The 115,343-nt window shown below is 55.4% G+C and carries 93 protein-coding genes and 1 tRNA gene (2 of these 94 cut by a window edge); 56 read left to right on the top strand and 38 right to left on the bottom strand.

Annotation, left to right across the window (positions count from 1 at the left end):
• The 4 genes from OHL19_RS12570 to OHL19_RS12555 all read left to right on the top strand — a co-directional run.
• Positions 1-501, top strand: the final stretch of a protein-coding gene (locus tag OHL19_RS12570) for an OmpA family protein (RefSeq protein WP_263358046.1). The gene continues 1,149 nt to the left of window position 1, outside the view; only the last 501 of its 1,650 coding nucleotides appear in the window; its start codon lies off the left edge, out of view; the stop codon is at positions 499-501.
• 200 nt (positions 502-701) lie between these two features.
• The gene (locus tag OHL19_RS12565; RefSeq protein ID WP_263358045.1) at positions 702-2,711 is read left to right on the top strand and encodes a WD40/YVTN/BNR-like repeat-containing protein; all 2,010 of its coding nucleotides are present in this window, start codon (positions 702-704) and stop codon (positions 2,709-2,711) included.
• Positions 2,712-2,835: 124 nt separating this feature from the next.
• Positions 2,836-3,993 (top strand): aminofutalosine synthase MqnE, encoded by a 1,158-nt coding sequence (gene mqnE / locus OHL19_RS12560; RefSeq protein ID WP_263358044.1) that lies wholly within the window; start codon positions 2,836-2,838, stop codon positions 3,991-3,993.
• A gap of 27 nt (positions 3,994-4,020) precedes the next feature.
• Positions 4,021-4,227, top strand: a complete 207-nt coding sequence (locus OHL19_RS12555) for a hypothetical protein (RefSeq protein WP_263358043.1) — start codon at positions 4,021-4,023, stop codon at positions 4,225-4,227.
• Positions 4,228-4,652: 425 nt separating this feature from the next.
• Here the strand turns inward: OHL19_RS12555 and OHL19_RS12550 are convergent, their stop codons facing one another.
• Entirely contained in the window at positions 4,653-5,855 is a 1,203-nt protein-coding gene (locus tag OHL19_RS12550; protein WP_263358042.1) for an acyl-CoA dehydrogenase family protein, read from the bottom strand.
• A 271-nt stretch (positions 5,856-6,126) separates the two neighbouring features.
• Here OHL19_RS12550 and OHL19_RS12545 point away from each other — a divergent pair, with 271 nt between their 5' ends.
• Both OHL19_RS12545 and OHL19_RS12540 read left to right on the top strand, forming a co-directional pair.
• Positions 6,127-6,744 (top strand): hypothetical protein, encoded by a 618-nt coding sequence (locus tag OHL19_RS12545; protein WP_263358041.1) that lies wholly within the window; start codon positions 6,127-6,129, stop codon positions 6,742-6,744.
• 225 nt (positions 6,745-6,969) lie between these two features.
• A complete protein-coding gene (locus OHL19_RS12540) occupies positions 6,970-7,668 on the top strand; it encodes a lipid-binding SYLF domain-containing protein (RefSeq protein WP_263358040.1) in 699 nt (232 codons plus the stop codon).
• An 82-nt stretch (positions 7,669-7,750) separates the two neighbouring features.
• On the opposite strand, the gene OHL19_RS12535 is transcribed toward OHL19_RS12540, so the two are convergent.
• The gene (locus tag OHL19_RS12535; RefSeq protein ID WP_263358039.1) at positions 7,751-8,599 is read right to left on the bottom strand and encodes an ABC transporter ATP-binding protein; all 849 of its coding nucleotides are present in this window, start codon (positions 8,597-8,599) and stop codon (positions 7,751-7,753) included.
• A 92-nt stretch (positions 8,600-8,691) separates the two neighbouring features.
• A complete protein-coding gene (locus OHL19_RS12530) occupies positions 8,692-9,474 on the bottom strand; it encodes an MlaE family ABC transporter permease (RefSeq protein ID WP_263358038.1) in 783 nt (260 codons plus the stop codon).
• Between the two features lie 220 nt (positions 9,475-9,694).
• Here OHL19_RS12530 and OHL19_RS12525 point away from each other — a divergent pair, with 220 nt between their 5' ends.
• Positions 9,695-10,399: a YqaA family protein gene (locus tag OHL19_RS12525; RefSeq protein WP_263358037.1), complete on the top strand. Its 705-nt coding sequence runs from the start codon at positions 9,695-9,697 to the stop codon at positions 10,397-10,399.
• A gap of 34 nt (positions 10,400-10,433) precedes the next feature.
• Here OHL19_RS12525 and treZ read toward each other — a convergent pair whose 3' ends face one another.
• The 8 genes from treZ to OHL19_RS12485 all read right to left on the bottom strand — a co-directional run bounded on the left by treZ (position 10,434) and on the right by OHL19_RS12485 (position 25,876).
• Complete coding sequence (treZ, locus tag OHL19_RS12520; RefSeq protein WP_263358036.1) at positions 10,434-12,179, bottom strand: malto-oligosyltrehalose trehalohydrolase; 1,746 nt, start codon at positions 12,177-12,179, stop codon at positions 10,434-10,436.
• A 2-nt stretch (positions 12,180-12,181) separates the two neighbouring features.
• Positions 12,182-14,836 (bottom strand): malto-oligosyltrehalose synthase, encoded by a 2,655-nt coding sequence (gene treY, locus OHL19_RS12515; RefSeq protein WP_263358035.1) that lies wholly within the window; start codon positions 14,834-14,836, stop codon positions 12,182-12,184.
• Between the two features lie 27 nt (positions 14,837-14,863).
• Positions 14,864-15,676, bottom strand: coding sequence for a hypothetical protein (locus tag OHL19_RS12510; protein ID WP_263358034.1), 813 nt, complete (start codon positions 15,674-15,676; stop codon positions 14,864-14,866).
• Between the two features lie 89 nt (positions 15,677-15,765).
• The gene (locus tag OHL19_RS12505; protein WP_263358033.1) at positions 15,766-16,968 is read right to left on the bottom strand and encodes a hypothetical protein; all 1,203 of its coding nucleotides are present in this window, start codon (positions 16,966-16,968) and stop codon (positions 15,766-15,768) included.
• A 74-nt stretch (positions 16,969-17,042) separates the two neighbouring features.
• Positions 17,043-20,651, bottom strand: coding sequence for a maltose alpha-D-glucosyltransferase (gene treS, locus OHL19_RS12500; protein WP_263358032.1), 3,609 nt, complete (start codon positions 20,649-20,651; stop codon positions 17,043-17,045).
• Between the two features lie 71 nt (positions 20,652-20,722).
• Complete coding sequence (locus OHL19_RS12495) at positions 20,723-22,789, bottom strand: alpha-1,4-glucan--maltose-1-phosphate maltosyltransferase (RefSeq protein ID WP_263358031.1); 2,067 nt, start codon at positions 22,787-22,789, stop codon at positions 20,723-20,725.
• 158 nt (positions 22,790-22,947) lie between these two features.
• Entirely contained in the window at positions 22,948-24,225 is a 1,278-nt protein-coding gene (locus OHL19_RS12490; protein WP_263358030.1) for an MFS transporter, read from the bottom strand.
• A gap of 253 nt (positions 24,226-24,478) precedes the next feature.
• On the bottom strand, positions 24,479-25,876 hold the full coding sequence (locus OHL19_RS12485; protein ID WP_263358029.1) for a glutamate decarboxylase: 1,398 nt from the start codon (positions 25,874-25,876) through the stop codon (positions 24,479-24,481).
• A 125-nt stretch (positions 25,877-26,001) separates the two neighbouring features.
• Here OHL19_RS12485 and OHL19_RS12480 point away from each other — a divergent pair, with 125 nt between their 5' ends.
• Together OHL19_RS12480 and OHL19_RS12475 are read left to right on the top strand one after the other, a co-directional pair.
• Positions 26,002-26,877, top strand: coding sequence for a hypothetical protein (locus OHL19_RS12480; RefSeq protein ID WP_263358028.1), 876 nt, complete (start codon positions 26,002-26,004; stop codon positions 26,875-26,877).
• A gap of 205 nt (positions 26,878-27,082) precedes the next feature.
• Positions 27,083-28,162 carry a hypothetical protein gene (locus OHL19_RS12475; RefSeq protein WP_263358027.1) on the top strand — a complete coding sequence of 360 codons (1,080 nt, stop codon included), beginning with the start codon at positions 27,083-27,085 and terminating at the stop codon, positions 28,160-28,162.
• Between the two features lie 194 nt (positions 28,163-28,356).
• On the opposite strand, the gene OHL19_RS12470 is transcribed toward OHL19_RS12475, so the two are convergent.
• From OHL19_RS12470 to araD, 4 genes are all read right to left on the bottom strand, one after another.
• Positions 28,357-29,799, bottom strand: a complete 1,443-nt coding sequence (locus OHL19_RS12470) for a sigma-54-dependent transcriptional regulator (RefSeq protein WP_263358026.1) — start codon at positions 29,797-29,799, stop codon at positions 28,357-28,359.
• A complete protein-coding gene (locus OHL19_RS12465) occupies positions 29,792-32,671 on the bottom strand; it encodes an ATP-binding protein (RefSeq protein ID WP_263358025.1) in 2,880 nt (959 codons plus the stop codon). The genes OHL19_RS12470 and OHL19_RS12465 overlap by 8 nt, the downstream gene beginning before the upstream one ends.
• Before the next feature lie 235 nt (positions 32,672-32,906).
• Positions 32,907-33,812 carry a TIGR03435 family protein gene (locus OHL19_RS12460; RefSeq protein ID WP_263358024.1) on the bottom strand — a complete coding sequence of 302 codons (906 nt, stop codon included), beginning with the start codon at positions 33,810-33,812 and terminating at the stop codon, positions 32,907-32,909.
• 103 nt (positions 33,813-33,915) lie between these two features.
• A complete protein-coding gene (araD, locus tag OHL19_RS12455; protein ID WP_263358023.1) occupies positions 33,916-34,650 on the bottom strand; it encodes an L-ribulose-5-phosphate 4-epimerase AraD in 735 nt (244 codons plus the stop codon).
• Between the two features lie 248 nt (positions 34,651-34,898).
• Between araD and OHL19_RS12450 the strand changes: the two genes are divergently transcribed.
• The 4 genes from OHL19_RS12450 to OHL19_RS12435 all read left to right on the top strand — a co-directional run bounded on the left by OHL19_RS12450 (position 34,899) and on the right by OHL19_RS12435 (position 38,682).
• The gene (locus OHL19_RS12450) at positions 34,899-35,465 is read left to right on the top strand and encodes an RNA polymerase sigma factor (RefSeq protein WP_263358022.1); all 567 of its coding nucleotides are present in this window, start codon (positions 34,899-34,901) and stop codon (positions 35,463-35,465) included.
• Positions 35,462-35,905, top strand: a complete 444-nt coding sequence (locus tag OHL19_RS12445; RefSeq protein ID WP_263358021.1) for a hypothetical protein — start codon at positions 35,462-35,464, stop codon at positions 35,903-35,905. The genes OHL19_RS12450 and OHL19_RS12445 overlap by 4 nt, the downstream gene beginning before the upstream one ends.
• A gap of 187 nt (positions 35,906-36,092) precedes the next feature.
• The gene (locus OHL19_RS12440; RefSeq protein WP_263358020.1) at positions 36,093-36,764 is read left to right on the top strand and encodes a Spy/CpxP family protein refolding chaperone; all 672 of its coding nucleotides are present in this window, start codon (positions 36,093-36,095) and stop codon (positions 36,762-36,764) included.
• A gap of 397 nt (positions 36,765-37,161) precedes the next feature.
• Positions 37,162-38,682, top strand: a complete 1,521-nt coding sequence (locus tag OHL19_RS12435; protein WP_263358019.1) for a GGDEF domain-containing protein — start codon at positions 37,162-37,164, stop codon at positions 38,680-38,682.
• Between the two features lie 34 nt (positions 38,683-38,716).
• Here OHL19_RS12435 and OHL19_RS12430 read toward each other — a convergent pair whose 3' ends face one another.
• A complete protein-coding gene (locus OHL19_RS12430; protein WP_263358018.1) occupies positions 38,717-40,186 on the bottom strand; it encodes a glycerate kinase type-2 family protein in 1,470 nt (489 codons plus the stop codon).
• The gene (locus OHL19_RS12425) at positions 40,183-40,908 is read right to left on the bottom strand and encodes an alpha/beta hydrolase (protein ID WP_263358017.1); all 726 of its coding nucleotides are present in this window, start codon (positions 40,906-40,908) and stop codon (positions 40,183-40,185) included. The genes OHL19_RS12430 and OHL19_RS12425 overlap by 4 nt, the downstream gene beginning before the upstream one ends.
• A gap of 104 nt (positions 40,909-41,012) precedes the next feature.
• Between OHL19_RS12425 and OHL19_RS12420 the strand changes: the two genes are divergently transcribed.
• The 4 genes from OHL19_RS12420 to OHL19_RS12405 all read left to right on the top strand — a co-directional run bounded on the left by OHL19_RS12420 (position 41,013) and on the right by OHL19_RS12405 (position 45,774).
• Entirely contained in the window at positions 41,013-42,080 is a 1,068-nt protein-coding gene (locus tag OHL19_RS12420) for a M20/M25/M40 family metallo-hydrolase (RefSeq protein WP_263358016.1), read from the top strand.
• 188 nt (positions 42,081-42,268) lie between these two features.
• The gene (locus OHL19_RS12415) at positions 42,269-42,853 is read left to right on the top strand and encodes a porin family protein (protein ID WP_263358015.1); all 585 of its coding nucleotides are present in this window, start codon (positions 42,269-42,271) and stop codon (positions 42,851-42,853) included.
• A 113-nt stretch (positions 42,854-42,966) separates the two neighbouring features.
• Complete coding sequence (locus tag OHL19_RS12410; protein WP_263358014.1) at positions 42,967-43,467, top strand: GNAT family N-acetyltransferase; 501 nt, start codon at positions 42,967-42,969, stop codon at positions 43,465-43,467.
• A 150-nt stretch (positions 43,468-43,617) separates the two neighbouring features.
• A complete protein-coding gene (locus OHL19_RS12405) occupies positions 43,618-45,774 on the top strand; it encodes a thioredoxin domain-containing protein (protein ID WP_263358013.1) in 2,157 nt (718 codons plus the stop codon).
• A 129-nt stretch (positions 45,775-45,903) separates the two neighbouring features.
• Here OHL19_RS12405 and OHL19_RS12400 read toward each other — a convergent pair whose 3' ends face one another.
• A complete protein-coding gene (locus OHL19_RS12400) occupies positions 45,904-46,938 on the bottom strand; it encodes a mechanosensitive ion channel family protein (RefSeq protein WP_263358012.1) in 1,035 nt (344 codons plus the stop codon).
• Positions 46,939-47,030: 92 nt separating this feature from the next.
• Here OHL19_RS12400 and OHL19_RS12395 point away from each other — a divergent pair, with 92 nt between their 5' ends.
• Together OHL19_RS12395 and OHL19_RS12390 are read left to right on the top strand one after the other, a co-directional pair.
• Positions 47,031-47,420: a hypothetical protein gene (locus OHL19_RS12395; protein WP_263358011.1), complete on the top strand. Its 390-nt coding sequence runs from the start codon at positions 47,031-47,033 to the stop codon at positions 47,418-47,420.
• A gap of 13 nt (positions 47,421-47,433) precedes the next feature.
• The gene (locus tag OHL19_RS12390) at positions 47,434-47,745 is read left to right on the top strand and encodes a hypothetical protein (RefSeq protein ID WP_263358010.1); all 312 of its coding nucleotides are present in this window, start codon (positions 47,434-47,436) and stop codon (positions 47,743-47,745) included.
• 209 nt (positions 47,746-47,954) lie between these two features.
• Here the strand turns inward: OHL19_RS12390 and OHL19_RS12385 are convergent, their stop codons facing one another.
• Complete coding sequence (locus OHL19_RS12385; protein WP_263358009.1) at positions 47,955-50,249, bottom strand: sodium-translocating pyrophosphatase; 2,295 nt, start codon at positions 50,247-50,249, stop codon at positions 47,955-47,957.
• Positions 50,250-50,584: 335 nt separating this feature from the next.
• On the opposite strand from OHL19_RS12385, the gene OHL19_RS12380 reads away from it, so the two are divergent.
• From OHL19_RS12380 to rfaD, 3 genes are all read left to right on the top strand, one after another.
• Entirely contained in the window at positions 50,585-52,786 is a 2,202-nt protein-coding gene (locus OHL19_RS12380; RefSeq protein ID WP_263358008.1) for an alpha-ketoacid dehydrogenase subunit alpha/beta, read from the top strand.
• Between the two features lie 84 nt (positions 52,787-52,870).
• Complete coding sequence (locus OHL19_RS12375; RefSeq protein WP_263358007.1) at positions 52,871-53,941, top strand: glycosyltransferase family 9 protein; 1,071 nt, start codon at positions 52,871-52,873, stop codon at positions 53,939-53,941.
• Between the two features lie 18 nt (positions 53,942-53,959).
• On the top strand, positions 53,960-54,958 hold the full coding sequence (gene rfaD, locus OHL19_RS12370; RefSeq protein WP_263358006.1) for an ADP-glyceromanno-heptose 6-epimerase: 999 nt from the start codon (positions 53,960-53,962) through the stop codon (positions 54,956-54,958).
• Positions 54,959-55,203: 245 nt separating this feature from the next.
• Here rfaD and OHL19_RS12365 read toward each other — a convergent pair whose 3' ends face one another.
• Positions 55,204-55,833, bottom strand: coding sequence for a D-glycero-alpha-D-manno-heptose-1,7-bisphosphate 7-phosphatase (locus OHL19_RS12365; RefSeq protein ID WP_263358005.1), 630 nt, complete (start codon positions 55,831-55,833; stop codon positions 55,204-55,206).
• 117 nt (positions 55,834-55,950) lie between these two features.
• On the opposite strand from OHL19_RS12365, the gene gmhA reads away from it, so the two are divergent.
• Together gmhA and hldE are read left to right on the top strand one after the other, a co-directional pair.
• Positions 55,951-56,565 (top strand): D-sedoheptulose 7-phosphate isomerase, encoded by a 615-nt coding sequence (gene gmhA, locus OHL19_RS12360; RefSeq protein WP_263358004.1) that lies wholly within the window; start codon positions 55,951-55,953, stop codon positions 56,563-56,565.
• Positions 56,562-58,031 (top strand): bifunctional D-glycero-beta-D-manno-heptose-7-phosphate kinase/D-glycero-beta-D-manno-heptose 1-phosphate adenylyltransferase HldE, encoded by a 1,470-nt coding sequence (hldE, locus tag OHL19_RS12355; protein WP_263358003.1) that lies wholly within the window; start codon positions 56,562-56,564, stop codon positions 58,029-58,031. Before gmhA ends, hldE begins: the two co-directional genes overlap by 4 nt.
• Positions 58,032-58,100: 69 nt before the next feature.
• Here hldE and OHL19_RS12350 read toward each other — a convergent pair whose 3' ends face one another.
• Entirely contained in the window at positions 58,101-59,066 is a 966-nt protein-coding gene (locus tag OHL19_RS12350; RefSeq protein WP_263358002.1) for an alpha/beta hydrolase, read from the bottom strand.
• 122 nt (positions 59,067-59,188) lie between these two features.
• Between OHL19_RS12350 and OHL19_RS12345 the strand changes: the two genes are divergently transcribed.
• Complete coding sequence (locus OHL19_RS12345) at positions 59,189-59,497, top strand: Rieske (2Fe-2S) protein (protein WP_263358001.1); 309 nt, start codon at positions 59,189-59,191, stop codon at positions 59,495-59,497.
• Positions 59,498-59,504: 7 nt separating this feature from the next.
• Here the strand turns inward: OHL19_RS12345 and OHL19_RS12340 are convergent, their stop codons facing one another.
• From OHL19_RS12340 to gap, 8 genes are all read right to left on the bottom strand, one after another.
• Positions 59,505-60,914: an amidohydrolase family protein gene (locus tag OHL19_RS12340; RefSeq protein ID WP_263358000.1), complete on the bottom strand. Its 1,410-nt coding sequence runs from the start codon at positions 60,912-60,914 to the stop codon at positions 59,505-59,507.
• A gap of 124 nt (positions 60,915-61,038) precedes the next feature.
• Positions 61,039-62,196, bottom strand: a complete 1,158-nt coding sequence (locus tag OHL19_RS12335) for an acyltransferase family protein (RefSeq protein WP_263357999.1) — start codon at positions 62,194-62,196, stop codon at positions 61,039-61,041.
• Positions 62,197-62,251: 55 nt separating this feature from the next.
• The gene (tpiA, locus tag OHL19_RS12330; protein ID WP_263357998.1) at positions 62,252-63,004 is read right to left on the bottom strand and encodes a triose-phosphate isomerase; all 753 of its coding nucleotides are present in this window, start codon (positions 63,002-63,004) and stop codon (positions 62,252-62,254) included.
• Between the two features lie 226 nt (positions 63,005-63,230).
• Entirely contained in the window at positions 63,231-63,872 is a 642-nt protein-coding gene (locus OHL19_RS12325; protein WP_263357997.1) for a hypothetical protein, read from the bottom strand.
• A gap of 141 nt (positions 63,873-64,013) precedes the next feature.
• Positions 64,014-64,490, bottom strand: a complete 477-nt coding sequence (locus OHL19_RS12320; protein ID WP_263357996.1) for a nucleotidyltransferase — start codon at positions 64,488-64,490, stop codon at positions 64,014-64,016.
• 658 nt (positions 64,491-65,148) lie between these two features.
• On the bottom strand, positions 65,149-66,363 hold the full coding sequence (locus OHL19_RS12315; protein WP_263357995.1) for a phosphoglycerate kinase: 1,215 nt from the start codon (positions 66,361-66,363) through the stop codon (positions 65,149-65,151).
• A 3-nt stretch (positions 66,364-66,366) separates the two neighbouring features.
• Positions 66,367-66,753: a Rid family hydrolase gene (locus OHL19_RS12310; RefSeq protein ID WP_263358374.1), complete on the bottom strand. Its 387-nt coding sequence runs from the start codon at positions 66,751-66,753 to the stop codon at positions 66,367-66,369.
• Between the two features lie 80 nt (positions 66,754-66,833).
• The gene (gene gap, locus OHL19_RS12305; protein WP_263357994.1) at positions 66,834-67,838 is read right to left on the bottom strand and encodes a type I glyceraldehyde-3-phosphate dehydrogenase; all 1,005 of its coding nucleotides are present in this window, start codon (positions 67,836-67,838) and stop codon (positions 66,834-66,836) included.
• 438 nt (positions 67,839-68,276) lie between these two features.
• On the opposite strand from gap, the gene OHL19_RS12300 reads away from it, so the two are divergent.
• From OHL19_RS12300 to OHL19_RS12290, 3 genes are all read left to right on the top strand, one after another.
• Positions 68,277-69,095: an ATP-binding protein gene (locus OHL19_RS12300; protein ID WP_263357993.1), complete on the top strand. Its 819-nt coding sequence runs from the start codon at positions 68,277-68,279 to the stop codon at positions 69,093-69,095.
• A 282-nt stretch (positions 69,096-69,377) separates the two neighbouring features.
• On the top strand, positions 69,378-69,929 hold the full coding sequence (locus OHL19_RS12295) for a DinB family protein (RefSeq protein WP_263357992.1): 552 nt from the start codon (positions 69,378-69,380) through the stop codon (positions 69,927-69,929).
• A gap of 150 nt (positions 69,930-70,079) precedes the next feature.
• Positions 70,080-71,000: a DUF2090 domain-containing protein gene (locus OHL19_RS12290; protein WP_263357991.1), complete on the top strand. Its 921-nt coding sequence runs from the start codon at positions 70,080-70,082 to the stop codon at positions 70,998-71,000.
• Between the two features lie 165 nt (positions 71,001-71,165).
• On the opposite strand, the gene ribA is transcribed toward OHL19_RS12290, so the two are convergent.
• A complete protein-coding gene (gene ribA / locus OHL19_RS12285) occupies positions 71,166-71,822 on the bottom strand; it encodes a GTP cyclohydrolase II (RefSeq protein ID WP_263357990.1) in 657 nt (218 codons plus the stop codon).
• A gap of 156 nt (positions 71,823-71,978) precedes the next feature.
• Here ribA and OHL19_RS12280 point away from each other — a divergent pair, with 156 nt between their 5' ends.
• Positions 71,979-73,283: a sensor histidine kinase gene (locus OHL19_RS12280; RefSeq protein WP_263357989.1), complete on the top strand. Its 1,305-nt coding sequence runs from the start codon at positions 71,979-71,981 to the stop codon at positions 73,281-73,283.
• A gap of 215 nt (positions 73,284-73,498) precedes the next feature.
• Here the strand turns inward: OHL19_RS12280 and bshA are convergent, their stop codons facing one another.
• Together bshA and OHL19_RS12270 are read right to left on the bottom strand one after the other, a co-directional pair.
• On the bottom strand, positions 73,499-74,650 hold the full coding sequence (gene bshA / locus OHL19_RS12275; RefSeq protein ID WP_263357988.1) for an N-acetyl-alpha-D-glucosaminyl L-malate synthase BshA: 1,152 nt from the start codon (positions 74,648-74,650) through the stop codon (positions 73,499-73,501).
• Positions 74,651-74,724: 74 nt separating this feature from the next.
• A complete protein-coding gene (locus OHL19_RS12270) occupies positions 74,725-75,603 on the bottom strand; it encodes a ChbG/HpnK family deacetylase (RefSeq protein ID WP_263357987.1) in 879 nt (292 codons plus the stop codon).
• A gap of 151 nt (positions 75,604-75,754) precedes the next feature.
• Here OHL19_RS12270 and OHL19_RS12265 point away from each other — a divergent pair.
• The 16 genes from OHL19_RS12265 (at position 75,755) to OHL19_RS12190 (ending at position 85,587) form a co-directional block, all read left to right on the top strand.
• A tRNA-Val gene (locus OHL19_RS12265) sits at positions 75,755-75,831 on the top strand.
• Between the two features lie 71 nt (positions 75,832-75,902).
• Positions 75,903-76,163, top strand: a complete 261-nt coding sequence (locus tag OHL19_RS23075) for a phage NrS-1 polymerase family protein (RefSeq protein WP_396126770.1) — start codon at positions 75,903-75,905, stop codon at positions 76,161-76,163.
• A 134-nt stretch (positions 76,164-76,297) separates the two neighbouring features.
• Entirely contained in the window at positions 76,298-77,227 is a 930-nt protein-coding gene (locus OHL19_RS12255) for an RHS repeat-associated core domain-containing protein (protein WP_263357985.1), read from the top strand.
• Between the two features lie 9 nt (positions 77,228-77,236).
• Positions 77,237-77,656, top strand: coding sequence for a hypothetical protein (locus OHL19_RS12250; protein ID WP_263357984.1), 420 nt, complete (start codon positions 77,237-77,239; stop codon positions 77,654-77,656).
• An 87-nt stretch (positions 77,657-77,743) separates the two neighbouring features.
• The gene (locus OHL19_RS12245; protein ID WP_263357983.1) at positions 77,744-78,118 is read left to right on the top strand and encodes an NTF2 fold immunity protein; all 375 of its coding nucleotides are present in this window, start codon (positions 77,744-77,746) and stop codon (positions 78,116-78,118) included.
• Between the two features lie 63 nt (positions 78,119-78,181).
• Entirely contained in the window at positions 78,182-78,994 is an 813-nt protein-coding gene (locus tag OHL19_RS12240) for a hypothetical protein (RefSeq protein ID WP_263357982.1), read from the top strand.
• A 108-nt stretch (positions 78,995-79,102) separates the two neighbouring features.
• Positions 79,103-79,489, top strand: coding sequence for a hypothetical protein (locus OHL19_RS12235; protein ID WP_263357981.1), 387 nt, complete (start codon positions 79,103-79,105; stop codon positions 79,487-79,489).
• A gap of 11 nt (positions 79,490-79,500) precedes the next feature.
• Positions 79,501-80,592: a WD40/YVTN/BNR-like repeat-containing protein gene (locus tag OHL19_RS12230; RefSeq protein WP_263357980.1), complete on the top strand. Its 1,092-nt coding sequence runs from the start codon at positions 79,501-79,503 to the stop codon at positions 80,590-80,592.
• 57 nt (positions 80,593-80,649) lie between these two features.
• Positions 80,650-81,114 carry a transglycosylase SLT domain-containing protein gene (locus tag OHL19_RS12225; RefSeq protein WP_263357979.1) on the top strand — a complete coding sequence of 155 codons (465 nt, stop codon included), beginning with the start codon at positions 80,650-80,652 and terminating at the stop codon, positions 81,112-81,114.
• A complete protein-coding gene (locus tag OHL19_RS12220; protein ID WP_263357978.1) occupies positions 81,111-81,674 on the top strand; it encodes a hypothetical protein in 564 nt (187 codons plus the stop codon). Before OHL19_RS12225 ends, OHL19_RS12220 begins: the two co-directional genes overlap by 4 nt.
• A 608-nt stretch (positions 81,675-82,282) precedes the next feature.
• A complete protein-coding gene (locus OHL19_RS12215) occupies positions 82,283-82,687 on the top strand; it encodes a hypothetical protein (protein WP_263357977.1) in 405 nt (134 codons plus the stop codon).
• A gap of 42 nt (positions 82,688-82,729) precedes the next feature.
• Positions 82,730-83,179 (top strand): lysozyme, encoded by a 450-nt coding sequence (locus tag OHL19_RS12210; RefSeq protein WP_317890574.1) that lies wholly within the window; start codon positions 82,730-82,732, stop codon positions 83,177-83,179.
• Positions 83,180-83,190: 11 nt separating this feature from the next.
• The gene (locus OHL19_RS12205; protein ID WP_263357976.1) at positions 83,191-83,631 is read left to right on the top strand and encodes a hypothetical protein; all 441 of its coding nucleotides are present in this window, start codon (positions 83,191-83,193) and stop codon (positions 83,629-83,631) included.
• 145 nt (positions 83,632-83,776) lie between these two features.
• Entirely contained in the window at positions 83,777-84,259 is a 483-nt protein-coding gene (locus OHL19_RS12200) for a hypothetical protein (RefSeq protein ID WP_263357975.1), read from the top strand.
• A gap of 138 nt (positions 84,260-84,397) precedes the next feature.
• The gene (locus OHL19_RS12195) at positions 84,398-84,766 is read left to right on the top strand and encodes a M15 family metallopeptidase (protein WP_263357974.1); all 369 of its coding nucleotides are present in this window, start codon (positions 84,398-84,400) and stop codon (positions 84,764-84,766) included.
• A 17-nt stretch (positions 84,767-84,783) separates the two neighbouring features.
• Positions 84,784-85,587: a hypothetical protein gene (locus OHL19_RS12190; RefSeq protein ID WP_263357973.1), complete on the top strand. Its 804-nt coding sequence runs from the start codon at positions 84,784-84,786 to the stop codon at positions 85,585-85,587.
• Between the two features lie 478 nt (positions 85,588-86,065).
• On the opposite strand, the gene OHL19_RS12185 is transcribed toward OHL19_RS12190, so the two are convergent.
• The gene (locus OHL19_RS12185) at positions 86,066-89,716 is read right to left on the bottom strand and encodes a TonB-dependent receptor (RefSeq protein WP_263357972.1); all 3,651 of its coding nucleotides are present in this window, start codon (positions 89,714-89,716) and stop codon (positions 86,066-86,068) included.
• Positions 89,717-90,786: 1,070 nt separating this feature from the next.
• Here OHL19_RS12185 and OHL19_RS12180 point away from each other — a divergent pair.
• From OHL19_RS12180 to OHL19_RS12170, 3 genes are all read left to right on the top strand, one after another.
• A complete protein-coding gene (locus OHL19_RS12180) occupies positions 90,787-93,894 on the top strand; it encodes a TonB-dependent receptor (protein WP_263357971.1) in 3,108 nt (1,035 codons plus the stop codon).
• Position 93,895: 1 nt separating this feature from the next.
• On the top strand, positions 93,896-96,040 hold the full coding sequence (locus OHL19_RS12175; RefSeq protein WP_263357970.1) for a VWA domain-containing protein: 2,145 nt from the start codon (positions 93,896-93,898) through the stop codon (positions 96,038-96,040).
• A 63-nt stretch (positions 96,041-96,103) separates the two neighbouring features.
• Positions 96,104-96,844, top strand: coding sequence for a M15 family metallopeptidase (locus OHL19_RS12170; RefSeq protein WP_263357969.1), 741 nt, complete (start codon positions 96,104-96,106; stop codon positions 96,842-96,844).
• A 34-nt stretch (positions 96,845-96,878) separates the two neighbouring features.
• On the opposite strand, the gene OHL19_RS12165 is transcribed toward OHL19_RS12170, so the two are convergent.
• Positions 96,879-97,670: a L,D-transpeptidase family protein gene (locus OHL19_RS12165; RefSeq protein ID WP_263357968.1), complete on the bottom strand. Its 792-nt coding sequence runs from the start codon at positions 97,668-97,670 to the stop codon at positions 96,879-96,881.
• Positions 97,671-97,907: 237 nt separating this feature from the next.
• Between OHL19_RS12165 and OHL19_RS12160 the strand changes: the two genes are divergently transcribed.
• A complete protein-coding gene (locus tag OHL19_RS12160) occupies positions 97,908-100,385 on the top strand; it encodes an ABC transporter permease (RefSeq protein WP_263357967.1) in 2,478 nt (825 codons plus the stop codon).
• 13 nt (positions 100,386-100,398) lie between these two features.
• Here the strand turns inward: OHL19_RS12160 and OHL19_RS12155 are convergent, their stop codons facing one another.
• Positions 100,399-102,057: an alpha-L-fucosidase gene (locus OHL19_RS12155; RefSeq protein ID WP_263357966.1), complete on the bottom strand. Its 1,659-nt coding sequence runs from the start codon at positions 102,055-102,057 to the stop codon at positions 100,399-100,401.
• 235 nt (positions 102,058-102,292) lie between these two features.
• Here OHL19_RS12155 and OHL19_RS12150 point away from each other — a divergent pair, with 235 nt between their 5' ends.
• The 3 genes from OHL19_RS12150 (at position 102,293) to OHL19_RS12140 (ending at position 105,303) form a co-directional block, all read left to right on the top strand.
• Positions 102,293-103,756: an alpha-L-fucosidase gene (locus OHL19_RS12150; protein WP_263357965.1), complete on the top strand. Its 1,464-nt coding sequence runs from the start codon at positions 102,293-102,295 to the stop codon at positions 103,754-103,756.
• An 81-nt stretch (positions 103,757-103,837) separates the two neighbouring features.
• Positions 103,838-104,950 carry a Gfo/Idh/MocA family protein gene (locus tag OHL19_RS12145; RefSeq protein ID WP_263357964.1) on the top strand — a complete coding sequence of 371 codons (1,113 nt, stop codon included), beginning with the start codon at positions 103,838-103,840 and terminating at the stop codon, positions 104,948-104,950.
• A 26-nt stretch (positions 104,951-104,976) separates the two neighbouring features.
• On the top strand, positions 104,977-105,303 hold the full coding sequence (locus OHL19_RS12140; RefSeq protein WP_263357963.1) for an L-rhamnose mutarotase: 327 nt from the start codon (positions 104,977-104,979) through the stop codon (positions 105,301-105,303).
• Between the two features lie 2 nt (positions 105,304-105,305).
• On the opposite strand, the gene OHL19_RS12135 is transcribed toward OHL19_RS12140, so the two are convergent.
• From OHL19_RS12135 to OHL19_RS12125, 3 genes are all read right to left on the bottom strand, one after another.
• On the bottom strand, positions 105,306-106,082 hold the full coding sequence (locus OHL19_RS12135; RefSeq protein ID WP_263357962.1) for an IclR family transcriptional regulator: 777 nt from the start codon (positions 106,080-106,082) through the stop codon (positions 105,306-105,308).
• A gap of 319 nt (positions 106,083-106,401) precedes the next feature.
• On the bottom strand, positions 106,402-106,920 hold the full coding sequence (locus tag OHL19_RS12130; protein ID WP_263357961.1) for a MaoC family dehydratase: 519 nt from the start codon (positions 106,918-106,920) through the stop codon (positions 106,402-106,404).
• 61 nt (positions 106,921-106,981) lie between these two features.
• Entirely contained in the window at positions 106,982-109,621 is a 2,640-nt protein-coding gene (locus OHL19_RS12125) for a glycoside hydrolase family 38 N-terminal domain-containing protein (RefSeq protein ID WP_263357960.1), read from the bottom strand.
• Positions 109,622-109,869: 248 nt separating this feature from the next.
• On the opposite strand from OHL19_RS12125, the gene OHL19_RS12120 reads away from it, so the two are divergent.
• The 4 genes from OHL19_RS12120 to OHL19_RS12105 form a co-directional block, all read left to right on the top strand.
• The gene (locus tag OHL19_RS12120) at positions 109,870-110,547 is read left to right on the top strand and encodes an SGNH/GDSL hydrolase family protein (RefSeq protein ID WP_263357959.1); all 678 of its coding nucleotides are present in this window, start codon (positions 109,870-109,872) and stop codon (positions 110,545-110,547) included.
• A gap of 48 nt (positions 110,548-110,595) precedes the next feature.
• A complete protein-coding gene (locus tag OHL19_RS12115) occupies positions 110,596-112,449 on the top strand; it encodes a tetratricopeptide repeat protein (RefSeq protein WP_263357958.1) in 1,854 nt (617 codons plus the stop codon).
• Between the two features lie 271 nt (positions 112,450-112,720).
• Entirely contained in the window at positions 112,721-114,217 is a 1,497-nt protein-coding gene (locus OHL19_RS12110) for a tetratricopeptide repeat protein (RefSeq protein WP_263357957.1), read from the top strand.
• 367 nt (positions 114,218-114,584) lie between these two features.
• Positions 114,585-115,343: the 5' portion of a TonB-dependent receptor gene (locus tag OHL19_RS12105; protein ID WP_263357956.1), read on the top strand. 2,703 nt of this gene lie beyond the right edge of the window; the window shows 759 of its 3,462 coding nt (coding positions 1-759); the start codon lies at positions 114,585-114,587; its stop codon lies off the right edge, out of view.

The raw sequence follows: 115,343 nt of genomic DNA, 5'->3' as shown, positions 1-115,343 counted from the left end.
GGACAGACTGCAACCGCGACCACACCGGTCACGATTGAGGCTCCTTATGTTGCTCCTGCACCGACCGCCTCGGCTCTTTGCTCGATCACCTTCGAGAAGGACAAGAAGCGTCCGGCCCGTGTAGACAATGAAGCCAAGGCTTGCCTTGACGACATCGCACTCACCCTGCAGAAGCAGTCGGATGCAACCGCAGCAATTGTTGGTTCTTCAACGGCGGACGAAAAGACTCCTCCGAAGGGCCACAAGCACGCCAAGGTTGAGGATCTGGCCGCTCAGCGCGCAGTCAACACCAAGGATTACCTGGTCACCGAGAAGGGCATTGATGCTTCCCGCATCACCGTCTACACCGGTTCGGGTGATGGCAAGAAGGTGGAAGACTACTTGGTTCCTTCAGGAGCAACCTTCAGCGTCGACGGAACCACCAAGGTCTCCGACGATGTGAAGGCTCAGCCCCGCAAGGCTATGGCCGCCAAGCACCACAGCAAAAAGAAGTCGATGTAATCATGCGAAATGAGCGGAGACGGTAATAAGTCTCCGCTCATTTCATAGCATCCTTTCATCGCAGGATTTGAACCGAAACACCGGGGCTGACCGATACAACCGGTCAGCCCCAGTTTTTTGCTCTAAGCCGTGCTTTAAACATTGTTTTAAGCTTTTGAATATCGCAGTAAATTTTGGCCTTCGGAGACGTGTTGCCGCGAATGAAAATCCCCTCCAAACGTTTCAGGTCTCCTGGCTTGTTATCCGGTCTTCTTCCCCGGTCCGTCTATTCCCTGATTGCCATTGCGCTGACCCTGGGTTCCACGCACGCAGAGGCGCAATTCCTCTGGCGTTCGATTGGGCCGTATGGCGGAGATGCGCGCTCTTTTGCCGCGGTCCCAGGCGAACCGCAGCACCTCTATCTCGGCAGCACCAATAGCTGGATCTTCGAGTCCCTGGATGGCGGCGCGAACTGGTCACGGCTAAGCAAAGTGGACGGCTCCGATGATTTGCTCGTCGATAGCGTAATTGTGGACGCAGCCGACCACCGGACAATCTTTGCCGGTGTGCATCGCCCCGATAAACCCGATGGCGGACTGTATGTCAGCCATGACGCCGGCAAGAGTTGGAAATCGGCCGACGCTCTGCACGGACAATCCGTTTTGTCCCTTGCCCAGTCGGCTTCCGATCCCAACATACTCATCGCCGGATCGCTGCAAGGGGTATTTCGGAGCAGCGATCACGGCGCTACATGGACCCTGATCAGTCCCGAAGGAAGCAAAGAAGTTCACGAAGTGGAGTCTCTCGCGATCGATCCTCGCAATCCCGAGATCGTTTACGCGGGCACATGGCATTTGCCTTGGAAAACCAAGGACGGCGGAAAGACCTGGCACAACATCAAGCAAGGCGTGATCGACGACTCCGATGTATTCTCGATCATTCTTGACCCTGAGCGCCCAAGCATCGTGTACGCCAGCGCCTGCTCCGGCATCTACAAGAGCGAGAACGCAGGGGAACTCTTTCACAAAATCCAGGGAATTCCAGCAACTGCACGGCGAACCCGTGTCCTGATGCAGGATACAAAGCATCGTGAAGTCGTTTATGCGGGCACAACCGAGGGCCTCTACCGTACCCGCGATGGCGGCCATGAATGGCAGCGCGTCACAGGATCGGACGTGATCATCAACGATATCTATCTCGATCCTCAGCATCCCGGCCACATTCTGCTGGCCACAGATCGTGGCGGAGTACTGTCGAGTACCGATGACGGAGCAAATTTCGCTGGCTCCAATCAAGGCTTTTCAGCTCGCAAAGTCGAGGCCATGCTCATCGATGCCAAAGACCCCAGGCAAATCTTTGCCGGCGTCGTCAACGATAAAACCTACGGCGGCGTCTTCCTCAGCAAGGATGCAGGCACAGGCTGGCAGCAGATCGCCGAAGGCCTGGACGGCCGCGACGTCTTTGCGCTCGCCGAGGCTAAGGACGGCACCGTACTCGCAGGTACCAATCACGGCATATTTGAGCTGGTAGCAGGGGACGGCGGGACCGCGTCGCATTGGGTAATGCGCAGTTCCATCGTGAACCACGGAACTAAGATTGTCAGCGTAATGAACGGCGGCAAAAAGATTAATCGCCTTGAGGACATTACGATTCCAGCCCGGCAGATGAGTTCGCGCGTGTCGGACTTCGATCTGACCGGCGACATGTGGCTGACAGCGACCGCGGAGGGACTCTTTACCAGTGCCGATCAAGGCACAACATGGCAAGGCGGCCTGGTTCTTGGTTCGGGAGCCTATCATTCCGTTGCGTCGATTGACGGCGAGTTGCTCGCGGCCCGCCGCGAGGGCGTTGTCTTCTCTAAAGACGCCGGTAAAACCTGGGAGCCGCTGCGAATGCCCTCCCGTGTGAAGGATATTCATCGCCTGGTATTCTCGCCGGATGGCGTCCTCTGGGTCGGCGCAGGCGACGGAGTCTATCTCTCGCGCGACAAGGGAAATACCTGGTTCTGGCTCGAAAAAGTACCAGTGCGCGACATCGACGACATGAGTTTTGACGCGAAAACCGGCCACATGCTGGCCAGCTCACGAAGCAGCCAGGTAGTCTACTCGATCGACCCGGCAACCTTCACCTTCACCGCAAGCACCACCGGATATCGCGTGTTTTTAACGCGCTCCGCCGGCGGAGTGAAGATCGCCGCCACATTGCAGGACGGAATCGTAGCAGAGCGCTAACCCTGGCATTCCCCGTATAAATGCCCACGGCAGCAGTTGCATGGCGTAGGCCCACGAATGCCTCCGGCGCGAAATGGGCGAATCATAATCCCCGATTCCGGTATCATCTCTATAGGTGGATTTCATGCAGGCACAGACGACAGACTCGAACCTTGGCGCGCGCCATTCTTTTCGGACATACGATACACAGCTTGAGCCCATCGCGGAGAAGGTATTCGCCGGGGAACGGCTGAGCTTTGACGACGGCGTTACTCTCTACGGCACCAGCGATGTGCTGGCCGTAGGCTGGCTGGCGAACCACGTGCGCGAACGCATGCACGGCGACGTGACCTACTTCAATGTCAATCGGCACATAAACCCTACGAACGTCTGCGTCGCTGCCTGCAGGCTTTGCGCATTCGGGCGCAAAAAAGGGGATGCCGCAGGGTACACAATGGCGCTGGAAGAGGCCTGGGAGACCGCTGCTTCCGGCTATTCCGAGGCCGTAACCGAGTTCCACATCGTCGGCGGCCTGCATCCTGACCTGCCGTTTGAGTATTTTCTCGACCTCGTCCGGGGCCTCAAGGTCCGCTTTCCCAAAGTCCACATCAAGGCCTTCACCATGGTGGAAGTCGCCTTCCTCGCGCGGCGTGCCAAGCTGACGATCGACGAAACGCTCGTCAAAATGAAGGAAGCTGGCGTGGACTCCATGCCCGGCGGCGGCGCTGAAATTTTTGCCTCCCGCGTCCGCAGCATCATCTGCGATCACAAAATCGACGGCAGCGAATGGCTGAATACCGCACGTCTGGCGCACAAGCACGGGTTCCGTTCCAATGCGACGATGCTCTACGGCCACATCGAAAACAACGAAGACCGTGTCGATCACATGGTAAAGCTGCGCGAAGTTCAGGACGAAACCGGCGGCTTCCAGACATTCATTCCGCTCGCGTTTCACCCCGAGCATACCGCTCTCGATCATTTGCCGGTGACCACCGGTCTGACGGACATCCGCCAGGTAGCTGTAGGTCGCTTGATCCTCGATAACTTCGCGCACATCAAGGCTTACTGGCAGATGCTGACACCCAAGATTGCGCAGATAGCCCTGCGGTTTGGTGCCGACGATCTGGATGGAACGGTTATCGAAGAAAAGATTTACCACGATGCCGGCGCAACCACCCCTCAGGGAATGACGCGCAGGGAGTTATCGCGACTTATTACCGAAGCTGGCCGCGTACCTGTCGAGCGAGATACTTTGTATCATCAGGTAACTCGTACCGAAGATAGTTTTGTCGTAGCCGTTTAGTAAGAGTCAAAAGGAGAGGCCAGCGCGATGGAAGTCTTTGGCATGGCTGGCCTCTTCGGACTGATCTTGGGATTCATGTTCGGCGTAGGCTGCGCGGCTGCAGTTATCTATACCGTTTATATGGGCGGATATCGCAAAGCCCTCGAAGATGGATTACAGCAAGAGAAGCCAAAACGCTATTTAGAAAATATAAATAAGGTTCACAACAAACTTTCCAAAAGCCAGCCCGGTTAATCCACCATAAAGCGAAGATTGCAGATAATTCCCATATCCCCGCACATAATAAAGAGAACCCAACCCAAAGGAATCTATTTCTGTTTCCGTTTCTGTTCTGTTCTGTTCTGTTCTGTTCTGTTTCTGCTTCTGTTCTGTTTTTGCTTTTGCCCTTGCCGTTCTGTCTGTCATTCCCGAAGGGAATCTGCTGTTAGCTCTTGCCCTAACTTCTCCAGCATTAATTCCACTGGGAATCCGTTTCTGCTTCTGTTTTTGCCCTTGCCGTTCTTCCTGTCATTCCCGCAGGGAATCTGCTTCATCCATCGCCCAAGCCACCATCAATCATCCCGAAAAAAAATCTGCCGCAGCCTCCCAAAAATCTACATAGCCCCCCTGGGAGTAAATTCACCCTTTATTCGCCTTAGCCAAGCGCCTACGGAGAATATTTAAAAAGCAGCAATACCAGTAATATGCTGGCCAATGATCAGAGCATGGATATCATGCGTGCCTTCATACGTAACAACAGATTCCAGATTCATCATGTGGCGCATGATCGGATAGTCCTCCGTGATGCCGTTGCCGCCGAGAATCTGACGGGCCATGCGCGCAGTTTCAAGAGCCATCCAGACATTGTTGCGTTTGGCCAGCGAGATCACTTCATGAGTCAGTGTGCCTGCGTCTTTCATGCGCCCGGCATGCAGCGATAGCAGTTGAGCCTTTGAAATTTCGCTGATCATCCACACTAACTTCTCTTGAACAAGCTGATGGCTGGCGATAGGTTCATTGCGAAACTGCTTGCGCATCTTGGCATATTGCAGCGCCGTGTCATAGCAGGACATAGCCGCCCCAATAGCTCCCCAGCTAATGCCATAGCGCGCCTGGTTCAGGCACATCAGCGGGCTTTTCAAACCGCCTGTTCCCGGCAGCAGATTGCTCGCGGGAATCTTCACTTCCTGCAAAGACAGGCCAGCAGTTACTGAGGCGCGGAGCGACCATTTACCGTGAACTTCATCGGCGCGAAAGCCATCGCGATCGGTCTCTACAAGGAAACCTCGAACCTTGTCCTCTTCATCCTCGACCTTGGCCCAGATGATCGCCACATCGGCTATCGTTCCCGAGGTGATCCACATCTTTTCACCGGTGAGAACGTACTCATCGCCAACCTTGCGCGCGCGAGTAGTCATGCCGCCGGGGTTGGAGCCGAAGCCCGGCTCCGTCAGCCCAAAACAGCCGAGTTTGCGGCCAGAGGCCAGCTCGGGAAGCCACTTCTGCTTTTGCTCTTCGCTGCCGAAAGTGTAGATGGGATACATGACAAGCGCGGACTGCACGCTGACGAAGCTGCGAAAGCCGGAGTCGCCTCGTTCGAACTCCTGCATCACCAGGCCGTATTCAACGTTGGACATGCCCGCACATCCGTACCCGTGCAGGTTGGCGCCAAAGAAACCAAGTTCACCCATAAGGGGAACCAGCTCACGCGGAAAGCGGCCCTCGCGGAAGCAGCCTTCAATGATCGGAATAACGTTGTCTTCGACGAACTGGCGTGCGGTGTTGCGGACTAGGCGCTCGTCCTCGTTAAGCAGTGTGTCGAATTTGAGGAAGTCTACATTCTGAAACTTGAAGCCCATCGTGGTATGCCTTTCGGTGGGCATCGCGAGTAGCGGACCCAAACGATTGAGGGTAGCAGATGGCAACAGAGATGGGGAAGACTAACGAAATGCCCAGGGAAAATGACAAGCGACATGACCAGTCGAAATAGCCTGCCGGAACGGCGAAATGAGATTGTACTGCACAACATGTTCGTGTAGTGAATTCAGGGAACAAATATGGTGCACTAAAGTACTGTGCGATTTATAAGTGCATGGGAGTATTACGCTGGCTTCCCTCGGACAGCCAAATACGACTTGAAATTGGAGGCTCACCATGCGTTTTTTCCCTGCGGTTGTTGCAGCAGTTCTCTGTGTGGCATCAGTTGGTGTCGCAAATGCACAGCAAAGCAACGCGGCTCGTTCCATCAACAACCCGGTTGCATCCACGAGGGTGTCAGGCGGCGGGTTAAGTTTTTCCTACGATGCCCAGCATGATCAGATCAATTCCTCGGGGCTTCAGGTAAGTAGTAACGCGGTAAAAGCAAATTCCGTGTCGCCCACAACCGGCACGGTTGAAGTAACACTCCTCATTAAACTGGGTTCGCTCTTTCCCAAGGGAACCGTATATCACTGCTCGGTCAATCTGCTTGGCGGGTTAATTGACCTTGATAACGGAACAGTCAATGGAGGTCTTGAGACCGCTTATGGAACCGGCAAAGCGATAGGCGGCGGCTTGGCGAGCTGCACACTCGCGATTCCTTATTCATGGACCTTACCGGCGGATTCAAACGGCGAAACCGGTTTGATCATTGCTTATGGAGTTTCGGCTGTAGGCGCCTCTTATCCAGGGGAGCACGGTCCTGTCTATCGCTCGACATTGCAGTTGGATGGAATTGAAAATCTGCCGGCGAATGCGACTACTTCAAAGTTCACGTTTGACGTAGCGCTTTAGTCGTTCCTTAAAGTCAGCCGCAGAACCAGCACAGCAGTAAAAATTCAGCCACGATGTTCATACCAGGTGAGCCTCGTGGCTGAATCTGTGCGTGCGATTGAATATTCACGCTGCAGGAACAACCGCATCGTTGATTTGAGATTCAAAGTTACTGAGACCTAAGAACCATGAGGCATTTAGATGTGTTCAAAAGTGCCCATGTCTACGTCAAGAATGGAGAATTTCATGAAAAAGATCGTGATGGCTCTTGCGTTTTCGCTTTTGCTGACCAGTGTTTCTTTTGCTGAAGATGAGGGCGCCAAGTTAGCAGATCGTATCGATGCCGCCCATGCTGTATTGCACGAGTTGATGGCTACTCCAGACAAGGGCGTTCCTCTGGATATCGCGTCCAGGGCCGAGTGCATTGCGGTTGTGCCTGGATTCAAAAAAGGCGCGTTTCTGATTGGTGCTCAGTATGGCCAGGGCGTCGCTACATGCCGCACCGGGCATGGATGGAGCGCACCTGTTTTCATTCAACTCACAGGAGCAAGCTTTGGCCTGCAGGCCGGTGGGCAGTCGACAGATTTGGTGCTGATTGGTGTAAGTCATCGCAGCTTGGATGACCTGTTGAAAGATAAGGTCAAGCTGGGTGGCGATGCCGCCGTTGCAGCAGGTCCAGTGGGACGTAACTCACAGGCGTCGACGACAGAGTTGGCGAATGCCGAGTTCCTGACGTATTCGCGCAGCAAGGGATTGTTTGCAGGAATCGATCTTACCGGTGACGTAGTAAACCAGAATGGCAAGGACACTGCCCGATACTACGGCAAAGACATTCCATACCGGACCGTCCTGAGCGGTGCCGTACCGACGCCAGCTTCCTCAGAACACTTCGTTCGTACCGTGAATGAGATGTTCCACAGGGGCCGTGCCAGAGAGGCAAAGTAAGAAAAGCAAAGTAAGCATACTTCTTTAAGCCAAATCTTTCATGCAATCAGCATCCCTGTTACCTGGGGATGCTGTTTTGCGTTTAGGCAAGAAACTCTTTAAGGAATGGATCCTGGCTGGAAACGAGTTGTTCCGTCGTGCCGTCGAAGACTACCTTGCTCTGGTGCAGCACGAGAAATGTAGTCTCGGCATTAGTCTCACCCTCGGGCAGTGGAACCATCTTGTTTTGGCTGGTGGAAAAGCGATGCGTAGCCAGGGTAAAGGCATCCTGCAGGCGATGCGTAACGAGGATTGAGGGTGTCTTGAAGAAGTCGCGCTGCTTGATGACCAGTTCGTCGATCGTGGTCGAGGTTACGGGGTCGAGGCCGCCAGTAGGCGAGTCGTAGAGTAGGAACTGAGGCTGATCGATGATGGCGCGGGCAATGGCGACGCGTCTGCGCATGCCGCCGGAGAGGCTTGCCGGAAGCATATCGTAGGTGTGCTCTAACTCAACGAAGCGCAATGCTTCCCGAACACGGCGATCGACTTCATCCACAGGGAGATGACGCTCCATGAGCTGATAACCGACGTTATCGCGAACAGTAAGAGAGTCAAAGAGAGCACCCTCCTGAAAGACCATGCCGGTGCAGGTGCGCAGTGCAAGGAGCTGATGCTCCGGCATGGAGGAGATTTCCTGGCCGAAGAGATAGATGCGGCCCGAGTCGGGACGCAGGAGGCCGTTGGCGAGCTTGAGGATAACGCTTTTCCCCGCACCGGCAGGGCCCAGGAGGATGCGGGTTTCAGCAGGCGCAACGCTGAAGCTTACGTTGTCGAGGACAGGTTCGCCACCGAAGCTGATGGTCACATTTTCAAAAACGATGACAGAGAGCGCGGCGCTATCAGGCGTCGCGGCAGGCTCGCAGTGGGCTCCGGGTTGGGGATGCGTACTCATCGATTCATCGATTCATTGATTCATTGATTCATTGATTTATTGATTTATTGATTTATTGATTCGCTGATTCATGATTCATTGATTCGCGGAAATTAAAAACCGGGGAAGATCCAAAGCATAACGCGGCTGAGGATGAAGTCGGAGAAGATGATGAGGACCGAAGATGCTACGACGGCCTGCGTGGTGGAGCGGCCAACGCCCTGGGTTCCGCCCGAGGTTTTCATGCCAAAGAAACAGCCGATGGTGGAGATGATAAAGCCAAAGAAAAGAGGCTTGGTGAGGCCCTGTGCGATGTCGGAATAAACAAGCGCCTGGTAAGCGGAGGTGAAATACTGTGTCCCGTTTTGTGCGCTCATGAAGACGGAAACGAATGCTCCGCCAGCGGTGCCCACGGTGTCGGAGACGATAGTGAGCAGGAAGAGCATGATCACCGTGGCCAGTACGCGGGGAGAAACCAGCTTCTTCATGGGGTCTGTCCCGAGCGCGCGCATGGCGTCTATCTGTTCCGTCACGACCATGGAGCCGAGTTCCGAAGCCATGCCGCTGGCATTGCGTCCGGAGACCATCAGGCCGGTAAGAACGGGCGCGAGTTCGCGGATCATGGACAGCGAGACGAATCGGCCAGTGTAGGCCTGCGCTCCGAACTGAGCCAGCGAGGCGGCAGACTGAAGGGCTAGAACGCCTCCGGTAAAGAAGCCGGTGAGAACCACGATCGGAAGGGAACCGACGCCGATGAGGTCGCACTGGGCGAGAACGTCGCTCCAGTAGTGCGGACGGCGGAAGAGATTGGCGACAGCCTGCGAGCAGAAAAGGGTGTAATCCTGCACGGCAAGGAGCATGCGCTTGGCGATGACGTCGAGAGGATCTATGGGCATGGCGTGTGCTCGATCGGGTGCCGGATTTTGTGCTGGCTGCCCAGGTTGACTATTCGCGTCTGGGCCTTTACCGCTTATGGTCAGGATAGCGTATCAGAACTAAAAACAGGGATGTTTGCCATGAAACAGAAATGTTTGCCACGAAACAGAAATGTTTGCCACGGATAGAAATTGCAATGAGAAATCCGCGTATCTGAGGCTGAGGTGCATCTAAACCACGATGATGGCATTTCTGCAATCCATGAAACGCGCCAAAGCCCCTACAGGCCTGCGAGCCGCTGCTGCTGGAGGGAAACACTCCATGCTCCACTGGCTGGTGAGCCTGGGGGCTCTGGGGCTCTTTGCAGTGGCCATCCTTGATTCTTCCGTGATCCCGCTGCCCTTGCCGGGGAGCACGGATTTACTGCTGTTGCTGCTGACGGCTCACAGAGGCACGTCACTGTCGATGGCGATTCTACTGACGGCAAGTGCTTTGGCTGGATCGCTGGTGGGAGGGTATTTCACCTGGAGCACCGGCCGCAAGGGCGGCGAAGTGATGTTGGAAAAGCGTGTGCCGGAGCGGTTTTTACATAAGCTGGTCGAGTGGGTTGAGCGACATGGCAGTCTTTCAGTGGGGCTGGCCGCTTTTTTGCCGCCGCCGATTCCGCTGACGCCTTTTCTGCTGGCGGCTGGAGCGTTGAAAGTGCCGCGCTTGCGGTTTCTGGCGAGTTACGGTCTTGGCCGAACGGCGCGGTACGGGCTGCTGGCATGGCTTGGATTTACCTATGGCCGGTACGTGGTGCGGCTGTGGGAGAAAACACTGGCGGGATGGACGGCGCCCATCCTATGGACGTATTGCAGCCTGTTAACGGCTGGAATTGGATACGGCGTCTGGAAATACCTGCGCGGCAGGCGCATGGGTAAGCAGGCCGCTGCGACGGCATAAGTCTGAAGTCCATAAATCTGAAGACCGGCAACAGCTAAAGAAAAATTGCCACCGAGTTGGCGGGGAGAGTCATTTCTCCATCCGTCACTGTCACATCCTTATGCGAACTGAGGATGAGCCGTTTGCCCTTCGGCATTGCGATGAGCTGCCTGTCATTGCCCAGGTTGCATTGCACAGTCACCTCGCCACGGGACATGGATAACCACATCTCGCGTTGATCCTCGCTTTGGTTATGGCTGATGTGTGTATGTCCCGGCTCGCCGTGATTCAGGGATGGCGTGGTTCGCCGCAGCCGGATTAACTCGCGATACCAGGTCAGCATCTCTTCGTGCTGGCCGTTGTTCACTTCGTCCCACTTCAGCTTTGAGCGCTCAAACGTCTCCCGCTTCTCGGGATCGGGAATCAAACTCGGCTCCCAGCCAAACGAGGCGAACTCTCTCTTGCGTCCCTCAGAAACAAGCCTGGCCATCTCTGGATCATCGTGGTCGGCGAAGTATTGAAATGGCGAGGAAGCAGCCCATTCCTCGCCTTGAAACAACAGCGGCACAAATGGACCGAGCAACACCAGGGCCGCAGCAATTTTGGCGCGGTCGAAACCGACGACTTCCTGCAGTCTGTCACCGATCGCGCGATTTCCGACCTGATCATGATTTTGAATGAATCCTACAAACCGATGCTGCGATAGATTTCCCGCAGGCCGCCCGTGAACACGATCACGAAACTTGGAATAGATTCCGTCGTAAACAAAATTTCGTTCGAGAGTTTTTGCCAGTTGGCTCAGCTCGCCAAAGTCTGCATAGTATCCATCTGCCTCCTCGGGATTGAGTGCCGCGAACAGTGCATGATGAAAATCATCGTTCCATTGCGCATCCATCCCAAGACCATTTGCTTCGCGGGGAGTGATCACTCGCGGGTCGTTCAGGTCGCTCTCTGCAATCAGTACAAGGCGGCGCGCAAGGGTCGTTTCCAATGCCTCGACTTCAATCGAAAGCTGCTCAAGAAAATGAATGGCCGAACGATCAACGAATCCATGCACCGCATCCAGCCGTAGCCCATCGATGTGAAAATCACGCATCCACATCAGCGCGTTATCGCAGAAGAATCTTCGTACCTGATCCGCACCGGAGTCTTCAAAGTTCACCGCACCGCCCCACGGAGTCTGATGGGCCTCCACAAGATAAGGGCCAAACTTTCCCGTGTAATTTCCAACCGGACCGAAGTGGTTATAGACAACATCAAGCAGCAGGGACAGGCCTTTTCCATGCGCCGCATCGACAAACCGCTTTAGAGCATCCGGTCCGCCATAGGCTTCATGTACGGCAAACAACGCGACGCCATCGTAGCCCCATCCGCGGTCTCCTGCGAAAGATGCAACCGGCATCAGCTCTACATGTGTCACGCCGAGGTCTACGAGATAGTCCAGTTTGCTGATCGCGCTATCCAAGGTGCCTTCCGGTGTAAAAGTACCGATGTGCAACTCATAGATCACGCCGCTGGCCAACGGTGGGGCGCTGAAGTTTGCATCGCCCCAGACAAATGCCTGCTGATCATATACACGTGACAGGCCATGTACTCCATTGGGCTGACTGAGAGAACGCGGATCGGGATAGAGCTTCGAATCATCGTCGATCTGATAGCCATAATCAGACCCGGCTGTGGCTTCCGGTATATCGAGCCGCCACCAGCCTCGTTCGTCGGGGCCATACATCGGTAATGTGGCGCTATTCACTCTCACTGCCAGCTTCTTCGCGCGTGGAGCCCAAATCTCGAATCGGTGCATGGCTACTCCGTCTCCCGTGTAAGCAACGCAACTGGAAAGTGCTGCAATAGCGTTTGCACTCGCAACCGGCCACCCTTGATTACATCGCCAGTGAGCGCGTTTTTCCAATTGCCTTGCGGCAAATTCAATGTCGTCGATGCCCAGCTATCGCCGAGTTTTAAAGTCCAGCGAGGAACTATTGTGACCACGTGAGATCCGCGAAGATAAGCCACAACATGTTCGCGTTTCAGGCCTTCTGCGAGCAGGGGCGTATAGCCTGCGTCCGCGCCAAACCACTCTGGATGTTGACGGCGAAGAGACAGAGCTTTGTGAGTCACCCACATCTTCGGCACTCCTCTATCGATCTCGCGCATGATCTCTTCTGCGAGCATCCCTTTTTTCAGATCGTTCAATATTGTTCGGCGCGTTTCGTAATCGACAGGTCTGCGATTGTCTGGATCGACGAGGCTAAGATCCCATAGCTCGCTGCCCTGATACGTGTCCGGCACTCCTGGCGCTGTGAACTTTACCAGCGTCTGCACAAGACTGTTGATGCGCCCTGCTTGCAGTACTCGGCCGACGAACGCTTCCAACTCTGCGATGAATTCAGGCGACTCAAGAATGCGTTCGATGAAGTTTCGCAATGCCTCTTCAAATTCCTTGTTCTGCTGCGTCCAACCGGTTTGTTGTTTGGCTTCGCGTGTTGCCTTTTCCATGTAGGCCGTCAGGCGATCTTTTGTAACTGGCCACGCGCCGATCAAGGTCTGATATAGAAAGCACTCCGTGTTTCGATCAGGAAAGTTTGCAGTGCGAAACTGTGCGTTCATGCGCGACCATCGATTCAGAACAGCTCTCCATCGTCCGGGAATTTCAGTGATGGTCGCGAGCCGTGCTCTCACATCGTCGGCACGCTTTGTATCGTGCGTGGAGAGCGTTGTCATCGTCAATGGATGGGTTGCCTGCATCTTCGCGGAATAGTCGTGAAACTCCGCAACGGAAATGCCATCGCAGCCTGGATCGTTGCCTACTTCATTCAAACCGATCATTCGATTGAAGCAGTAAAACGCGGTGTCCTCAACACCCTTGGCCATCACCGTTGAGGTGAATTGCTGGAAACGCATTAGAAATTCGCTTTCCACTTTTCCTCGTACGCGCAATGTCAATACATCCGCGATGAAGTCAAAGAGTCCTGCATCTAAATCCTGTCTTCGGTCTTTGGCTAAAGCGATTGCTTTCTCGATATTCGCGTGATCCTCATCTACGATGCGGTCGCGATCTGCGACTACGTAGGTGCGATAGACAGGGAAGAACGAAGCTACCTCACGAAGCGCACGTCGAATCTCGGCACGCGTGTAATCGCGGCGGTCGCGGTTGTTCTCGCATATCTCCACAAACAGACTGGCCAGGCGGTTAATGTCGCTGCCCAGAGCTTCCTGCTCTACCATTTGCTTTTTCTGGTGCGATAATTCCGCAAAGTCGATCGGCTCATTTGTGAATTCGCTGTAGGTCTTTGTCAGCTCGATCAGGCCCTCGCCATGAACAATGAGGCGATTGCACACGTTCATGAAGTCATAGCCGCTGGTTCCCTGAATCGGCCAGCTCTCGCGGAGAAACTCTCCCGGCTCAAGAATCTTCTCGCCTATGATCCATGCATCTGGCGCACGTTTTCTCAAGCGTTCAAAGTATTGCAGGGGATCGCGTAAACCATCGGGATGATCGATACGCACGCCATCCAATGTGCCGTCTTCAAGCCACTTCAAGATTCTGCAATGTGTTGCCTCGAAGACGTGCTCTCTCTCCATGCGCAACCCGATGAGAGTATTTACGTCGAAGAATCGACGATAGCCCAATTCCTGATCGGCAGTGGGCCAATAGGCCAGTCGATAGCTCTGCTGATTCAGCACGTCATCCAATGCGTCGATTTCATGATTCAACTCATCAACGCCGCGTGAGATTGCAGCCTGTACCTCTGGCTGTTTTTCGCAGAGCTGCTTCAACAATCCGTAGATTACGGTTTTGTCGCGGTGTCTTGCGCTTGCGGCTCCCCGATCGATGGAGTCAGGAGATGGCAACGCTAAAAAGCTGGCGGCAATGAAGTGAAGCGTGTCATTGTGCGCATACTCCGCGGCCCTGGTAAGTAAGCTCGATAGAGATCTCGGCGCGACAGGAAAGAGATTGTCGACATAGCGTATCTGGAAGCGCTCGCCGGTGTACTCCATCCTGATGCGGCCAGAACTCAGGACACGTCCATACTGGTCGTCCAATACAGGGATTAACACTTTGTTCTGCAGCTTCACCTCAGCGGAGTGCCAATCGATATCGAACCATGTTGCATACCGGCTCGACGGACCATTCTCGATGACGTCCCACCAGTAGCGGTTCTGTTCTCCGAGCGCCATGTGATTAGGCACGATGTCCAGCACCTGGCCAAGGCCGAGATCTTTCAACCGCTGGCAGAACAGGCTATGTCCTTCTTCGCCGCCAAGCTCTTCATTCGGTCGCTGGTGATCCACCACGTCATACCCATGTGTACTGCCAGAGACTGCCTGGAGATACGGCGAACAGTACACATGCGAGATGCCCAGTGCCTCAATATAATCGGCTACGCCTGCTGCATCCTCAAAGGTGAAGCCCGCATACAACTGCAGACGGTATGTGGATAAAGGTATCTGGGGCATAAGTCGATTCCATCCTCAAGAGTGGCGTCAAAAATGACGGATAGGATCGATGGGGCTGCTTGCCGGATTGGTCGTTGGTGTGACGCTGTGTTCGCTGGAGCGGTCTGCATGGCTCTCAAGGGATCGGCTTACAAGATCGCGAGAACCAAGGCCTACTGCGAGTGCGAGCGTGAGAACGATTCCTCCGAAGAGAATTCCAAAGGCGAGTTCAACGACATTGCCGCCAATTTGAAGGTGGTCGAGGACCATTGCAGCCGTCAACACCAACACCAGCCACTTGACTCCGAGTGCGAGGAAGCGCGCATATTGCAACTGCGCATTGACTGCTCCGATGAGGACAGTGCGTGCGAGAAAGCGCGCAACGAGATTGCCCGCAACGAGAATCAGAATCGCTCCTACCGCGTGTGTCAGGTAGGGAAGGAGTGAGATGGGAAGCGTAGCTCCTGTTGCGTAAGACGCATCGAAGGCAGAGACGCCGATGATGAGGCCAAGCAAAACACATGCCCAGAACGTTGCACGGCTAATGAGCGCTGTCGGTGAACTTGAAGGCATCCAACCATCGCTGACGTTGTCACGCGCCATGCGCGCATCAAATTTTGCCATCGTGAGTCCGCGTCTAAGCAGCGCAGACAGTGCCATTCCGATCACGGTGAAGAGAATCAATGCAACGATAAACGCGAGGATGCCAGGCAGGATAGCGACCAGGAGCGAGAGAACACGGTTCAGCGATTGAAACAACGCGTCCGACATGTGGTGCCAGATCGAAGTGTTATCCACGTAAGCAGGCTGGTTTATTGGAAATGCATCTGTCTGGAGCATGGTTGCGAAGACGTATGTCATAGGAATTACTCCTTGAGTCAACTCTTGCTACGAACTAGCGATGGCGAATCAATCAAATAAAAGTGCGATACAAAAGGCCGCGATGGGTATCACGGATTGAATCTGTCAGGCCATCTCCAACGTGAGACAAGATAAGGTTTGTCAGCTTCAAACGCTGCTGCAACTGTCTCGATGTGCCGCTCGGATTCCACACCAGAGGCGATGACATTGATGTGGCTGGCGGCCCACGCAAGATAGAGCGGTGTGAGTGCACCGAGCAAATGTCCACGATTGATGGTGCGAAGCCGGTAGGCCAGCAGAAAGTCGAATATGATGCGTGCCCACAGGCTTTCCGGCATGTGAAAGACGGCAGGGTCGATGATGGAGAGACGCTTGAGTCCGAGCAGGGAATTCGGCGGTAGAACGAGTGACCAGATCTCGCGCAGATTTGTATAAGCCAGCCGGAAAGTATCAAGCATGGGAGCGATGTCTGTCGCGGCTTCTATCGAGAGAGGCTGGGCGATGGCAGGGCGCGCGGGCGGCAGGGTACGTGTTCGCTGCCAGAATGCGGCCTTCGCATCCACGTCGGCGAAGAGTGAACCTGCTACGAGAGCAAGAATGCTGTTGAGGTCCGCCTCTATCGGCACAGGAAGAGTGCGTGGGCCAACATCGAATTCCTGGATAGCGAAGCCTGCGACCGCAGCTTCGTCGACGGGCCAGATAAGCGCATTATTCTGATTTGACGCAGTGAATCGTTGGCCTGCGGCGGCAAGGCGCTCTGCCATGCGTAATGAAAGACCAAGATCAATGGCCAGCGGAAACCGTGCACGCTGAGCGAAGAGTGCACGTGTCAGGGGATAGAGAATTGCAGAGTTGACCAACCCCGCATTCCGAGGAAGATCGTAGTGAGGCATGGCCAGATCGATAGAGTCTGCAATGACGGCGTTGGCAAGCTCAAACAGGCCGGATGAACTCAATGATTCTGATTCAGGCCCGAGCATGAGAATTGCGCGTGCTTCATTCTTCTGCGCGAGTTGATAAGCATTGACGAAGTCTGCTGCGGTGAAGGTCCAAGACGCGTTGGTTGCAGGTGCCTGTATGATTCGCAGCGCTGGATGCGTATCGAAGGTCAGTGAATCGGGTGTGGCGATGAGCAGGTCTTCTACCGGAAGCGATTGGCTCAGCTTGTCGAGGAGGGCGCTGAGCTGTTCCGGCGTCATTGAAGCGATGAGCACGAGCAGACTGGCTCCGGTGCGCGCAGGAGCGTGAGCCAGGTCTTGACTTGTATCGGGAATCGGGTTTGCTGTCGCCATCGTTACCTTCTTGAGAACCGAATAATCGCTTCTGAAAACTGCTCACCGGTTGAACCGGAGTGGAGAGCTACTGATCAGGATTCGAGCGCGAGAATACCGCTCAGTGGAATACGAAGCCATTCGGGTCGGTTGTTGAGTTCATAGAGCAACTCATAGAGAGCTTTCTCCAATAGATAAGCGCTTAAAAGAGCCTGCGATTGTTGCGGCGAAGGCAGGATAGATGGATTTGCTGCAATCCCTTTGCGATAGGCTTGCAGGAATTCAGTGGAAGCGGAATCCTGCCAGAGTATTTCCCACGCAGACAAGGCTTCTGTTCCAGAGCTGCGGGAGGATTCCGGATTCGCTGCGAGATGTTGATTCAGGCCCGAATGCGCGGCGTAGGAAAAAGATCGGAGCATCCCTGCGACATCTTTCAGAGGCGATTGCTTTTGACGACGCTCCGATAGCGGCCTTGCGGGCTCGCCTTCAAAGTCCAGGAGAACGAAATCCCCGGCATCTGTTGCAGACCCAACTGGCGCGGCTGTGCGTAGAGTTTGCCCGAGATGATAATCGCCGTGAATGCGGATTCGCAGGCCGCCGGGCGCTGAACTGGTGATCGCATGTGCGCGAGAAAAGAGGTTGATGCGACGAGACAGCAGCAGTCCGGCATTGTCTGCGGTGAGATCTTTGAGGGTCGAAAGTTTGCTCTTGAGCGCTTCAAGAGTGGACGTGATCTGCGCGTCGATTCGGCGAGCATCGTTGTTGAGATCGGCAGCGGTAATAGGCTCGGCTGCGAAGGCAGGATCATGAGTCGGAGTAGCCAGCGCCAGATGCATTTCTGCTGTACGGCGACCGAGCAGCGCAGCGGCCTCAAGCGATGCGCGCGCGTGTTCGAAGGCTTCGCGAGGTAGTTCGCGATCGATGAGGAAGCTGGCCGGTGTTGCTGCTGGCGGAGCGGGCAGAGAGGCAACTGAAGCGAAGTAGTTCTTCAACTCATCGAGGAACCACTGCCAGCCATCCCCTTCGTTGGCTACGAGCCCTTGAAGCATGGCGACTGTGGTTTTTTCTCCGCCGATCGGCGTTATATCTATCTCACCAAAGAAAGGTGCGATGCGGGGAAAGTGCGCAATTTCAGTGAGAAAACGTCCGATTTCAACGTCTGGATTTTCGCCTGGTTGCAGACGTCTGAACAGCTTCAAGATCAGATCTTTGCCGTAGAGGATAGATGTGTTCGACTGCTCCGCGGAGCCGACTCGCGAGCTGGTTGGATGCGTAAGATGCAGCGCGGAGAAAGCGCTCGATGCGTATGCCTGCAACTTGCCCGCAGAGTGCACATTGAGCCTCTCAGAATGTGGCGAAGAGGCTGCCTCACCTGGTTGAGCATCGAGTGGAGCGGGCACTACTGGAACGGCCACAGAGGACGCGGGAGCATCTGCAATGTTCGATGCATCACTCAAGCCCGTCTCGTCAGATGAGGGGATGCGCAGTGTTGAGAGTGCGAGTGGTTCATTGCGTTCAATGAGTGTGAGCAGCCGCAGGCGCAGGTCTTCGCGACTGGTTGCGTCATACAAAATTGCCGGGCCTGCTTGTGAGGTAATCGTTGCAAGTATGCTTTGAGGATTGCTTACGGCGAATTCTTCAGCCCTGGTGCCTGTGCTGATAGCGAGAGGAAGCTGATAGGTTTCTGAGACGCCATCGGCATACGTAATCTCAATGAAGACCAGGGCCGTAGGAATGCCGCTGCCGGCAAGAGTATCAGCGCTCGAAGAGTTACCAGCGTCGAGCGGAATCTCTGCCCAGTCGAGCACGTTCAGTGCCTGAATGGTGCGTGTCTTGGCACCAAACCATCGTTGACGTGGCAGCCATGCGCGCAGGGCATTTTCTAAAAGAGAGCCTGCATTTGAGATCAGCCCGGTCCAGCCGAGAGTCATCAGATCGAGCGCGTCTGCTGCCATGCTGGCTGTAACGCCGAGAATATCGGCAACGTTAGCCAGCTCTGCGTCCTCGGGAGAAGATAGAGCGGAATCCACCTTTGCGCTGGCTGGCTGCAGTTCAAGCCAGAGGAAAGAATACGGCGCAAGCGAAAGCGCATAAGGCGCTTCAGTGATGGTGGGGAACGGCACGTAGCCAAGCATCTCGACGGGTTCCAGGCCAGCATGGGTAGCCAGATCTAACGATACTGGCTGCGCGAAGCGACTGAGATTAGCAACACAGAGGACAGTTTCGTGTGAGCCATCGCCCCGGTCGAGATCGCGCAGGTAGGCGAGGATCTTACGATTTGCGGGGTTTAGAAATGTGAGTGTTCCGCGCCCGAAGACCTGAAAGAGTTTACGCAGGGCGATCATGTTGCGGGTCCAATGCAGCAGGCTGGATTGGTCGCTCAGTTGCGCTTCTACGTTGATGACCTGATAGCCATAGATGGGGTCCATGACGACAGGAAAATAGAGCCGCGCGGGATCGCACTTTGAGAATCCTGCATTGCGGTCGGAGTTCCATTGCATCGGAGTGCGAACACCGTTGCGGTCGCCAAGATAGATGTTGTCGCCCATGCCCAGTTCATCGCCGTAATACATGATGGGCGTTCCAGGGAAGCTCAATAGCAGCGAATTCAGCAGTTCTATGCGGCGGCGATTGTTGTCGACGAGAGGCGCGAGGCGACGGCGAATACCGACATTGATCCGCATACGTGGGTCTGCCGAGTAGGCGAAGTACATGTAGTCGCGCTCATCGTCCGTGACCATCTCAAGCGTGAGTTCATCATGGTTGCGAAGAAAGAGACCCCACTGGCAGTTGTCTGGAATCGCGGGTGTCTGGGCCATGATGTCGGTGATGGGCAGGCGGTCTTCCTGGCGCAGAGCCATGTAGATGCGTGGCATCAGCGGGAAGTGAAATGCCATGTGGCATTCATCGCCATCGCCAAAGTAAGGACGCACATCGGCAGGCCACTGATTGGCTTCAGCTAGGATGAGACGGTTGGCGTAATCGGCGTCAATCGCGGTGCGGATGGCTTTTATAGCCGCATGCGTCTCGGGCAGATTTTCGCATGAGGTGCCGTCGCGTTCTACAAGGTATGGAATAGCATCCATGCGCAGAGCGTCGACACCCATGTCGAGCCAGAAGCGCATGGCTTTCAGCACCTCTTCAATCACCGCGGGGTTATCGAAGTTGAGGTCCGGCTGATGAGAAAAAAACCGGTGCCAATAATAGGCTTTGGCTGTTTCGTCCCAGGTCCAGTTTGATTTTTCCGTATCGGTGAAGATGATGCGGGCATCTTTGTAAACCTGATCGCTGTCAGACCAGACGTACATCTCGCGCGCTGCAGAGCCCGGTGCGGCAAGACGAGACGCCTTGAACCAGGGATGCTGATCGCTGGTGTGATTGATGACCAGCTCGATCATTACCTGCATGTTGCGCTGGTGTGCTGCATCGAGAAACGCTTTGAAGTCATTCAGCGTTCCGTACGATGGATTGACATCGACGTAGTTCGCAATGTCGTAGCCGTCATCGCGCAATGGTGAAGGGAAGAAGGGCAAAAGCCAGATGCATGTAACGCCGAGATCCTGCAGGTAATCGAGACGCGAAAGAAGCCCCGGAAAGTCCCCGATGCCGTCGCCGTTGGAGTCAGCAAAGGCACGAACATGCAATTCATAAATGATCGCGTCTTTATACCAGAGGGGATCGGTTGCGCTTGCGAGCTTCTTCAATCGTCTATTCTCCGAGCTATTGGATGCACTCTATGCTGTGATCCGGCTACGTTGCCGCCTGCTGAATCTGATCAGACCGGGCGGATAATACGAAAGATGTGCGCTGGTTGGCGGTCAGGTTTGAGAGCCACGTAATTCCTGCGATCTTGCCAAGTGTAGGCTACTCCTGTCAGCAGGTCTTCGACGATAAAGTCCTGGTTGGAAGGTATGCCGAGTTTTTCGAGATCGAGATGAATCCAACTGGATTGCTCATTGAACGGATCCAGATTGATGGCGACAAGAACGGTGTTTTCGAAATCGGAGGTCGATTTTGAATAGCAGAGAATCTGTGGGTTTTCTGCATCGTGAAAGTGCAGCGAAAGATTCGATTGCAACGCTGGATTGGCGCGACGGATCTGGTTGAGAGACGTGATCAGGGGAACAATTGTTCCCGGTCCGTTACGATCGCGCTGACGAATCTGAAATTTTTCACTGTCGAGATATTCTTCCGATTCGGTTTTGCCCACGGGCGGAGTTGCCGGAGTATTTTCGCCCAGCTCATACGCGGGGCCGTAGATGCCGTAATTGGCAGTCATGGTTGCAGCGAGGATCAGGCGTTGCATAAAGGCAGGGCGACCGCCCTGCTGTAACGACCGATGCAGTATGTCGGGCGTGTTGGGCCAGAAGTTCGGTTGAAAGAAATCGCTGACAGGCGGCCTGGTGATCTCTTCGAGATAGGTCTGTAACTCGTCCTTGTCTGTGCGCCAGGTGAAGTAGGTGTAAGACTGCGTAAAGCCGCGCTTGGCAAGCGAATACATAACGTGCGGACGAGTGAAAGCCTCCGCCAGGAACAGCGTATCCGGATAGTGCTCGCGCAGCTTGCCGAGGCACCACTCCCAGAAGGGAAGCGCCTTGGTGTGTGGATTGTCCACGCGGAAGATATGGACGCCGCGCTTGATCCAGAATTCAAAGACGGAATAAAGCTCGTCCCACAAGCCGCGCCAGTCATGCGACTCGAAGTTCAGCGGATAGATATCCTGATATTTCTTCGGAGGATTTTCAGCGTATTGAATGCTGCCATCGGGTCGGGTGACGAACCAGTCGGGGTGCTCCGTTACCCACGGATGATCGGGGGAACATTGGAAGGCAATGTCCAGCGCGATTTCGAGACCGTGTGCCTTCGTTGCGGCGACCAGCTTGTCAAAGCTCTTGAATGTTCCCAACTGTGGGTGAATCGATTTGTGGCCGCCGTTATCCTCTTTGTTTTTGGCCGAGGCCAGCGACTTGTCTCCGATGGCCCAGGGGCTGCCGAGGTCGCTTTCTACAGAGGTTGTGGAGTTGTTCGGTCCCTTGCGAAACGCGCGGCCAATGGGGTGGATTGGCGGCAGATACAGCACATCAAAGCCCATCTCTGCGATTTCGGGAAGCTGATTTTCCACGTCGGCAAATGTTCCATGCTGCCCCGGTATGGACGAAGCAGAACGGGGGAACAGTTCATACCATGCGGAGAACCGGGCGCGTTCGCGATCGACCCAGAGTGGCAGTTCAGGCGCGTAGCGGGTCGCAAGCGTGAGATCAGGATAGGAACTCACCAACGCTTCGATTTCGGGCGTCAGCGGGTATTCGTACAGATCGGCATTCTGATCCGCCTCGGCTGTGAGGGATTCGGCCACCTGGAGCAGGCGCCTGGAGTCGGCACCGCGTGCTTTTTTTGCTGCATCGCGAATCAGGATCGCGCCGGAACGAAAGGCCAGCGGAATATCCTGTGGAGTTGCATTCGGATCGGGATTTTGCGGATCGGGCTGCGCCGCGAGCCGCTTTTTCGTATCGCTGACCCAGGTGTCGAAATGATCGATCCAGCCTTGAACGGTGAAGCTCCAGGAGCCGAGCTTGTCCACTTGGAATGAGCCAGTCCAGAGGTCATTGGATGTGGCAGTCATCGGTGCGGAGATCCAACGTTTGTCGGAGTTTTTGCGGTACAGGAGTCGCGCCGCCAGATGGTCGTGGCCGTCGGCAAAGATAGCAGCGCTTACGACGACTTCATCGCCGACAATGCGACATGCGGGATAAAGGCCTGCGTTGACTCCGGTGCCAATTTGTGGAGTTACCTCTTCGATGACAACGCGATTACGACCATGGATTGGCTTCGTGGTACTCATCGCTGGACTCCCAATCTCGCCGTGAGGGGGTTAACAGTGAACAGGTGGGATAGATGAGCTGAGAGATTGAGAATACCGGAATTCAATAAAGCCATATAGATAGAGATGCAAGAACACGGTACCGGGGTTACTTGGAGAGCTGAAAGCGCCGGTTTTGATCAGCTTCCCGGCTCTTCGTTTAATGCTGGGACAAGAGGTGCGGGGATAATGCCTAGCTCTTCGTAGATGGGGCGCATGGCTTTTCGGACAGTCTTCATCTGCGTGAAGAACCAGATCGAACCCAGGATGCAGGCCACGCCGCTGACCATGACTGTGCCGGGAGCTCCGATGAGATTGGCGAGAGAGCCCGCGAGCAGGCTTCCGAAGGGAGCCATGCCGACGAAGGCGACCGTGTAGTAGCTCATGACGCGCCCTCGCTTGTCCTGAGGAACTATGGTCTGGATGATGGTGTTGCTGGCGGTGAGGCCCTGCATCATCCCGTAACCGATCAGTGTCATCAGGACCAGCGATAGCCAAAGGATATGCGAGAGGCCGAAGAGAATGAGTCCGGCACCGAAGCAGGCGGCGGCAATGGGGATCATCTTGAGCAAGCCGCGAACAGATTTGCGGAGCACCAGAGACAGCGCGGAGGCAAGGGAACCGACACCCATAGCGGCCATGAGGAATCCCAGCGTGTGCGGGCCACCGTGGAGCACCTGTGCGGCAAAGATGGGCATCAGCACGATGAAAGGCATACCCATGAGGCTCACCAGCGCGAAGAGCAGCAGAATGGTGCGAATGGGAACGAATGCGCGGACGAAATCCCACCCCTCTTTAAGCTGATCGAAGAGGGAAGCCTGTGATTGGGCGAGCTTTTCCGCAAAGGCCCGGACGGTGGTGAGGCGCATCAGGAGCAGCGACGCGATCACCGCAATATAGCTGATGCCGTCGATGAGAAAGCACCAGCCCTCGTTTGTGACCGCGATAAGCATTCCGGCAAGCGACGGGCCGATGAGACGGGCGAGGTTGACCATTGAAGAATTGATGGCGATGGCGTTGGAGAGATCGGCGCGTTCCTCGACCATCTCCATCATGAAAGATTGGCGGCCAGGCATATCGAAGCCGTTGATGCAGCCCTGGAAGGCGCTAAGGATCAGGATTTCAGGGATGGTGATGCGGTGGGTAAGAGTCAGCGCGGCAAGGGTCAGGGATTGCACCATGGCGAGAGCCTGCGTCCACACAAGAACAGTGCGGCGGTTCCAGCGGTCGACGAGGACGCCTGCCAGCGGGGCGACCAGGAAGGTAGGAATCTGGCCGATGAAGCTCACTGTCCCCAGTAGAATGGCCGAGCCGGTAAGCCTGTAAACGAGCCACGAAGTGGCCACGCGGGTCATCCATGTGCCGATGAGGGAGATGCTCTGCCCGCTGAAGAACAGGCGGAAATTGCGGTGCCTCAAAGCACGCCAGGCATGGGAGATACCTGTGCTCTGGGGTGCAGGAGTGGAAGTGGTCACATGGATAGGATGACATGAACAGCTTCCAGGTCGCAGAAGGAAGGCGTTTTCCGCAGCGGCTTCCCTGGGTAGGATGAACGCCGTTTTCGGGCTGATTTAGTAGTTTTTTGTAGCATTTTGCTCACCCGCCCTTGTGCGAATCTGCAAGAGGACGGGTGACGCAAAGGTTGCTCTTATCTATCGACTTTATCGACTTTTATCGGCCAGAATGATCGTGCGAACCGGACTCCGCGCCGGAGAGAGTTATGTCTACGGGATTCTTTGCGAAGTGATCCAGAGACTGCTCCATCTGCTCCAGGAGCGCGTGAGCCATTTCGCGGGTGAAGCCGTGGCGGACGAGGATGCGCTGAATCACCAGATCTTCACGGTTGGCAGGCATGGAGTAGGCGGGGACCAGCCAGCCGCGTTCGCGCAGGGCGTCGGCCAGGTCGTAGAGCGTGAAGCCGGCGTTTGCGGGGTCTTTCAACTCCCAGCAAAGGCCCGGGATGCCGTCGGTGCCGTCATAGATGATTTTGAATGGGCCTAGCTCGCCGATTTTCTCCGCGAGATAACGGCCCAGCGCATAGCACTCCGTCTGAATTTTGCGATAGCCCTCTTTGCCCAGGCGAAGGAAGTTGTAATACTGGCAAATGATTTCGCCGCCGGGGCGAGAGAAGTTCAGCGCGAAGGTAGGCATGTTGCCGCCGAGATAGTTCACGTCAAAGATCAGCTCTTCCGGCAGATCGTGCTTTTCACGCCAGAGCGCCCAGCCGACTCCGAGTGGGGCCAGGCCAAATTTGTGGCCGGAAGCGTTGATGGATTTAACGCGAGGCAGACGGAAATCCCAGTGCAGGTTTGGATGGATGAAAGGTGCGAGGAATGCGCCGCTGGCTCCATCGACATGGATCGGGATATCGAGGCCGGTCTCTGCCTGCAGCTTATCGAGGGCGTCGCTGATTGCGAGAACGGGTTCGTACTGCAGCGTAAAGGTCACGCCGAGAGTGGCGATGATTCCAATGGTGTTTTCATCGCAGCGCTTGAGGACTTCTTCAGGAGTGAGCAGCAGGCGGTCGCCTTCCATCGGTACTTCGCGAATCTCGACATCGAAGTAGCGGCAGAACTTGTGCCAGCAAACCTGGACGGGCCCGGTGATGAGGTTCGGAGTCTCGATGGATTTACCGGTTGCTTTGCGACGCTTGCGCCAGTTCCACTTGAGAGCCAGGCCGCCGAGCATGGCTGCTTCGCTGGAGCCGGTGGTGGAGCAGCCGATGGTGGTTGCAGCTTCCGGCGAGTTCCAGAGATCGGCGAGCATGTGGATGCAGCGTTCTTCAATGGCTGCAGTCTGCGGATACTCATCTTTGTCGATCATGTTCTTGTCGGCGCACTCGACCATGAGGCGCTCGACTTCAGGCTCAATCCACGTGGTGCAGAAGGTGGCGAGGTTTTGCTGCGAGTTGCCATCGAGCACGAGTTGATCGTGGATGGTGGCGTAGACGGATTGCGGGTCCTGCTCAGCCTCGGGAAACTCGTAGGTTTCTGTCTGATCGTTCAATACTTCGGATTCGATTTCGCTGGTGGGAGCAGCGGTAAGTTCTTCGGTAGCGTGCAGGGCCATGACTGATCTCCTGTGACTGAGAGTCAAAGTGTAGCGGGTAGCTGCAGGGCTCCGGGAAGAAAAGACGATGAATCGAAATTGAGCCGGTTCATGCAGCCGAACGGGGAGGAGAGTAATATGTGTGCATGAGACGACTCGTCGTGCTTGCGCTGGTTTTGATTGGGACCTTGATCCCGGTCTGCGCGCAGCGAGGAGGAGGCCATGCCGGAGGCGGCGGATTTCACGGTGGTTCTTCAGGCCGCGCCGCGTCGGGATTCAGAGGCGGGTTCAGCGGATCTGGCTCGTCTCATGTCCAGTCTCGTATTCCATCTCGCACCCCATTCGGCACTTCGCTCGGTCAACGTTATGCTGGCGGTCAACGCTTCTCCGGCAACAGGTTTGGTGCAGGCTCACCTGGCATTCGGGCGGGAAGTTATGGCGGCTATGACCGCTCCGCCGGGTTTGCAAACAGCCGCTCTGGTTACCGCAATGGAGATCACTCGCATCGACCTCCTTATAGATCTCCCTACCGGGCTGATTACCGGGTTGGCGTTTTGCCGGGTGCAGGATGGTCAGGTGGGGGTTGGTCAGGTGCAGGATGGATCGGTTCTGACTATCTTGGATATCCCGATGACGACGGTGACGGCGATTACGGCGCCTATCCCAACGATGCTGGAGATGGGGCGTATGCCGATGACGGCTATGAGGCATCGCCAGATGAACAGGGTCCGCCGCCGCCTTATCTCGCCTACCGGCAGTCGTATGACGCGCCGCATCCGTTGGATTTATCGGCTCCGCCTCGTTCATCGGCTGCTCCGCTGAGCGAGAGTGCGGTTACGCTTGTCTTCAAAGATGGCCGCGCTCCAATCCAGGTTCACAATTACATCCTGACGCGGACTACGCTTTCGATTCTGGATCAGAGCCATCGGATTATACCGGTTAGCGAGCTTGATCTTGCTGCAACGGAGAAAGCTAATCGGGATGCTGGCGTGGATTTTGATCTTCCCGGCACTGCCAATTAGGGGTCACCATACCAGACGTCAAAATCGTACGATAAGGCATTCGTTGCGAAAACCTTTCGCCATCGCAAAGCTTATTTTCAACATGTTTGTGCAACAGATCGATCCACTTGTCCGAGAAGCCCGTTTTACGGACAGATGGCCTACCCCGCCTACTAAAGGGGTAGCTCCATGGCCCTCACTAGCTTTTATGATAGGTGTACTCGGTATGGACACATCTTCAGAAAGAGTTCCACATAGACCCGAATACCGGCTCTTCGATTCTGCAGCCGTAGGAACAGCGACATTCATTTGCCCTCCGGCCGGTGCCATTCTTCTTGCTATCAACTATGTCAGGCTGGGCAAAGCAGGCCGCGGCGTTCTGGCAGTTGTTCTCGGATTGATTGTTGTCGCACTCAACATCCTGGTGAAGCTGATTTGGAAAACCTCGTCAGGTTCTTTAGAGCGATTGGAATACGATGCCTTCGAGCTCCTGTTCTTAGGGTTTACCTGGTACTTAACGTGGAAGATAGCGAAGGAAGACCAGGGCTATGCTATATCACAGCATGCGGCACGCGGCGGCCGACTCGGTTTCGCAGGAACCGGTTTTGGCGTTGGCATCGCAACATTGGCGATCCTGGTTGTCGTGGCTGGTGCTCTTCTTTATCAGTACCAACATCGGACGACAGTGTTGATCGGTGCGAAGGACCAGGTGATCTACTCAGGCCTGGCTACACGAGGCAATGCTCTGGCTCTGGGCAACGCGCTCAAGAGCAATGGGTATCTCCAGGAACGCGGAACATCTGTCCTACTCCACAAAGGAATGGCCGCCACAACCATATCGTTTGGAGTGCAGTACGGTGTATGGAATCAGGCGGGGATACTCTCGAAATTTGAAGAGCTGACTCGGCAGGTAGTTCCAACCGTTGGCGGATTTCCGGTTCAGGTTCAACTGATTGATAGCAATGGGAATGTACAAGAGACCTCAAATGTTGGAGAGGTACATTTTGGGGGCAAAGACGCTGTCTACTACGAGGGAACTGTAACCAAAGCCGAGGCAATGGCGCTCGGCAAGCGCTTCCAGGCGATTGGCTTCCTTCGGGGTAAGGGAGCCAACATATTGTGGAGCAGGCATGATGACGACGGTACGATACTGGCGTTCGTCGTAGTCCGCGAGGTCGATGCCAAGATGGTGAGTAGCTTCGAGCAGATAGTGCGTGACGTTGCTCCCGTTGCAGGCGGGTTGCCAATTGACATGCACCTTGTCAATCCACAACTCGAAGTGAAAAAAGACGAGATGATCAAGTGAAACGGAGCTTCTTAGAAGGAAGCGGCCATCAGCAGGCTTTGCTCTTGTTCCCCACGACAACGCCGGTTGACGAAGCTTAGCCTGTCACTTGTCCGAGATGTCGGCATTTCGGACATGCGGGTTCCTTGCCTCAAAATCAAAAACGCTTATCGTACGATTTTTGACGTTTAAGTTTAGATTTCTACTAAATTGCTCTAGTCGCGGGCGCGTTTGCGGATCTCGATATTGAGGCGCTTGATCTTTTGATTCAGCGTCGATAGCGGGATGTGGAACTGCTCGGCTGCATCGGTCTGGTTCCAGTTGCAGCGCTCAAGCTTCTCGACAATGATACGGCGCTCGATGTCTTCGAGGATATCGAAGAGGCTCGCATTGGGATTGTGTTCAAGCAGGGCATCCTGGAAGCTGCGGCCGGTGATGTGGCCAGGCAGCAGGCCGGAGCCGATGAGCGGAGTGCTGGAGAGAACGACGCCGCGTTCGATGATGTTTTCAAGTTCGCGCACGTTGCCCGGCCATTCATAATCGACGAGTGCGCGCATGGCGTCGGGAGTGAGCTTGCGCGGCTCAAGGTCGTTCTCTTTGGAGAAGTGATCGAGGAAGCGAACGACAAGCAGGGGGATATCTTCGCGGCGACTGCGCAGCGGCGGCAGATCAACGGAGATTACATTCAGGCGATAGAAAAGATCTTCGCGGAACTTGCCTTCGCGCACGGCCTGGCGCAGATCGACGTTGGTAGCAGCGACGATGCGCACGTCCACCTGCATCTCCTGCGTGCCGCCAACGGGCATGAAGCGGCGATCCTGCAGGACGCGCAGCATCTTAGCCTGTGTGTCCATGCCCATGTTGCCGATTTCATCGAGAAAGAGCGTGCCGCCATTGGCTACTTCGAAGAGACCTTTTTTGGTGGCGATAGCGGAAGTAAAAGCGCCTTTGACATGGCCGAAGAGCGTCGATTCCAGCAACTCCGAGGGCATGGAGCCGGTGTTGACCGGGATGAAAGGCTTATCCTTACGCGGAGAATTGGCATGCAGGGCCTTGGCGATGAGTTCCTTGCCTGTGCCGCTTTCGCCCTGGATGAGCACGGTTGACCGGCTGGGCGCGACCTGCGATACGAGATCGAAGATGCGCAGCATGATCTCGCTTTTGCCTACGATGTTGTGGAAGTTGTAGCGCTCCTTGAGAGCACGCTTGAGGTGAATATTTTCAGCCTCTGCCTTGTGGCGGGCAATCGCGGAGCGGATATCGGCGAGCAGCTTTTCGTTGTCCCAGGGCTTCTGGACGAAGTTCTCTGCACCGGCGCGAACAGCCTCGACGACGTTATCGACCGTGCCGTAGGCGGTGATCATGACGACGGGTAACTCGGGGTAGCGTTCTTTGATCTGGGGCAGCAGTTCCAGGCCGGTCTGACCGGGGAGCGCGAGGTCGAGCAGGACGAGGTCGTAGCTGCGCGACTCCAGTGTGCGCAGGCCTTCTTCGCCGTCGATGGCCATCTCGACGGTGTAGCCCTCAAACGTGAGCAGAATTTCCAGAGACTCGCGGATGCCGGCTTCATCGTCGATGACGAGGATTCGGGCGTCGGATGGGGAGTCGTTTGTGGGGAGGAGTGATGTCTGGCTCAATTTGGATAGGACCTCAGGCATGTACGGAATTCCTTAGAAGCGGAAACTCAAGATGAAAGGTGGTGCCGACGCCGACGGTACTCTCGACGTTAATCTTGCCGGCGTGCTCCTGGATGATGCCGTAACTGACGGCAAGTCCAAGACCGGTTCCTCGACGCTCACCGGGTTTGGGCGCCGACTTTGTAGTAAAGAATGGGTCATAGATGCGTTTGAGATGTTCGGGAGCGATGCCTCCGCCGGAGTCGCCGATGATGGCCTCAACATGGCCATTGGAGACGGTGGTGACGCGAAGTTGTCCGCCCTGGGGCATGGCGTCTTTGGCGTTGAGAAGCAAATTCAAAAAGACCTGCTGCAGCTTTCCAGGATTGCCTTGTATACGCGGAAGGTCGCGGCTCAGTTCCATCGTAACGGTGATACGGGCGGTCTTTAGCTGGTGCTCGACCAGGCCCAGGGTGTCCGTAATGACCTGATTCAAGTCTGTCTCGCGCAGCTCGGTCGTGCTGGTTCGCGAGAAGTTCAATAGCCCATTGGCAATCTCAGATGCGCGGAAGGTCTGCTGCGTAATGCGTTCGAGCAGAGGCGTGAGGCGCGTGTCATCCTTCATTTGCTTGGTAAGCATCTGCGCATAGCTGCTGATGACCGCCAGTGGAGTGTTGATTTCGTGCGCAACACCGGCCGCAAGCAAACCGATAGAGCTGAGCTTGTCTGCCTGGGATAGCTGCGCTTCGAGGCTGACCCGCTCGGTGATGTCATCGACGAGAACGATGCGGCCCACAGCGATGAAGTCACGCGAGAGCAACGGAGCCACGGCGATGTTGGCTGTGCGCGCTTCACCGGCGCGGCTGGTGAGCCGGAATTTATAGAGATTGTGAACACCGGACTCGTTGCGGAAGCGGTCGAAGGCCTCAATGAAATCGGGCGGGAAGACGGCGGAAAGCGGCTGGCCGATCGCCTCTTTGCGACTGAGCGCATACATGGCTTCCATCTGGGCATTCCAGCTCTCGATGCGGTCATGCAGATCAACGGCGAGGATGCCGACGTTGATGGATTCGACGATGTTTTCGTTGAACTCCTTGAGGCGTTCAAACTCGCTGATCTGTTCTTCGAGACGTGCGTAAAGACTGGCATTTTGGAGGGCGATGCCGATGTAGCTGGCGAGAGATTCCAGCAGCTCGACATCTTCGCTGGAAAGGAAATCGCCGCCGATCGTGCGGCCCAGACCAATGACCGCGATGGTGCGTGCGATATGGCCGTCCTGAACGCGACAGGGCAGGTAGTAGTTGAGATCGAGCTGGGTCGCGGTGCGCTGTTGATCTTCAGGTAAATGCAGGGCCTGCTGCGTGTTCTCAAGGAAGATGTGCGAACCGCTGCCGGGCTCGTCGAAATCGAAAAAGCCAAGATTGAGTGGGGTGTTCCCTGAAGCGATATCGACGGCCATGCCGTGGGCTGCGGCAAGATGATATGCGCCTGGAGTTTCGGCGAGGAAGACAGCAACCTTGGAGACAAGCAGGGTTCGCGGAAGCCGGTCGACGATGGAACGCAGCAGGGCATCGAGATCTGTTTCGGAACTGAGGCCGCGGCCGAACTCAACCAGGGCTTTGCGATAGTCGTACTTATGACGGTCAAATACTTTGTCGACCCATGTCTGAAAGCGGCGCTTGAGTGGATCGAAAAGCTGCGCGGTGATGAGGATGGTTACGACCAGGCCCCATTCACGAACGGCCTCGGGAAGGTGGGTGTGGACCTGCTCGGAAACCAGCGCGATTCCGCCGAAGTAGACGCCGACAAGCGTGCCGGTGGCCAGGGTGTAGGCCACGCCGCGCTTGAAGATGAGGTCGGTATCCATTAGCCGGTAGCGAACAATCGCCCAGCTAAAAGTCAGCGGCAGAAAGACGAGTGAGAGGCCAGCGATCTTTTGCAGAATGCCCGGAACAGGAATGCCCGTCAGGAACGGAATCGCAAAGAGAACAGTGAAAGGCAGCACTGCGAGCATGGTTCCGCGCGTGAGCCACTTGAGCTGCTGACGCAGAAGTGGAGTATTCGCGCGTGAGTAGCTGCGCAGAAAGAGGATTGCCGCGAGCACGAAATACGTAGCGTCGTAGGCGGTGGAAACCTGATCGAGCTTGAGCCGGAGTGCGAAGGTAGCCTGCCAGAACAGAAACGCAGTGAGATGCAGGCTGACTACGCCAAATGCCGGCGCGTAGAGGATCGGCAGAAGCCAGCGGCGGTTCCAGTGTGCCAGGCGCTCTTCGGGGAAGACGAGGGCGAAGTGCAGAAACAGCGCAGGCTGCAGCGCCTCGGCTAGTATGTTGCCCCAGTAGATCGTCCAATCGAGAAAGTCGAATTTACCCGTGTAGCGAAACGTATTCAGAGCAAACGAAACCAGGCAGAAAATGTAGAAATGCATCGCCCTGGGAGCAGTCCAGCGGCGGAAAAGAACGTATAAACCGATGGCCAGATACACCAGCCCGATCACGCGCGTGAACTGGCGCAGGCTGGTATCGACTGGCGCGAGGTAGACGATAACTGGCGTATCGAGCGAGATGCCGCTGCGGGTGATGCTGTAATTGGCTTTGCCGTATACGTCGATGCGCTTGATTTCGCGGGCGTAGTCGGAACCGATCTCGATGGGCCGATCGTTGATGGCGGTGAGCAGATCGTCGCGCTCAATGCCAGCCTGAGCACCGGGGCTTCCGGCGAGAACGTGGGTTGCGATCAGGCCATTCTGCGCTTTTCCGTGAGCGATGGTTGTAGTTTCTGTCCAGGTGACGCCGTCGTCGGGTTGCTGGTATCTGGCTTCCTGCTGAAAATTGAAGACAGCGAGCAACGCAAGGGCCGCTGTAACCAGGCCCAGCACTGTTGCGACGACTCTGTTATATAGACTTGTCTCCATTAGGGGAGCCTTGAACTGACGATTCTATGCACGTCGATGGCCACCTTTGTATTCGTTCCCATGAACTCCATAAGAATAGAGGCAACTTATTGAAAAGAATACGACTATTGACTTAGATCGGTTCCAAAGGTCACTAAGCTGCAAAGAAAATAAGAATATTTCGATAGAAATCGATCAGATATATATGGATAATGGGATTATGATATGAAAATGTAGATATGTTTAATCGGTTCTTCTAATTCGGAGATGGTTTTTCGATGTGGTCTATTACCAGAATTTCGGTCGGCAGCTCTACCGGTTCCAGCTTTAAGCCAAGCGACTCTATATTCCAGTGGCTGGAGCGACCATCATCGCTATCTAACCTTGTAAGTGCAAAGTCGAATTTGCCAGTCAAACCTGTCCTATCTACTACAGGGATTCCTGATAGACCCGACAGGTTTGCAGCTAGAGATGCCGTGGAAGTGTGGAAATAAGTTGTGATGGGTTGTTCCGCACCGGGCATAATCGGAACCATCATACCGCCTTCTGAAATTTTCAGCGCATCCGAAGGAACTGTTGTGCCTAGCTTCGATTGCTTCAACTTGTTCAAATTCGGTCCGTGCTTACCAAGCACCAGTGCATAGCCTTGAACTTCCTTTGGAGTGTGATGGACTACGAGCTTACATCTTTCGGCCAGAGCAGACTGCAACATCGCCTGCAGCATTTTGTTCTGAACCATGGGATTAAACTGTTCCGTCAGCTTTTGCCACTCTGCCAGATCGGGCTGAGCTACCTTTCCTTCGAAGTAATAGGCGTCGTTCCATAGCCAGCCAGGTCCTCCCAAAATCTGATCCCTGGACTGATATGACCGAGGAAAGTACGCCTCTCCGATGGTAAAGGCCAGCGGCAAGTTCCTTGCGCGATATCCATCCGGTAAGGGCTCCATGCTTTTAACGCCATCGTTGTTGCCTGGCCGGATAGAAACCACATCGAAGGTCAGCGCCGGGACCACTGTGGAAACTTTGTCTGCGGTTTGTGCTGCATTCGTCCCCGCGCTTGACTGAGCAGTTGCAGCAGGATTGGAAACAGTGATCCATGCTGTCGCGAGGAACAAAATGGCTTTGAAAAAATTAATAGAGAGTGTCAGGCGGTTATTTGGCATGAAGAGAAGCCTCCATCTCACGCACAGAGTAAGATACATTCCTAGATTTTGGGCTTAATTTAAAAAAGGAATGATTTGCAAAGGCCCTAGCTAACTTCGAGTTCTAGTCTTTGGTCTCCAGGTTTTGGCCGTAGGTGGCTTTGGGGCCGTGTTTGCGCTGGTAGTGGTGTTCGCTGACATGGGTGGCCAGGCCTTCGGAGGGTGCTCCGAGGGTGACTGTGCGGTAAGCGAGGCGGGCGATGTATTCAAGCAGGTCGGCGTGTTCTACGGCTGCCGCTGCGGTCTTGCCCCAGGCGAAGGGAGCGTGGCCTGCTACCAGGACTCCGGGGACGGCCATGGGGTCGAGCGATTGCTCCTGAAAGAGGCGGGAGATTACTAAGCCGGTGTTTTGAACGTAGGCGGATTCTACTTCGGCTCTGGTCAGCGAATCCGTGATGGGGATGGGGCCGTGGAAGTAGTCGGCGTGGGTGGTGCCGAGGCAGGGGATGGGTTTGCGGGCCTGCGCCCACGCGGTTGCGAATTCGGAATGGGTGTGGACTACGCCGCCGATCTGGGGAAATTCGCGATAGAGCAGTAGATGTGTTTCCAGATCACTGGAAGGATTCAGGGTGCCTTCGATGATGATTCCATTGAGGTTGCATAAAACAAGGTCGGCGGGGGTCATGGTGGCGTAGGCGACTCCGCTGGGCTTGATGGCAACGATGGGTTCCGCTCCGGAACCGTCGAGCCCTGCGCGGTCAATGCCGCTGGCGTTACCGAACGTGTGGACGGCGAGGCCGCGACGGGCGATTTCCTGATTGGCCCAGAGAACCTGGGAGCGGAGTTCGGGAAGGAGCATTGAACCTCGTGCGATGGCAGCCTAAATGGCAGCGTGAATGAGAAACCGTTTTCTGAAGCAGTTTATCAGTATGGATGTCGCGGATGTACAGGGCGGATTTCTGGCCTCGAATGTGAAACGTCTAACGATAAACGCCAGAGTTCGAGAGTTTTCGGGACGGATTTGCGGATTCTTCGACAGATGTAAACTTGGTCTTTGAATCGCCGTCTACCCTGTTGATGGCAACCACGAGTACAGCACTGGAGAGTATGGGCAAGTACGCGGCAGCCGAGGGTGATGCGTCAGCGTCAATCGGCATGGCGGAGTTCGCCGAGGTAGCCGGAACGTATCGTCCGCAGATTTTCCGATTCCTGCTCGCTTCGCTGCGAGATGTGGATGCGGCCGAGACGTTGACCCAGGATTGTCTTTTGAAGGCATATCGGAACTGGGCGAGTTTTCGCGGCGAGTCGAGTGTGCTGACCTGGCTGTTGCGGATTGCGATCAACCTGCAGAAGGATCACTGGCGCAATCGGCGGCTGCAGTTCTGGAAGAAGACCAGTACCAATTCTGTGGATGCGGCTGAGGCGAGTTCATGGCTGCCGAGTGGTGAGTCTTCGCCTGAGATGCAGGTGCTGGCGCGGGACCAGGTGCGACTGGTCTGGAAGGCTGTGGAGAGACTAAGCGAGCGGCAGAGGACGGTGTTCATGCTGAGGCACGTTGAGGAAATGGACATTCATGAAATCGCGGGAACGGTTGGTTTGAGTGAGGGAACGGTGAAGGCGCATCTTTCACGGGCGATGGTGAAAGTGCGTGCGGAACTGGGAGGCAGATCATGAGTTTTGAAGAGCAGAAGAATCAGGTTGGAGATGCCGAGGTTGAAGCGGCGCTGAAGAGTTTTCGGACGAGCATACATGCATGGAGCGATGAGGAGTTCACGCGCGCTCGACCTGTTGCTGTATCCACCCGCGTTGGAGCGGGCTGGATGCGGAATTCGATTGCCGGTTGGGCGCTGGGCTGCGTGATTGCAGTGGCTGCGGTGGGCGTGCCGGTATCGGTGCATCATCAACATGTTGTTGCGGCTGAGCATGAGGCCGCGGTGCAGGAGCAGGCTCGGCTGGAGGCTGCGGCTGAGGCCAGCAAGGCGGCTGGAATTGAGGTTGCGAGTTCTGTCAGCGATGAAGACCTGTTGAGCCATGTGGACAGCGACATTGCGCAGGCGGCTCCGGATGCGATGCAGCCGTTGGCGGATCTGATGAGTGAGACGACCAAGAATTAGGGATTGGCAAGAATCAGTTCGAGTCCTTGTTTTTGTAGTGGTTTTGAATCACGTTGGGATGACCTGTTGTTTTAATCGGCTCGTTGTGAAGTCTGCTTTTGTGATTTGAGTTTGCGATGCGAGAACGACTCGCTAAATTCTGGGCCAGGAAAACAACATTGAATTCGGAGCTTTGAAGATGATCGTTATGACAAAAAAGACAATGACTTGCGGGTTGGCAATTGCCGCCCTCTGGGTTGCGGGAGCCGCAACGGGTTTGGCGCAGGGGCCGGATGGGATGCCGGGGATGGGTCCGCATCATCCTCCGATGGAGCGGGCGATGGGGCATGGCGGCGATCATGGCCGCTGGTGGAATGAGCCTCGGGCGATTGAAAAGCTGAAGCTGACGGATGCGCAGCGCAAGTCGATGGATGACATCTATCAGCAGCACCGGCTGAAGCTGGTGGATCTGCACGCGACCCTGGAAAAAGAAGAGTTGATGATGGAGCCGTTGATCCGCGCGGACCAGCCGGATGAGGCGAAGGTTCTGGCAGAGATCGACAAGATTGCGCAGGCGCGGGCGGAGTTGGAAAAGGCCAATGCACGGATGCTGCTCGGATTGCGCAGGCAACTGACTCCGGAACAGTGGAAGCAGTTGGAGGCGGAGCGGACGGCAAGGCATGAACGCCGCGATCAGGATGGGGACGGCCGGAGAGAATGGCGTCGGCCCGGTGGCCAATCCGGTGGTCCGGGTGCTGGCCAGCCTGGCAGTCAGGGAGGTCCGGACGGGAATAAGCCAGGTGCAGGTCCGGGAGAATCGGGACTCGGATCAGGACCAGCACCAAGCCCAGGTCTGGATAGTGGATCGGGCATGGAGTAGTCGTTCCGTAGCTCAGTCATTCAGTCGTTCCAAAATTCAGTCTTTGGATTATGTAACCTGCGGTGGTTTGGACTGAGCCGCAGATTGAGGATTTGCCGCATCGGGCATGGTTACGGCCACAGTTTGATGCGGCAAAGAGGAACTCTTCAGGTGAGACTTAGATCTCCCGGAGTTCCGCAGAGCAACACAGAGCAGAGAGCATTGCGGTGGCTTCGGCCACCGCTTTTTTTGAAATAAGAGCTCAATTATGCAGATTTGGCTGTTGCCGGAGGGTAGACCAATCTGAAACAACGGTTCCAGGCCGTTGTGGCGTTGTATGCCCGGAAGACTGTGGCATAGTTATTTGATAAACCAAAATGATTCAGATTCCAGCGCAGGCTGAAAAAGGAGGTGCCGAATGTCGAGCCGCCCAGCGCCGACTTTGAAGGTGTTGCTTCTGTTCTCGGCAGCCTTCGTTTTTCTACACGTGCTGAGCTTCTTCGTGTTTCCCGGAAATGTGATGGCGGCGTCCTACCCGTTCCTGATTCTGGGGCCGATCGCTGCGTTGGCCGCCTGTTGCTGGCGGGCGATCAACGGCGAGGCACTCGTTCGGCGAAGCTGGATACTGGTTTGCATCGGTTTCCTGTTGTGGAATGTGGGCATGCTTGGGTCGGCGTGGGAGGATGTTTTTCAAAACGCCCCGGTGAAGTCTGCGTATTTCTCCGACTTTCTGTACTTTGTTTACGGAGCACCTCTGCTGTTGGCGATCTCCTCCCCGGCTGAGGATCAGGGCATTCGCGTGTTCTTCTGGCTTGACGTTATTCAGGTAGGCATGACGGCTTACCTGAGTTACGTCGAGATTTTTTCTGTGGCTCCGTTTCTGGGTGGCGAGACGCATCCGATGCCGGAACCGCTGGTGCTGCTGACCTATAACATCGAGAATCTTGTGTTGGCGCTGGTGGTGTTGCTACGCCTGGTGGCGAGTCCCAGGGGTGGGGATGAGCGGCGGTTTTACACGATACTCGGCAGCTTTTTATGGCCCTATTGCGGGATTATCTGGTTCTACAACTGGGTCGTGGTGGCTACTGAAAATCATGCCGGGTTCTATGACCTGTTGATCGATCTTCCTTTCCTTTTGTTGATGGTCCTGGCTTTGCGAGATTCCGCTCGCGAGAGTACGGGTGAGTTATCGAAGAAGAGCTCACTGGGGCTTTTCATCGACAATGCGAGCCCCATATTTTTTACGCTCGCGATGCTTGCTTTGGGCTTCGTGATCATGCGGGAGCACTTCTATATCGGCGTGGCGGCGATCTTATCGGCGCTGTGTATTTACGGCATCCGGGCCACGTTGATTCAAAGCCGTTTCATGCAGGCGCAACAGGCTCTGCAGGAAGCTAGGGACAGGCTGGAGGAAATGTCTCTCAAGGATGGGCTGACCGGGGTTGCCAATCGGCGGTGTTTTGACCAGACGCTGGAGTCGGAATGGAATCGAGCGAATCGATCCTATCATCCGATTTCGCTGTTGATGGTGGATGTCGATTACTTCAAAAATCTGAACGATACGCATGGACATCGCGTGGGTGACGGCTGCCTGAAGCAGATTGCGACGGCATTGAGCTCGGTTCTTCCGCGTAAAGGGGATCTATTGGCGCGCTACGGCGGCGAGGAGTTTGCAGTGATTTTGCCTGCGACCGACCGCATGGGCGCAGAGGTGATTGTGGAGCGGATGCAGGCGGCTGTCCGGGCATTGAATATAAAAAATGTAACGTCGATCGGCCATTACGCCACGGTGAGCATTGGAGTGGCAGTGTTTAATTTTCCGCAGGAGTGCCCGGCAACGGCCCTGGTGGAAGCCTCGGATCGCGCGCTCTATCGGGCCAAGGAGAATGGGCGCAATCGCGTCGAATTCGCTTCGACCGAGCCGTTGTTTGGGATGTAGCTTTCCTGGCGCCGGTTTTTAGATCAAGGCATATTTAGTTCAAGATTGGTTCCAGTTCGGAGATCAGCAGGCGCAGGTCGCGGAGATTGTGGCCTGTGTGGCCGGTGACGACTGAATCTCCAAGCGAAGTGAAAAGAGGGCAGGCGTTGAAGCTGTCCAGTTCTTTCTGCGGCTGATAGCCAAAGGCGGTTGCGCGGCTGATGGTGGTGGTGTCGGCGATGGCTCCGGCAGAGCGGGTGTTGCCATCAATGCCATCGGAGCCTGCGCTGAAGACGAGTAGCTGTTCGCCGGGATGCTTTGCCAGATCGAAGGCGCATTCAAGAGTGAACTGCATGTTGCGGCCACCGGCGCCGGGGGTGCGGTCGATGGTTACGGTGACCTCGCCTCCCGAGATGAGGCAGCAGCGGGGATGCTCGGCGCGAAGGGCGTGAAAGCGTTCGAGAAGATAGCGGGCTGCGTCGGCGTAATCCCAGTCGTCACAGGCGTTGTCGACCACGGTAAAGTAGCCGGCTTGTTCGGCGCGGGTGCGTGCGCTCTCGACGAGATCGTGGCTGGAGAGCAGGACTTCAAATACGGAATCGCGGAAAGCATCGACTTCCTGGGCCGGAGACGGCTCCGTTTTTTCTGACCACGGCATACGTGGCAAAAAGGGCGCCAAACGATTCTTGATGCCGAGGGATTCGGAGATGTCTTCGCCATTGGGGCGCGGGTGGGTAAAGAAATCGCGGACAGCGGGCGTGAACTTAGCGAGGAGATCGTATTTCGCGAGGATTTCGCGGACTTCTTCGGAGGTGGTCAAGTCGGGCGAGGTTGGGCCTGAGGCCAGCGTGTCGAGGCTGCGCAGGGGAACGTCGGGAAGCAAAATATTGAACTTGGTAGCTTCGGCGGCGGCGAGCGCCAGACGGCCCGCTTTGACGGCGGAGAAATGCTTCCGGATGGTATTGATTTCAGTAATGGGAGCGCCGCTGCCGATGAGCGCGTTGTGGAAGCCGATGGTGTCTTCGAGGGTAATAGCGGGGTCGAGTGGGAGATCGAAGAGAGCGGATGAGCCGCCGGAGATAAGGAAGATGACAAGGGTGCGTTTGTCGGCTTTGCGGAGCAGCGCAAGTGCGGCGCGGGCTGCGGCAAAAGAGTCGTCGTTGGGCAGGGGATGGCCGCCCTCAAAGTAGCGAAAACGCCAGTTGCGCTGGGTGGGGCTTTCGGTGCTGCAACAGATGCCTCGCAGCCCTTTGCGGCGCTTCATGCGCGAGAGCAGGGTGTCGAGCATGGGCAGGGCAGCTTTGCCGATGGAGATGACCTGGATGTCGCGGTAGTCGTTCAGGTTGAGGACGGTGGGTCCGCTGCCTTCAGGCATGAGCCGGGTGAGGACTTCGCCGGAGCCGTCGTCTGTAAAGCGGATGCGGCGGTCGAAAGCGGAGTCGATGTTGCAGGCGTCGAGTGCGTCCTGGAAGATAGCGGTGGCGGTCTCGTGCAGAGACTCTAGCGCGTGTTCGCTGGCGGTCATTGCGCTGATTCTCCTGAATTTGGAGTCATAAGAAATGTCTGCTGAAGCCATTGGCGAAGAGCAGCCTGCATGGGTTCGAGCTGGCCGACAAAGAAGTGGTCGGCGTTGGGGATGAGTGCAAGTTGCTTTGGTTCGGAGGCGGATGCAGCGACGGTGCGGAGCTGGTCCGCAGGGGCGTACTGGTCGCGATCGCCGCTTAGGAAGAGTTTTGGGAAGGTCAGGCTGGGCAGGAATTTGTAGCTGTAGTCGCGGCCCTCGGCGTGGGTCGGCAGTCCCAGTGCGGCAAAGCCAGCTATGCCGGGATAGTCGATCGTGGCCTTAAGGCCCATTGCCGCTCCGAAGGAGAATCCAGCGGCGACGATGGGCTTGCGGTATTCAGCGGTGAGCCAGTCGAGACCGGCGCGGACGTCTTCGAATTCGGCGTGGCCGTTGTGTTGGCCTTCGCTCAGGCCGGTGCCGCGGAAGTTGAAGCGGAGGACGGGCCAGCCGAGGGAACTGAAGACTTTGGCCGCATGGTAGACGACCTTGTTGTGCATGGTGCCGCCACCGAGCGGGTGGGGATGGCTGATAAGGGTAACGAACGGGGCGCCAGATGGGGCGTCGGAACTGCCTTCATTGGAACTACCTTCATTGAGCAGGGCTTCAAGGCGGCCCGCCGGACCGGCCAGGTAGAAGCTGCGCAAAGTAGTCGGAGCTGCGGGGGCGGGAATGGTGTCTGACATCTTTGGGGAAATTGCGTTCCTTCCCTCGAAAATCGGTTTGTCTGGGCTTGCGTTCATGCCTGTTCCCATTTTAAGCATAGCGGCTGCGGTATTCTGGCTTCACTATGCTGAATGCTCCTATTACGCCTAAAGATAAAGTGGCAGGTCTCGCCGCTATTGACCCAATTCTGTTGACAAAAGAACTTGTGGGGATCGAATCGACTACGTATCACGAGGGCGCGGTGGGGGATTTTCTGGCTGATTTCCTTAGCGGACGTGGGTGGGTGGTCGAGAAGACTGCGGTGCCTCAGCCGAAGGAAAGTGGGCGTGACGAGTCGCGATGGAATGTCTACGGAGGGTCATCCGATGGCACTGCGGAGCTGGTTTTTTCTACGCACATGGATACTGTGCCGCCATTTATAGGGTTTAGCGAGGATGCGGATTTCATTTATGGGCGCGGGGTCTGCGATGCGAAGGGAATTATTGCCGCGCAGGTAGCGGCGGCGGAGCGGCTGCGTGCTGAGGGATATTCCATAGGGCTGCTCTTTGTTTCTGGCGAGGAGCGGGATTCGGCTGGGGCGAAGGTGGCGAATGAAAGCCCCAAGGGCAGCCGTTTTTTGATCAATGGTGAGCCCACGGATAATCGGCTGGCGCTGGCTTCCAAAGGCGCTCTGCGAGCGGTACTGACTTCGAAGGGGAAGATGGGGCATTCGGCTTATCCGGAGCTGGGTGAGAGCGCGGTTCACAAGCTGGTGGAGGCGCTGAGCAAGGTGTTGGCCGTGCCGCTGCCGGTCGAGGAGGGAATCGGCGACAGCACGCTGAATGTGGGGCAGATCCAGGGAGGCCGCGCGCCGAATGTGATCGCGGACCATGCCGAGGCGCAGTTGCTGATCCGTCTGGTGGGGGATTCGTCGAGCACGAGGGCGGCAATTGAAGAGGCGGCTGCCGGATTGGCAGAGGTGGACTTCACGCTCGAAATTCCGTTTGTGAAGCTGCGGTCGGTCGAGGGATTTCCGACGATGGTGGCCAAGTTTACGACGGATATTCCGCAATTGACCAACTGGGGTGAGCCGCTGCTGCTGGGGCCAGGATCGATCCACGTGGCGCATACGCCGCACGAGAAGCTGGCTAAAAAGGAATTGCTGGAGTCAGTGAATTTATACGTTGAGATCGCTAAGCGCTTGCTGGGATGAGGTTTAGATTCAATCCGTATGCTAAGCACCATGACGTTGTCATGGTGCTTAGTTTGTTGCCACTGATCCAACTGGTCCAACTGATCTATTCGAGACATCGCCTGATTGTTTAGGGGATATAAACTCCGGGGATATTACGAGAATCTGTGCTTGCAAAAGAGTACAGCTCGTTTTGGAGGATCTCGATTATGCAGTGGAAAAATGTTCTTGCGACTTTCCTGATTTGTTTGCCGGTCGGCGCGATAGCGCAGGTTGCTCCCTCGGCCAAAGTGAGGGAACTACCGATTGGAATTGGGGTCGGTTTTTCGCGGTACGATCTGGATTACGGGCCCAGCCGGTACATGGAAGGCCTGGTAGTTAGAGCTGGCGTGGGACTGTGGCGCGGTGTGGGCGTGGATGTGAGTGCTCGCACGATTTTTATGAACACACCGCCGGAGTTGACGCGCATGCAGCAGAATACCTTTCTTGGCGGCGTGTATTACGAAGGGCCACAGATGTATCACTTCCGGCCGTTTGTGAGGGGCGCGGGTGGCGTGGGAACAATTGAGTTTCCATCGAAGAATCCGCAGTATACGCGCGATACATACACGGTATACGCGCCGAGCGCTGGTGTTGAGATCCCGATTACGCGCCAGGTTTACGCACGCGGCGAATACGAATATCAGTTCTGGAAGGATTTTCAGAGTACGAAATATCTGAATCCCCAGGGGTTCACGATTGGCGTGACTTACTACCCGCATGGGCTGCGTTCGCGACGGCATCCCGAGTTATAGTTCGATATCGGTCGCTGTGAAAGAATCCCATATCTTCCCGATTATTTCTCGTTGGAATTGACGAGTAGCCGGGGAGATATGGGATTTCTATTTGTGAAAAGCGATAGGTGATCATGCGGGTACGGTTGGGAACGTTAGAAGATGTGGATGCAGTGATGGCGCTGGTGCGGCGCGTGGTGCCGCTGATGCGGGCGAGCGGAAACCTGCAGTGGGACGATGTTTATCCGAATACAGAAGTCTTTGAGAGGGATGTGGATCTGGGCCAGTTGTGGGTAGCGGAAATCGATGGGCAGATTGGTGGCATTGCGGCGATTACTACGGATCAGGAACCGGAGTACGCCAATGTCGGGTGGGACTTGTCTGAAACGGCCATCGTGGTTCATCGGTTGGCAGTCGATCCTGACTTTCAGGGAAAGGGAATTGCGGCGGCGCTGATGATGCAGGCAGAGGCTGTGGCACAGCAGCGGGGGATTGCGCTTTTGCGTGTGGATACAAATACGCAAAACGTGGCGACGCAAAGGCTCTTTCCGAAATTGGGGTATGTGCTGGTCGGGGAGATTGAGCTTAGTTTTCGTCCTGGATTGTTGTTTCGGTGTTACGAGAAACGGTTGTAGGCCGCAGCAGATTCCCTTCGGGAATGACAGACAGAACGGCAAGGGCAACAGCAAAGGCAGAAAGGCAACGGCGGTTTCTTCGTTCGAGAGCAAGCGAGTACGCTCTGTGGATGAGAGAGCACGGGTCGGCTGCGGTTGTATTCTCTAGGGATGAGTGGTCACGATTCTTCGGTTCCTTCTTCAGTTAATTTACTGGATCAATCTGCTTCTTCTTACCTGCGGTCTGCGCGGCATCAGCCGGTGCAATGGCATGCGTGGGGAGAGGAGGCTTTTGCGCGTGCGCGTGCGGAGGACAAGCCGATTCTGTTGGATATTGGCGCGGTCTGGTGTCACTGGTGTCATGTGATGGATCGCGAATCGTATGAGAATGCGGAGCTGGCGGAGATCCTGAACAAGTATTTTGTCGCGATTAAGGTGGATCGCGATGAGCGGCCCGATGTGGATGCCCGTTACCAGGCTGCTGTTTCGGCAATCAGCGGGCAGGGTGGCTGGCCGCTGACTGCGTTTCTGACTTCGGATGGGAAGCCGTTTTTTGGTGGAACGTATTTTCCTGCGGACGATCGATACGGACGGCCGGGGTTCAAACGGGTTTTGTTGACGATGGCCGATGTGTGGCGCGAGAGGCGCGAAGAAGCGCTGGAATCGGCAGGCAGCGTGATGGCTGCGGTGGAGCAGAATGAGAGCTTTTCAGGGCGCGGCGGAGAGCTGAATCACGCGTTGGTGGCCAAGATTGCCGAGTCCGTCCTGAAGCAGTTTGACGCGCGCAATGGCGGGTTTGGATCGCAGCCGAAGTTTCCTCATCCTGGAGCGCTGGACCTGTTGATCGAGGTAGCAACGCGGACGCTGGGGATGGGTACGGGTGGCGAACAGGCGCGGGATGCAGCGGTGTTGACACTCGAAAAAATGAGCAAGGGTGGAGTGTATGACCAGCTTGCGGGCGGGTTCCATCGATACTCGGTGGATGAGCGCTGGGTGGTGCCTCATTTTGAAAAGATGCTCTACGACAATACCGAGCTGTTGCGGAGTTATGTGCATGCTTTTCAGAGCTTCGTGAAGCCGGAGTTTGCCCTGACGGCAAAGGAGATTGTTGCCTGGCTGGATTCGACAATGACGGATCGCGAACGGGGTGGATTTTATGGTTCGCAGGATGCGGATATCGATCTGGACGATGATGGCGATTACTTTACATGGACAAAGGCTGAGGCCCAGGCGGCGCTGACTGCGGAGGAGTTCGCGGTGGCGGGGCGCTATTGGGATATCGGCGATCTGGGGGACATGCATCACAATCCGCAGAAGAATGTCTTACATGTGAAGTACGCCGTAGAGGATGTGGCGCGGGAGGCCGAGGTTTCGGCTGAAAGTGCGTTGGCGTTGTTGACGGCGTCGCGGACGAAGCTGGTTGAAGCTCGTGCGAAGAGGCCAACTCCGTTTATTGATCAAACTCTTTATACGAGTTGGAATGCGATGGCGGTTACGGCTTACCTGGAGACTGCGCGGGTTTTGCGGATGGATTCGGCGCGGGATTTTGCACTGAAGACTTTGGATCGGCTGTTGGCTGAGTCATGGGATGGCGGCAGGGAACTGGCGCACGTCATCGCCTATCCGGAGACGGTTGCTGTGGCAAGGGTTGCGGGCAATCTGGATGATTATGCGTTTACGGTTCATGCCTGTGTGGATGCGTGGCTGGGCACGGGAACGATTGGATATTACCGCGCTGCAATGACCCTGGCTGAGGCTATGGTGGAGCTGTTCTATGACAGGACGGCCGGGGCGTTTGTGGATACCCGGCTGGATGAGGATGAGGCGGCCAAGCTGGGAGCGTTGACTGCGCGGCGCAAGCCCTTGCAGGATTCTCCAACGCCTGCCGGGAACCCGACGGCTGCCAGTGCGCTCTTGCGGTTGGAGGCTCTTTCCGGGAAGGTCGAGTTCCGCGAGATTGCCGAGGATGTGCTGGGGTCGTTTGCGGGGATTGTCGAGCATTTTGGCTTGTATGCCGGGAGTTATGCGCTGGCGCTGGATCGGCTTCTGCTCGATCCGGTACAGGTCGTGATCGTCGGAACCGGAGTTGAAGTCAGCAAGCTTGAGGCTCTGGCTGTGGCTCGGTTTGCAGTGAACAAGACGGTGATTCGGCTGGAGGCAGGGCAGCTTTCAGCGGAGAATCTGCCTGAGGCGCTGGCTGAGACAGTGGTCCATGCGCCGGTTCCGGATGGGGTTGAGGCGTGGGCGCTGATTTGCAAAGGGCGTAGTTGCCTGCCTCCGATTGTGGACTCCGAGGCTCTGCTGGATGCGCTTGAGGGGTCGGTTTAGAGCATTTTTTCTAATAGGTATATTCTGCGCAGCGGCTGATAGTGTGGCTTTTCATTAAGAAAAGCCACACTTCGCAAGTTCCGGCGGGAGTATTGCAATAGCTTCTACATCGCAATTTAAAAAAATGCTCTAAGACTCGCCCGTCAGAGGGTTGATGGTGATGGCGGGGATTGTGGTGGGGTCGATCGCCGGTTTTTCCCTGGCTTCTATGGTTTTCGGGTCGGCTTCGTTGGCTGTGCCGGAAAGCTGTTTCTGACCGTCGGCAGGGGTGAATTCGCGGAAGACGCGGTTGGGGTCGCCGGGGAGCATGGAGTTCTTTTCGAGGGCCAGACGGACCTGGCTGCGGAATGCCCGGATGGGGCCGTATTGCTTTGAGGCCAGGGTTTTGAAGACTACGGGATAGATGACCTGGGAACCGGTGATAGCGTCTACGCCTAGGACTTCGGGGTCTTTCAGAAAAAGATCGGAGAAGGCTTTGTCGTTGCGGACGTCCATGGCTACGGACGTTAGCAGCGCGATGACCTTGTCGGGCGACGCGGAGAAGTCCACTGAGACGTTGACGGTGGCTACGGAGAAGTCGCGACTCAGGTTAGCTACAGTGGTGATCTGCGAGTTGGGAACGACGTAGAGGGTGCCGTCGCCGTCGCGGACCTCGGTGCGGCGCAGGGTCATGTTTTCGACGGTGCCGCTCATGCCGGTGAGGCGTACTGTATCGCCGATGCCGAACTGGTCTTCCATGATGATCAACATGCCGTTCAGCACGTCTTTGACGATGGTTTGGGCGGCGAGGCCAATGGCTACACCGGCGATTCCGGCAGAGGCGAGCAGCGGGCCAAGATTGATGCCAAGGACTTCGAGGATCTGGATCGCGGTTAGTCCCCAGAGGATGCCGTTGAGTGATGTGCGGAGGATGCCGGAGAAGGTTTTGACCTGGGAGTTGCGTCCAGGGCGTGAGTTTTTGCGTTCGGCGATGATGGCCATTCGCCGGGTGAGCATGGTGACGATGCGGGTGAGGACGATAGCGATGACGACGAGGACAATGAGATGAGGCAGCTTGACGTGCAGGAACTCCTGGGCGTCGCCGATCCACTCATCTAGAACTTTGCCCAGGAAACGGCCCTCTGCAAAGACGCCTGATCGTATAAAAAATGCAAAAAGAACCATGTTCACTCCTCTACATTCCTTTCTATACTGTGCGCATGAGAATTCAGGATGTCTGTTCACATTCGTTCACGCGGGGTAACCGGGCGAAGTGGGTGCGAGGGATAATTTGCCTGGTCGTCCTGATCTCGGCGCCGTTTTCGATTGGGATTTCTCAGATTCAATCGGGAGCGCCGGAGCGTTCAAATTCTGGGTTTCCTTCGCTGCCGGAGAATGCGAATCCAAAGCCGGATGGGGTTCGCCTGCTGAGAGATGCGACCGAGGCGACGAATAACCTGAAGATGTTTCGAGTGTTGAATCTACAGCGGCAGAAAGATATGACGGAGTATACGGCGAAGCTGCTTCTTCTGGCCAATGAACTCAAGGCCGAGACGGCGAAAAGCGATCCGAATTCCATCCCCGTTGTGGAGGCGCGCAAGGTGGAGTTGATCGCCAAGCTGGCGCATGCCATTCATGAAAAGATGAGAGCTTCAATTGCGAATTAGCAGGGAGGCATGTATGACAAATCGGTGGATGCGCGGGGTTTGTCTAGCGTCGATGCTGGTGATGGTCTCGTTGCCCGTTGGGATTTCGCAGGCGGCGGTTCAGGCCTCCGTTGCTCCTGTTCCGGCGCTGACGGAGAGTCAGAAGAAACAGGCGGAGCTGGCGGCGGATACGTCGCAGTTGCAGGTACTGGCCACCGAGTTGAAGGCGGAGATGGATAAGAGTACGAAGGATACGCTTTCGCTGAGCGTGATGCGGAAGGCGGATGAGATTGAGCGGCTGGCACGGAAGATTCGGATGGAGATGAAGGTTTCTTCGGCGGATTGATTAGACGGATTGAATCATTGATTACTTACAGGATTAGAACCGAAATATATCCTCGCTCTCGCACATGTATCTGCCTACCGCGCTACCCAGTCGGTGGCTATTCATGGCACGTATCCGTCGAATTGCTCGGATACGTGCCATGAAACAAATCATACAAATCAGCCACGCAAATTCTGCTTCCGGTTCTTCGCGTAATTCCGTGCAGCTTCTTAGACGAAGAGTGGGGCCAGGACCAGGGTTACTGTCGCCAGCAACTTGATGAGGACATGGAGGCTGGGGCCTGCTGTGTCCTTGAATGGATCGCCCACGGTGTCGCCTACTACGGCTGCCTTGTGGGCATCGGATCCCTTACCACCATACGCTCCGGTTTCGATGAACTTCTTGGCGTTGTCCCATGCGCCGCCGCCGTTGTTCATGAGCATGGCCAGCAGGATGCCGCTGATGGTGCCGACCATCAGGAAGGACGCTACGGATTCAGCTCCTGAGAGGTTGACTATGTTGCCGAAGCTGGCCGGCAGATCCGAGGTGCTCCTGAGGTGAAAGAGCGGGCTGAGGTGCCGAAAGAGGACGCCGATGGTTACAGGCATCAGGACGGCAAGTGCGCCGGGCAGGACCATCTCTTTCAGCGCGGCTCCTGTAACGATGTTGACGCAGCGGGCGTAATCGGGTTTGCTGGTGCCGTTCATGATGCCGGGGTTTTCTTTGAATTGGGCGCGAACGTCTTCGATGACTTTTTCCGCGGCTCGTCCGACGGCGCTGATGGCCATTGAGGAGAAGAGATAAGTCAGCATGGCTCCGAGAAGCGCGCCGACAAAGACAGGGATACTGGCGAGGTTGACATTGGAGAAGCTCCAATCGAGAGGCAGCACGAATCCGGCGGACTCTACGCGGTGCTTGACGATGTTGTGGATGGTTTCCAGATAGGCGGAGAAGAGCAGGAAGGCGGCTAGCGAAGCGGAACCGATGGCGTATCCCTTGGTGAGAGCTTTGGTGGTGTTGCCTGCGGCGTCGAGGCGGTCGGTGCGGTCGCGGACTTCATGAGGCTGGTTGCTCATTTCAGCGATGCCGCCCGCGTTGTCGGTGATGGGGCCAAAGGTGTCCATTGCGAGGATGTAGGCAGCGCTGGAGAGCATGCCCATCGTGGCGATGGCAGTGCCGTAGATGCCTTTGGCGTAGTCGGCGATGCCGGTTGCGTCCTCAAGGCCGCGAACGCCGAAGTAGTAGCTGAGCAGCAGCGCTCCGCTGATCACGATGACGGGCAGTGCGGGTGTCTCCATGCCGACGGCCAGGCCGGTGATGATGTTGGTGGCTGCACCGGTATTGCAGGCCTTGGCGATGGACTGCACGGGGCGGAAGCGGGTCTCGGTGTAGTACTCCGTGATGGTGACGAAGGCGAATGAAGTGACGATGCCGACAACTCCTGCGCCGAGCAGCCACCAGCGGTCCTGAAGCAGAAAGTGGACGCCCGCGGCGAAGCCCACGAGGGCCAGGAAGCTGGTGACATAGAAGCCCCGGTTGAGGGCGTTCATCGGGTCATCGGTTTCTTTGCTGTGAACCACGGACACGCCAATGATGGACGAAACGATGTTGATGGCATGAACAATGAGCGGGAAGAGAATGCCCTTGATTCCGAAGACCGGAAAGAGGGCTGCGCCGAGGATCATGGCGCCTACGCTTTCGGCGGCGCTTGATTCGAAGAGGTCAGCTCCGCGGCCTGCGCAGTCGCCTACGTTGTCTCCCACGAGATCTGCGATGACGGCAGGGTTGCGCGGGTCGTCTTCGGGGATTCCGGCTTCGACTTTACCTACAAGATCCGCGCCTACATCGGCGGCCTTGGTGTAGATGCCGCCGCCGAGTTGGGCGAAGAGGGCAACGAGGGATGCTCCGAAGCCGAAGCCTACAAGCTGATAGGGAACTGCCTGCGGATTATCGAGTCCGCCAAAGAGCAGAAAGAGCAGGCTGATGCCGAGCAGGGCTAATCCCACGACGATGAGGCCGGTGACTGCTCCTCCGCGTAGAGCCAGCTTGAGTGCGCCGCCGAGGCTGGAGCGGGCTGCTGCTGCCGTTCGCAGGTTGGCGCGGATAGAGACGAACATGCCGGTATAGCCGGAGATTCCCGAACAGGCTGCGCCGACCAGGAAGCTGAAGACGACTTTGCTGGCCAGCGGGGCGGTCAGGGGGTAGAAGTGATATCCGGCGTAGAGTACGGCGGCGAGGACGATGGCCATGATGGCGATGGTCTTGTACTGACGGCCCATGAAAGCCTGCGCGCCTTCGCGGATGGCGGCGGCAATCTCCTGCATCTCGGGAGTGCCGGTCTCCGACGCGAGGACGGAGCGCGCGAACAGGAGTGCGGCGACGAGGGCTAGAACTCCAGCGGCTAAAGCGATCCAGAGGTAGATCGTGTCGGAGCCCGATCCACTGTTGGCCGGGAAGGCCACAAGAGTGGCAAGCGATGCAGAAGATGCCAGGGGCATCGAGGGTGGCAGGGTGGATGCAAACATGCGCGGATCGTCCTCCTGAGGTTTTTGAAACTGCTCGTGCTTTTTCATGGGCTTACGGATGGTGAGGTACTTTTCATCCGCCGGCCCGGAGCTTTCAATACAACTCGTTCAGCACAGTAGGACGAATAGAAACACGACAACAATTCAATCGTCAATACGGATTAGTTATAGTCGGCGGTTGAAGGAGGCTGAAAGCGTCTTTGGAGGAGGTGGTATTGGTTGGTACAATCGATTGGGTTTGAGTATGATTCGGACGGCAAAAGGTCGTTACTGAGTTGACAGTCTCAGGCGAAATAGCCGGCGGAGGTTCGAGGATGGGCAGAGGGGTTCCCAGTATGAAAAATGCAGCGCTGGCGGGTACGTCCGCTTCCTCGATTGATGCTTCGCCTGCGGATAGTTCGTCTGCACTGACGCCCGGGCAGTTGGTGGATTTTTACCGGCTGATGTACGCTTCCCGTCGGATAGACGACCGCGAGATTTTGCTGAAGCGCCAGCAGAAAATTTTCTTCCAGATTTCGGCAGCCGGCCATGAGGCTTTCCAGGTGGCTGCGGCCAAGGCGTTGCGGCCCGGATATGACTGGGTGGTGCCGTATTATCGAGATCGCGCGCTCTGCCTGGCGCTGGGTGTAACGGCTGAGGACATGCTGTTGCAGTCGGTTGGATCGGCGGCTGATCCGGCAAGCGGCGGGCGGCAGATGCCTTCGCACTGGGCCAGTACGAAGTTGAATATCGTGAGCACCTCTTCTTCGACGGCGACGCAGGTTCTTCATGCGGTGGGCGTGGCTGAGGCGGGGCGATATTTTTCGCACTTTCCCGATGCGGCCTCGGTGCCGGAGGGGGACCAGGATTATCGAGCCTTCAGCCATGTGAAGTTTCATTCTGATGAGGTGGTGCTGACCTGCATCGGCGAGGGTTCGACTTCGCAGGGCGAGTTCTGGGAGGCGCTGAATACGGCCTCGAACAAAAAGCTGCCGGTGGTCTTCTGCGTGGAGGATAACGGGTACGCGATTTCCGTGCCGGTCGAGGCGAATACTCCCGGCGGAAATATCTCGCGGCTGGTGGCCAACTTTCCCAACTTCTATTTTGCCGAGGTAGATGGAACAGATCCCGAGGCGAGCTATCGGGCTTTTGTGGGAGCGGTGGAGCATTGCCGCGCGGGTAAGGGACCGGCGTTTGTGCACGGGCACTGCGTTCGGATCTACTCGCATTCGTTCTCTGAGGACGACAAAAATTACCGCTCCAAGGCGGAGCGCGAAGCGGATGCCATGCGCGATCCGCTGCACACGCTGCAGATGCGGTTGTTGCGTGAGGGAATGCTGAGCACCGGCGAGTTGAATGCGCTGGAGCAGCAGATCGACGAGCAGGTGGCAGCGGCAGCGATACGAGCTGTGGATGCGCCACTTCCCGAGCTGTCGAGCATTCTGCGGCATGTATATTCCGAGGACTTCGATCCGACACGCGAGGAACTGGCCTCTGAGCCGCTATGGCAGAAAGAAGGAACTCCGCCAAAGGCTGACCGAACGATGGCCGATATGATCAACGTTTGCCTGCGGGACGAGATGCGGCGTGATCCGCGCATTGTGGTGTACGGCGAGGATGTCGCCGATGCCACGCGGGAAGATGCTCTGAAGGAAGTCAAGGGCAAGGGCGGCGTTTTTTCGCTGACGTCCGGGTTGCAAATGGAGTTCGGTTCAGAGCGTGTGTTCAATTCGCCGCTGGCTGAGGCGAATATCGTCGGACGCGCAGTAGGCTATGCTGTGCGCGGAATGAAGCCGGTGGTGGAGATTCAGTTCTTCGATTACATCTGGCCCGCGGTACACCAGATTCGCAATGAGCTGGCGCTGATGCGCTGGCGGTCAAATGGGAGCTTCAAGGCTCCCGTGGTGATTCGCGTGCCGATTGGCGGCTATCTCACGGGCGGGTCGATTTATCACTCGCAGAGCGGCGAGTCGATCTTTACGCATATTCCGGGGCTGCGGGTGGTGTTTCCATCGAATGCTCTGGATGCGAACGGGCTGCTGCGGACGGCGATCCGGTGCGATGATCCGGTGTTGTTTCTGGAGCACAAGCGGCTGTATCGCGAGCCTTATGGACGTGCTCCGTATGCGGGGCCGGACTACATGGTTCCGTTTGGCAAGGCGGCGATTGCCCGCGCGGGTACAGATGTCACAATTGTGACGTATGGCGCGCTGGTTCCGAGGGCTTTGCAGGCGGCGCAGAAAGCCGAACGCGAGCATGGCATCCAGACGGAAGTGATCGATCTGCGGACGCTGAGCCCTTATGATTGGGATGCGATTGCAACTTCGGTAAAGAAGACAAGCAAGGTCATTGTGGCTTACGAGGATACGAAGAGCTGGGGCTACGGTGCGGAGATTGCCGCGCGTATTGCCGACGAGCTTTTTGAAGACCTGGATGCTCCTGTGAAGCGGGTTGCGGCGATGGATACTTTTGTCGCCTACCAGCCGCTGCTGGAGGATGCAATCTTGCCTCAGCCGGAGGATGTTCTGCGAACCATCGTAGAGTTGAAACGTTTCTAGGCTTTTACTCAGGGCATACATTTTCAGAGCCAGGACCCCAGATCAGATCTGGTTAACTGTCAGCCCCAACCCCAAGGAGCGACTGTGCAGCCGGATTCTTCGGTCAAGAGAGTACTCATCTATCGATTAGGCAGTTTGGGCGATACCACTGTCGCCTTGCCTTGTTTTCATCTCATTCAACGCGTTTTTCCCGCTGCGGAGCGGGTGCTGCTCACCAATTTTCCGGTACATGCAAAGGCTCCAGCGGCGGCTGCCGTGCTGGGCGATTCGGGGCTGGTGCAGGGGTACATGCGCTACTCGGTCGGGACGCGGAATCCCATGGAGTTGCTGAAGCTGGCAGCGGAGATTCGGCGATTCAACCCCGAGGTACTGGTATACCTGATGCCGGTGCGGCCGTTGAAGGCGGTTCGGCGCGATGCGTTGTTCTTTCGCTGGGCCGCGGGCGTGAAGCGAATTGTCGGGCTGCCGGGTCTGGCCGAGCTGGAGAGACGATTCGACTCCGAGACCGGGAAGTTTGAGCCGGAGGCATTTCGGCTGGCGCGGACGATGCGCGAACTCGGCGATGCGGAGCCGGGAACGCTGGCCAACTGGAACCTTGGGCTTACAGGCGCGGAGCGGGCGAAAGCTCGGCTGGCTTTGGGAGAACTTGCCGGAAAGCCGCTGGTTGTTTGCGGGCCGGGAACCAAGATGCAGGCCAAGGACTGGGGCCAGGAAAACTGGCGCGAGTTACTCGGACAGGTAGCGCGCGAATATCCAGGGCACGGGCTGGCGTTGATTGGAGCGGGGGAAGATGCCGAGGTCAGCACGTTCGCGGCCGGGGCCTGGCCGGGGACTGTGGCGAATCTCTGCGGCAAGCTTTCTCCGCGCGAGACGGCAGCGGTGTTTGAGGGTGCGCGGCTGTTCCTCGGGCCGGATTCGGGGCCGATGCATCTGGCGGCTGCGGCGGGTGTGCCGTGCGTCATTGCGTTTTCAGCGCGGGGGCTTCCCGGTATCTGGTATCCAATCGGAGAAAAACACCAGGTCATCTATCATCAGACGAGTTGCTATGGCTGCAATCTGGAAACATGCGTGATCGAGAAGCGGCGTTGTCTGACTTCAATCACAGTCGATGAGATGGCTCATGCTGCGGGACGAGTGCTTTCGGCTCAGAGCTAACAGGGAGATAGACGAGAAATGTACATTGTTACCGGCGGGGCGGGATTCATTGGCAGCAACGTGGTGCATGAGCTGAATGCGCATGGAATCACGGACATCTTGATCGTAGACAACTTTGCCAATGCGCGGAAGTTTCAGAATCTGCATGGGGCACGATATGTGGACTACCTCGACAAGCGGGAGTTTAGGCGGGCGCTGAAAGAGAACTCGCTGGGACTGGGTAAGGTTGAGGCGATTCTGCACCAGGGTGCTTGTTCAAACACGCTGGAAGACGACGGCGTGTACATGATGGATAACAACTTCGAATACACGAAGGATGTGTTGAAGTATGCGATCCATGTTGCTGCACCACTTGTGTTTGCATCCACCGCTGCGGTGTATGGGCTGAGCGGTCCGGGGCACTTTACGCCGACAATTGAGAACGAGCGGCCGCTGAATATCTATGGCTATTCAAAGCTCGCCTTCGATCACTACTTCCGCAATCAGTTGGCGTTGGATAATGTGCCGATCACTGCGGTGGGGCTGCGCTACTTCAATGTTTATGGTCCGCGGGAGCAGCACAAGGGGCGCATGGCTTCCGTGATGCACCACTTTACCAAGCAGATGAAGGATATCGGCAAGGTAAAGCTCTTCGGCGGGACAGGCGGCTATGCGGATGGCGAGCAGCGGCGGGATTTTGTGTATGTGCGCGATCTGGCGCGGCTGAATATGTTCTTTGCGCAGATTGGGCCGTATGCGCCTGCTGCCGGAAGCAGCCGCAAGGTATACCAGGGCGTAGTGAATGCAGGGTCGGGCGTGGCCAGCACCTTCAATGAGGTGGCTCATGCGCTGATGCTGGTGCATGGAGTCGTCCCGATTGAGTATGTGCCGTTTCCAGCAGATCTGGACGGACGGTATCAGCACTTTACGCAGGCTGATCTTACCGGGCTGCGAGGGCTGGGTTGCGATCTGGAGATGACCGGGCTGGAAGCGGGAGTGAAAGAGACTTTCGCCACGCTGGACGCTATCGGGGCTTAGGCCGAAGAATCTGGTAGCTGCATCCTGGTAGCAAAGACGCGACTGGGATGCAGCACCTGAGACTTTTTAGGGGAGTTCAAATAAAGCAGGTGAGAGAAAAACCACCCTTGCTTTTGCCTTTTGAGCACGTGAAAGAGAAAGCACCTCTGCTTTTGCCCTTGCCTTTCTGGCTGTCATTCCCGCAGGGAATCTGCTGCTGCTTATAACTGCTTTATTTGTTTTATTTTTGCGGATTTGTTCAAGCTTTACTTGAGCAGAAGATCGACAGCCTCGGCTAGATTTTTGACAGTCCGGTTGGCCAGTTCTATTGCTTTTTCGGCTCCGGCTTTGCGATGTTCGGGGTCGCCCTCAATGAAGATGGTGCGCAGGTTGAGATTGGCGCCAAACTGGATGTCGGAGAGTGAGTCGCCAACGATGACGCTGCTGGCAGGGGCAATTTCCGGGAAGTCGGTCTGAGCCTGATGGAACATGCCGGGGAGGGGTTTGCGGCAGTCGCACTCTTTCTTGTCATGGGCGCAGAAGTAGAAGGCGTCGATGTGGGCACCCGATCTTGCCAGGGTTTCCTGGAGATTCAGGTGAATGAGATCGACGGTTTCTGTGGTGTATTTACCCAGCGCAACGCCCCGCTGATTGGTGACTACGATGACGCGGAGCTCTGCCTGATTGAGACGCCGGATGGCTTCGGCAGTGCCGGGGATAAGCGTAAAGCGATCCCAGGAGGAGACGTATTCGCCCTCGGGAAGCTTTTGGTTTATCACTCCGTCACGATCCAGGAATACGGTTTGAAGTGTACGGCTGGTGAGGGTGCTGGCCGCATCAGAAGAAATGATATTACCTGCGGCATCGAGATGGGCACTGTCGTAACCGGTAGTCACACCGCTATCATAACAATTAAGAAGTAAAAAGACTCGGTTCCCCAAACTGCGGGGAACGTAAACGTACAACCGTTACGGGATTCAGAACTGTACGGATTCAGAACGGCGAAGGAGAATATGCAAGGTCATCCAAACGCGCAAACTGTGTTTTTCAAGGCGATAACCGACCACCTGGACGTGATCAAGGCGATCACAGTGCAGCAGGAACTGGTGGAGAAGATTGCTCTGGCCATGGTGGACGCCCTGGCTGCGGGCAAGAAGATTCTGTGGTGCGGCAATGGTGGAAGCGCGGCCGATGCGCAGCATATGGCAGCGGAGATTGTAGGGCGTTTTCGCAGGGAACGGCGTGGTTTGCCGTCGATTGCGCTGACCACCGACACGTCGATATTGACGGCCGTGGCAAACGATTACGGGTACGAAGCGGTGTTTTCGCGGCAGGTTGAGGCGCTCGGAAATGCAGGCGACCTCCTGATCGGGATATCGACTTCGGGCAATAGTCCCAATGTGGTGAAAGCGGTTGAAGTGGCCAAGGAACTCGGCATGGTCACAGTTGCCTTCACGGGAATCGGCGGCGGTAAGCTGGCCACGATGGCGGACTTTTTGTTTGCCGTTCCTTCAAAAGACACGGCGCGGGTACAGGAAGCGCATAGCCTGGTTGCGCACATGCTTTGCGACTGGGTAGAGCTGGATTGGGTTCAGACCCAAACGGGTGTTCAAGGGGGCGCGCTTTGATCGAGCAACTGCACGAGGTAATGCATGAGATCGAGCACGAGTGGCCGAACAAGCGGCTGCTGGTGCTTGGCGATGTGATGCTGGATAAGTACATCTGGGGCGAGGTTGGGAGGATTTCTCCCGAGGCTCCCGTGCCGGTGGTGCGTGCGACGCATACGAGCGAGCAGCCGGGCGGCGCGGCAAACGTGGCCATGAATCTGGCTCGGCTCGGCGCTGAGGTTGTGCTGGCCGGGTTTGCCGGGGACGATGAGAATCAGCGTTCGCTGGTGAGCTGTTTGAAAAAGGATGGAATTCGTTCGCTCCTGGTCTCATGCGAGGGTTTTCCGACGATTACCAAGCTCCGAATTCTCGGTGGCCGCCAGCAGATGTTGCGGTTAGACAGCGAGCACTTGGCGACTCGTCCGGATGCGGATTATGCGCGCCTGCTGGAGATTGCCCTGGCAGAGTTGCCGGGGTGCCATGCGGTGGTGCTTTCCGATTACGCCAAGGGAGTGCTTTCGGCCGAGGTTTGCCAGAAGGTGATCGCCGCGGCACGCGAGGCGCAGATTCCGGTGCTGGTCGATCCCAAGAGCTCTGACTTTGGACGGTACCGGGGAGCGACTACGGTTTGCCCGAATCTGGGTGAGTTGGCGTCTGCTTCGCGCGAGGATGTGCGGGATCTGGACAAGATGCTTGCGGCTGCGGAGCGGATGGTTCCGGAGTTCGATCTGCAGTTCATGACGGCTACTCTGAGCGAAAAAGGTATTGCGCTGGTACGTGCCGATAGCCGGACGATTCTGCCGGCAGTGGCGCGTCAAGTATTTGATGTATCAGGTGCAGGAGATACAGTTATCTCTGTGTTGGCCTTAGGTTTAGCCTCTGGGCTTCAGCCGGAGACGGCAGTTCAACTGGCCAACATCGCGGCGGGAATAGTCGTCGCCAAAGTTGGAACGGTGCCGATCGAGAAGCACGAGCTGCTCGCAGCGCTGGCTCCGGAGATTGCGCTGCATGCTGTGGACAAGGTAGTTTCGCGAGAAGAGTTGGTGAATCGCGTGAACACCTGGCGAGCAGTAGGAGAGCGCGTTGCGTTCACCAATGGCTGCTTTGACCTGCTGCATGTGGGGCACATTACAGTGCTGGAGCAGGCGCGGCGGACAGGCGACCGGCTTATTGTGGCGATCAACAGCGATGCTTCGGTAAGCCGTTTGAAGGGGCCTAGCCGTCCAATCGTCGGCGAACGGGAGCGGGCGCGGGTGTTGGCTGCTTTGGCTGCGGTGGATGCGGTTGTAGTCTTCGATGAGCCGACTCCGCTGGAGCTGATCGTAGCGGCCCGGCCCGATGTGATCGTGAAGGGTGGCGATTACAACGTGGATACCGTAGTTGGCGCGCAGGAAGTAATGTCCTGGGGTGGGCAGGTAAGGATTGTGCCTACCGTGGATGGATACTCGACTACTCGCTTGATCGAAAAAGGCGCGACGGGGAAATAGTTGGTCCTCGGTTTTCTATCCCGGTTGCAAAGCGCGACCGGGGTAGAATTAAAAGGCTTATTTTGTTATTTATAGATCGTCTAACCACCGTTTTAATTCAAGTGTGTAGTTGGGGTCTGTCTCGAATGGGACGCGCAGTGTTGCTGCTGTTTTATGTGAGGCTACGGTCTCGTAGGCCTGCGGAATTACAGGCGGCCTGCCGTCGGTTGGCTGGGCTATCAGCCATAGGGATGGAACCTTCAGGGATTGCGATGCCTGGGTGAGGTCGTAGCGGTCGCTTACGATCCAGTGAGCGGGGACAAGCTTACTGCGGGAATCGCTGAAGATTGAGGCCACCGGGTCTGCTTGCGGCTGGGCCAGGATTGCCCCGGCAAGTGCATTGTGGCTCGCGGCAAGCTCGGCTGCCAGGTTAGCACCGAGGCCCGTGCCGTAAAGCACGATACTGTTCAACTCGATGTGGCGGGTCTGAGTCAGGTAGCTGAGAGCCGATTCGGCATCCTGGCGGAGATGCTCTTCGCTGGGCCTGGCTGGAAGGCTCTGGCCGAAGCTGCGGTAATCGAAGGCAAATACGGAGAGATTCTGGCGATGCAGGGCGGCGAGGGTGTCCACTGTATCGCCAAGGTTGCCGTCTGCGCCGTGCAGCAGGAGGACAGTTTTGCCTGTGATAGTTTTGCCTGAGTCGGCTGCCGGGAGCCACCAGCCAGTTAGCTGAGGCGTTCCTGTTTCGGTGGTGGCAAAGTGGATGGTTTCATAGCTGAGGCCGACGCTGGCCGGGGTGCGGGTGATGGCGGCTTTGGGGTGGTAGAGCAGTTGCCAGCTACCTTGCCAGAAGAGCAAGCAGAGCGTCAGCCATGCGCACGCCAGCGCCAGAAGGACCACGACTCCCGCCGCGCTCAGCAGCCAGCGCGCGGAGATATTTGGAAAGGCCGTAGCGGGCTGCTGCTGCATTTCCTGCATGGCTTTTGAAAAGGAGGACTGGGCGGGCGGCTGTTTTGATTTGGATGCGGCGGCGCGGGATGGCTTTTGGGTGGGCATTTGTGCGGTTTCTGTCAGTCTTGAATTTCAATGGTATCGCGGCGTGTGAGAAAGTGCTTTCGGATGCAGTCGGGTGCAGGGTCAACCGGCTAGCATGAAGCGTTGGACGGAGATAGATGAGGATGTCTGGTCTGGTTCGGATTTGTCTTGGGAAGAAGCTGCCTCACGAGGGCGAGGTGCGTGAGATGCATGCCGGCGGCCGTCAGTTCTGCGTGGCGATGGTGGATGGAGAGATTTCAGTGCTGGATAATCTCTGCCCGCACAAGGGTGGGCCGCTGGGGCAGGGATTTGTCGAGCATGGGCGCGTGCTTTGTCCGTGGCATGACTGGTCGTTTGATCTCAAGACAGGGGAGCAGCATAAAGGTAAGGCTCAGGTGCGCGTCTATGATGTGGACGTTGAGGATGGGGAACTGTTCGTTCGGTTGTCCTGAGGATCTGTCACTTCTGGCAGGAGTCTAACGGGCCTAATTCTGTGCCCAGGGCTTTCAGTTTTTGGCTTAGGCGCGACGCTACTCCTGCGAATGGGCCGTTGGGCAGAGCGGCGGAGTTCAGGGCTTTTTCCGTGCCGCAGATTTGGAGTGGTTCTGTAGCGATGTTGAGCGAGTGGAGCAGCTTTGGATCGCCGTAAATGGGAATGCCGTTGATTACGACCAGATCGACCGCAGTGATATTTCCGGTGAGGATTGCTTCGTAGGGATTCGCTTGAGTCGTTTGGCTTGCTTGATTCGATGTCGAACTTGAACTGACCAGGAAGAAATCGGCCAGTTGACCAGCGGCGATGGTGCCTGTTTTGTCGTCGATTCTGGCAACTCTTGCCGGAATGCTGGAGGCCATTTCTACCAGTTGCCGGCTGCTGAAAAGGCTGTTCAGGTCGCGGGTGCTGACCTTGTGCGCGTATTGGATCTCTTCCCACATATTGTCGGAGCCGCTTGGAGACCAGTCGGGAGCGAGGGAGATGGTGACTCCTTCGCGAAAGGCTGCGTCTACGTTGGCGGTGCGGCCGTAGAGTTCGAAGTTGCTGCGCGGCGACCAGACGATCGAGGCTCCGGCGCGATGGACGCGGGCCAACTGGCTGGGCGATAAGCCGACGGAATGAATGAGCGCCGTGTGCGCGGTGAGCAGGTTGTGGGCGTCGAGCAGGTCGAGTTCCTGGGCGGATTCGGCATCGGTCGGCAGGCCCTCGGCTATGTGGATGGCCAACAGATCGAGGCTGCCGTCGGCGATGGATTGCCGGTAATGAGCCGCGGTCATAGCATCCATATCGCGGGGCAGAATGCCGATGGAGTTGGCGATGCGTTCGTGATCGACTTGAGGGCCGTAAAAGCCGGTGAAGTGGTCGAGGTTGCGGACGAGTCCTCGGATGCAGTCCGGAGTGGGTTTGGCAGGGTTGTTGGAGCCTATTCCAATGATGGAGGTGGTGCCGCCGATGAGCGCTTTGACTTCGACATATTCATCGACGTCGCAGAAGTTGGAACCGTCGGCGAAGAGGGTGCGTGCTTTGCTTTCGAGCTGCTGCTGATATACGTCCCAATCACGCCAGGCGTAGCGATTGGAAAATTTGTGGGGCGGCGTCCAACGGGGAAAGACATTGAAGGTTGGGTGATTGTGCAGATCGACGAAGCCCGGGAAGATGAGGTCGTTGGTTTCGAGAGTTTGGGCGTTGGGGATTTCCGGGCGTTCGCGGCTAATGGTTAGGATGCGTCCGTTGAGGATGTCGAGCCAGCCGCCGGGGATGACTCCGTCGGGGGTGACGAGATTGCCGCTTATCAGCAGATGTTGCGTGGCTTGCTGAGCTTGCGTAATGAGGCTGCCGCAGAGAATAGCCAAGGTTAGGATTGGAACGCGCATGGTTTAGTCATCATGCCATATCGCTGTTACGGCGGCTCTGTTACGGTGGCACAGGCTTGATCGAGGGCAGTCGCTATTTCATCCTTTGCCTGAAAGCCTGACAGCTCGATTGCCTGATTGATCCCTAGACTATTTTGCGAATACCGGGGAGACGGACTATCGGGTCGGAGATTAGCCAGGTGGCGGCAACGGACAGGATGCCGGTGACGCCGAATTTCAGCAGTGCGGGTGCGGTCCAATGGTGGAGAAGCAGGCCTATTGTGACCAGCACTGGCGGGTGCAGGATGTAGACGGCGTAGGCGCGGCGGTTGAGCCAGTCCCAGATGGCAGAGGGCTTGTTCATGTGTTCGCGGAATACCAGCAGCCAGAGAGAGATGATTCCCCAGGCGATCAACGGCTCCCAGAAGGCGTAGAGGATTGCTGTCCAGGAGAATCCTCCTGAGAAGTTTGACCTGCCTGGTCCGTAGAGCTTACGCGCCAGCACGATGCCGACGGGCATGAAAGGCCAGGCGATGACCGTGATGAATAACCAGGGTTGCGCGTCTCTCCAACGAAGCTGACGCAGCCAATCATGACGCCATGCAGCGATGCCGACGGCGAAGAGAACGATGTAGCTGGCGAAATAACCGAGCTGCAGGCCGAAGACGTTTTCGCCGGTGGGTACGAATTGGCGGATGGCCAGGGCGGTTACGCCTGTTCCGACGGCGGCCAGCAACCACCAGCTATAGGCGGGCACTGGCCGGGGAGAGCGTTGTGGCGTTTGTGGAGTCGTTCGTCGTTTTGCGACGGCTGCGCTCCAGGCGCAGTAGATGAGCGAGAAGATGAGCAGGGCTTCGGCGAACCATAGGGGGCCGTTGATGATGCGCTGATGGTTCCGGAGGTAGACGATGGTTGGCCAGAAGCCATGACCTTCAAATGCGGTTACGATAGCGGCGGTGAGCGGGCCGAGGATGAGGATGAATGCCAGCAGCGGCAGGCCTAGGCGCAGGAAGCGGTCTAACAGGAATTGCGCGGTGCCTTTTCGTTCAAGAGAGCGTGGTGTGAAGTATCCAGCCAGCAAAAAGAAGAAGCCCATGAAGTAGGCCTGGTTGGTTGCGCAGAAAAATGTCAGGGCCGTGCTGGATGGAGTTGGGGAGGTCTCGATCTCTCGCCAGAACCAGCCGCCAGGACCGCCGTAAGTGATAGCGGTGTGATGCAGGATGACGAGCGCAGTCATGACAGAACGCAGGCGGTCGATGTAGAAGTCGCGTTGGGCTGTCTGAAGGATCGCTGTCCGGGGCATGAGACATCATACGCGGGACTGGAAGCAGTGGTTCAAGTCCCGCGTGTATGCGGTGTTAATACTTGACGATGGAGGCGAAGGAATCCGGCTTAAGGCTGGCTCCGCCGACGAGTGCGCCGTTGATTTCATCCTGGTCCAGCAGATCAGTTGCATTGTCCGGCTTGACGCTGCCGCCGTAGAGGATGCGAATGGCGCGCGCAACGCTGGAGTCGAGGATGTTTGCGATTTCTGCGCGGATGATCATGTGGGCTCCGATTGCCATCTCTGGAGTGGCTGTTTTGCCGGTGCCGATAGCCCAGACTGGTTCATAGGCGATAACGATGGATGAGGCATCCGCGGGCTTGATGTCGGCGAGTGCGCCTTTGAGTTGGGCCAGCAGTACGGATCCGGTCAGGCCTGCTTCTCGCTCGTGAAGATGCTCTCCAACACATACGATTGGAACGATGCCGTGAATCAACGCGGTGTGAAGCTTTTTGTTCACGATTGAGTCTGTCTCGTTGAAGTACTGGCGGCGTTCGGAGTGGCCGATGAGGGTATGGGTCGCTCCTACAGCTTTGAGCATGGTTGCGGAGGTCTCGCCGGTATAGGCACCTTCTTCGGCGTAGTGCATATTTTGCAGGCCTGCAAGGACGTTCGATCCGGCGACGGCTTCGACGACTGTGGCCAGCGAGGTGACGGATGGGAAAAGTGCGATTTCGTCGCGTGTATGTCCAGCTACGAGAGGCAGGAAGGCGTCGACGAAGGCTTTGGCTTCAGCGGGAGTTTTGTACATCTTCCAGTTGGCTGCGATCAGCGGTTTACGGGACATGATTGGTTGGTTTTCCTCGAGATTAGTTTAGATGATGAACTGGAGAAGCTGCGGGAGACGATCGATGGTGAGACTGGCTATCGATCGACGAGTTCATGTTATGAGTGACGTAGGTTATGAGCGGCGTAGGTTATGAGCGACGAATGTGCTTGAGTGATAGCTGAGTGGACTATCCCTCATGCATGGAGTTCAGAGAATGCTGTGGTTGTGCCGATCGCGTTTGTCGCTAGGCGGGTTCCTGTTCGGGAAAGAAATCGAATGCGCCGATGCCGGGTTGCGGCTCGTCGGGGATTGGGGCGGATGGTCGCTCGCCCTGAAGGAAGAGAAACTTATCGAGTTCTTTGAAGGTGAAGGAACCAAGGCCGTGGGCATCGCGGAAGGAGACTACGATGCTGTGAAATTTCGGGTAGTCCCACAGGTGGGGGTGGATGAAGGAAGTGGCGAAGGCTTGCTGCTGTTGCAGGCTCCAGAGGTAGTGGTCTACGCGGGAATCATAGATGGGGTAAGCGTCTGGGTTGTGCCAGCTACAGTATTTTGTCGCGAAGGAAAAGAAGTTATGAACTTTGCCCTGGACGGTGACTTTGGCGATCTTGTCCACGATTTGCGGTGAGCCCTTGTCGAGGGCGATGTCGATTTCTTTGTGATGTGCGTGGATGTGGCGGGCTACTGTATCGAGCGCGTAGACGCTGGTGTGATAGAGGGAGTTGACTGCGACTACTTTGAGGAGGACGTGGCGCAGGTCGTTGTTGAGGGGATATTGCTGGAAGAGTTCGGAGAGGGTTTGCTCGATCAGTTCGTGCTCGCGGTCGAATCTTTCACAGGCGGATTTTACGGATTCTGCGGTTGGTGTTTGCAGGGCTGAGCTCATGTGATCTGTCCTCGAGCCGACTTTGCTTCAGGGCGTTTTCAGGGGGTGGTTTTCGGCTGGCGCAATTCTACACCTGGTAGATCGAATGCTGCGGTAATCCTGGACTCTTTTCCAGATGTCGGAATAGCTGTCCTGTAGGGGTTAATCTTTGGATTTTGTTTTCGCGTTTATTTGGGCTTCGCGGATAGCTTCGACATCGGCCAGGTCTTGCATTCTTCCTGACTCTAGTTTGTTTTGGATTAGGTGTTCGATCGAAATGATATGGGCAGGGACGCCATCGACGATTGCTTCTGTACGTTGCTTCCAGGCTTCCTCGAACTCGACGCCACTGATGTGCTGCAAAATGTCGACGCGAGCTGGTGGTTGACCGATCTGGAAGACGGAGTCAGGATCATCGCGGAAATCTGCTGGAGTTAATCCGACAAGGGGTGCTCCATAGGCGACCAGGGCGCAGTAGACCGCTTTACTATTTTTGTCTGCGGAGCGGATGAAAAGGTCGAGGTCTTTTGTGGCGCGAGGTTCGGCATGTATTCCTACCGCATATCCGCCGACGACCAGGTATTCAACCTCGTTGGCGTTGAATGCGAGTAAGAGTTGCTTCAGATCTTCGGGTAGCATCGTAGTGGATTCCCTTAAATGCGTATGCAGTGGCCGTTGCTTCCCATACCGCTGCGAATCGCTCGCCGGTCGGACGGCTTTGCCAGTAGCGGTAGGTTTCGGCTTTTTGCTCAGCGTGGCTTGAGAATCTGCGGATTGTCTTGTCGGTGCTCACAGTACGATTGTAAGGCTGACGTAGTACTAATCGCTGGGTTAAATCAAGCTCTTTGCTTCTCGGAGTCGCGGAAGAATAGATGATTTGTCTCGTCTGGCTAATTTGACCCATTTTGACATTTGTTCGATGTATCCCTCCAGTGCGGGGGGAGGGGGGCTATGTAGATTTTCCTTTGGTTGATGCCGACAGCAGATTCCCTTCGGGAATGACAGACAGAAAGGCAAGGGCAACGACAACGACTAGACGGAAAGGCTAAGGCAACGACTAGACGGAAGGGCTAGGGCTAGATCGGTCGCAACTTTACAGGTGCTTTATTTGATTTTGCGGGGGTGGGGGATAATTTTCTGCAACTCGATCCAGGGGCTCTGCTGTCTCTGGATTGGTGCTTTGGACTAATTGGATTTTTAGGAAGAGGACGGTCGATTGATTGGTCCCATCCTAAGCGCGGTGAGGTTGCGCTTAGGATGGGCATCCAGGGATCCGTGGTTGGTGAAGCGAGGGGAGTTACTTGTTGGTGAGGGCTTCTACGCCGGGGAGTTTCTTGCCTTCGAGGAATTCGAGGCTGGCGCCGCCGCCGGTGCTGATGTGGGTGATTTTGTCGGCTACTCCGGCCTGATTGATTGCGCTGACGGAGTCGCCGCCGCCGATGATGCTGGTGGCTGCTACGTTATCTGCCACTGCATTGGCGATGGCGTTGGTTCCTACTGCGAAGGCGGGGAATTCGAAGACGCCTGCGGGGCCGTTCCAGAGAATGGTCTTGGCCTTGGCTACTTCTTCGGTGATGAGGGCGATGGTTTTGGGGCCGATGTCCAGGCCTTGCCAGTCGGCGGGGAAGTTTTTGGAGCTATCCCATACCTGGGTTTTGGCGTCGGGGGAGAAGTCGTCGGCGAGGATGTTGTCGACTGGGAGCAGGAGTTTTACGCCGTTTTTCTTAGCCTTGGCGAGGGCCTCTTTGGCGATGTCGATCTTGTCTTCTTCGACCAGGGATTTGCCGGTGGTGACGCCGAGCGCGCGCTGGAAGGTGTAGGCCATGCCGCCGACGATTACGAGGGTATCGACCTTGTCGAGGAGGTTGTCGATGACGTCGATTTTGCCGGAGATTTTGGAGCCGCCGATGATGGCTACGAAGGGCTTTTCCGGGGCCTCAAGAGCTTTGCCGAGGTAGGTCAGTTCCTTTTCCATGAGCAGGCCGGCTGCGGCTTTTTTGACGAAGTGGGTGATGCCTTCGGTGGAGGCGTGTGCGCGATGGGCAGAGCCGAAGGCGTCGTTGATGTAGATCTCACCGAGTGAGGCCAGCTTCTTGCTGAAGACGGGGTCGTTGGCTTCTTCTTCGGGGTGGAAGCGGAGGTTTTCGAGGAGCAGAACCTGGCCTGATTCGAGCTGGCTGGCTAGTTCGCTGGCTACGTCGCCGATGCAGTCGGGAGAGAAGCCGACGTTGACGTTGAGGCTGACGTCGTGGTCGAGGAGTTCGCGGAGACGGTCGACTAGGGGGCGCAGCGAGTACTTCGCGTTGGGCTTGCCTTTCGGGCGGCCTAGGTGCGAGGCGAGGATGACTTTGGCGTGATGACGAATGGCGTACTCGATGGTGGGCAGAGTGGCCTTGATGCGGGTGTCATCGGTGATGGCGGTGCCGTCTTCGGTGAGGGGGACGTTGAAGTCAACGCGGATGAAGACGTGCTTGTTTTCGAGGTCGAGGTCGCGGATGGAGAGCTTGGACATTTTTCACTGGCCTTCTGCGGTGGGCGTATTCGAAGTGACGACTGCGTCAAATTCGATTTCCACACGCCATTTGGGATTCAAGAGCTGAGCTACTACGACCATGATGGCCGCTGGACGGATGTTATGAAAGACTTCGCCGTGGACGTGGCCTATGGCTTCCCGGTCTTCGGCATGGGTGAGATACATGCGGGTTCGGACTACGTGATTCAGGGAAGAGCTTACGGCAAGGGCAAGGGCAGATTCCCTTTGGGAATGACAGCAAGAAGGGCAAGGGCAAGTGCTAACAGCAGATTCCCTTCGGGAATGACAGACAGAAAAGCAAGGGCAACAGCAAAGGCAACAGCAACGGCAAAAACAAGGGCAACAGCAAGAAAGGTTGGTGCGGCGGATCGGAAAGCTGGAGCAAAGCGAAGGGGAAAGCAGGTCCTTCGCTTTGCTCTGGGATGACTGGACCTTGTTCAGTTACTGGTTTAGAGGCCTTTTTTTACCAGGAAGCTGATGAGGTCTACTACGCGGTTGGAGTAGCCCCACTCGTTGTCGTACCAGCTCAGGACTTTGACGCTGTTGCCGACTACTTTAGTCAGGGGTGCGTCGACGATCGAGGAGAGAGCGTTGCCCTTGAAATCGGAACTGACGAGTTCATGCTCTTCGAAGCCGAGGATGCCTTTGAGTTCGCCCTGGCTGGCGGCCTTGAGGGCTGCGTTGACGGAGGCTGCGTCGGTGGTCTTTTCGCTGATGAAGGTGAGGTCAACGATGGAGACGTTGGGGGTTGGGACGCGGATGGCGAAGCCGTCCAGCTTGCCGGCGGTCTCGGGGATGACGAGCTTGAGGGCCTTGGCTGCGCCGGTGGAGCTGGGGATCATGTTGATGGCGGCAGCGCGTGCGCGGCGGAGATCCTTGTGCGGGAAGTCGAGGATGACCTGGTCATTGGTGTAGCTATGAATGGTGGTCATGATGCCGCTGACAATGCCGAAGTTCTCAAGAAGGACTTTGACTACCGGTGCGAGGCAGTTGGTGGTGCAGCTCGCGTTGGAGATGACGTTGTGCTTGGACGCGTCATACTTGCTGTCGTTCACGCCGAGGACGACGGTGATGTCTTCGTTGGTGGCGGGAGCGGAGATGATCACTTTCTTAACTGTTGCTCCGAGGTGAGCCTTGGCCTTGGTGGCGTCAGTGAAGTGGCCGGTGGACTCGACGATGATTTCTGCGCCGGTTGAGGCCCAGTCGAGCTTGGCTGGATCGCGCTCGGCGAATACCTTGAAGGTCTTGCCATCTACGGTGATGGAATCTTCGCCTGCGGAGATCTCATTCTTGAGGTTGCCGAGGATGGAATCGTGCTTGAGAAGATGCGCGAGGATCGCGGGGCTGGTGAGGTCATTGACGGCGACGAACTCGATTTCGGGATTGCCCAGAGCTGCGCGGAAAACGTTACGGCCGATGCGGCCGAAGCCGTTGATTCCAACCTTGACTGCCATGTTTGCTGTCTCCTTAGGATGCTTTAGGTGTCGTGGTGCATTCAAATCGGGATACGTTTGACCGAGGGATGTCCTTTACATTTCGTTTTGGGACGTGACCTTCCACCAAACTCATCAGATTATCACTGTTGTCAATGTGTTCAAAACGACTCAGCGAAAAAGTTGAGGCGAGTTTGGCGGATGCTGCCTTCGGAGCTAAGGGCTTATTGCTATTGCTGGGCTTATGTACGGGCGGAAGACTGTGTTCTTCAAAATTGGCTTATCAGCAACAGGGAGCGGGATTTATTTCGCGATTGGGCGGGGTGGGTTCCCGGGTGATTGCGATAGTTGGTTCCGATGGAAAATGCACGAATTGGTGTGCAGTGCTGCGTGTGATAATCGGGTTATCTGATAATCGGGCACAAGGCTAACGGCCGCCCGTGATTTGAGAAGCAAGATATGAGAAGACGTTCCAAGCGAGAGCCTAACAATACAGAGTCGACCGGCAAGATCGGTCATGAGTTGCCTGTGAACCAGCCGCGTCCGCTGGTGCCTACCTACCCGGAGGATTCGCCAACGCAGAGGAGTGCGCCATTGCCGCCACCTTTGCCAGTTGCGCCGAAGCAGGATGTGAAGCCGGATCTGAGGCAGAGCGGTGGGCGAGAGCAAAGGCATGGTTCGCGACCACAGAGACAGGCGCCGGCTGCGCCGCGTTACAGCGATGAGGCGGCTAATTCGGGTCGGTTGGAGATGGAGACGCAGCCGGATATGCCGTCGCTGCCTCCTGCGGAGAATGAGGCGGCAGGGCGGACGGTGCAGGATCCCAAGGGATTTGTGGTGCTGACGATTGGGCTGCCGGGTTCAGGCAAGACTACCTGGTTCAAGCGCCGTGGAGTGACTCCGCTATCGAGTGATTTGCTGCGGACGATCCTGTTTGATGACATTACGGAGCAGCGTTACCAGGGGCTGGTCTTTTCAACTTTGCGATCGCTGCTGCGGGCGCGGTTGATTGCGCGGATGCCGTGGAATTATGTGGATGCTACGAATCTTTCTCCGCATGAGCGCAGGCAGTGGATCAAGATGGCGGCGAGCTTTGGGTACGAGGTGCAGGCGGTTTTCTTTGATGTTCCGCTGGAGGTTTGCCTGGAGCGGAATAGCAAGCGGGATCGGCCGGTGAGCGATGATGTGATGCAGAAGATGGCAGAGCGATTGAAGCCTCCGGCGTTTGATGAGGGGTTCAGCAAGATTACCGTGGTGCGGGTTAAGAGCACGGTTTAGGTTTGGGTTTGAATTGAAGGATTCAGGCAGCGGGATTGTTATCTCAGATGAGTTATCTCACCTGAACGGCGCGATGAGGCACTCGCAGTTGTTGAGGTTGGTGGAAGAAACAGATTCCCTGCGGGAATGACGGACAGAAAGGCAAAAGCTGGTCCTTTTGCTTTTCGCATCGCCGACAAAGACATGTCACCGACGAAGGTATGTCTGAGGGAAGTGCGGTTGCTGAGGACCGCGATTTTGTTTGAGTTGGGAGAGCTGGACGGGTTTTCTGGACGGGCTTCTATGAATACTCAGGATGTTAGTTCGCCATATATCGAGCCGTGGATGCGGGGGACGCATGGGGATGTTCCGGCGGCGGGACGGGCTGTGCTTCATGCTTTGGAACTGGCGCTTGAGGATCTTACGAAGTGGACTGCAGGGCTTACGGATGTTGAGGTGAATGCGCGTCCGTTAGGGTTGCCTTCGGTGACTTTTCATCTGCGACATATTGCTGGAAGTGTGGACCGGATTCTTTGCTATGCGGAGGGGAAGCAGCTTTCTGCGGAGCAGTTGGGACTGCTTAAATCTGAGCTAAACGGGAATGAGCTAAGTGGGGAGGAGACTTTGGCGCAACTTATGGCTGCGGTTGACGCTTCCTTGAGCAATGCGGCGGAGCGGGTGCGGGTGCTGGCTACTGCGGATTTGGATACTTTGCGCGGGGTTGGGCGAAAGCAGTTGCCTACGAGTATTGGCGGGGCACTGATTCATGTGGCGGATCATACGATGCGGCATGTGGGGCAGGTGGTGACTACGGCGAAAGTGCTGGTGGCGCTGCGCGATTGGGAAGATATTTAGATTTAGACATCGATTTGTTCCGACATGCGCTCTAATGTATTCAGCCGCGGTAGCCATTATTTTTACCGGATTGCGCATTTTTGATCTGGAGTTGAACGCCAACCTGTATTTTCCAAACAGCAGCTTTTTACGCAACACACAGGAGACATCATGACGCCTCGCGGATTTACGAAGCCCTTGTACATTCTTCCTTTTGATCATCGTGGTTCTTTTCAGACGAAGATGTTTGGCTGGAAGGGTGAGCTTTCGACGGAGCAGACGGCGGAGATTGCCAAAGCCAAGCAGGTTATTTATGACGGCTTTCAGAAGGCGATTGCCGATGGGGTGGAGAAGGAAAAGTCGTCCATCCTGGTGGATGAACAGTTTGGTGCGGCGATACTGCGGGATGCCAAGGCGCAGGGATTTCATTTTGCGATGGCGGCAGAGAAGAGTGGACAGGAAGAGTTTGATTTTCAGTACGGCGATGATTTTGCAAAGCACATTGAAGAGTTCAAGCCAACCTTCAGCAAGGTGCTGGTGCGCTACAACCCTGGAGGCGACGCGACGCTGAATCGTGAGCAGGCGGCGCGGTTGAAGCGGCTGTCGGATTATCTGCAGGGTGCGGGGCAGGCTCTGTTTATGTTTGAGTTGCTGGTGCCGGCGGAGCAGGAGCAGTTGGATCATTTTCTGGGTGACAAGACGGCTTATGACCTGGAGCTTCGTCCTGAACTGATGGTGAAGGCGCTGGAAGAGTTGCAGGCGGCTGGTGTCGAGCCGGATGTGTGGAAGATCGAGGGGCTGGATCGTCGCGAGGATTGCGAGAAGATTGTGGCCACGGCGCGACAGGGCGGCAGGGACAATGTCAGCTGCATCATTCTGGGTCGCGGTGAAGATGATGCGAAGGTGCATGAGTGGCTGAATACGGCGTCTGGTGTGGATGGATTTATTGGCTTCGCCGTGGGCCGCACGGACTTCTGGGATCCGCTGGTGAATTGGCGGGCGGGGAAGAATTCACGGGATGAGGCGGTTGCTGAGATAGCGCGTAGGTATCGTGAGTTTGTGGATGTGTTTGAGGCGGGTAAGAAGGCCTGAACGGCGCTGCGCGGGAGCGGTGCCAAGTCGGCAATCAATCTAAATAATCAAACTCGGCAATCAGCTAAAATCGGCAATCAATTCAGGGAGAGTTGCTTCTCCCTGGGTTGATTGCCGATTGGTCTTGCTCATTTATTTTGGTGCGTTCATTTTGCTTGTTAATTTTTAGACTATGGATTCCTGTGCCGTGTCGACGATGTGGCCCATCTTCTGGTGCTTCGTCTTCATGTATTTTTCAAAGGTCTCTTCGGGAACTACTTCGGCGGAGATGCGCTCGACTACGATGATGCCGCCGGCTTCCAATGCTGCTACTTTTTCCGGGTTGTTGGTGATGAGGCGCACGGCTGGGACGTTGAGAAGCTTGAGGACTTCGGCGGGCAGTTCGAAGCCTCGGCAGTCGGCGGCGTAGCCAAGTTCTTCGTTGGCTTCGACGGTATCGCGTCCGTGATCCTGGAGTTGATAGGCCTTGAGCTTGGCCATCAGGCCGATGCCGCGGCCCTCCTGCTGCTCGTAAAGGAGGATGCCGGAGCCTGCGTCACGAATTTTGCCCATCGCTAACTCCAACTGCATACGGCAGTCACAGCGCAGGGAGTGGAAGACGTCTCCGGTGAGGCATTGTGAGTGGATGCGAACCAGAGGGGGAGCGGAGTGTACATCGCCCATGACGAGGGCGACGAGGCCCTCAACTTTGTTATCGGATGTGGATTTGTCGTAGCAGGGGCGTGGCTCAGACAAATGGCCTTCGAAGCCATAAATACGGAATTGACCCCAGCGGGTGGGGAGGTCTGCTTCAGCTACTTTATTTACATTTTCAAACTGCATATGCACCATTTTACGAGAAATTACCTACTTTCAATTGGATGTGCCAGGGGTGGAGAACGATTCGTCTCCTACGAGGAAGGAGTCAGGGGGTGCTGAAGGCTATGTCCTTTTGAAAGAGGCGGGATCTTGGGGGCTGGTAAGCGATAGAGTGGATGGGTGATTGATCAAAAGCTCATTCTGATTACGTTGCTGGTGAAGCTGGGGGTGGCTGCTTCGGTTTCGAGTGCGTTGGCGCGGTCGCGGACATTTCAGCGGCTGTTGTTTGCGGATCATCGACAGAACCGGCAGACAATGGCGCTGATGGCGTTTTTGCTGGTGCCGCTGACGCTGGGCGTGTGGGTGCGGCTGACGGTGAGGAATTTTCTCGCGGCAGATCTTTCGTTTGAGACGGTGACGCTGCTTGGGCTGCTGGTGGGGCCAGCGTGGGGAATGCTGAGCGGGCTGGTGCTGGCGTTTCCAGCGACGATTCGCGGAGAGTACCTGGCGCCGCCGTTTCTGTGCGCGGTGGGGCTGGTCTCCGGGTTGTTTGGAGCGTGGGTTGAGAAGGAAGAGATCTGGTCGTTTACTCCGTTTGTCGATTTGAGCGTGTACCGGTGGGTGCGGAGGAATCTGCGCAAGCCGAAGTTTGACCGGCAGATTTTGCTGCTGATGTTGATTGCCGGTATGGAGGTGGCGCATGACTGGCTTTCGAGCCGGTATCCGCATCGGCTGTTTGCATTGGATGCTGATGCGTTGTGGTTGCAGGTGCTGGTGTGGTTATGCGCTCCGATGGTGGTGGCGATCAGCCTGAAGATGTGGAATGCGCTGCGGATCGAGTTGAAGCTGGAGGAGCAGAAGCGGCTGGTTTTGGAGGCGCGGCTGGATGCGTTGCAACGGCAGATCAATCCGCATTTTTTGTTCAATACGCTGAATTCGATTGGGTCGCTGGTGCGCTTTCGGCCAGACCTGGCGCGAGAGATGATCATCAAGCTGGCGAATCTGCTGCGGGCGCTGCTGAAGGATCACGATACATATGTTCCGCTGCGGGATGAGTTGAGTTTTACGGACGATTATCTGGATATTGAGGTGGTGCGGTTTGGGTCGGAGAAGCTGAAGGTGGTGAAGGAGCTTGATCCGAAGACGCTGGACGTATTGGTGCCGAGTATTCTGCTACAGCCGCTGATTGAGAACAGCATCAAGCATGGACTGGAACCGCGCATTCAAGGCGGCACGATTACGCTGCGGAGCCGGATGCAGGGCGACAGCATGGTGGTGGAAGTGGAAGACGATGGAGTGGGTATTGTGCTGAAGCCGCCATCGGCGCTGGCACGCGGGGGCGCGGGCATCGGCATGAAGAATGTGCGCGAGCGGCTGGAAGTGTTGTATGGAAACCGGGCGCGGTTTACTGTGGTTTCGCGACCGGGGCGGGGAACGCTGGTTTCGATTGAGATTCCGTCTGATTTGCCGGAGATGGGGCGGTAGGGCGAAGGGGATTAGCTTCGGGAATGACAGATAGAACTGCAAGGGCAACTACAACGGCAAGGACACCAGCAACTGCAACGGCAGAAGCAGATTCCCTTCGGGAATGACAGACAGAACGGCAAGTGCAACAGCAAGGGCAAGTGCGACAGCAAAGGCAACAGCAAGGGCAAAGGCAAGTGTGGGTTTTTTGCGGGGATTGGATTAGAGATTTTTGTTTAGGATGGTGGTTTGTTGTTTAGCAGGGATTCGTAGAAGGCTACGTAGCGGGGCAGGATTCGGGTGGAGCAGAAGCGATCCTGCGCGGTTTTGCGGGCTGCGTTGCGCATGGTTTGATGGCGTTCGGAATCGTTGAGCAGGGCGATGGAGGCTTCGGCCATGGCTTCTACGTCGCCTACGGGAAAGAGCAGGCCGTTCACGCCGTCGTCGATGAGTTCTGGTACGCCGCCTACGCGGGTGGCGATGGCTGGGGTCTGGCAGGCCATCGCTTCGAGTGCGGCCAGGCCGAAGGACTCCATCTCGCTGGGCATGAGCATGAGATCGGCCAGGGGCAGAAGTTCGTGGACGCGGTCTTGCTTGCCGAGGAAGTGGATGCGGTCGTGGATGCCGAGGGAATGGGCAAGCCATTCGGCGGTGGAGCGATCGGGGCCGTCGCCTACGAGGGCGAGTCGCGCCGGAAGTTGTTTGGCGACGCGGGCAAAGATCTGGACTACATCGGCTACGCGCTTTACGGGGCGGAAGTTGGAGAGATGCATGAAGAGGAATTCGTCTGGAGCGGCGAATTTTGCGCGAGCCTGGGCGCGGGAAGATTCATCCGGATAGGGCTTGTAGACATCGCAGTTTACGAAGTTGTGGACGACTTCGATGGGCCGGGTGATGCCGAGGTTGGCGATGGTTTTTTCTTTGAGGTCCTGAGAGATGCTGGTGACGCCGTCGCTTTGCTGGATGGAGTAGCGGGTGATGGGCAGGTAGGAGTGATCCATGCCTACGAGGGTGATGTCGGTACCGTGGAGGGTGGTGACGAAGGGCAGATGTTTGCCGCGTTCGACGAGCATCTGACGGGCTAGCAGGGCACTGACGGAATGCGGGATGGCGTAGTGAACATGAAGCAGATCGAGGTGGTAGTACTCGGCGACCTCGGCCATGCGCGAGGCAAGCGCCAGGTCGTAGGGCGGGAATTCAAAGAGCGGATAGTTGGAGACTGGGACTTCGTGATAAAAGATGCCGGTTTCGCGACCGGTCAGGCGGAATGGTTGCGAGTAGCTGATGAAATGAACTTCGTGGCCGAGGGCTGCGAGTTCAATGCCTAGCTCGGTGGCTACTACGCCACTGCCGCCGTATGTAGGGTAACAAGTGATTCCGATGCGCATAAGCCTCTAAATTGGACGCTGGCGGTGGTTGGTAAGATGCTGGAAATTATAGAAAATTAACGGGATTAACGACATTAACTGATCGACGAGTTCAGGTGAGAGTTCAGCTCGGAGTGGAGCTGGCCGAAATGAATGAGCTGAAGCTCAGCGTTGGCGGATAGGGATTGCAGGGCTTCGCGTTCTGTTTCGCGGGCGGAGAGGAGACGGGTGCGGGCGTTGGCCAGGTCGGCGTCGTTGTAGCCGGGGTGGGTGACTAACTCCCATGTGCCATTGGGAAGCGCCTGGAGCAGGGAATGAAGAGTCCTGGCGTCGAGGGTTCCGGTGGCGAGCACGCCGACTGCTCCGTCGGTCGTGGCGAGCTGAGCTTGAGCGACGAGCTTGCGAAATGTGGGCTGGAAGCGGTTGAGGATGTGGACCTGGGTGCGGCGGAGGAAAGGCGCGCCGGGGGTGGCTGCGAGGCTCCAACTGGCTTCAAAGGGATTGCGGATGGCATGGATGCCTTGATTGCCTGCGGCACGGAGCAGAGGGGCGAGCACGCGGGGAAACATGTGGGTGTGTTTGTGGGTATCGACATGGGTGAGAGAGAGGCCGAGGCTGCGGAGTCTTGCTATCTGGGCGGAGGCTTCGGCTTCGATTTCGCTGGGGCGGATGCGATTGAGGAAGAGATCCTGCACAAACTTGCCGAGCGTTGGACGGAAGCGGCCGGTGGCCTGATCCACAAGTGTGGGCAGTTGCGCTGGGGGCAGGACTGGTTCGCCATCGACGAGGACGACGTGGCAGCCTACGCCGAGGCTTGGGGTTTGGTGCGCGATGTCTGCAGCCTGGCGGGTTGCCTGGGCGACAGCCATGAGGGTGGCCGAGGTGAGGGCGAGCTGGCGATGGAGTTCGACGATGGCTCGATTGACGCCTGCGGTCAGGCCAAAGTCATCGGCGTTCACGATGAGTCGTTTCACTCGGTTGAGTGTATCAATCCTGGCGTCCTGGGGTGTCGTTTGAACGTTGTTGCAGGATGTTGCTGGATATTGGGCGTCGCAGTTTGGGGCTGAGGCGAATCGCTGGTATGATTGCAAAGGCGGCAATTCATTGCCACGTTACCGCGAATGCGGGCGGTTAGCTCAGTTGGTTAGAGCGCCTGCCTTACAAGCAGGATGTCGGGGGTTCGAGTCCCTCACTGCCCACCATATATTCGTTTTATATTGTTCGATAGCGTTCAAATTCCGTTAGTCATAAGGCGAGCTTTGCAGATTTATTTCTGGCTGACGCAAAAGCTCTCGCACTCGCGTATCCAGATCCCGCGAGAGGATATGACGCGAGTGCCGCGGACAGTGCTATCGCTCAACATCTGGCATTCTGGACAGGTAAGAATTGCGAGCGTATCCGCAATATCATGTACCAATCCAAATTAGTGAGAGATAAGTGGGAACGCGAAGACTATCTGCCTCGCACCATTCTTGGCGTAGTTGCGCGTCAGGTTGATGTTTTCATCGATGAGGTAGCTCGCCGTCGTATGTAACTAGAAAAATCCATGCGTATTCAACAGCTCTGACAGAAACGGACGCTACAGGCAACAATCCGACGCGCTATATCTTCTTCAATGGTCAGCGGATTGCGCGAATCGATCCTGGAGCGACGACGCCGAAATATTATGTGGAAGATAACCTTGGCACAACGGCTCTGGTCACAGATTCATTAGGCAACGTGTTGAATGATTCTCTCTATTTTCCCTACGGCGGGGAGCGTGTCATCGCACAGAACGACACGGCCAACAACTACAAGTTCACCGGCAAGGAGCGTGACCCGGAGAGCGGTCTGGATGACTTTGGAGCGCGGTATTATGCCAGCAATCTAGGCCGCTTTATGACTCCGGATTGGGCAGGCAGCGCCACGGCTGTTCCCTATGCCAGCTTCGGCGATCCGCAGACACTCAATCTCTACAGCTATGTAGAAAATGGACCGCTCAACCGCGTCGATGCCGACGGACACGCCGCTTCGGCAAACACGGAGAATAACTGGGTCGGCATGACACTGACTGCCGATAGTGATTCACTGCCTGCCGCCGAGTTAACTCCGGGAGAACACAATCCAAACATGGGAACGAAGGACGACGAAAGAGCGGCTGAAGAAGCATATGATGGAATGGTTGCTGCTTCCACTGCTAGCGCTGCACAAGGGGCCCAACAACAGAGTGCTACGCAAACGCCTGATAACACTTTGCTAGCCCAGAACAATACGCCTCCGCCACCAGGCAGAACTCCTGCACAAGGGCTGCCACCAGATTCGACTGTGGTTATTCCTGACGGGAAGGGTGGCAGCACTACTCGCACTTCTGGCCCGGATGGGAAGGCAGTAAAGGATATTGATAAGGGCCACGATCATGGGGCAGGTGATCCTCACGTGCATGATTGGGATTGGGGCAAGAAACCGCCCCGTCAGCCCGCCCGTCCACTTACACCTGAAGAACAGGCCAATATGAAGCGCGCCGCCGGAGGAGCTACGGCTGGTGTAATCATCTACTGGATTGTGAGCGAAGCGTCGAGAATCCTCTTCCCGCCTAGAAACCTTATCCCAGTACCGTGAGGCAATGAAATGAGTGTTCAGATGGAAAACTTAACCGTACAAAAATTCAATTCGATTTCGTGGCACGACTCCAAGTTGGTGGGCTTCTGCCTTTACAAGCATGAAGGAGAGGACCGGGTAAGGCTCTCGCTAGAGCTGCTAGGCGCAGGCGGTTCTCTAACACCAACAGACATCGTCTTCAAGGAGTGTGTTTATTTTGCATCCGACGTGTACTTAGCGGCTAAGTCCATGTGCGCCGATGACATCTCAGGTGCAGAATGCTACGAGTCGTCAGACTGGAAAAATGCCGTCTCGGAACCGAGTCCGTTCGATGTGATTTTGGGCGGTCGGGGGTTCGAGGAGCACCTGCACTTTAGTGTGAGCATGTGCCCTCCGGGCGGCACAATCAATATCTTGGCAAGGGACTTCTCGCTCGAAAGTTCCAAGTAGAGATCGTTGGTTCAGGCCGTCCTCTGGTCTCCGTATCGCTCCGATCAAAGGGCGTGCTGCCTACGGCATCGGGAAGAGGAGAGAGTCATGCGCAGAAATACTTTGGTTGCGTGCCTTATGGGTGCAGTTCTGTTGGGGAGTGGCATCGCTCAATCAGTAGTCAACGACAGCGACATGATCGAATACGACCGTCGGCTAGCTGAAAGCCATAAGACCGTCCTTCCAGCAGCCGGTGTCATCCCGGACGCGGAGACTGCAAAGTCAATCGCGTTAGCTGTTGCAATACCGATCTGGGGAAGGGACAAGGTCACATCCGAACTCCCTCTTAGAGCGGGCCTCAAGGGAAATGTCTGGACGGTGATCGGCGATCCTCATTTGTATGGCGGTGAAACGGGCGGTGAGCTGATTATCCAACTCGATAAGCGGACCGGAGCGGTGCTCTCGTTCCTTCATACACAATAGGTTTTGCTCGGCAGCACAATACCCATCGCCGAACAGCGAAGGAAAGGTCGTTCCAAAGTAACCATGCTCCGGTCTATTCACGTTGTGCGCATGAATCGCAAAGGGCTCGTCCCGGTCGCCTTTTTAGCCGTATTGCTCTTGTTCGTCGCAGGCGCGGGAGCAGCAAGCAGACCGTCCGCTGCGGAACTGACGGCGATCACTGAGCGGGGTCGACTCCTCGCGGGATATGATGCCGCAGCCTGGCAGGCCACGGATGCAGTCTTGGCTACCCATCCAAAAGAGGGGTCTTCCAATCGTTATATCGCCCACAAGACCGAGACGGGTTGGGTGGTGGACTTCGGACGGTTGAGTGTGACCGAGGATAAGTTCTTGGTGGTCTCCGAGGCGATCCAATCGGGCGGCCAATACACGGTCAAGAGCTTCGACCCGGCGCGGGAGGATACAGGCTGGAATCTCGCAGCAGCCAGGGGGATCGAAATGGCTATGCGGGATTTTCATGGAGCGGATCGCCCCTATAACGTCGCCGTGCTCCCGGCAGATGGCGGAAGCCTGTACGTGTACCTTTATCCGGCCCAGGTTAAAGAGGGGGTCTATCCGCTGGGAGCCGATGTGCGCTACCGCATCTCGCCGGATGGAACCAAGATCACAGAAAAGCGCCAGATGCACAAAAGCATCATCGAGTCCGTCTCCGCAGACCCGAAGGTGAAAGTGGAAACCGGTTACCACACGCATGTGCTGAGTGACCTTCCTGAGGACACGGACGTGTTCCTGGTTCTGACGCGGCTGCCGCATGTGCCGGAGATCGTGGTCACGCAGCACTACATGTACACTATCGCCACTGACTGCACGATCACGGTGTCTGACCGTCCCAAGTAGGCTGGTGGGCTGCTTACACTTATGATGCGGATGCCGGTAGCGTTGGCCCAACAAAATAATTCCACGGCTTTGCCTACAGGCCAACAACTGACGATGGTACAAACTTTGATGGGTGAGCAGACTGGCGAAGCCTCCGTTGGAACTAACCAGTATGCAGACGATGAATCAGGACGTAAGGTAGGCCCACCCGGGGGAGCAGTAATCACAGATGCGACTCTGGATAAAGAAGCTAACCTCATGGCCGGCACAATGCTCAATTTAGGTCACGTTGGAAATGCCAAGACCTATCGCGGCCTGCCTGCAGGCAAACATCTAACAACTCTAGCGGCAAAGGCGAAGCCGGGAAGCGCGCTTGCCATTCAATTGCAAAGAGATATCGGTGCCGTTAAGAATGCAACTCCTTCGCCCTACTCCCAATGGCGAGCAGTTAATCAGGGCTTCGTTCGAAGCCGCGGCGATGCTCTTCGAGTTGTCGGGACGGATTTCATACCGTGAAAAGGTAAAAGATGAAAAAGAAAAGTTTGCTCGTTTGCTATTTGCTAACGCTTGTCGGATGTATGGCAGTGTTTTCTCAGGCGACACCGGCGATCACTCGGCCGGTGGGTTTCCAATGGCTTGGGAACCTCCCTGTCGATGAACTTTATTCGACAAAGGCCATGAGAATCGACGGAAATCGAGGTGCAATTATCAAGGAGCAAGTGACCTTGACCTCTACTGACGGGGGCCGCTCTTGGAGCCAGTTGAAGAAAGCATCATCTGTCGATGTGTCGTCGGCGTGGCTGACACCTTTACTGCATTCCTTGCGTCTATCTTCGGATTCACTCCTTGTGAACAATGCTCCTGGTGCAGCAACGAGAGTGATCCCGTTGCAAGAGGAAAACGTTAGTTATTTATCTACTGCTTCGTCGGAAACCCTTCAGCAGATGTTTTTGGTTGGCGGAAGGAGCGTCGCAACGACCAAGCAAGAGCTGGCAGAGTTGCCGCAGTACGCACGCGATCCAACCACTGCCGAAGCGCGAATGATAACTCCGATGATTTCTGTCAGTAGCGATTATGGAAAGACCTGGCAGGCGATGGGCTTGGAAAAAGCTGTCGGCTACCTCGATAGTGTCAAGGCAATTGGTAGCGACGAACTTGCCTGGGGTCCGTATTCTGTCTATGCTTCGACAGATTCTGGGAAGTCGTGGAAGCTAATGAAGATGGATACTCCAGATGGAGAGGAAGACGCATACCCTATCTCAGGTGCCATTGTTGCTGACCGTGTATATGTCAGCTTGAAGAATGGGAGGCTGCTCAGTGGGCAGATCGGTGGTGAATCACTGAAGCCTGTCGCGCGACCGCCCAGCGCGATTGGCCAACTCACATTTACAGGTCAATGCACGGGGTTTGGCATAGCACCATCGACTACTAATGATGAAGATGTCTTGATGGAAACCAAGGATAGCGGAGAGACGTGGTTTCCAATACTACGAGCAAAGAAGATCGTGGCATTGACATCTTATGGGTCAGAAATTTTTGGTGCGACTCAAAACCGAGCGTTCCGCTTTCAATCTGAAGACAAGCTCTCAAATGAGAGCTGCGGAAATCGAACTCAGTAGTCGGCCCAACAGCAGGGACTGTCACCCGCCGCCGAGCAAACGATTCTGAATTCAAATTTGAGTGGCCCTCAGGCCATAGCCTTTGAAGCGGCAGCAATCGGTGCTGGAAATCAAAATGGAGTTGATCCGAATGTTTTAGTGGGGATGGCTGGGCAAGAGTTAACGTTCAATCCCGCAGCACAATCTTCTACTAGTACGGCGAACGGCTTGTTTGGTTTGACGGATGGAGTTCGATCGCAATACGGATTGAGTAACGGTGATGCCACCGGTACGAGTGCGTCTGCGATCACCAATCAGGTGACTACGGCAGCTCATTATCTCGGTGATCTGAAAAACGGTCCTGTGCCGAAATCCCATCCTGAACACTCCCTCGAAATCGCTATTGGGTATTATCGCGGTTCCCGTAAGGGAGTAAATGGAGCGATAAATTCAAAAGGTGGGTATGACGCAATGCGCAAACTTTCATACGGCGGAGAGACATTGGGTCACTACATCAACTCAGTAGAGAGGTATGTTCCATGAAACCATGTCGCTTCATCATCGCACTCATGCCTTTATGCTTCTGGCTTGCGTCGTTCACCAGCCAGATGTGCAATGGTCAGGCAACTGCCCCTGCGAAAACTCTGTTTTCGAGCGTTTCTAAGCGTGAGACGCTATCGGCAGGGACATCGGCAGAGGAGCTTATTATTGGTCGTGGCCTTAAAGGTGACTGGAGAGCGGTAATCGAGAGAGACGGATTAACGCACCAGATCATATGGGACTCGAATACCCTGCACGATCCCTTTTTTGCTGTCAAGGCACCTGACTGGATCAGAAGTTCATCGCAGGGTGTGGACTACGAAGTCATTATGCGTGGTTGTGTGCCGCACCAATGCACGGACGGAAGGATTGGAATTGCGATTTTCTCTGGAAAAACAAAGCATCTGTATGTTGAACATTTAGTCTCGCAGGATAACGGTGGGTATGCCGTGCAATTTAGTCCCGCTGAAATGCCGCCAGAAATTCGCGCTGAGTTGGAGAAAGCGGCTTGTATTGATCCGGGGATTACAGCACCATCTCGATTACCCTTTCCGTGTCATTGAGTGGTTTTTGAGCCATTAGTCGGCCCAACAGAATGGAATTGGTCCCATTGTGGGGTATCCGGAAACTGGTACGAACTCTTGGCGCGCTGCTAATGACCAAGTTTTTAGCGATGCAGCTAATCAATTCGACCAAGACAACACCATAGCTCCTGGGTCGCCGCTCTATGTAACACCGAAACAGTTGAAGGCCCAAGCAATGATTGAATCCGGAGGCTCGCCTGCCGCTTTTGCTACGGACCCACTTCAGGTAAACGTTGCTGGAGACTGGTCTGCGCAGAAGGGAGCGATGACGGGTCTTGAGCAAGGCCAGACGATGACACCAGCTATAAGCGCCGCCGCATCTCTGAAGTGGTTGTTGAATAAGGCAACGATCCACGACGGTGCTGGAAACGATGTTGGGTTCCGAAGTATGTCCGATGCGCTTCGCAACTATAATGGGAACACTAGAGTCTATCCGAACCAAGGAGGGCTACAGCATCGAGATAAGCCGGAGCTCGATCAAAGACGGGTGAGATCTTGGTGGATACAGCAGCGCATTTGCCCGGAAAGCCCTTTTGGGTTCTGTATGGAACAACGCCACCGCCAAACACGATTCCGAGGAACTGATCATGAAGAAAGCGCTTTACGGTATCCTGGGCGTTCTCGTGGTCGCATTCGTGGCGACGTGGCTTTACCTGCAGTGGGCGCATGCGACATTCGTCGACCGCAGCATACGAGCCTACACGGGAATCGACACATATACGATTTCAGGGAAAGAGCATTCCGCCTATGACTGGTATGCCAGTCTGCGGATTAGTGAAAACGACGGCACTAAGCTCCTACAGAAATATCCGTTTCGGCAGGGATTCAGTAAGGCTGTGCTCGTGCGGAAACTCGCAAACCCGTATGTAAACGATTGTCCAAGTTGCTGGTATTACCTCGACGACAAAGGGCGCGGCCCCTACGACTACAGACTCTTTATCCTGAGCGGGGATAAGGAGCGATTGACGGTATACGAACTCTTTGGCAACTAATAAAACCAGGCCCAACAGACAAGCGCAGCCGGAGTAGCTTTCATCGAAGGTTGGGAAGGCTGGAATGGGACAGTTGATAGAAAGACGGGACTCACCTACGCGAAGGATGATGGCTTCGGCAATGGAACCATCGGTTGGGGACATAATTGCGGCAAGTGCGCGGACTTTAAGGACGGCATTACGACGGAGCAGGGTGAGGTTCTTTTGAAAAGCGATCTCGCTGGATTCGAGAAATCCGTGAATGGCCTTGGTGCTTCTCTTAGCCAGCAGCAGTTCGATGGACTTGTTTCTTTTGCATTCAACGTATCGCACTACGGTGATTCCACGCTGTTCTCAAATGTCGCCTCTGGCACTGCTGTAACTGAAGGCAACTTCACAGCATATGGTCATGCACACGTGGGTGGAAAGCTGGTAGAAGTGCCAAGCTTAATGGCGCGTCGGCGAAGCGAATACAACATATACGCCAATGGTGTTTACGACAGCAGCCATTGAGGAGGGAATGCATGATTAGAATGCTCGGACTCGGAATTATCGCATTTGCGTTGTTGGTTGAAGGTTGGCTCCCCTCCAGTGCCATTGGCAAATGGACTGTGGGGAAGCCCTACGATGCCGGCCAACCAGTCGGACTCGACGCAAAGCAAGAGGGGGCAATTATTGGCCTGGTTATCAAAGTGTCGCCAAGTCAAATCACCGTTTGTGGGAAAGACGTTCCGATCAAGTCGGTCGAAGTCGACCATCTCACGAGCAGTGATTTCCTCGCAAAGTACAGGTTCACTCCAAACCTAATTGGGTTCGGCGATGACCCTCTCGTAGAAATCAGCATTAACAAGCTGCATTCAACCAAGGCATGCGGAGAATTTGCTGACCCCGGGACAGATCTGCTTATCAGCAAGAACCATGCTGTAGTCGAAGTCGCGAATGACTATTTTGAACTGAAGAAATGATCTGATGCCAGTGTCTTTTTGCAGAATGTTGGTGGTACTAGTCCTCTTCCGCGGACTGTCATTTTCTCAGAGTAATCTGGGGCATAACGGCTCGGATGACCTCCAAGTGAACTGGAAGACCGATTGCGCACCACGCGGGTGCCTAATGCAGACGGAAGTATTGCGCGGGGACTCAGGTAGCCCTGCGAACCCGAAGGATTTCCGCGAGTATGTCGGGGTGAACGTTGCGCTGGCGCGGAACACTCGGCAGCCAGAGTACATCGCATTTTATGTAGACCCACGAGCGACCCAAGGGCAAGGAATTTTCGTTGCGTTTGCGAAGGCGACGAGAGACGGAAACTCGTGGAAAATGGCGCTTGACGATACGGGTGCGATCAAAGTCCCTTTTACGAGTTGCGGGAGGCTGGGTTGCATGGCCCGTATCCCGGCGGGCTTGGAAGTGGAGCCTTCCACGAAGAAGCGGGTCGATCTGCTGAACAAGTTTTTAAACTCTGACGCGGTTCTGGTTCTGTACACGAGGGGTAAGAGGGCATACCGAACGATGATCCCGTTGGCGTCGTTTCAACAAGACTACAAACATGTGATGACCATCGATATGACATCATCTCAGCCTGCTCATGCCCACTAAACTCGTTAGTAGTCATCGGCCCAACAGCAGAGCTCGTCGGGAAACGCGGCCATAAAACCAGACCACTTTACCTACGATTTTTTGGTTCCCCTATCGCCGTTCGCGCAATATACGACTGAAAGTGGAAATGTGAATGCCGTGTTTTCCCCTGAGACCGCAACTCATTTGAACGCTGCATTTGGGGAACTCAACCAAGATGGCATAGTTCCGCAGATCAATAGCGGATTCCGAACCGATTCAGATCAGACTAGGATGCAAAACGGCGGCTCAGGATCAAATCCTGCTGCGATGTTCTCTTGGCATCAAGCGGGCGGCGCTGTGGACTTAAATGGGACGCACAGCCAGCAATTTGGGACAATCACCTCTGTCATGAAGGCTCATGGATTCGTTTGGGGAGGGGATTTTCAGTCGCACAAAGATCCCCCGCATTTTGATGGAAGAAACTTTTTGCATCATCAGTGGGGCATGATTTTAGGTGCAGAAGGCTATTGGAACGCAAAACAGTAATGCATGGAGTTGTGGAGATGAAAGTAAAAACGGTTAGGCTTTTAGTGGGTATGCTGGTCCTCTGCGTCCCTGCGGCATGTCTTCTGTGCGCTGTTTGTTCTGGGCAGATTTCTGGCAGTTCCGGAGAGCAAAATTCGATTCATGGGCAATTCTTTTTCGGAACTTCGCAAGATGTGAAGTACTGTCCAAGTGCTTGGCTTCTTTATTTCGACAAAGCACACAACAGTGGAGGAGTGTTTGTTGTCGCTAGTATGGAGAAGTTTTCAAGACTCGAACTTGGGGAAGGCGGAGCGGTGCTCGTCCAATGGGCAGGGTTAGGAGACAAAAACTATCGATTCAAAGGAACCTTGAAATCCGAAGAACTGGCTGGAGAGGTTCAACTTGTAGATACACGCTCTGGCAGCTCGAAGTATGTCTGTGAAGTGGCTGCCACTAAACTTCCTCCTCAAAATGCGCGTGCAAATCCTGAACATCAGGTTGTAGCCAGTCGATACTCCAACACCGCCTATTCCAACGAAGGAGGAGACTTAACTGGAGTTGACATCCGTTTCTTCTCGACAGGCAAGGGCACTGAAGGGATGATTACCTTCCACGAAGGCTACTGGGATGAGCCTGTAAATACGCCACTCGTGCTCTCGCAGATCGAAATGGACAAAAAAACAATCCGGTTCGCGGCAGATACACCGAATGGCGTCACGCACTACCATCTTGTGCCAACATTGACTGGAGCGTTGTTCAATCGAGATGATATGGCCAGAACAGGAGGGAAAGACATCCGCTTGAAGAAGATGCCGACAGTACTACCCGCAATCGGTTGGTAATTCCGATCAGGGGGAAAGGGCAAGTTCACATCCTAATTTCCTTTTAGAGTGGGCCACAAGGGAAAGGTCTGAACTGTGATCGGGTATCCCAATTTGCATGGGGGTGAAACGGGTGGTGAGGTGATTATCCAACTAGATAAGCGAACTGGGGCGGTGCTTTCGTTCCTTCACACGCAGTAGACTTATTGTTCGGCAACATAATGCCTATCGCCAAACAGTGAAGGAAAGGTCATTCCCGTTTAGTCGTGCTTAGGTCCGTTCATGCTGAATGTATAAGTCGCAAAAGGCTCGTTCCAGCCACCCCGAATCTTCATTGAGACCCTGGTGTCTTCATGCTGGGTATATCCAGATGTCTTATTTTCAGGTTATTTATTTTTCAATGCTGCATGGTGATTTGAGTCCTTCACAGTCGAGAGGCCCGGATTGCTCCGGGCCTCTTGGTGTTTCGCGATTGTGCGCATTGTTAGAAGTGGTGCTGTTAGAAGTTGATCTTTGCTGCCAGTTGCATTTGTCGGGGTGAGTTTTGAGTGTAGGAGATGACTCCGAAGTCGGGATCATCGATTGATTGATCCGGGGTTCCGAAGACTGGATGGTTAAATGCATTCTGCGCTTCGAGGCGCAATTCCAGCGAGAGGCCTTCGCGGATCGTGGAGAGGGAGAAGACCTTGTTCACACTCGCGGAAACGTTGAAGGCGCCGGGTGTGCGGATTTCTCCATCGGCGCGTGGAGCATTGCCGAGTGTGTACGGTGCGGGCAGTACCATCGAATCGGGGTTTGCGATGTATTGGTTGATCCATACGGAGTCCTTGCCGGAGGTGCGCCGCGGCTTGGCCACACGGTTTGGCCGCTGTCCTCCGTAAGTTGGGAGCGAAGTGCCGTCGTAGGTGCCGAAGTTGAGCGGGCGCCCATCACTGACGCGCCAGATTCCATTCGTCTTCCAGCCGCCGATCAGCGCATCTGTCCACCGAGGCATATTGGCTCCTAGGAGCTTCTTACGGCCGATCGGCAGTTCATAGGTGTAGCTCACCTGGAAGACCTGCGGAATATCGAAGGTGGAGAGGCTCTTTTCCAGCCACGGCTTGTTCGGATCCTGCAGGCTGGTGAAGCTGCCAAGCCAGGTCGTGTTGTCGTCCGGAACCGAAGAGTCGTCCATCGATTTTGACCAGGTATAGGTGGCCAGGATTTGCAATCCGTTGGAGTAGCTCTTCTCAAAGACCGCTTGCATCGCGTGATAGATCGACCACGCGATCGGCCATGCTTCGGTAGAGACGCCACCGCAGGAGAACTGCGGATACGGCTCCTGCAGTTGGAACAGCGGCACGGTCGGAGAAGAAAGGCAACTGTTGGGGTTTGTAATGGGGCCTGAGTAGGGGTTGTTGACGTAGTTGAAGAGGTTGCTGATCTGGTCTGGCGAGTAGCCCTCAACCTCTGGCCCGAGATGGTTGATGTAGTTGGCGCCTGAGAAGTAGAGATGCACTCCCTTTTTGCCGATGTACGAAAGGCCGAACTTCATGTTGGAAGGGAGCTGCTGCTCGAAGCCAAAGCTCCAGCTCTGTTCATAGGGCGTGGCTACCATGTTGCGCAGCGGACCAGTGGCACCCAGGCCTACATCGTTCAGCAGTCCGAGCGAGTTGCCGGGAGGCTGGTTCAGGCCACTTGGGAACGGGTTGTTCAGGTGGAGGTATGCGGTGGCGCCATCGTTGTTGAATGTCGGAATCATGTTCGTCGACTGGTTAAAGCCCTGCGAGCCGTACGGAGTGACGCCGCTTGCACCGGCGCGGGACTGCGAATAGTAGATACCGTAGCCGCCGCGTACTACCAGTTTTGGCGACAGCAGGTATGCGAAGCCGAAGCGCGGCTGAATATCGCGCCAGTCGGTGTTGACCATGTGTCGTTCTTTGGAGCTGGCAAACCTCTCGCCGCCCACCGCCGGTATGGTTCCGATGCTGTACGTAGCCGTCGGGTCGAACCAGTTCTGCCGATTGTGGCGGTCGGTGCGCGGGATGGAGACGTCATAGCGCAGGCCAAGGTTCACGGTCAGCTTGCTGTTGAATTTCCAGTTCTCCTGCCCGTAGACGGCAAACTGGTGATCTTCGGTCGCGGGCTCGTCCTGTATCTCGTAAGTGCCTACGTTGTTGAGGGAGGTTTGCCCCATCATGAAGCTGGCCATCGCGTCGCCGCCGCATGCGTCGAAGGTATATGGGCAGCCCGCCGTTCCGGTGTTGTCGAAGTTGAAGATGCCTTCCGGCGCATTGGTCTGGATGTAGTTCATCTGGTGCAGGCGGCCTTCAAAGCCGATCTTGAAGTCATGCGGCCCGAGCACCTTATCCAGTGTTACCGTGACCTGCCCGGTATCCTGGCCCTGCTTGTAGTTGCCGTAGGGATCGCCGCCAATGCTGGTGTATCCGGCTGAGTAATAGGTGTTGATGAAGATTGCCGGAACGCCGACGATGCCGTTGGAGTTGAGATACTCCGGGAAGCCGAGCGTGCCCAGCGGATCGGTGACGCCGCCCTCTCCGTTGTAGGCGCTGATGCGCTCGGTGCCACGGGTGAAGCCGAAAATCGTGGTCAACTGCATTGTCGGGCTGAAGGTATGGGTGTCGTTGATCGAGAGGAGGTGTGAGGTCGACTTATTTGGGCCGCCAGCGCAGGGATCAGCGAAGTTCTTGAAGCAGTTGTAGGCCACCGTGCTCGTCCACTGATCGGAATACTTGCCGCTTAGCAGGTTCTTCTCGTTGAAGCGATAGTCGACCTTGATATCGTACTGATCGTTAGGATTAGCGGTTGCGCCCGAGCCGTTCCAGTTGTGGTAGATTGTCCCGCTCTGCGCCTGCACGTTGGCCAGGGGTTCGGGAAAGAGCTTCATCATCTTCTGCGCGACAGGGTCGATCAGGTTGCCGGGACCAGAGGGTATATTCGCTACGGCGTTACCGGGGCTGGTGTAAGTGCCCACGTTGTTGAACGGGATGAAGTTGCTGCGCAGCGGGCCGGCGCCGTTGTCGGTGGAGACATAGGTGGCTACGTACGGATCCCAGATCTGGCCTGACGCCACCGAGCATTTGCCCGTCGAATCAAAGGTGCCGCCTGCGTTGGAACAGACCGAGCCGAAGTCGCCACTGTTGCGCTCGGCGTCGGAAGGCACACCTGCCTGATAGCTGGAAGCGTTGCTCTGCCGCGTGCCATCGTAATCGAAGAAGAAGAAGGCCTTATTGTGCCAGATCGGACCGCCGAGGACGCCGCCGAAGTTCTGCCGGTGGACGGGTGGCAATGGAATGTCGTATGCGTCATTGAACCAGAAGTTGGCGTCGGTGATGGTATTGCGGGCAAAGTCGTAAACCTCGCCGTGGAACTGATTGGTGCCCGAACGGGTGACCATGTTGACTACCGAACCGCCGGAGAAGCCATACTCCGCGCTGAAGTTCGACTGCTCTACGCGCAGCTCTTCGACAGCTTCCGATGAGGGTACATACGTCACCTGCGTCACGCCGCCGTTGGGCTCGAAGTTGGTGATCGTCGCGCCATCCAGCAGCACGTCGGCGGTTGCGTTGCGGCTGCCGTTGGAGACGAAGTTGGTGCCGGTACAGTTCGTACCGCACTGATCGTCTGCCGTGGTCACGCCGGGTGCCAAGGCTGTGAGATCCAGCACATAGCGGTCGATCATCGGCAGGCTGTTAATGAGATTCCGGCCCACTACTACACCTGTCGTCGCATCGTCCACGTCGAGATGCTGATCGGTTGCATTCACCTCCACCGATTGCGTGGAACCTATCTTCAATCGCAGGTTGGCTGCGGGATTTTCGCTGATATTGACGCGGATGTTAGTTCTTTCTTCTTTGTTGAAACCGGGTGCCTCAGCGGAGACGGTATACACCCCTGGCGGCACGGCGCGGAAGAGATAGCGGCCGCCTTCGTCGCTCTTGCCATCGAAGTGAAAACCCTTGTTCTGGTCGACAAGAGTTACTTTGGCGTTTGGAATCAACGCACCGGAAGGATCGGTGATGAGTCCACTGACGGTGCCGAAATATCCTTGTCCGAACGACAAGGGTCCAAAGGACAAGGCAGTCAGCATGAAAAAGGCGAAGAGGGAGACGGAAATACTTCTCAACCGAACGAGCGTGGGACAGGTCATGCTGGCTCCATTCTGAAGATGGCTCGCCGGTACTCCAACGGATGTTGGAAAGCAAGAACGAATCGGGCCCGATTACGTCCCTTCAAGTTGACCGGCTGTGTAGACGTTATACAGCCAGTTTTTGTTTTTGGGAAACGATATTTTTTACGCTCATTTAATGGTGTCAATTCCTACCTGGCGATCATTGGGGCTTGATTCGCTCGGAAAAGAGAATTTTTGAGCCTCTAATGCTCGCCGCAACTCTGGCCACCATCACAGGAAAAGGCCGTTTTCCGCGTACGGGCGGCGAATACCGGGCTTGGTCGATTGGAAAGGGCATCTCCGCATCGCACGGCCCGCAATGCAGATAGATCTCGCCGGTGTTGCTCATCCGGCAGGTATATATCTACCGGCTGAAGCTGGGGAGGGGAAGTTAAGGTCTGATTATTCTCAGCTTGCCTGGCGTTTTCGCTGTATGGAGTTGATCTTGTTCTGGGTTTCTGATCCCGGAGTCGCTGTCGAGTTGTCGATGTGAACTTCATTTCATCGCAGCGGACGTGGCCCAAGCTGGCAAAATGCAATTAGATGAAGCCGCGATGTAATAACTTGTCGATTCCTAAGTCAAGAAGAATAGTTCTATTTATAAAGCCATTGACATCCGACCAGAGTTAATAACATCTGTACTCAATTGTCATCGATGAATGCTGTAACCTTCTCACGGCAATCCAGTATGCAGAGAGTAACTGATTCTTTGGATTTACGAAGGTTGATCCTGGCGATGTAGTCGGACTTACACGTAGCTTCTACGGCTGGTTTCGGAGTGAATCATGAGCTACTGGCATCGCATCTATCGTGTTGTTTGCCCGGCGTTGAAGAAGTCTGTATTCTTCTCTTGCCCCTGAGTCAGAACTTTTCGGATCGCTGCATTGTGGTTCCTACGTGAGCGCAATGGCGTATTGGACGTCAATTGATTTAGCAGTCATCGGGAAAAGCTGTGGTCAAAACTGGATTCAGGAAAGGCCAGTTGACGTAATCGTCATCGACCCCGTCGAATCATCTTCAGCAACTAGTTTTATTTTCGGAGAAACCGGATGCCCTGGCGGCGCACTGCTCAAACACTGCTCCTGTTCGCCATCGTGTGGCTCTGCGGCCTCACGGCTTCAGCCTCGGAATATCACGGCCAGGTCACGTTTAATAGTCTGCCTGTTCCCGGGGCTACTGTTACCGCTACGAATGGGAATCAGAAGCTGACGGCGATCACCAATGAACAAGGCGCGTATTCCTTTCCTGATCTCGCTGATGGGTCATGGTCCATTCAAGTTGAGATGCTCTGCTTTGCCACGATCAAGCAGGATGTCACTATTGCTTCTAATCAACCTGCAGGCAAGTGGGATTTGAAGCTGCTATCGCTGGATGAGATCAAGGCCCAGGCCAAGCTCATTGTCTCCGTTACTCCTGCCGCCGCGCCGTTACAGGCCGAAGCGACTCAGCAGACCAAGCCGAGGGATGCGAAAACTTCGGAGATGGCCAAGCCTGAGGCACCGCAAGCTCCGCAATCGGCGCCCGCGCAATCAACGGATCAGCGCGCCTCCGACGGGCTGCTGATCAACGGTAGCGTCAATAACGCGGCGACCTCGCAGTTCGCGTTAGACCGCGCCTTTGGCAACACACGTAACGGCGGCAGGGGACTCTACAACGGAGGCCTTGCGCTTGTCGTCGACAGCTCCGCGCTCGATGCGAGGCCGTTTTCTTTGAGCGGCCTTGATACTCCTAAAGCCAACTACACGCAGGTCACGGGTGTTGCGACCTTTGGCGGCCCGATCCGCATTCCACATTTCTTCTATCATGGCCCAAATTTCTTCATGGTCTATCAGTGGATGCGCAATCGCACCGATACTACGCAGTCCGCGCTTGTTCCGGACGTTGCCGAGCGCGGAGGAGATTTCTCCCATGCGCTTGATCCGCAGGGCCAGCCGTTGCAGATCTTCAATCCCCTCACAGGTCTGCCATTCGAGAACAACGAGGTGCCGATCAGCCCGCAGGCACAGGCTTTACTCGATCTCTATCCACTGCCCAATGTCACTGAAAACTCGGGCAACTCGATCTATAACTACCAGGTACCCGTTCTGGGTAACACGCATCAGGACGTGCTGCAAACCCGCCTGGATAAAGGAATAGGACGCCGCGATCAGCTCTTTGGAAGCTTTGCCTTCACGAGCAATCGCGCCAATGGAAACAGCATCTTCCACTTCCTCGACACGACGGATACGCTTGGCGTTGACACCAACATTAACTGGTCGCATCGCCTGGGCCATCAGATGTTTCTTACTTCGAAATACAGCTTTAGTCGCCTGCGAACACTGGTCCGTCCTTACTTTGCGAATGTAGAGAACATCTCCGGTAACGCCAACATCTCAGGTAACAGCCAGGACCCTCGCGATTGGGGTCCGCCTAGCCTTAACTTTTCGAGCGGCATAGCTTCGCTCACCGATGCGCAAAGCTCTTTTAATCGCAACGAAACCAACTCCATCTCGTCCTACGTCAACTGGAATCATCGCAATCAATACATCACGGCTGGAGGCGATTTTCGCCGTCAGCAGTTCAACTATCTGTCGCAGCAAAACCCGCGTGGTTCCTTCGCTTTCACCGGCGCATCTACGCAGACCACGGTCAATGGAGTAACTACCGGCGGCTCCGACTTCGCCGACTTTCTTCTGGGCATTCCGGATACGAGCGCTATCGCCTTTGGTAACGCAGATAAGTATTTTCGTGAGTCTGTATATGACGCCTACGCAACCGACGATTGGCGGCTCAAGCCCGAGTTCTCTATCAACGCGGGCGTTCGCTGGGAGTACGGAGCCCCCATCACGGAGCTATTCAACCGCCTGGTCAATCTGGATATAACCAATGGCTTTGCCGCTGAGGTTCCAGTGCTGGCCAGCAGCCCCACAGGCTTGCTGACCCGGCAGAACTACCCAACGTCGCTGATCCGTCCTGACAAGCTCGGCGTTGAGCCGCGTATCGGCATCTCCTGGCGACCGCTTGCAGGCTCATCGATTGTTGTGCGCGCGGGTTACGGTATCTATCAGGACACATCGGTCTATCAAGCGACGGCTCTTGCGCTTGCCCAGCAGGCTCCGCTCTCTAAAAGTCTAAGTGTGCAAAATAGCCCGGCCTGTCCACTTACTCTTGCCCAGGGATTCAACCCGTGCTCCAAGACTACGCAGGATACCTTCGCCGTCGATCCTAACTTCCGCGTCGGCTCTGCTCAGACCTGGCAGCTATCGGTGCAAAGTGACTTGCCTTTTTCATTGCAACTGACCGCGACTTATCTCGGCATCAAGGGCACTCACGGCGTACAGGAGTTCCTGCCCAATACCTATCCCATCGGAGCGGCCAATCCCTGCACGTCCTGCCCGGTAGGCTTTACTTACCGTGCTTCGAACGGCAGCTCCAGCCGCGAAGCAGGCATGCTCCAGTTGCGGCGCAGACTGCGTAGCGGGTTCACCGCATCCTTGCAATACACCTATTCAAAATCCATAGACGATGACTCTGTGCTGGGTGGCCAGGGGCCAGTGGCGGCCAGTTCCACAAGCTCCTCGCAACCCTCTGCGACGATTGCGCAGAACTGGTTGGATCTTCGCGCGGAGCGCAGCCTATCTACCTTTGATCAACGACACTTGCTCAATGCGCAGATTCAATACACTACGGGAATGGGCATGCGTGGCGGCACACTGCTCGATGGCTGGCGAGGTACGCTCTTCAAGCAATGGACGTTGCTCACGAATATCGCCACCGGCACAGGCCTGCCTCAGACACCGGTCTACTTTGGTACTGTGCCGGGCACAGGAGTTACCGGCACCATCCGCCCTGATCTGACGGGAGTATCGGTGCATGATGCTCCATCGGGCCTGTTCCTCAACCCCGCGGCATACACAACACCGCAGACGGGTCAATGGGGAACAGCGGGCCGCGACTCCATCACCGGCCCCAATGTCTTTACTCTGAACACATCGATGGCTCGCGCATTTCGCGTGCGCAATCGCTACGACCTCGACTTTCAGATTGTTTCTACCAACCTGCTCAATCATGTTACTTACACCAACTGGTACACGACCATCAACAGCTCCGAGTTTGGATTGCCTGCTGCTGCCAATCAAATGCGTAGCCTCCAATCGACCCTAAGGCTGAGGTTCTGACATGCGAATACAAAGAGTTCTAACCTCAGTCTTCGTCGCAGTCTTAGCCGCTTTCTCAACCCATGCGCAGACCATAGGTCAAAATGCACCGATGAACTCCGACGGCACTTTTACCATCTCTGTCGGCTCGCAGCTTGTCGTCGAAACGATCTCTGTAAAAGATAAAAAGGGCAATCCTATTTCTGGCCTCAGCGCCAAAGACTTCACCGTTACCGAAGATGGAGCGTCACAAACGATCCGCTTCTGCGAACACCAGACTCTGCCGCAAACTCCTGCTGCGCCGATGCCTGAAGGCTCTGAGGATCTCAAGCTCTATCGCCGTCTCGCCCGCAGTCAGATTGCACCTGAACAGCCTGGCAACATCCACTACAAAGACCGACGCCTGCTTGCTCTTTACTTTGACATGTCTGCCATGCCGCCTAACGATCAGTTACGCGCGCTGGCGGCTGCGCAGAAGTTCATACGAACGCAGATGACCGAGTCCGATCTTGTATCGATTCTGCGCTACTCCGGTGGCTCGGTGGACGTGCTCCAGGACTTTACAGCGGACCGCAATCGACTGCTGAGTATCCTTGAAACTCTCATCGTAGGCGAAGGCCAGGGCAACTCGGAAATCAACGACGATGCGAGTGCCTCCGATACCGGTGCGGCCTTTGGCCAGGACGACAGCGAGTTCAACATCTTCAACACGGACCGACAGCTCTCTGCGTTGCAGACAGCAGCGAAAATGCTTGGCTCGCTCAATGAGAAAAAATCACTTATCTACTTTGCCAGCGGGCTTCGTCTCAATGGCATCGATAACCAGGCGCAGCTTCATGCGACGGTCGATGCGGCTGTACGCGCTGGAGTTTCCTTCTGGCCTATCGATGCTCGCGGTCTCGTTGCGGAGGCTCCATTAGGGGACGCAACGCAGGGATCGCCCGGCAACATCGGCATGTATACCGGTGCGGCCGCGCTTGCCCTTACCACTAACTTTCAGCAATCGCAGGACACGCTCTACTCACTCGCAGGCGATACCGGCGGTAAGGCTCTTTTCGATTACAACGATCTCACCAAAGGAATCGTCCAGGCACAACAGGCTATCGGCGACTACTACATCCTTGGGTACTACACCACGAACGATGCTCTGAATGGAAAGTTTCGCCACATCAAGATCACCGTCAATCCTGAGCTCAATGCCTCGCTCGATTATCGTGAGGGCTACTTCGCGGGCAAGAAATTTGGGAAGTTCAATGCCACGGACAAAGAGCGCCAGCTTGAAGATGCGCTCATGCTTTCCGATCCCATCACGGAACTTACCATTGCGATGGAGATCAACTACTTCCAACTCAATCGCGCCGAGTACTTCGTCCCTATCGTTGTCAAGATTCCCGGCCGCGAGTTAGCACTCGCCAAGCGTGGCGGATTTGAACATACACTTATCGACTTCATCGGCGAAGTTAAAGACACGTACGCTGGAACGACAGCTACCAATCTGCGTGACAACGTCAATGTAAAACTCACCGACGCCACTGCTGCCGAACTGGCCAAACGTCCTATCGAATATGAAGCGGGTTTTACCCTGCTGCCCGGAAAATACGAGATCAAGTTCCTCGCGCGCGATGATGAAACCGGACGCATTGGCACCTTTCAGACCACCTTTACTGTGCCTAATCTGAACAAGGAACTTAAACACATCCCGACCAGTTCTGTAGTTCTCAGCAGCCAGAAGGTTGACATCAAAGACGCTCTCTACAACGCGCAAAAGACCAAGGATCAGGAGAAAGAACAGGCCGTCAATCCACTTGTTCAGAACGGTCAGAAACTTATTCCAAGTGTTACCCGCGTCTTTAGCAAAGACCACAATCTCTTTGTCTATCTGCTGGCTTATAAAGCGCCTGAAGCTGGGACCGCCTCAGGACCAGCCGCCGCTCCGCAACCATTGGTCGCTTACGTCAACCTCTACCAGGCGCAGAACAAAGTCTTTCAATCCCAGCCTGTAGAAGCTACACCTCAAGCTAACACCCGGCTAGGCGTAACTCCGCTGAGCTTCACAATACCTCTCAACGAACTTCCGCCAGGGGAGTACACGTGCCAGGTCACCATCGTCGATCCCTCAGGACAAAAATCGACCTACTGGCAGGCTCCAATCATCATCGTTCCGTAAGGTCCGATGAGAGGCAGAGATTGAATTTCGCGTGATACATTGGACGCCATGAGAGTTATTGCGATGAGGCCAGTGAAATCTTTATTGAGCAGTTGGATTCGTCCTGGTGCTCTCTGTCTTCTTCTATCGTTGCCCGGCTTTGCGCAGGAGGTCAGCTTTCATCTCACGCCTCTGCGTCCGGTGGAAGAGTTGCGTACGGAGGCGCTTAAGCAGCAGCCACCCCAGGAGCAGGGAAGTTTTCTCAAGCCGGATTTGGTGGAACTGGTCACGCTTGATCCCACAATCAAGCTCGACATTCGCTATGCCACGACGAACAATTTTCTAGGTACGCCGGTATACACGCAGGCTCGGGCTTTTTTGCAACGGCCGGCTGCGGAGGCGTTGCTTCGCGCTCATCATGCACTCAAGGCGCAGGGATACGGGCTGATCATTCACGATGGATATCGTCCGTGGTATGTCACGAAGATGTTCTGGGATGCTGTGCCCGTGGATAAGAGAATCTTTGTTGCCGATCCGTCTGCTGGCTCCAAACATAATCGTGGGTGCGCTGTGGACCTGTCTTTATATGATTTGAAAACGGGCAGGGAAGTGAAGATGCCGAGTGGCTATGACGAAATGACCGATCGCGCTTATGCCGATTACACCGGTGGCACGGAGGAAGAACGTGCTCGTCGCGCGCTGCTGCGCCAGGTTATGGAGAATGAGGGTTTCAAGGTTATTCCCAAAGAGTGGTGGCACTTCGATTACAAGGATTGGAAACAGTATCCAATCCTGAATATAAAGTTTGAGGATCTTGGACAGTAGGAAGGTTTGCCGTTCAGCGCGAACGAGTACGGGTTTATTTTGGCAAACTCCAGCGTTTAGTTAGCTGTTTATAGGTAGACTCCGGCAGTTGAACCAGGAGCGGCTTGCGTGTTGGATCGAGCCAGATGAGCAGGGTTTCGAGTTGGGCTTGCGGCATGGCTGTGCATCCGGCTGTACCTTCGTTGTGACTGTGCCAGATGTGAAGAAAGATGCAGGAGCCGCCAGCGGGTTGAGGCGGATTTGTGTTGCCATCCGCATCGATGCCGTTGTGATTGACTACGATTCCCCAGCGGTAGGATTCGCCGGTGTTGCGCATGTGCTCGGAGCTGTTCCAATCCGAAGTAACGGCAGAGCGATCGACGATGCGGTTATAGTGCTTCGAGTGGATGTCGTCCACGCATTCGATGGATGGAGTCAGATTCAGGTAGGGCATTTTCAATGCCTGCAAAGGCTGAGATGAGTAGCCAAACGCAGTGCCCAGGGAGAAAATGCCTGCGGGCGATTTGCCATCGCCTTCTTTTTTAACCGGATCGGAAGCTGCTCGAATGGGTGCATCTGTTGCAGTCACGCCTATTCCCCAGCCGAGACCGTTTTTGCCGACGACGATGGAGATTGGTTCGCCTACGGCATGCCAGGTCTCATGCGTGGTGGTGCGCTCGTATCGCTGCAGGCGCCCTTCGACGGTGTTCCAGTCGGGAGTGGTGACTAGGATCATCTGGGTGGAGTGCATGAAAGCATCTGGCGTGACGGCGCCAGCCAGCATAGGAGCAGAGATGAAGAGAACTGCGACCAACAATAGGCGACGGAGAGGAGATACATTTCTCATTGCAGGCAGTGTAGGCCAAAATGCGGAACTTTTGTGAGGATCTGCATTCTTCCATTGGGCCGCCAGCTTATCGCAGGTTGTCCTATAGTGGACGAATAAATCCGGTTATGGACAGTGTGAAAAACAGTCAGGTTTAGATAAAGGCAGAAAATAAAGGACATAGAGCCTTAGATGTTTGGCTTCGCAGGTGCAACTGCAAGAGGTTCGGTTTCCCTTTGAGATTATGAGGTGTGCGGAATGGCCAATTTTCTAAATGACCTGCGGTACTCGATTCGGCAATTGCGGAAATCTATCGGTTTCACGATGGTTTGCGTGCTTACGCTGGCGTTGGGAGTTGGCGCAAACACTGCTGTATTCAGCGTGATGAACGCGGTGTTGCTCAAGTCATTGCCCGTGTCTGATCCGCAGCGCGTGGTGTATCTCCGCACTTCCAATCCTCCGCTTAACACGGGCACGATCAATACGAATGAGACGTTCTCCTATCCGGTTTACGATGCTCTGCGCAGGCAGCATGATGGCCTGGCAGATGTCATGGCCTATGTGCCGCTATCGTCCGGCAAGGTCGCTGTGCGTTTTGATGGAGCGCCCGAGGAAGCGGAAGGCGATATGGTTAGCGGCAACTTCTTCTCGGGGCTGGGTGTGGAAGTGGCGCGAGGCCGCGGCTTTACAGCGGAGGATGAAGGGCTGCATGCTCCGTATGCGGTGATCAGCTACAAGTACTGGACGCAGCGGTTTTCGCGGAGTCCGGAAGTGATTGGGAAGACGTTTTATGTAAGCGGGGTTCCGCTGTCGATTATAGGCGTGGCTGCCGAGGGGTTCGAGGGTACGGAGGCTGGTCATTCGACGGATTTCTGGATTCCTCTGCAACATCGAGTGGAGTTGAATGCATGGGGTAATCCGCCGGATGACGGCAAGTTATATCAAGATGACGGAACGTGGTGGTGCATGCGGATGATTGCGCGTGTTGCTTCGGGTGTGACGAAGACGCAGGCAATTGCACGGCTGCAATCGGAGTTTCAAACGGCGGCGTATATCGGGCTTGGAAATCCTCAGCCGGGTGAGAGGAAGCCGGTGTTGGGCTTCGTGGATGCGAAGAGTTTTCCTGGGTACGATGCGCAGTACGGCAAGCCGCTGCGCATGTTGATGGCGATGGTGGGGCTGGTTCTGCTGATTGCGTTAAGCAATGTGGCGATGTTGTTGATGGCTCGCAACGCTGCACGGCAACGTGAGTTTTCATTGCGGCTGGCGCTGGGTGCGGGACGAAACGAGTTGTTTCGGCAGTTACTGACGGAGAGCCTGCTGCTCGTGGCCGTTGGCGGTGGGCTGGCATGGATGTTTGCTGCTGTTGCGACGAAGGCTTTAGGGTCATGGGCGCGGATTGAGACCAGCCTGGCTGCGGATAACACTGTGCTGCTGTTTACGCTGGGAATCCTTGTGCTGGCTGCGTTGTTGTTTGGATTGGCACCGTTGCGGATTGCGCTTTCGGCTGGGCCCGGGCTGGTGCTGAAGACTTCTTCGGCTACTTCGAATACGGATGCGAGGAATTCGCGGACGGGCAAAGTCATTGTGACTTTGCAGATGGCTTTGTGTGTGGTGTTGCTGGTGGGCGGAGGGTTGCTGGTTCGCACGCTGAGGAATCTGCAGAATATTTCTCTGGGTTTTCCTGCGGATGGGCTGGTTGTGTTTGGGGTAAATCCTCAGTCGCATTCGGTTGCAGAAGGTATCCAGTTTTATCAAGGATTGATGCGCAAGTTGCGCATGTTACCTGGTGTGGAGTCCGTCTCGATCATGGAAGAGCGGCTGGGTTCGTGGTCGTCAGACAATAGCGCGATGATGGTGGATGGCAAGTTGCCGGAGATAGCGAACGGTTCTTCGGGGACAGTGCGCAGCAACGTGATTGGGCCTGACTTCTTTCATACGCTGGGTGTGCCGGTGTTGATGGGCCGCGACTTCAAGGATTCGGATACAGCGAGTTCGCCGCATGTCGGAATCATCAATGAGCAATTTGCGAAACGATTTTTTCCGAACGAGAATCCATTGGGGCATACGATCGGATCGGACAACGGCCAGTACACGATGGCCGTGGTCGGAGTGGTAAAAGATCACAAGTACAGAAGCGTGGATGAAGAGCCGATTCCAATGGCGTGGTACATGTATGCGCAGATTCCAATCACGATGAAGATGCATGTCGAGATGCGCGTTCACGGCGATCCATTGGCAATTTTGCCGAGTGCGCAGAAGGTGCTACAGCAGATAGATCCGACACTGCCGCTGATAGAGCCGATGACGCAGCGGGCTCAGTATGAGACGACGATTTCGCAGCAACTGTTGTTTGCGCGGCTTGCGGGCTTCTTCGGGTTACTGGCCGTGGTGCTGGTAGCGACGGGGCTTTATGGGACGCTGACGTATCGCGTAAACAATCGCACGGCGGAGATTGGTGTACGGATGGCACTGGGCGCGCGACGCGGGCAGGTGGTGTGGATGGTGTTGCGGGACAGCCTTGTTATGACGGCGATCGGAGTTGCTATTGGTGTGCCGCTGGCAGGGCTGGTTTCGCAAGCGCTTGCCTCTACACTCTATGGAGTGAAGCCATACGACATTTTCAGCTATTCGATGGCAGTGTATGGGGTGGTGATTGTAGCGCTGGTGGCAAGCCTGATTCCGGCGCGCAGAGCAGCCAGTGTCGATCCTCTGAGTGCGCTGCGCGCGGAGTAAGTGGATGTTGCTGCTAACGCTTCATGGAGATCTCGGAGCCATAGAGTGCGAGTAATGGATGGTGGATAACGGCGCGAAATTCGTATGTCGTTTTTGGGGAGAGCCCTTCGATATGCGCGGTGATCGGGCCGGGTTTCATTATGGTTTGTATCGGCGTGGCGATCCACGGCGAGGAGCGCGAATTAACGTCCTCTCCGAGAATCGGACGATATTCAAATCCAACCTGAAGCGAGGAACTGTCGCCCATGTCCAGAACATTGCCTTGCAGTGTCTCCTGCTGACCGGAAGGCTCTGCGATTGATCCGATGGTCTGCACATGCGGAGGAGCGAATGCCGGTTCAACATTTGTGATCTTCAACACAACCGGGTTCGGCCAGCGGAAGTTGTCCTGCAATCGTTGTGCCTGCATCGCGCGGATGTGGAGGCCATCTTTTTCCTGATGCCAGCTTGATTCAGGCTTGATCTCCGCGTGGTATTCGACAATCTGACCGCTCTGGCCAAGGATGCTTACTTCCGTTTTATCCGTTGCATGAACCGAATGCAGCGTGAAGTCCTTCCAGGTGGCACGCGGCCACGGCGTATCGGATTCGACGATGGCGTACAGCGTGTTGCTGTCTTTCTTTTTCGTAAACCAGGTATCGCCTTCGTTGGTGATAACCCAGGGGCGCACACTATAAATTGCATCCGAGTTCACAAACATCCAAAGGGCGATTTCGCGCAGGCGTTCTTCTTCTTCGATAGGCAGTTCGCCATTCGGTTTGGGGCCGACATTGAGGAGGAAATTGCCGCCCTTGGCACGTGTCTGAATGAGCATGCGAATCAGTTCGCCACCGGACTTGTAGTGCTCGTTTTGTGGCTGGTACTGCCATGCTGTGCCCATGGTCATACAGGTTTCCCAGGCGCCGGGTATCGGCATGCCGGGGATGGTGAGTTCGGGCGTTTTGATTGCGCCGCGTGTGACGACGATGTCGGGATTGAGCTTCCATGCGAGGTCGCGAAGTCCGTCCGCTTCGCCATCCAAAAAGAGTGCGTCGATCTTGCCGTAGTGCGTCAGAAGCTCGTTGATCTGGGTTTGGTCGTATTGCATCAGGCCGGGGTTATTGCGCGGCTGCACTCCGGGAACAGAGCGCTGGATCGTCTTGCCATGCTGATGCAGCCACCAGAAATCATCCGGCGAATAATAAACACCTGTGGCGATACCCTCAGAGCGAAAGGCGTCGAAAACCTCTTTCGTGATATCGCGATGAAAGGGCGTATTCATGATGCCGAATGGAGTCGTTGCCGTGTCGAACATCGCAAAACCGGAGTGATGCTTCGTTGTAAACATCACATATCGGATGCCCGCCAGGTGCGCAAGCCGCGCCCAATCCAATGGATGAAACTCGTGCGGGTCGAAGGATTTCGGCAGATCTCCGAAAAAGCGATCGGTATATTCAGGCGACGCACCGACGAGCGAATGGCTGATGACTACGCCAAGCTGGCTGTCGACGCTCCAGTGAATGAAGAGGCCAAAGCCCTGATCGCGAAACCAATCCAATCGTTCCGGCTTGTTCAACGAGCCTTTCTCAACATCGTCCTCGGGAGTGACAGCGGAGATAGCGAGCTGGCTGCCGAGCAGCAGAAAAGTGGTGGATAGGCAGAGGATACGGCAGAGACGTCGCGTTCCGAGCATAGGAAGCAGATCCCTTCAGATGGAGGTTAAATGCCCTGAATAAGGCACCACAACCATATATGAAACCAGGAAACTTCTCCTTAGTTAAATAATTTGTGGTTGTGAAGATGTTCCGTATATGAATATTGTTAATCACTAATGATAGAGTGTTTGGCGAGTCATTTTTGCGGATCCGATTGCGGCGAAGTTCTGCGGCATGCCCAGGAGTGGCCATACAGATCGGAAAAGGAGACGGATGATGAAGGTATCGAGGAGAGCATTTTCAAAGGGCTGCGTCATTGCTGCATCGGGCCTTGCGATTGGCGATGCTACGCAGGCTTGGGCCCAGATTGAGGGTGAAAAGTACAAGGTTGGCAAGAAGCATCCGGTACCTTCCATTCAGGATACGGAGACGCCTGCGGAGAAAAATGCGCGCCTGCAGTGGTTTCGTGAGGCGCGGTTTGGCATGTTCGTTCACTGGGGGCTCTATTCGATTCCTGCGGGCCGCTGGGATGGCAAGGAGGTTCCGGGAATTGGCGAATGGATCATGAATCGTGCCTCGATTCCCGTTGCGGACTACAAGGCCCTAGCGCCCAAGTTCAACCCGACCCAGTTCAATGCCGAGGAAATTGTGGGGCTGGCTAAGTCGGCGGGGATGAAGTACATCGTGATTACGGCCAAGCATCACGATGGGTTTGCGATGTTCGAGTCGAAGGCCGATCCTTTCAACATTGTCGATGCTACGCCGTTCAAGCGCGATCCGATGAAGGAATTGGCTGCGGAGTGTCGCAAGCAGGATATGAAGCTTGGCTTCTATTACTCGCAGGATCAGGATTGGACGGCGCCTGGTGGCGCTGCTTATAAGACCGGCGATCATAAACCGCCGACCTTTCATTGGGATCCAGCACAGGATGGAAATTATGCGGAGTATCTGCGCAAGAAGTCGATACCGCAGATGCGGGAACTGCTGACGAATTACGGTGACTTTCCGGTGATCGTGTGGTTTGACACGCCGACCAAGGACATGACTCCGGAGCTTGCTGGTGAAGTTGTGAAATTGTTGAATGAGCATCCGAAGCTGATCTGGAACAACCGTCTGGGTGGCGATTATAGCGGAGATACCGAGACTCCAGAGCAGTACATTCCTGCACAGGGATATCCTGGCCGCGATTGGGAATCGTGCATGACGATGAACGATACCTGGGGATACAAGCAGGACGATAAGAACTTCAAGAGCACTGAGACGCTGCTGCGGAACCTGATCGATATTGCCAGTAAGGGCGGCAACTATCTATTGAACATTGGCCCCATGCAGACTGGAGAAGTGCCGGTCGAGGAGGTTGAGCGACTGCGAGAAGTGGGCAAGTGGCTCGCGGTGAATGGCGAATCCATTTATGCTACGCAGCCGACGTTGTTTGGTGCTGAGGCCGGTGCATTCTCTGCAACGGAAAAGGATAAAGAAGGCAAACCGAAGTTTGTGCCGAGTTGGAAATGGCGATCGACGACCAAGTCGAATGAGGTTTACATTCATTTGTTCGAGTGGCCGGGTTCGACTTTTCATCTGGACAAGATGCCGCGTAATGTAACGGGCGCTTATCTGTTGTCTGACAACGCAAAGACTCCGTTGAAGGTAACGAAGAGCGGCGGAGGTCTGGATATCGCATTACCTGGGCAGATGCCGGATCCGATCGCAACGGTGCTTGTGCTGACGACTGCATAAAGAGAGCGGGCTCACCTGGCTAGTCTGAGTGAGCCCGGCTTCGCATAATTTTTCAATGACGCGCAAGGAGCACAAGCGCCTATGGCTTTCGATCACCCGCATACATCGGCGCTTCCGGATACACAGTCGATCAAGATGCCACGGCCTAAACAGCCACGGCCAATCCTTGTGATTGGGGCGGGAGGCATCGTTCGCGCGGCGCACCTGCCGGCCTATGCGATGGCTGGTTTTCCTGTTATTGGAATCATGGATGAGAATGCGGAACGGGCAACGAGCCTGGCTACGGAGCGCGGTATTCCGAATGCCTTTTCCACGATTGCCGAGGCGGTTCGTTTCGCTCCTGATGATGTCATTTTTGATGTCGCAGTTCCGGCTTCTCAGTTGGTGCATATTCTTCCTCAACTGAAGGATGGAACTGCTGTGCTGATGCAGAAGCCGATGGGCGAGACGCTGGCAGAAGCTGCGGCCATACGCGAAATCTGCAGGAATAAAGGGCTAACCGCATCGGTGAATTTTTCGTTGCGATACTCACCCAACAATCTTGCTGTGCAGGCGCTTGCGGATGCCGGGATGATTGGCGCGATTCACGATGTCGAGGTGCAGACGAGTACGTTTACTCCGTGGCATCTATGGACATTTTTAGCAACTGCGCCACGATTGGAAATTCTCTATCACAGCATTCATTACTTCGACCTGATTCGTTCGTGGCTGGGCAATCCTCGCAGCGTTTCGGCAAAGACGGTGAAGAGTCCTCATGCGGCGGGGCTGGCAGCGACGAAGACGGTGGCGATTCTCGATTATGGCGATGCGATGCGGGTGTTTGTCGCGACGAATCACAGTCATGAATTTGGAGAAGCACATCAGCATAGCTTTGTGCAGTTTGAAGGATTGCATGGTGCTGCGCGCATGACGATGGGTGTGAACCTCGATTATCCAACCGGAAGACCGGACACGGTGGAGTATGCTCGGCGTGGTGCTGGCGAGGCTTCGTGGACTTCTGTTCCAATCCAGGGCAACAATTTTCCTGATGGGTTCATGGGCCCGATGGGAGCTTTGCAGGCTTATGTAGAAGGCTCTGCGGCCAGTTTGCCAACGCATTTTGAAGACGCATATGAGACGATGGCTCTGGTCGAGGCGCTTTACCGTTCGAGTGATAACGGCGCGGCTTATGTCTCATTCAAGGACGACATTTAAAGGCAGTGTGCTATCCGAAGGGGAAGATGATGAAGCGATATGGAATGGTCATTCGACTGAGGTCTGAACACGAGGAGGCATACAGGGTCGCGCATAGTGCAGTCCCGCAGGATGTGCTTCACACGATTCGCGAATGCAATATAGAAAACTACTCGATCTTTCTTCGTAGCTCGGTATTGTTTGGCTACTTCGAGTATGTCGGATCGGACTTCTCCGCAGATATGGCCAAGATGGCTGCTGACCCTGCAACGCAACGATGGTGGGCAATCATGAACCCGATGCAGGAACCGTTTCCGGATCGACCTGCGGGGGAGTGGTGGTCGCAGATGGATGAGGTCTTTCACCTGGACTGATGTCAGTCTCCGCCGATCTCTTTGGAGATTTGCAGGCTGGCTTGCCGCAGGTGGGCGCGAACGTCCTTACCTGTGGTTTGATCCTGAATTCTTTTCAGAAAGGGAATGGAGAGGGCTGCAATGGCGTAGCCCTGGTTATCCATTATCGGAAAGCTGATATTCATCACTCCGCTTACCTGGTAGCTTTCGCGTTCTTCATAGCCCCGCTGGCGGATTTTCGAGAGATGCCTTTCCAGATCGGATGGGACATTTTTCTTGGTATCGCGCTGCCATTCGAGAATGGCGCGTTCGCGTATCTCTGCACGTTGATGTGCAAGGATTACATGGCCTGTGGCTGCTTCCATGAGGTCAACGCTTGAACCGGCTTTGACGTAGAAGCCCGTACTGGTGGGTGCATCTGCCTGGGCGAGAATGATCACCTGGCCGCCATCGAGTACGCCGAGGTGGCAGGATTGGTTAGTTTTTTGAGCGACGTCGTGCATGATGGGAATCGCTTTTTCTGTCAGGCGTTTCACGGGAGGATGTTCCTGCCCGAGCTTGAAGAGCTTCAGCGTTAACCGCAGGCGATCCTCTCCCGGTGACTCGGCCAGATAGCCTCGTCCTTCAAGGCATACAAGCATTCGGAAGATTTCAGAAACGGTGCGACCTAGCCGGCGAGCGACCTCACGCTTGGTCAGTTCTTCTGATGTGGATGCGAACAGTTCGAGGATGTCCAGGCCTTTTTCGAGGGCCGGAGTGGTGTATCGAGATGCTGGTTCAACTACCTTTTGCTTAGGCACTAGGCAAGATCTCCTGGTCACAGCATGAGTACGCCGAAGTTGATGAGCATTCTACTGCATCCATCGGAGAAATGGTTGTCTCGTTTGCTGTGCAGGAACTCTTGTTCCCGGCCCATCGTGTGCACGAAGAGTAAAGGGCTCGCGTTGGCACCTCTCTCAAGTGATTTTACGTATTGGAATCGCACGGCTGATGAAATCATACTGCGATAGAAGTGGCTTCGTCGAGATGTGGGCATATCACGCTGCTCATGTCGCTACGAAACAGATTCAGCCATGCCTCAATGCTTGTCTTTCCCGCCAACTTGATTCCGTTGATGCTTTATTGCTTTATCTGAGATTGAAAGTTTGCTGGCGCCTTATATTTCGCCGTCTGCAGGTGCTCACAGTAGAGGACGAGTTCGCCGGGGTGTTTGAAGACTTCATAGGAAACGCGCACGATCCCCATGTCTGGATATTTGGGCGCTTTCTCAAGGTTGGTGCGAATGGTGTAAATCGTGTCTCCCAGAAAGACGGGCTTGATGAAACGCAGCTTGTCATAGCCGTAGCTGAAGGTATGAACGCAGTTGTGCGCCATGAGTCCGAGGCCAAGGCTGAAGACAAAAGCACCGGCTACGATTCTTCTTCCGAAGATACCCTCTTCAACGGCAAAGACTTCATCGGCGACATAAGGGTGCATGTCCATGACCAGCGCATTGAAGGCCATGCTCTCGCCCTCTGAGATCGTGCGCCGAATGGAGCGCATACGGCTACCGATCTCAAAATCTTCGTAGTGCCAGTCTTCCGAGTGAAAGAGCGGGATATCCTTGTGCTTCGCTGCGTCGGGATTCGGATTCTTCATGATTGGCCTTGTGATGCATTGTGATTCTTTGCGCGCCGAAGTGTGTTGCTCCTTTGGATAATTACGACCCGAAGGGTGGATGACCAATCAGGCTTGGATCGTAGGCATGCAATGCCGGAAGTTTATGCTCCGGGACGAATTGGTCCCACTTGGTAACTTGCTCTGGCTCGGCTACTGCAGATGCTGTTTCGAAATGCAGCGTGACAATCTGCTGCGGACGAACAGGGAAGTTGTAATGTGCGCCCTTCGCATGCGTGGATATGGGCTTTCCTGTGAGGTCGGTGAATGTGAGTTTGCTGTGTGGGAGCAGCAGTGCCAGTTCGGCTTGTCCTGATTTGCCGATGCACTCCACGAGCCTTATCTCGATGTGATTGCCCTCTCGGCGCATGGCCTCGACAATTACATTTTCCGATGTTGTAAGAAATGACTTCGATGGCATTGCTGTTCGATCTGCGACGAGGACAGGCTCGCGGTTGTACTCCCATGCGGCGCGAGCGATGGAGGCCTGATCCCACTCCTCGCTATGAGGCAGCAACGCAAAGGGCATTGCATGACGGCCCTTGCCGCTGAGCCAGGAGTTTTCATAGCCCCAGTACTTGTCTTCTGCATTGATCAGATAGACTGCCGCTGAACGATTGTTCAACTCGCGTCCGCTGAGTCCGCGATCGAGAAGTGCGATGCCTCCGCCGCCGATCAAGGAGTAATCGATCCATCTCACTGCAGGTACGATGCCTTTGGTCCATCCATGCAGCTCAGGGTTGGGGGTAGCCCATGCGCCGTGAGAAAAGCCGTATGGAATTCCTCTTCGAACGTCGCGAATATCTTCAGCCCAGGGGAACTCGGCAAAGACGACAGTGTAGTTAGGAATATCGTTCAGTTCTGTCTCGAAATCAATACGCGGGTGGTTGTTATAAAGGCGTATGGTGCGGTGCAATGCGCCTCCGCCATAGAATGTTCCGCTGACGCGAATCGTGGTGGTGATGGGGCCTTTGGACACTTGAATTGTCGAGTGGCTATCGGCGCTGGTGGCGATTCTCTCTCGCTCAGGAATAGGCGGCATGTGGTCGCCAGCGTCATCCGGCTTTTGCCTGGGACGCTCGGCGATGACTTTGTTCGCAGGGCCGGATAGCAATTCGCGACCGGATGTTTTCATCTTCAGGCTGGCAATATCGCCGGTGGCCGGGTCCATTTTGATGAGGTAATACCTGGTCTCGATGGTTGTGGATGCTTCCGTTGGTGCGGCGGATTCTGGAGCTTTATCGGAGAGCTTCCAGCTACCGAGGCTCATCGATGGCATCTCGACGTGGCAGAGCACGGAGCCATCCTCAAGCTTTTCGCAAGCGATGCCTTCGAGGCTTTTGCCCTGCGGCAGAGTTAGTGCAATCGGATCGTTTCGCTTCCAGTTCAGTGGATTGAAGAGAGCTACTTCATTGCCTGAGCTCACGACGCTGGATGCTGCGGATGCAAGCACTGTATCGGTGGTCTTTTCTACCCATTCGAATCGATCCTGTGCGTCCCACGATTTCTGATCGACGAAGACCATTCCGCCTGCCGATCCCCACAATGTATTCCGATCCATGTTGAGGCTCATGAGAATCCATGCATCGTACAAATATTGCGATGGATACTCATATTTCGTTGTGAGGCTCGCGATGGTGGCCAATGCTTCGGATGCCTGAAGTGCCTGTTCATCGCGACGATACCAGGTTTTTACCTTTTGATTATCGATCCAGAAAGCATCGAAATCATAGGCTGTTCCAGCTTGTACGGTTGGAAGGGAAACATGGCCGGATGCAATCTCGGGTTTGATTATGTCGATGTATCGGCTCAAGGTTGTAAACCGAATTTGACGCCCTGGTTCTGCTGCGGACCAGTCGTGGAGAAATTCGGTGGGATACTGTTTTACCGCCGGTGCTGTGGAGTAGTCCTCGCTTCCTCCGAGCACCATGATGGGCGCGCCAGCAGGCGTGATGGAATCCTTATTCGCGAAGAAGCTTTCCAGTTCTCCAAGCTGTGGCGAGGTAAGTGGTGTCTTTGTAGAGAAGATGCTGCTGGCATCTGTATAGCTGCCTGGGCACAGGGTTAGAATCTTTGATCCGTCCGGAGCAGTGGTCCAATAGAGGCTCTTGCCTGTTGGATTTTTGCGAGTATAGACCATCGCTTCCATCCCCAGTCCAGAGACGATTTGCGGCATTTGATCGTGCACTCCGCAGGTGTCGATGTTCCACGCATAACGCGGGGTGAGTCCAAACATTTTCTGATACCAGCGTTGGCCGATCACGCCGAGGCGCACGAGTGCTTCTCCACCGGAGAGATTGATTGTGGACTCCAGGAAGAAGCCGTTCACCAGCTCAACTCTCTTCTCCGCGACCCTCTGCTTCAACTCTGGAATGCGCTGAGGCTGAAAGTTCATGATGGCGATGATGTTGTTGATTTCGGATAGGACGAACTCGTAATTCGCATCATCCCGCACACGATCCAGATGGCTTAGATAGCTGTTGGCGCAGTAGATTCGTTCCTTTGAAAAGGTGGTGAGCCAGCCGCAGCTCGCAGGATGAAAGTTGGGAACGATAAAGACGACGCGCTTTGCAGACGCGGCCAGAAGGGTGGTTTTACTGCCTGCGATGATAGCCGCGGCAGAAGTTAGTCCGGCTACAAACTGCCGGCGATTCCAGCTCGTGTATCTTTTCAGATTTGACACGCCCTATCTCCTCAAGGTTGTTCCTCTGTTCGGCATCAAATTTACATATAAATTAGAATTTTGTATATAAAAATTACTATTTTAGTTTTTAAACACGATTCCGATGTGGTTCCTGGTTCTTTTTGGGGAGTAGGGATTGGGTGCCAGGTTTGTGCGTGAGTTCACTCTGGCAGATATAATCGCTTTCGCGTTGTGCTTTTATAGTTCTTCGCTTGTTATTTACCAGGCAGCTAAAAAAGGAGAGTTGAGTGTCTCGACGATTTGCGTATGTGCTTTTTTGCAGCCTTATTACCGTGTCTCTACTGGTGGTGCCTGCGCGTGGGCAGGGTGGAAAAATCATCGCGGAAAAGATTGAATGGACATGGGAAGTCACTCCCGACCATCCACGAGCAGATCTGCCTAATGTTCTTCTGCTTGGTGATTCCATTACGCGGAATTACTTTCCTACGGTGACGAAGGAACTGGATGGCAAGGCGAATGTTTATCTCTTCGCTACCTCATCTGCGATTGGAGACTCCCGGCTTGCTCCGCAGCTTCGAGAGTTCTTTACGATGGAGAGCACGCATTTCCGGGTAATTCACTTCAACAATGGAATGCATGGGTGGGGATTCACGGAGTCGGAATACAAAGCTGCGTTTCCCGCTTTGATTGAAGCGCTGCATACGGACGATCCGCAGGCGAAGCTGATCTGGGCCAATACCACTCCGGTAAAGAAAGATAATCCGGAAGGCGCGACCAATGTTCGTATCGTGGCCCGGAATGATATTGCAGCCTCGATTGTGAAAGAAGAGAAGATACCAATCGACGATCAGCATGAGGTTATTCATCAACATCCGGATTTATATAGTGACGATGTGCATCCCAACGAAACGGCAAGTGCGATTCAGGGTAAGCAGGTAGCCGCAATGATTGAGAAATTGCTTTAGAGCGATCTGCTTACTTATGAGAGAGCATGAAGCCTGCTGACAGAGGCTATGGAGACGGGACAAATTCGAATCTTTCGCCAGTACGTTTTGCACTTCGCATTCTGCTTTCTTTCGCTCGTTGTGGGGATGTGGATTGTGAGTGCGGGCGGGTATGTCTCTATAGCCAGGGCTGCGCAGGACGAGACTGGGCATGGCCAAAATGGGTATAGCAAAAATGGGCATGAGGGGAATGAGGATGGCAAGGATGGATATATAGGCTCCGAGGCCTGTGCGCCGTGTCATGCCGATATCTATCGAGAGTTCAAGAAGACTGATATGGGCAAATCTATGGTCGCAATCTCTTCGATTGAATTGACTCCGGCTTTGCTGCAAGCGATGCACCTGCCTGCGACGTACGATGATACGAAGCTCAATCGGCATTTCTCCGCTTATACGCAGGATGGGAAGCTGTATCAGAGCGAGTTTGAAACGGATGCTGCTGGGAAAGATGTCTTTCGAGATACACGCCAGCTTGGATGGAAGATAGGCGCTGGGGAGAATGGTTTTGGGATGCTGACGGAGCGGGATGGCTATCTCTTTCAGGCTCCGCTATCTTTTTATTCGAAGGCAGGAAGTTGGGGGTTAACTCCCGGATACGAGTTTGCCGATTACGGATTCAACCGTCCTATATTGACTGGATGTATTGTCTGTCATAGCGGAAACGCACGGCCGGTTGCCTCAACGAATGGGCGCTATGAAAGCAAGCCATTCAGTGAAGTGGCCATTGGATGCGAGCGATGTCATGGGCCAGGAGCCGTGCACGCGCAGGCGATGCAGAGTAAGGCTGGCCGCGAAGCGAAGGAGCACTTCATCGTAAATCCGGCGCACCTGAGTCCGGAGCTGGCCAACAATATCTGCATGTACTGTCATCAGACTGGGGATGTAAGAGTGTTGCAACCGGGCAAGAGCTATAAGGATTTTCGCCCAGGGCAGCCGTTGAACGATACGCTTGCGATTCTGAAGGTTCCTCCAACGCGTGAGGCTCCTCCCGATGACGATCATGTAGAGCACTACTACTCAATGACGTTGAGCAAATGCTATCGCGCCAGTGCAGGGCGTCTGAGCTGTATCAGTTGTCATGATCCGCATGTTGAGCCGGAGGAGCAGCAGGCACCAGCTTATTTCAATGGGAAATGCCTGAGCTGCCACACGAATCAAAGCTGTAAGCTGCCGATTGCTGCACGCCAGCACAGTACTCCTGCGAACAACTGTATCGGCTGCCATATGCCTAAACGGGACGTGCGGGAGATATCGCATTCGAGCGTGACCAATCATCGAATACTTCGACAGCCGGGCGAAGCGTTTCCAGACATTACGTTTCAGCAGACTACAGCCTCGCTTCCGGATTTGATTCATTTGAACCGTGTATTGGGAAAGCCGGACGTGCCCGTTCCGGGGCTGACGTTGCTGCAGGCGTATGGAGAACTGGCTGAGTACAAGCCTGAATACGTCACTCCCTATCTGAAAGTTCTCGATCAACTGGGTCAGAGTGATCCGGATAAAGCACTCGTGCAGGCTGCGCTGGGACGTAGAGATTTGAAGAGTGGTGATTTTGTTCAGGCAGCAGATCATCTTCGGCGTTCTCTCGAACTTGATCCTGAGCAACCGGTTGTTGCTGGAGATCTGGCGGATGTATTGCAGAAGCAGGGGAAGGGTGAAGAGGCGATAGCACTGCTTAGGAAGGCTGCAGGTCAGGATCCCTTCAATCCGGTGTTGCAGAAAAAACTGGTGGTGAATTACATTGCTATGCGGCAGTACTCAGAGGCCAAAGCAGCGCTGGAAGAATACTTGAAGTATTTTCCGCAGGATACGTTTATGCGTCAGATGCTGGCCCGCGCGCAGGCGTCATCGCCGGGGCGATAGCTGGATAAGAAGTCAGGATGTTGGCCGCTTGACGGCTTCGGACTGGCGGCCTGTTGCTGTGGTGTGATACCTGTTCAGCATGACTTTGTTCGAGGCGATTCTGGAGAAACGGCTGAGTATCCTGCGTAGAGTGTCACGCGGCCCGAGGCAATGCATTCAGGCATCGCTTTGCGTCCTGATGACACTTGGATTGTTTTCCTGCGGCATATCTGCGCAGGCGCCGGTGCAGCGCCTTTCCGGTTGCAGGGGGCCAGAGGATCTGGAGAGTGCCGTGCGTACTCATCCATCGGCTGCTGCATGGAATGCTCTTGGCGCCTGGTTTGGTGGCCAGAATCAGCTATCGTGCGCAGTCGGCGCTTTTGAATCTGCCGTGCGTCTTGCGCCTGACTCATGGGAGAGCCATTATGATCTCGGATTGACCTTTCTCAATGAAGGGCATGCAGAGCAGGCCGCGCAGGAGTTCAGAAAAGCATTGCGGCTCAAGCCAGGAACTACTCAGATACACGCTGCTCTCGGAGCGGCATTGAATCAGCTTCACCAGACCGATGCTGCGATCGCGGAGTTCAGGATTGTTCTGCGTGCCGATCCAAAATCAATCGCAGCTCTGGATGGTCTATCAAAAGCTCTCATCGTCGAAAAGAAATATTCGGAAGCCGCCGCTCTGCTAAAGAACGCTCCCGCTGAGGAGGCGCTGCAGATCGATCTGGCGGCTGCATATTCAGGGCAGGGAAATACGAGTGGAGCGGTTCAAGTGCTGTCCAGCGTATTGGCCAGAGATCCGGGGAATATACAGGCCCAGATAAATCTAGGCCTTGTCTATGCAGCTGCGTCACGCTATAACGACGCGGAGACTGCCTTGCGCAAGGCAGCTCTGCTTAGTCCAGATAACCCCTCCGTGCTGACGCCTCTGGCTATGGTTCTCTCTCGCCTCGACCGTAAGGAAGAGGCCATTACTTATCTGCGCAAGGTCAGCGATCTTGACCCATCTTCCGCGGACGCGCATCTGAATCTTGGCATTGCCATTGCAGACGAAGTTCATATGGAGGAGGCGCTCAAGGAGTTTCTTGAAGCAGTTCGCCTTGCCCCGAACAGTGCGGTGGCGCACTACAACGAGGGGCGGCTGCTACTGGATATGCAACGCAATGAGGAAGCCAAATCTGAATTGCATGCAAGCTTGCATCTCGATCCCAATTTGACTGGAGCATGGTATCTCCTCGGCCTTACTGCGATGCAGGCGGAGGCAGATGACGAGGCAACGGAGTACTTTCACAAGGTTATTGCACTTGATCCTAAGAATGCCGAGGCTCACTATATGCTCGGCCGCGTGATGTTCAATAAGGACGATACTGCTGGAGCCATTGCGGAATGGCGCAAGACTCTCGATATCGAACCTCACTATGGCGAGGCTTTATACAACCTGGCACGAGCCCTCGTAAAAATAGATCCGCAGGAATCGAAGCTTTTGGAAACTCGTTTTGAGAAGATGAAAGCACAGCAGCACATCATGGATCGAGCCCAGATGCTCGGCAACTTTGCAGTGGCCTCTGCCAACGCTCATGATTGGCCGCATGCGATTTCGCAACTCAAGGAAGCGCTTGCTGCCTGTAAAGAATGTGACGCGCTATCCCGGCTGCACAAAGATCTTGGCTTGATCTACTGCCGTTCCGGTGATTTTCGCAATGGCCGTGCAGAGCTTCTCGCTGCGCAAAAGTTATCCCCGGATGATGAAGAGATCAGAAAATCATTGCAACTTCTACCGCCCGAGTAGGCAGGTAAAGAGCAATTTTCTTGATACTTATCCGCCTGCCGCATTCTAACCTCAGCGGCTGTGCCGAGATAGCTTTTGCCTGGCAGAAGAGGGCTACTTAATAGCCTCATCACTCATCGCTGCGCACGGGTAGCACCCCCTAAAAAGAGCATTCTCAAAAAGTCCAAAAATTGGATTGACAATCCTTTTAAGCGTGATGTACTTTTTCCGCGTTTGACATGCGAATCAATTGTTTGACGTGTAAAACAAAGTCGCGGCGGTGAGGTGGCAGCGAATCTTAGTTGAAATCGAACGCACCCATCGACCAATCGGCAAACTGAGCTAAACAGTTCCGCACGAACAGAGATGCAAGAGAGGCCTTGCTTACATGGAAAAAGAGACGCGTACGACGAGAAATTCAAGCTTGCACCGGCAATGGTTGAAGAATGCCTGGTTACTAAGCTTCCTCACATGTTTTTTCCTGCTTACTATGGATGGTTTTGCCCAGTCCACGGCATCTGTGAACGGCGTAGTCCGAGATCCGGCAGGCGCGGCAGTTCCCAACGCCAGCGTAAAGTTGCATAACCTGGACACGAACGTTGATCGCACCACGCTATCGAACAATGACGGTGCCTACGTGATCGTGAGTATCATTCCAGGAAACTACAGGCTGGAAGCTACCTCAAGCGGTTTTGATACGCGGCAGATACCGTCTTTCACTCTTGCCGTAGGTCAGACGGCTACATTTGACTTTGCTCTTCAGGTGGGCATGCAGAATACCGTTGTGACGGTACAGGGGGCGACCCCTCAGTTGGATGTAACCAGTTCTAACCTAGGCACCGTCATGGCCACGAAGCAGGTCAATGATTTGCCTTTGAATGGACGCAACTTTACCCAGCTGCTGGAACTTACACCAGGCGTAGTTCCTATCAACACCGGTCAGAGCAACGGCGGTGGGTTTGCTGGTCCTCCGGCAGTGCAGGGATCCTCTTTCACATTTCCTGCAATCAATGGTCAGACGAATCGCAGTAATTTCTATCTAACTGACGGACTCGTAAACTACGGAAGCATTCTTAGTACGTATGCCGTGCCACCAATCGTCGATGCGATACAGGAATTCAAGATTGTTTCGCATACGGATAGTGCT

The organism is Acidicapsa ligni (assembly GCF_025685655.1).
Taxonomy (GTDB): domain Bacteria; phylum Acidobacteriota; class Terriglobia; order Terriglobales; family Acidobacteriaceae; genus Acidicapsa; species Acidicapsa ligni.
The sequence above is the reverse complement of the archived record's forward strand: the minus strand, read 5'-3'. Positions and strand labels throughout refer to the sequence as shown.

Coding starts and splice junctions, on each gene's coding strand:
- OHL19_RS12160 (WP_263357967.1), top strand. CDS start 97,908: ATGGCCAATTTTCTAAATGACCTGCGGTACTCGATTCGGCAATTGCGG.
- OHL19_RS12450 (WP_263358022.1), top strand. CDS start 34,899: ATGGGCAAGTACGCGGCAGCCGAGGGTGATGCGTCAGCGTCAATCGGC.
- OHL19_RS12505 (WP_263358033.1), bottom strand. CDS start 16,968: ATGGCGACAGCAAACCCGATTCCCGATACAAGTCAAGACCTGGCTCAC.
- OHL19_RS12470 (WP_263358026.1), bottom strand. CDS start 29,799: ATGCCTGAGGTCCTATCCAAATTGAGCCAGACATCACTCCTCCCCACA.
- OHL19_RS12480 (WP_263358028.1), top strand. CDS start 26,002: ATGAGACGACTCGTCGTGCTTGCGCTGGTTTTGATTGGGACCTTGATC.
- OHL19_RS12155 (WP_263357966.1), bottom strand. CDS start 102,057: ATGCTCGGAACGCGACGTCTCTGCCGTATCCTCTGCCTATCCACCACT.
- OHL19_RS12140 (WP_263357963.1), top strand. CDS start 104,977: ATGATGAAGCGATATGGAATGGTCATTCGACTGAGGTCTGAACACGAG.
- OHL19_RS12170 (WP_263357969.1), top strand. CDS start 96,104: ATGAGGCCAGTGAAATCTTTATTGAGCAGTTGGATTCGTCCTGGTGCT.
- araD (WP_263358023.1), bottom strand. CDS start 34,650: ATGCTCCTTCCCGAACTCCGCTCCCAGGTTCTCTGGGCCAATCAGGAA.
- OHL19_RS12175 (WP_263357970.1), top strand. CDS start 93,896: ATGCGAATACAAAGAGTTCTAACCTCAGTCTTCGTCGCAGTCTTAGCC.
- OHL19_RS12550 (WP_263358042.1), bottom strand. CDS start 5,855: ATGCCCACCGAAAGGCATACCACGATGGGCTTCAAGTTTCAGAATGTA.
- OHL19_RS12215 (WP_263357977.1), top strand. CDS start 82,283: ATGAAGAAAGCGCTTTACGGTATCCTGGGCGTTCTCGTGGTCGCATTC.
- OHL19_RS12345 (WP_263358001.1), top strand. CDS start 59,189: ATGTCTGGTCTGGTTCGGATTTGTCTTGGGAAGAAGCTGCCTCACGAG.
- OHL19_RS12350 (WP_263358002.1), bottom strand. CDS start 59,066: ATGCCCACCCAAAAGCCATCCCGCGCCGCCGCATCCAAATCAAAACAG.
- gmhA (WP_263358004.1), top strand. CDS start 55,951: ATGCAAGGTCATCCAAACGCGCAAACTGTGTTTTTCAAGGCGATAACC.
- OHL19_RS12145 (WP_263357964.1), top strand. CDS start 103,838: ATGGCTTTCGATCACCCGCATACATCGGCGCTTCCGGATACACAGTCG.
- treZ (WP_263358036.1), bottom strand. CDS start 12,179: ATGCACCGATTCGAGATTTGGGCTCCACGCGCGAAGAAGCTGGCAGTG.
- OHL19_RS12435 (WP_263358019.1), top strand. CDS start 37,162: ATGTCGAGCCGCCCAGCGCCGACTTTGAAGGTGTTGCTTCTGTTCTCG.
- OHL19_RS12460 (WP_263358024.1), bottom strand. CDS start 33,812: ATGCCAAATAACCGCCTGACACTCTCTATTAATTTTTTCAAAGCCATT.
- OHL19_RS12300 (WP_263357993.1), top strand. CDS start 68,277: ATGAGAAGACGTTCCAAGCGAGAGCCTAACAATACAGAGTCGACCGGC.
- OHL19_RS12540 (WP_263358040.1), top strand. CDS start 6,970: ATGAAAAAGATCGTGATGGCTCTTGCGTTTTCGCTTTTGCTGACCAGT.
- OHL19_RS12325 (WP_263357997.1), bottom strand. CDS start 63,872: ATGAGCTCAGCCCTGCAAACACCAACCGCAGAATCCGTAAAATCCGCC.
- OHL19_RS12565 (WP_263358045.1), top strand. CDS start 702: ATGAAAATCCCCTCCAAACGTTTCAGGTCTCCTGGCTTGTTATCCGGT.
- gap (WP_263357994.1), bottom strand. CDS start 67,838: ATGGCAGTCAAGGTTGGAATCAACGGCTTCGGCCGCATCGGCCGTAAC.
- OHL19_RS12405 (WP_263358013.1), top strand. CDS start 43,618: ATGAGTGGTCACGATTCTTCGGTTCCTTCTTCAGTTAATTTACTGGAT.
- OHL19_RS12220 (WP_263357978.1), top strand. CDS start 81,111: ATGAAACCATGTCGCTTCATCATCGCACTCATGCCTTTATGCTTCTGG.
- OHL19_RS12240 (WP_263357982.1), top strand. CDS start 78,182: ATGCTCCGGTCTATTCACGTTGTGCGCATGAATCGCAAAGGGCTCGTC.
- OHL19_RS12495 (WP_263358031.1), bottom strand. CDS start 22,789: ATGAGTACCACGAAGCCAATCCATGGTCGTAATCGCGTTGTCATCGAA.
- OHL19_RS12430 (WP_263358018.1), bottom strand. CDS start 40,186: ATGACCGCCAGCGAACACGCGCTAGAGTCTCTGCACGAGACCGCCACC.
- OHL19_RS12320 (WP_263357996.1), bottom strand. CDS start 64,490: ATGCTACCCGAAGATCTGAAGCAACTCTTACTCGCATTCAACGCCAAC.
- OHL19_RS12205 (WP_263357976.1), top strand. CDS start 83,191: ATGATTAGAATGCTCGGACTCGGAATTATCGCATTTGCGTTGTTGGTT.
- OHL19_RS12555 (WP_263358043.1), top strand. CDS start 4,021: ATGGAAGTCTTTGGCATGGCTGGCCTCTTCGGACTGATCTTGGGATTC.
- OHL19_RS12245 (WP_263357983.1), top strand. CDS start 77,744: ATGCGCAGAAATACTTTGGTTGCGTGCCTTATGGGTGCAGTTCTGTTG.
- OHL19_RS12290 (WP_263357991.1), top strand. CDS start 70,080: ATGACGCCTCGCGGATTTACGAAGCCCTTGTACATTCTTCCTTTTGAT.
- OHL19_RS12385 (WP_263358009.1), bottom strand. CDS start 50,249: ATGTTTGCATCCACCCTGCCACCCTCGATGCCCCTGGCATCTTCTGCA.
- OHL19_RS12410 (WP_263358014.1), top strand. CDS start 42,967: ATGCGGGTACGGTTGGGAACGTTAGAAGATGTGGATGCAGTGATGGCG.
- OHL19_RS12315 (WP_263357995.1), bottom strand. CDS start 66,363: ATGTCCAAGCTCTCCATCCGCGACCTCGACCTCGAAAACAAGCACGTC.
- OHL19_RS12200 (WP_263357975.1), top strand. CDS start 83,777: ATGCAGACGGAAGTATTGCGCGGGGACTCAGGTAGCCCTGCGAACCCG.
- OHL19_RS12425 (WP_263358017.1), bottom strand. CDS start 40,908: ATGTCAGACACCATTCCCGCCCCCGCAGCTCCGACTACTTTGCGCAGC.
- OHL19_RS12440 (WP_263358020.1), top strand. CDS start 36,093: ATGACAAAAAAGACAATGACTTGCGGGTTGGCAATTGCCGCCCTCTGG.
- OHL19_RS12525 (WP_263358037.1), top strand. CDS start 9,695: ATGATGGCATTTCTGCAATCCATGAAACGCGCCAAAGCCCCTACAGGC.
- OHL19_RS12150 (WP_263357965.1), top strand. CDS start 102,293: ATGATGAAGGTATCGAGGAGAGCATTTTCAAAGGGCTGCGTCATTGCT.
- OHL19_RS12445 (WP_263358021.1), top strand. CDS start 35,462: ATGAGTTTTGAAGAGCAGAAGAATCAGGTTGGAGATGCCGAGGTTGAA.
- OHL19_RS12180 (WP_263357971.1), top strand. CDS start 90,787: ATGCCCTGGCGGCGCACTGCTCAAACACTGCTCCTGTTCGCCATCGTG.
- OHL19_RS12295 (WP_263357992.1), top strand. CDS start 69,378: ATGAATACTCAGGATGTTAGTTCGCCATATATCGAGCCGTGGATGCGG.
- OHL19_RS12415 (WP_263358015.1), top strand. CDS start 42,269: ATGCAGTGGAAAAATGTTCTTGCGACTTTCCTGATTTGTTTGCCGGTC.
- OHL19_RS12485 (WP_263358029.1), bottom strand. CDS start 25,876: ATGGCCCTGCACGCTACCGAAGAACTTACCGCTGCTCCCACCAGCGAA.
- OHL19_RS12190 (WP_263357973.1), top strand. CDS start 84,784: ATGAAAGTAAAAACGGTTAGGCTTTTAGTGGGTATGCTGGTCCTCTGC.
- bshA (WP_263357988.1), bottom strand. CDS start 74,650: ATGCGCATCGGAATCACTTGTTACCCTACATACGGCGGCAGTGGCGTA.
- OHL19_RS12510 (WP_263358034.1), bottom strand. CDS start 15,676: ATGACATACGTCTTCGCAACCATGCTCCAGACAGATGCATTTCCAATA.
- OHL19_RS12185 (WP_263357972.1), bottom strand. CDS start 89,716: ATGACCTGTCCCACGCTCGTTCGGTTGAGAAGTATTTCCGTCTCCCTC.
- OHL19_RS12380 (WP_263358008.1), top strand. CDS start 50,585: ATGAAAAATGCAGCGCTGGCGGGTACGTCCGCTTCCTCGATTGATGCT.
- OHL19_RS12400 (WP_263358012.1), bottom strand. CDS start 46,938: ATGGTTCTTTTTGCATTTTTTATACGATCAGGCGTCTTTGCAGAGGGC.
- mqnE (WP_263358044.1), top strand. CDS start 2,836: ATGCAGGCACAGACGACAGACTCGAACCTTGGCGCGCGCCATTCTTTT.
- OHL19_RS12465 (WP_263358025.1), bottom strand. CDS start 32,671: ATGGAGACAAGTCTATATAACAGAGTCGTCGCAACAGTGCTGGGCCTG.
- OHL19_RS12250 (WP_263357984.1), top strand. CDS start 77,237: ATGAGTGTTCAGATGGAAAACTTAACCGTACAAAAATTCAATTCGATT.
- tpiA (WP_263357998.1), bottom strand. CDS start 63,004: ATGTCCCGTAAACCGCTGATCGCAGCCAACTGGAAGATGTACAAAACT.
- treY (WP_263358035.1), bottom strand. CDS start 14,836: ATGCCCCAGATACCTTTATCCACATACCGTCTGCAGTTGTATGCGGGC.
- OHL19_RS12115 (WP_263357958.1), top strand. CDS start 110,596: ATGGAGACGGGACAAATTCGAATCTTTCGCCAGTACGTTTTGCACTTC.
- OHL19_RS12230 (WP_263357980.1), top strand. CDS start 79,501: ATGAAAAAGAAAAGTTTGCTCGTTTGCTATTTGCTAACGCTTGTCGGA.
- OHL19_RS12390 (WP_263358010.1), top strand. CDS start 47,434: ATGACAAATCGGTGGATGCGCGGGGTTTGTCTAGCGTCGATGCTGGTG.
- OHL19_RS12545 (WP_263358041.1), top strand. CDS start 6,127: ATGCGTTTTTTCCCTGCGGTTGTTGCAGCAGTTCTCTGTGTGGCATCA.
- OHL19_RS12235 (WP_263357981.1), top strand. CDS start 79,103: ATGGGTGAGCAGACTGGCGAAGCCTCCGTTGGAACTAACCAGTATGCA.
- ribA (WP_263357990.1), bottom strand. CDS start 71,822: ATGCAGTTTGAAAATGTAAATAAAGTAGCTGAAGCAGACCTCCCCACC.
- OHL19_RS12535 (WP_263358039.1), bottom strand. CDS start 8,599: ATGAGTACGCATCCCCAACCCGGAGCCCACTGCGAGCCTGCCGCGACG.
- OHL19_RS12165 (WP_263357968.1), bottom strand. CDS start 97,670: ATGAGAAATGTATCTCCTCTCCGTCGCCTATTGTTGGTCGCAGTTCTC.
- OHL19_RS12340 (WP_263358000.1), bottom strand. CDS start 60,914: ATGCGCGTTCCAATCCTAACCTTGGCTATTCTCTGCGGCAGCCTCATT.
- OHL19_RS12530 (WP_263358038.1), bottom strand. CDS start 9,474: ATGCCCATAGATCCTCTCGACGTCATCGCCAAGCGCATGCTCCTTGCC.
- OHL19_RS12420 (WP_263358016.1), top strand. CDS start 41,013: ATGCTGAATGCTCCTATTACGCCTAAAGATAAAGTGGCAGGTCTCGCC.
- OHL19_RS12130 (WP_263357961.1), bottom strand. CDS start 106,920: ATGAAGAATCCGAATCCCGACGCAGCGAAGCACAAGGATATCCCGCTC.
- OHL19_RS12335 (WP_263357999.1), bottom strand. CDS start 62,196: ATGCCCCGGACAGCGATCCTTCAGACAGCCCAACGCGACTTCTACATC.
- OHL19_RS12475 (WP_263358027.1), top strand. CDS start 27,083: ATGGACACATCTTCAGAAAGAGTTCCACATAGACCCGAATACCGGCTC.
- rfaD (WP_263358006.1), top strand. CDS start 53,960: ATGTACATTGTTACCGGCGGGGCGGGATTCATTGGCAGCAACGTGGTG.